Here is a 115343-nt window from a genome sequence, read left to right as displayed (position 1 = left end):
AGTGGTCATGAAAGCCAGCACTGACCAGATCTTGATAAAGCGAACCGCCCAGGAAGACATTCAATATTTGCATCCCACGACAGATCGCGAGTATTTTCTTGGATGACGAAAGAGCTGCTTCTATCATCGCCATCTCAAAGCGATCTCTTTGTGGATCAATGGTTTCTAGTTTGGGATGAGGGTCTTGGCCATATAACGCGGGATCGACATCCCAACCACCCGAAATTATCAGTCCATCCAATTGGTCCATTGTGGAGCGGGCGTACTCCGAGAGCGTTATTTCAGATTCGGGGGATTCCAAAAGATTGGTTGGCGCCGCCGAAACGAGAATTGAAAGCGCATTGAGTTTGCTCAAAGCATCGCTGTAGCCAACATGTATCCCGTACCTATGGTCATTTTGCCTGCCAAAGGTTATGCCTATTCTCTTCAACTCTTCCCCTTGATCTACGGTCGCCACAGTCCTAAATTGACTAGTACGGGTTATCGATTTCGTCAATCTTATAAGCACGAGTCGGTGATTTGGCCGCGGAGAGTGCGTTGGTTTCTTTTTGTATTTTATGAACCAAAGAGCAACATCGTGTAAGATCCTTTGTCGTCATAGCAGGGAGATCTCGAGATAGCGGATCAAAGGCGATACTATTGCCTAAGGTGTAGATGGTATTTGGATTGAATATCGAGTTCGAATTCAGCCTAAGAAAGGATTGAAGTGAACGATCTTCTCCACGATCTGAGACAAAAAAATTCATCGTTAGTAAATGGGGTCCATCGCAATCTAGAAAAGAGCGATGTCCGAGCTATTGCTATTTCGTTTATCGATAACTCTGGCATTGCAAGAGCCAAGGCGATTCCTTTTCAACGTCTAGATACGGTTCTGTCTAAAGGTTTATTGATCTCACCCGTTTTGGACACCCATATGGTAAATGACGTCCCTGCTCCCAATGCATATTCAAAAGAACACGAAATTCTTCTCTTCCCAGACATTGAATCCCTATCCTTGGTAGAGGGCGATCCGGGATGGGCCTGGGTAGCTGGGTCGCGATTCAACTTTGACGGTTCGGCCTATGAACTCTGTCATCGAAACATTGCTGGCCGACTACAAGGTGAACTTTCCAAAATTGGCCTTGTAGCACGCATTAGTTTTGAAGTCGAATGGTCTGTTGAACCGATTACTTCCAAGGCCTCGAAAGAGGGAAAAGATACTCCAAACGTTCTGGAGGGTTCCTCTTTTGGGTTGGCTCGTTTGGTGGACGTTGGCGCGTATTGTCTTGAGATCTTAGAAGACTTGGAAGCAGCCGGCGTTGGAGTAAACGAGATCTTTCCTGGTTTTGCTTCTGGCCAGTTTAAGGTTTCAACGGATTCGTACGATATCGTTCGAGCTGGCGATGTGGCAAGTTTGGTTCGTCACGTCATTCGAATTGCCTCTCGGCACCATGACTTGAGAGCATCCTTCTCGCCGACAGTCAGTATTGATGGTCCTTATAATTGTGGTCAGGTTAGATTTGTCTTTCAAAGCTCTGGGAAGAATCTATTTGGAGCCGGTAGCGAATTCGCAGGACTAACACCAGAGGGCGAGGCAATTTTTCGTGAATTGATCTCGGAATTGAATGCGCTTGTCGCGATTGGTGCACCGAGTTATGGCTCATATTTGAGATTCGCCAAAGAGCAACGATCTAAGTCAAAGAGAGTGGCTGGTCTCATTAATCCGAGTTCTTCAATCTCTTTGGTTCCTGCGAATGAGATCTCTGGGGAGGTTGGCGCCTTTGGGCGTATCGGAGTCTTTGATCAAAGTGCTTCGCCATACCTAGTGGGCGCTTCAATGGCTGCAGTTGCGACAGCGGCCATTGAAAAGTTGCGTTCGATCGGTAGCGATACAAGTGGGACGTTAGTTGACTTAGGGGAATTTGAGGATTCACCGTCTTTTCCAACCTCTGTCGATCAAGCAGTTGAGGCATTAAAAGGGAGTCAAGTTTTGATGGACGCCTTTGGACAGGTATTCATCGAAACATTTGCTTCGTTGCGAGTTGCAGAGTCAAATTACCTACAGGGCATTGGTGACCTAGATGCGACCGCTGCAGTCAGATATCGTTACTAGTCATATCAAGACTAGGATCTCGATATGGGATCTATCGCAATAGTGGATGCGATGGTTTTTGCCAACTTATGCGTGATCGGAGATTCCATGTAAGTTGGTTTTATACGGGCGAATCCTTCCCAATCCTATCTTTTGGATCCAGGCACTAAGATCCAAAAGATAGAGGACGCTACTTGGAGCGCTATGATTGATCTGGGTTATTTGGCGTCTTTGGCTCAATCTTACTTTGAGCTTCCGGCCTCTATTGGCGCTTAAGCGACCCTCAAGCGACACTCAAGCGACCCAGTGTTGTCGATATTGTCATCTGTGGCACGTGGCGCGTTGGAGTGAGATCGTCAGAACCCAGGTGCGTTATTTGTGGCGGTGGCCGGGTTCTGGTGTTTCAATCCTCACGCGGTTCCTTCGAGTGATCTTGCGCGAGCTGGCAGATATGGGATCTAGGGTTTTTCACCTTAGCGGCGCATTGGGGATTGACTTTTAGGTTCTGAGTTTTGGTCTAGATTATGTTTTGGTCCAGATTAGGCGAAGGGAAGGACGGAAGTGCTACCATCGCAGTGTTTTTGGCGATTGAGGTACGGACCATATTTATTGCGGGTTAGAGATCAATCGCCGGTGATCAAATCCCAAGCTTTGAGGCAATTGCTCTCAGTTCGTTGTGAATATCATTGTAGATGGATACCCTTGGAAGAAGGTTTTTAGCGACTTTGACTACAACGCTATAGTTTGCATCTACCACATTGGCAATTGGCGCCTTTGAGATCTGCGATAGCAGTTGGTAGGCGTCCATATGGTGCAGCTCGAATAGTTCTTGAAACCAATGAACCATCTCTACTTGTGCAATTCGCCAAGAGTCTTCCATTGGCCTCGATGACCCCACTACCATTAGCTGGTCGTCGCTTTCGATTCTTGGCCAAAGGGGTGCATTACCTTTGATCAGCTCTACTATCAAAGTGGTGGTCATGGCTCCTTCAACTGCGGTTCCGCATGCTTCGCCCTCTCCTTGGCGGTAGTGGCCGTCTCCAAGTGAAAAGAGCGCTCCCTCTACATTTACCCCTAAAAAGCAAGTAACCCCTGGTCTCATCTCAGGTGTATCCATGTTCCCGCCAAAGCGCTCCGGGACAAGGGAAGTTCTTACTTCGGAAGCGCCGGGAGCAACTCCAACGGTTCCCAGCATCGGCTCGATAGGAAGGTCAACTTTAAATTCACTAAAGCGAGCATCATATTCAAGCGTATTCTTTGACCGATTGATATGGTATATCCATGTGGTATCTTCGAGGGGATCCTGAAGGGTTGCGGTTCGATCTGTTGAAGTGAGGCCGCCAAAAAATGGCATTACCGCAGAGACCCCCCAGTCGCGTGCTGGCTTCATTGAGATGAAATGAAGCACCAAGGTATCGCCGGGCTCTGCGCCTTCCACGTAGAAAGGACCTGTTTGAGGGTTGACATAGCGCAGATCTACCTTTTGACTGGAGAGATCTGCTGGTGTTTGAAGGGCATAGTTGAAAGCGTCTTCCGACCAGAGTTCCATGATCGTTCCTGGACGGACCTTAAATAGCGGCTTTGCTCCCCCGAAGGTATAGTTGAATTGCTCTCGTTCTGGTCTAAATTCTATTTTTTCCATCTGCCTGTCAGCCTTTGTAGTTCCCTTATCGACCCTCTCGAGGTCTGATTTTGACGTTTTTCTCTGAAAGTTGATCGATAGATGTAACACCCATCAATCCCATTTGGGTGCGGACCTCCTTGGAGAGGATTTCAAGTGCTCTTGCAACGCCATCTTGTCCACCTGCCATGAGTCCATAGAGATAAGCGCGACCAATAAATACGGCATTTGCACCTAGGGCAATGGCGGCTATGATATCTGCTCCAGTGGTGACTCCGCCATCAATATAGATTTCGTATTCAGCAGGTAACCCAGCACGAATCTTCGGGAGTACCTCCAGTGGTATTGGTGCCATCTCTAGCTGGCGTCCTCCGTGATTGGAGATCCAGATGGCATCGACCCCAAGGTCTACTAAGGTGAGGGCATCCTCGGTTGTAGTTACCCCTTTTGCGATTATCTTTCCTTGCCAATGCTCTCTGAGCCAATGAATATCCTTGGCTGTAATCGCGGGATCAAAGACTTGCCCAACTAGGTCAGCTACAGAGCCCGAAGTGGATTTGAGGTTTGCAAATTCAATAGGGGGTGAAGCCAAAAGATTGAACCACCATCTCGGATGCATTGAAATATCTATCAATGAAGATAGAGAGAGCGTCGGTGGAATTGTAAAACCATTTCTAACGTCGCGATTTCTAAGTCCAGCAATTGGCGTATCTAAGGTCAATGCGACACTGTCATATCCCTCTCTTGCTGCCCGCTCGAGCAGTTCAATGTTGAATAATCTATCCTTCCAAAGGTAAAGTTGAAAGATCTTGCGCGTGGAAGGCGCAGCTTTAGCTAGCTCTTCGATCGAGGTTGTTCCCAGCGTTGACAAGGCATAATGAAGGCCTGAATCCTTAATACCTCGGGCGACGCCCACCTCTCCACTATGGTGCATCAGCCGGGTGAATCCAGTTGGAGCTAGCGCGAAGGGCATTGGACTCTTCACCCCTAAAATTGAGGTAGAGGTATCTATCTTAGAGATGTCGACTAGTAGGCGGGGAGTGAACTCGGCCCTTAGGTAATAGTCTTTTTGACGCCTTAGCGCCTCCTCGGTTCCCGCAGCACCATCGACGTAATCAAAGACGCCCTTAGGGACTCTACGTCGCGCAAGCTCTCGCATGTCGGCGATATCGGCCACGCGGGTCAATCTTGATCTTTCTAGATTGAAGAAGTCGTCGGAGAAGTTCAAATAATTTCCAACATTTCTTAGCCGCGGTCTTTTCATGATTGCTCTCATTGGATCAAGTAGCTAATTATCAAGGGGTTTTTCAATTAAACTGCTCGCTTTGTTTCTACGGCTAGAACTGAATTCCTCGGGTTAGCGCCCCATCGACGACGAGGTTGGTACCAGAGATTCTGCTCGCTGCGGGGCTTGATAAAAATATTACAGCATTGGCGCTCTCTTGCGGTGTTCCCATTCTTCCCGTTGGATTTAGCGCCATCGCCATATCGAAGAGTTGCGGATTTCCATTTTCAATATTTTCCCACACTCCACCCGGAAAGTAAGTATTACCAGGTGAAACCGTATTTGCACGGATATTTTTGTCAGCATAGGTGAAGGCTAGGTGGGCTGAATAGGCGATAATTGCAGATTTGACAGTTCCGTATGGCCCACCTGCAAAGTCGGCTTCGCGCCCCGACACGCTTGAGATATTCACTATCGATCCTTCGCCACGAGCAATTAGATGGGGTAGCGAGGCCTTGCAGATTCTAACTGTACCCATTAGATCGACCTCTAGTGAGAGCTTCCAATTTTCTTCGCTGTCAGGTATGGCAAGTGCACTGACGTTATTAATTACGATATCGAGGCCGCCAAGTTCCGATGCGCTGGCTTCCACCCAATCAGCAACACCTTGTGCATTTCCTATGTCAAGCGTTGTCCCCATCGCTCGAACGCCAAGTGAATTTAAGAGTGTTTGAGTTTCAGCCACTTCTGAGGGGTTACGGGCGCAGAATGCCACGTTGGCACCCTCCTTTGCAAATCCCACAGCAATAGCACGACCAATTCCTTTGGTTCCTCCTGAAATAAGCGCAACTTTGCCTTTGAGGCCAAGGTCCATTTTTTATCACTCCGAATTTAAAATCTTAATTCTCTTCATCGTTTTGGATATCTTCGATGATCTCAATTGCTAACGCCTTCGACGCTTAGGATCCTCTTGTATCCCTAATGCATCTATGAATTATCACAGATGATACCCTACCACACAAGGACGAGTGGTATATTTCTCCCGAATTATTTAAATGACCATGAGTTTTTTGGACTGGGCGAAACGATGAGGTGGTTTCATTGGGTTTTTTGGACCGTCGCTTGGCACTTGCTCTTAGGAGTTTCTGTTTGGTACTTTGCCCTTTTAGATGGAACGATTTGGTAAACAATGGTAGATGGTGGACCTCGTAAATGACTTTTTGGAAGACACCTTGCATCTATGCCTTGCTATTTTGCATTGTGATCTTTAGTATCGAATGATCTTGGGACTTTTATTTTCGAATGGACAAATCGTTAGTTGGTTGATCCAATATGTGGACGTTGGACAATTTTGGACCTATAGGAATGTTGCTTTAATTTCGTGACATAACGCTTTAATTCGAGAGTTGTTTCCCCTCCCTCGATTGCAGAGTATTCTGCAGGGACAGGTGCGAAGGGGCTGAATAAAGGATTGATTTAATTTTTCTTTGTGTCACCCTTGTCTTTTGATTATCGTGTAGTTACTTCCAAGTCATATTTCTCGAGGATGTCAACTATAGAACGTTTGGCTCAATTGCGTTGAATTGGAGGTTTTGGCGGAGTCGAACGAGGAGACGAACCAATATCGGTCTCCTCGAACGATCGTGTCGCGTACTTCGAGTTGAGCCGCGCCGAAATATGTGACTCTTCGGATTGAGAGAGCGGCACTCGGTGATTTACAACCGAGTAGTTCTGATTCTGATGGTGGTAGGACGATTGGCGAGAATCTTTCTTCGCCACTGGTGGGCGAGATGTGACAACGCAGTTCAAGTTCGTCGTAAAGGAATGTGTGCTCAAAGGCTACATTTAGGAGAGGCTTTGCATAACTCATTGGTATGTGCACCTTGTCATGAGCCACTTCTAAGGCGCCCGCATATCTAAGACGTTCTAGGTAGAAGAAGTTGTCGTCGGTCAATTGGAACTGACACGCTAAAGCTTCGTCGATGACGCTACCCTGAAAAAGAACTTTAGAGTTCTGCTGATATCCGCACCGCTCTAATTCGCGAAAGAGCGAATAGATCGAGCCGAGACGCTGTTCAAAGCGAGAGTGTGACAGAATGGTTCCTCGCCCGCGATGGCGAACCACGAGGCCATCTTGTTCCAAGTGACGCACGGCTTCACGAACGGTTTGACGTGAGACTTGATAGTGCTCGATCATCTCCTTGTCCGTTGGAAATCTTTCAGTGAATTCGCCAGAAGATATTCTTCTGCGTAAGTCTTCTAGGAGCTGTGACCAAAGTGGCAGCGGACTTTTGCGATTCAAACCGTACTCCTGTTTTGTAGGGATTATTCTAAGGCAAATTTGTCATAAGATTAGCAGATCGATGCTTTGGATTGACCCTAAGGAAGACGATTGTTACCGTTTTATAAGTTGTGGCTGTGCGCTTCAAATTTGGTAATATCTATGCGGAATGTATCTTTTTTAGTCGGGAATCGTTTCCTAGAGTTCTCGCTAAGCTAGGCCCCACATCTTGTATCATCGCTTGGGTTTAAGTGGAATCTGCCATTCAAAATGCGATTGACCCACTTGAAACATAACCTTTTGGTCGAGATAATTTTTGAGGTATGGGAACCTAGCGCTGATCCGGATCCATGTTAGAGTGATGAACCTTAATTTGTTTTTGAGCAATTTTAGATATCGCAAAGCAAGTTGAGATCACGGTTTGGGTCCGTTTGTACGATGAGATCTGTCGGTGCGATCTATTGGTCTCTGGTTGGTTTTACTTTAGGCGCCGACGTGAAAGAGACGTTTGGCGTTTTCATAGAGGATGGCCCGCAACCATTCATCGCCAAGACCTAAGTTGGCTAGTGATGAAAGTTGGAGGGCATATTGATATGGGATATTGGGGAAGTCACTGCCCAAGAGAATTTTATCTTGGAGTTTTTGCAAGATGGGTAATAAGGAGATAGGAAATGGAGACTGTTCCTGGGTGAAGGGGGTAAAGGCCATGGTGGTATCGAGATAAATGTTAGGGTATCGCTGGGCGAGTTCGATGAATTGAAGATAGTCAGGCATTCCCATATGCGCGATTATCAGATACAGTTCGGGAAATCTTTCCAAGACAGATGAGATGGGGTCAACTCCTGTAAATCTTCCTGATGTTGGTCCTGAGCCTGCATGTATCACGATGGGTATCTGTGATTTTTCTAAGATCGACCATACCTCGTTTAGATTTGGGTCCCTAGGATCGTAGTTTCCCACCTGGACATGGGATTTAAAGACCCTGGCTCCTTCTTGGATTGCAGAAGTTACATATTGAGGTGCGGATTCTTCTGGGTAGAAGGTGGCTGAATGGATGACCGACTTCTGTGATTTGGCAAAGTCTGCGCTCCATTGATTTAGCCACTGTGCCATATCGGCCTTGTGGGGGTAGTTCAATGCGCTATGTGCAATTACTCCGATTTTATCTAGAAACGAAAGACGTTCTGACTGGCTGATTTTGTACTGTATGGGCCAGTGTCGACCAATTAAAGGGCCGGCATCTTCGAAGTATTGCCAAACCTTCGCCATCACATTGTCTGGCATGAAGTGGATATGGATGTCGATTATTCCTGGTAATGAAAGGGACTTGACAAAGTCGTTGATCTCGTGGTCTTGAAGTGTAATTTGGGCCAACTTTGATCTCCTATTGATCGATACTTGCTACCTTCGGAATCGTTAAATTGCGATCGATGGTAAATTGCGACAGCAAAACTTTCCTATGATCCTAACTTAGCGCCCTGATGGGAACTTTTCAGAGAAATACCAATACAGCGATTTGTGCGATTGAAGATTGGGGTTGGTGATTAGGGTTCGTTGGACCCAAAGCGTTCTGGTAATTGACCCAGATGGGACCTACTCGGGGATGCTTGTTTTTGAGAACTCTCGATCGTCGATTGAAATTGCAATAATTGGGTGATTTATGAGGGCGGCTCACCTTCGTCTTCCAGCACCTCTAGGGCTGGTAAAAATCACTATACCGATTAGATCGTGAGAGCTTAAATGGCGTTAACTTTTATAAGTTCACATTCCTTCGAAACTACAGATCGGACCAGCCTTCTATGGAGGATACCTCAGGGGCCCACGGGGGTTCGGCTCCTTGCTTGGTGCAGTTTAGAGCAGCTATTAGAGCAGCGGCTTTAGCGGCTTTAGTGACTTGGCCTATGTCGTTGATTTCATTTCGGCTTAGTTTGGACTTTAACCACCAGGCAATGAATCCTCCGACAAATGCGTCTCCAGCACCTACGGTGTCAGCGATCCTAACAATAGGTATCTCTACGAATGCGGTTTGATCCCCAATGTAGATCTCTATAGGTGCCCCACCACGGGTTACGAGGATACATCGTGGCCCTTGAGCAAGAAGCGATTTAGCGGCATTTGCAATCTCTAGCCCGGGGAATAGGTAATCCAGATCTTCATCACTGACTTTTATGACATCACAGCGTTTGTATAGTCTTGTGAGTCTTGCGATATATAGATCCTTGTCGGCGATTGCAGTGGGCCTGCAATTTGGATCTATGACGACAAGGGTATCTTCCGCAGCGCTGGATAAAATTACCTCTGCTACAGAAGCCATGGGTTCTACTACTAGTCCTAAAGTACCGGCATAAATTGCGCCGATAGGCCTTTTGCATTGATCCATGAATGCGCTAACTTCGTCCGTGTTGATTTGAAAAGCGGAGGTTCTATCTAGATGGAAGCCATAAGTTGTCTTACCTTGGTCTTGGTTTACCACCGCTAGGGGAGTGGGTAGTTGAATTTCATCGGGTAGCCCAAGGATTACTCCGTCTTTTTGGAGTCCGACTCGAATCTTGCGCCCGAAGACGTCCCAGGAAAGTCGACTAAAGAGATATGAGTGGCCCTTTAATCTAGAGATCGTTCTAGCGACGTTTAGCGGTCCACCGCCAGGAATTGCCCTAATAGCGCTATCTTCGCTTACAAAGAGGTCTACGAGGTTTTCTCCCAAGATTACAGCAGCCGGTTTGGATTCTAAGGTTTGGTCGTCTCTCGCATTGCCGGTCGAATCTTCGATGGCTATCTCGTTTTGGCTTTGGGGCATATCTCACCTGTCACGCGTGACTTTCATCTTGCTTAAATCATGATAGAAGCGAATTGGAGATTTGCATAAGAGATTTGATTACCCATTGGAGAGTTGGGTAACTTCCATATCCGGATTTGTAACCTAGCACCTTGAGGGCTGAATCGTGGAGCGAGGTCTTGGATCCAAGGGACGAAAATATAATAAGCGCGTATACTATATATTTATGGAAAAAGTGATTGCTGTAGCTCGAGCGTCCTCAAAGGTAGCTCCATCGACTTTCTACGATCGCTGGCTGGACCTTGGGAGTTGGAGTGATTGGGATTTAGATGTCGAGTGGGCCACTCTTGTGGGACCTATGATTCAAGGTGGCGTTGGAGAGATGAAGCCAAAAAGGGGACCGAAGGTTTCTATCAAAATTGAGTCATTGGAGTTAGGTAGCTCTTTTGTCAATAGCTCACGGTTGGTCGGTGCCAAATTGATATTTGGTCATTTTCTCTTGGCCCGCGAAGATGGTGGAAGCGACATCGAGGTAGCGGTTTCACTTTCAGGGCCAATGACCTGGATGTGGCGACGTATTTTGGCTCCAGGTATTCGCTCAAATACCAAAGCCAGTTTAGATCGCCTGGTAGAGATGGTTGAAAATTAGGTTTTAGAACTTCGCAGTGATTATAAGGGCCGCTTTGGTTGCCGGATCGCAAGAGCTATTTAACCTTCAGTGGCCACCAAGATTACTTTAGCTATGCCATTGTTAGATTTTGACTATGCTTATTTCGATTTGGGAAGGATTCAAGATATGGCGATAGCTCCTCGGCAAAACTTAGATAGTGAATTCGATACGCCACAGGCGAGTCCTGGCTTTTTACTTTGGTATACCACGAATCGTTGGCAGGCATCTCAAAGGGCTGCACTTCGACCATTTGGATTGACCCATGTTCAATTTGTGGCTCTAGCTTCATTGGTTTGGCTTAAGAACAAGCGGGTAATCAACCAACGAGATTTAGCAAGCTTTGCATCTATCGATCCGATGATGACCTCTCAGGTCTTGAGGAGCCTTGAGGCAAAGAATCTAATTGTTCGAAGTCAGGACCCACTCGACAAGAGAGCGTGGCTTCTTTCGGCTACCGAAGCTGGAACTGAACTGGCGAATCAGGCCATAGTTGCCGTAGAGCGATGTGACGAGGAATTTTTTAGTCGACTCATCGATGTAGAAGCTTTTGTGGAGCAATTAAAGGCTTTGTCGGCGATTGAAGAGGCATAGCTCATAAAGTGTTTTGGTCTTCCTTGGGCCAACCTTTAAATCGTGAATTTCTATTTCGATTGTTGCTACGGTCTAACCGATTAAGAGATCTAGCGATGAGATGATTTTGACATCACATAAGCTCGGCCTAATTGGATTATCTTGATAACGAATGTTATGTGGCGAAATCTCTAGTGGCAATGGACGGTGGCACTAAATTGTGGCCCATCGTCTTTTGGAGATTGGCACCTTCAAAATCTTTTACGAAGGTGCCAATAGACATTTAGAGCCCTGAAGCGATATAAGCGCCGAAAGGGTTAAATCGGCAAAGTCGAGTCGTTAGTAGATTGCTATCCCGGTGACGGAATCGAAGAAGTGAAAAGCGGTAGAATTTGGCTTTAGGCGAACGTTATCTCCAGCCTTTACAATTGCGCGTGGTTCGATCCGAGCAACTCCTGCCCCTTTGCTTTCCATTATGGTTTCTGCCTCTTCAATCGCACCCTCAACGGTGATCGAATTAGCTTTTATCGTGAAGTGAACGATGAGTTCAGAGCCTAGCGCTTCCACGATTTCCACTACAGCACCTACCGCATTAGTCTCTAATTCGTCAGCCAACGATAGGTCCTCGGGGCGAATACCAACGGTAATTTGCTTGCTTGCGTAACTTTCGAGGATTGGATGTGATACGAGAACGCTGTCAGGTAGATCGATGAGTTCCCCAGCGAGAATAAGTCCCTTGGCGCCCTGAGTCAATTCTGCCTGGTAGAGGTTTATTGCGGGCGATCCGATAAATGAAGCGACGAATTGGTCGATGGGATAGTCGTATAGGTTTTGCGGGGTATCGCATTGGAGGAGATTGCCGCTATTTAGAACCGCCACGCGGTCTCCCATGGTCATAGCCTCGGTCTGATCGTGGGTAACGTACATGGTTGCTACGCCAAGCTGGCGCTGAATCTTTAGGACTTCAGAACGCATCTTCACTCGAAGCTTGGCATCGAGGTTTGAAAGAGGTTCGTCCATCAAAAAAACCGAAGGCTCCCTTACTATTGCTCGGCCCATGGCTACACGTTGGCGTTGGCCCCCAGAGAGTTCCCGAGGCTTACGGTCCAACCATTCGGTCAGACCAAGAAGTTCTGCGGCGGCACGTACCTTATTGCCGATCTCTTCCTTGGGCAGCTTCTTGAGTTTCAGGGCAAAGCCGATATTTTCAGCTACCGTCATGTGGGGATAAAGGGCATAGTTTTGAAATACCATCGCGATGTCTCTGTCTTTGGGTGATACTTCGTTGACTACTTTCTCGCCGATCTTTAAAGATCCGTGTGAGATATCTTCGAGTCCGGCAACCATGCGGAGTAGCGTGGTCTTCCCACATCCTGACGGGCCAACTAGGACCATAAATTCTCCCTCGGCGATCGATAAAGAGATGTCATGTACCGCTTCGTAACCGTTTGGATAGATCTTTTTAATATTTTCTAGATTGATAGTTGCCACGGTTGCGTCCCCCAGTTAGGTAGTAGTTTCTCGCAATTTTTCGGTCTTTACCGCTGGTGGCCACCATTTGTTTAAATGGCTAAGACCAGCGGTTTCTTTGGTCTTTGACTAATGATTTTGTCTTAAAAAGTAAAACGTAGCTCTTGAGTCGAAATCACGGACTCCCATCCCGCTAGTTGAATTGTATCACTTTGGACCTCCCAGCTTGTGTTATCTAGGCTGTGTAGGACGATTGAATTTGGGTCGCAGTGTGCAATTATCGTTGCATCTGAAAGGTTTGAGGCAACATAAGAACGCCCGGTTCGGTAATAGAGTACATCGGGTGGACTCTCCAAGAGGGCAAAATGTTCTCGTCGAAAGTCATAGGCCGTCTTGCGCAATGCAAATAGTTCTCGAGCGTAGTGAAGGATCGAATTCCTATTGGCCATTTGCGAGGCCACATCTTGATAGTCATTTGCTCTATATGGTAACCACGGAGCGCTGTCGCCATCACTGAAGCCACGATTTGCACTAGAGTTCCACGACATTGGTAGTCTTGCGCTATCTCTTTCAAATCGAGTACCTGGTATGCCCGCTGTCATTTCGTCCCGCATCATCTTTGGTGGTACCGCTTCGTCACCAAACCCAAGTTCGTCACCATAGTAAATGACTAACGTGCCCGGAAGGGTGGCAAGGATTGTAAGTGCAACTCGGATCTTTTTCGCATCACCTTTGGCCCATCGTGTTGGGAAGCGGGAGATATCGTGGTTCGAAGCAGTCCAGACGGGAGTAGATCCCTCAGGGAGATGTCTTAGTGTCTCGGCGATGGACTTCCTAAGAGAGCTGGCATCGAACTTCGAGAAGGTAAAGAGGAAGTTGAAGGCCATTTGAAGTTCATCGTTTTTTCCGTAAAACTTCGCCAACCCTTCTAAGCCATCCACCCAGGTTTCACCCAGTAGTAGACGCGGTGGAGAGTACGACTCTGCTAAGTTTCTCCATCTCCGATAGACATCGTGGACCTCGGGTTGATTTTTCGAATATTTTTCTATCAAGTTGAACCGTTCATTCACCGTATCTTCAGGAGGTGCAATTGGGTCGTCTCTTAGGTCTTTGTCCTTGTAGAGGCCGTGCGCTACATCGATTCGAAATCCCGCCACACCCTTCGCGAACCAGAATTGAACGATCTCATCCATCTCTCGATGAATTTGTGGATTCCACCAGTTCAGATCCGGTTGACTCTTTAAGAAGTTGTGGAGATAATATTCCCCGGAAGCTTCGTCAAAGGTCCATGCGCTCGAACCAGTTGCATCGATCCAATTATTAGGTGGCTGGTTCGGCCCCTTGCCCTTTGCCCAAACGTAGTAGTCTCGATATTTTGACTTTGGGTTACCCTTAGACTCAATGAACCAGGCATGTTGGTCGCTCGTGTGGTTAGGGACAAGGTCTAGAAGTACGTGGATTCCTAACTCTGCTGCTGTTGATATGAAGCGCTCTAGCTCCTCCATTGTACCTATAGAGGGGTGGACGCCTTTGTAGTCGGCTACGTCGTATCCCCAATCTCGATCTGGAGAGGGCATACTCGGTGAAAGCCAGATGCCGCCTACGCCGAGCCAGTTTAGATACGGTAGCATTTCGTGGGCACCGATTATATCTCCTAGCCCGTCTCCGTTGCCATCCTTAAAGGATCGAATATAGATGTGATAGATCAGTGATCCATCCCACCAGTGTCTTTGTGCCTTAAGGTCAATATCTGTCAATTAATTCAGCTTTCCTTATAAAAATTGTGGCGTTTTCCTCAGCCCTTTACCGCCCCGGAGGTCAAACCGGAGACCACCGACTTGCGGAAGACAAATACGAGAATTCCAATCGGTACAACTGCTACAACGCTAGCTGCAAATATTGTTCCATAGGGAATATTGAATGGTGTGCCAAAGAGTGCGATTCCTACAGGTATGGTTCTAAAACTGTTCGAGTTGTTGAGGGTTAGTGCCATGAGAAATTCCGTCCAACACGCTGTAAAGGTGAAGACTCCAGCTGTGAAGAGGCCCGGCAACGCTTGTGGCAAGATGATCGACCAGTAGATGCGAAGTGGGGATGCGCCATCTATTCGTCCCGTCTCCTCCATCTCTTTTGGTAGTCCCAGGAAGTAGTTTCTCAGGATCCAAATGGCAAAGGGTAGATTGAAAGCGGTGTAGGGAACTATGAGCGCCTGATAGCTGTTTAACCATCCAATAGTGCGCATCATTAGATATAGGGGCGGAATTACTGCAATTCCTGGAAATAGCGAAATGACCAAAAGCGTCAACATGATCGTGGTTTTGCCTCGCATTGGAAGTCGTGCCAAGCCGTAGCCCGCTAGAGATCCCAGTCCCAATACCAAAATGGTAGCAGCTACGGTCACGATCATTGAGTTGATGAAGTATTGACTGAAGCCGTATTGACTGAATGCCTGCTGATAGTTTGCAAAGCTAAACGGAGAGGGGATATATTGAGGTGGCGATGCACCTATTGCCACTGGTTGTTTGAGGCTTGAGATAACTAGCCAGTAGATCGGCAAACTCACCGATGTGACGACTACGAAGACTCCGAGATTTACCAAGTTGATATATCGAGCGAAACCGGTTTTTTTCTTACGTTCCATCTTTGGCTACTCCCCGTTGTTCACTTGGCTCTTGAAGACCTTTAGAAATGAAAGGCAACCGATTAAAACCAGGCCCGTAGCACTGACCGCAACTGCAGAACCAGGTCCGAATTGTAGGTTTTGAAACATGGCTTTGTACCCCAGGATTGCCAAGGAGGTAGTAGAAGTCCCGGGCCCTCCACCAGTCAAAACGAATGGGAGGTCGAAGATTCCAAACGCTTGTAAGATCCTAAATAGGACCGCGATGGCAATTGTTGGTCGCAGCAGAGGGAAGGTTATCTTCCAGAACATAACCCATCCAGAGCATCCGTCCACTGCGGCTGCTTCAAAGACATCGCCGGGTAGCATCACGAGACCCGCTAGGACGATTACCGCCACAAAGGGTGTTGTCTTCCAGATGTCGGCAATCATCATTGAGATGATGGCTGGCGTGGGACTTCCGAGAAAGACCGGTTTGCCGAGGCCGACGGCGCTAAAGATCTGTTGCATGACGCCGTAGGAACCCTGAAATATATATTGCCAAAGCTCGGCCGATATTACGGTGATTATCGACCAAGGCAGGAGTAGCAGGGCCATCATGGGACCGCGTCCTCCGGAAAGGCGTTCCATCAAAAGCGCGATCATTGTTCCTAGTATTACCTCCACTAGGACCGAAACAATGGTATAGAAGATTGTAAAGGCTAAAGCGTAACGCCACTCAGATGAGTGAATCAAGATCGAGAAGTTGTTGAAGGTAAAGCCCCCAAGCGAAAAGCCGTTTCCTGAAAGGGTTACGTTTGAGAGACTTAGGATTACTGAGAAAGAGATTGGGAAGATTGTAACAAGGCCAACTATTAGCAGTGAAGGTGTGGTGAAGCGCCATCCGAGGCGCGCCAGTAGGATTTGATTTCGATCTCGGAGCTTTTTCGAAGCGGCTTTTGAAGTAGGCGTGGCTTCTGTGACTTTCGTTTCTGTTGCAACCATGGGTATCTTTCACCTCGCTGTTTTAGATAGATTGCTTCTATATTGATACGGCTGAACCCGTTGTCAATTGTTTGTGCCCCTTGACCTGGGGGTGGCAGTCGTTTTCAACTCATACATGGCTAAGCATGCATGAGTTGAAAACTCCAAGGGGCACATCGCTATGGGGGGGTTAGAGGCCGCCACCCAACGCTGAGTTCATCTGAGATGAAGCGGTTGAAAGCGCTGAAGCTACCGAGGTGGAACCCGAAAGAGCGGCATTTACATTGGCGTAGATTGCTTGGCTAACCGCAGCATAGTTTGGCGTACCCGAAGGACGAGGTACCAGTTTGGTCTTTGCAGCTATCTGAAGCGGAGGAGGAGCCGTCGTCGACGAAGCAAAGGCTTGACGAACGGATTCCACTGTAGGAATAAAGGACAGGTTTCCTAAAGTGGTCTGGGCTGCAGTTCCTGACATCCACTTCAAAAAGGTTAGGTCGGCCTGAAGGTGCTTGGTATGAGGGTTGACATACAAGTTCCACCCACCAATGTTTGAATAACCAGGTCCACTTTGACCTGGGAAGGTTGGGAGAGGGGCCACTCCAACTTTGCCGACCACCTTTGAAGTGGCGGGGTTTTGGGAGTCAGCCCATGCATATGTCCAGTTTCTCAAGAAGGCGGAATTGCCGGCTACGAACGTTGATTCGGCTTGTGGTTCTTGCATTGTAGTGACAGAGGCAGGGCTGGCGCCACTGGTAATTAGGCTTCGCATGAAGGTGAGTGCCTTTAGCCCGGCTGCGGAATTGATAGTCGACGCGCTATATCCTGAGTTGACAACGGTTCCACCTGCCGAAGCGAGATATTCCATAAAGTTACAAGTCAGGCCCTCGTAGGAGTTCCCCTCCCAAACGAAGCCGTTTTGAACTAAACCATCTTTGACGAGGGTTACCGCTTCAGATTCGAGTTGTGGCCATGTCGTTGGAACTGGTAGATTCGCTTTGGCTAAAAGATCTTTGCGATAGTAGAGAAAGCCTTGGTCTGAAAAGAGTGGTGATCCATATACCTGACCCTTATAGGATGCTCCAGATACTAGTCCAGGTGCAAATTTAGCAAAATAGCTCGCCGGTAGGTATTTGCTCAACGGTAGCGCAAGGCCATGGGCTCCGAATTGAGCCGGCCAAATCACATCCCCCATAAAGACGTCAGGTGTTGTGGCACCCCCAGAGATCTGGGTGATAAGTTGGGCTCGATTTGTATCTGTGTTCGTTGGAGCGGAGATCAGTTTGATCTTTATGTTTGGATTTGCCGCTTCAAAGGCAGTGATTAGCTTTTGGCGATCGCCTGCGCCACCAAGGGGGCTCGCCCACCAATTGATAGTGGTTATGCCGCCTGAGGTCCCAGATGCTGAGGTCGAGGCCGATGATGAAGATGTTGACGATGAGCCACAAGCGCTTAATACTAAAGCAGATGTAGCGATGGTTATTGCATATTTGCCCGCCCTTTTACGAGGGTTCCTCTTCACCGTAGATTTGCTATGGATTTTCATCTAGACTTCCTTTCGTGCTTCTGCGAAGCTATAAGCATCGATCGAGCGTTAGGTATTGGGCGCGAATTACCAAGTGGCCCAAGACCATAACCTCGATCGTTTTTTTACCTTTTAAGAATTTGAATTACGAGATAATTCGACTCAGGCTTGACCCCCGTTCTCCTTTAGTGCTAGAGCGAACGACCACCTCGATGTCCATCAGGAGTGTTGGTTCGTCGATTTTTTTGCCCTCCATGAGAGTGGTTAGTCGCTGGGCCCCGAGCCTTCCGCTCTCATGTAAGTGTTGGCGCACGGTTGAGAGATCCAAAAGGCTGGTGACTTCTAGGTCGTCAAAGCCAATTATGGCCAAATCTTGAGGAACTTTGCGTCCCAAAGATTCAGCCGCCACCAGTGCTCCTATAGCCTGTGTATCTGATGCGGCGAATATTGCGCTCGGTGGATTGGCTGATTCCAAGAGTTGCTGGGCGCATACTCGAGCTGCCTCAGCGCTATGATCACCTAACTTGACCAAGGATTCATCGTGGGTCAATCCATTGGCCGTTAGTGCTTGGACCATTCCAATGAGTCGTTCGCGAGAAGACGAGAATTTGAGGCTTTCCCCTTTGATTAGATCGCCGATGAAACCGATACGGCTATGTCCTTCTTCAATGAGGTGGTTAGTAGCTAGGCGTCCACCCAATTGATCATCTATTGTGACCTGAGCGGTTCCTTCGCCAATCGTGTCGACAAGGGACAACGCGACTCCAGCGGATTGGAACTTTCGTATATGCTCGGGCATCATCGGAACAGATATCACAATCACACCGGTTGCTTCATGTTGATCCATTAGTGCTTCGAAGTAGTGGTCGCGCTGAGATGTTTTGGAGACGCTGTAGAGCACTGTGCTGTGACCCGTTTGGTCTAAGAAATCAAGTGCGCCATCGATTCTAGTTACGACTGAGGGTCGAGTGAGAAACGGCGCCACGATAGCGACGTTGTCGAATCTTCCTTTAGATAGGCTGCTGGCGAGGCGACTTGGTTTAAAATCAAGTGTCTCGATCGCAAGAAGTACTTTTGTACGTGTTGCATCTGAAACTTTAGTGCTTCCATTTAGCACTCTGGAAACGGTGGAAACGGCGACGCCAGCATGGTTAGCAACATCAAATATGTTAACTCTCGAATGTTTTAGCACGTGGTTTCCCCCTTTGTGCGTTCACTGGCTCTACCTTCCCCAAGGTAATTCGAGCCGTGGAAGCGCTTCCACTAGAAGTAATATTATTCACTAGTAATGGCACTTTCAAGTCAATTGCGGAAAATATTTTTAAAAACTTTTCTACCTGCGAAGATGATGAGGCTTATTAGTTTTTGGGATGGGACTAGATCAGGGCTAACTTCACCACTGCTGCCTCAAAAATTTCTACCCTGCTCTTGATCTATCTATCTATTCAATTGCATGCTTGTCTTAGCCGTGTTTATCTCTAGTTCGTTTAATCGTGCAGCTACGGCTTTGGCATTTGGCCTGCTTTGTATGGCCATGGTATGGTGAGGGATTGTTTTGGTCCGGACCCTCTCCTAGAATTTTATCTGTAGCCTTAGCTACAGTTATTTTGAACCATGAGAATTATCCAAAGACGGAGAATGGGCCATATTTGAAATAGTAAAATGTGATTTTTAAACAAGTCCTAGGCCGTTACTTTCTTATTTTTGAATCACGTGGACTTTATCAGTGACAATGTCTCCTCCAGCAGTCGACTCTATGTCGACTGTGTTGACATACCTGATTATTTTTGGATTTAACCTGATTTTGCTTCACCTGCTTGGATCTATGATTGTTCGTTAGTTGATTTACCGGGATAATTATTATTAGATGATGCCATATCGTATCAACATTAACTATTCAAAAGTTTTACTTTAGCGCTAGTGATTTTATGAAATAATCCATTTAATCCAATTGGATCCAGGTCTGTAACAATAAGGGAAGATTCGATGTTTTTATGCGCAGTGGGTGATTGATTGATGAGCCATGTCCTGTGTGCGATGGTGAGCTGATTCCCACAGGGGCTAGTGGCGCGCTCAATCGAAGCCCAAGTTGCATACTTGTAGCTATTTTAATATGTCGCTGGAACGTCACTAGTCGACATGGCAGCTACTATTTGCGCCTTTGACTCGGTTGGTCCAATCGAGTAAATTATATTTTTAAGCTGTGTTCCGCCATTTTAAGTCGTGTTTTTATTAATTTATTATGACCAGTTAACTCGGTGGGTGAACATTCAACTCGGTAGGTGAACAGGATTCAATCTTTGCACTTATAGGTTTTGAGCTATGACGATTCCCTTAAGCTCGTTTTTCCCGGGGTTTGATTATCGCAATTGGATATAACTGATTTTCTTCGGCCTCTTTGTTTGAGATTATGGCGATAGTGCCTATCACGGACGTTGGGTTTGATTAGGCATAATCCAATTTCGGCTTCAAATGTGGAGTGCTTTAAAGTGAAGAGGTTTTTATCCATTTGGGATAATCCTGATGTTCTGAAATGTCTACGGATCTATAGGCACTCCTTTTGTCGTGGTAACCTCGCCACTTCAGCGCCTTGCATCATATCCCATAGAGACGGAACCGATACGAGTCGATGATTGCCGCCTCTGACGTGTAACTTGCATAGTTGTGGGTTAGCGCAATGGGTGTGGGGCAGAATCTCCATGGCACTAGCCATGGAGATGTAGAGCCCCACTGGGGCGAAGCCCTAAAGAACTGTGCTCAAACGTTGCGCTGATTAGCCATGTACTGCTCGATGATTTCTAGCGGGGCGTCGTCGGCCTTTAGCGATCAGTATGAGTTTGTCCACAGCGTTGGCGACTCTGTAACTAAGACGTGGAGACTTATCGCGCTATAAGTCGAGAGAACGACCCCTGATTCCGCGACGAGATTACCAATTTCGTGCTTCAGATCGACGCCTACGAGAGGATGTAGGCGATCAGAGGTGGTCTTGAATTCAGTCAATTCGACCCCTTTCTCGAAAGGGAGCCTGGGTAATGATCTCCTTTAGCTGATTGTAGGAATGCTCTTTTCAATGTTGGCGGTACTGTGGTGTATTGTTGGTGATAACTGATCTTGCGTACCAAGGAGACCACACGACGTGATAGCTACAATGCTAGACGATGTTGTTATTTGGATTAGGTTGTTATGGATTTGATCTTCATTTAGGCAAGTATGTAGCCATGTGCTAGAAGACAAAGATGAGTTGGTCCACAGTTGGTTATAACTACCGGTTGCGCGTCGTCAGAGACGCAGAGTCGTAGTTGCAGGCCGAATGCGACAGTCTCCGATGGGTTTGGGATAGTTGCCTCGAAGGTTCCAGAGACCGAGAGTGGGCCGTCACGCTAGGTGGTCATTCCGTAGTAATTTTCGTTGCCACATTCATGCATTTTCTAATGGCCGTTGCCATATGTAGAGATAACTTGGTAGATGAGGATTGTTAGGCGTGACGGTATCTGTTGGGATTTGGGATTTCCCTTTAGCTGAGGCGATCTTATGGATTGCGATAAATAGCGGTGATGATTTCGAAGTTGGCCATTACAAAAGGGTAGGAGGGCGCATGCGATGGCACCAAGGCAAGTGGCGCTAATAACGGGAGTCGGCAGAAGAATAGGCATTGGAAGCGCGATTGCTAAGGCTCTAGCTCGGGATGGTTTTGATATCGCCTACACCTACTGGAGCCGATATGACGAATCGATGCCTTGGGGAGCCGATCCTGAGCATAACAGCGAACTTAGCAACTATATCGCCAACTTGGGAGGACTAAGTATTGGCATAGAAGCCGACCTTTCGGAGCTCTCTGTTCCATCGATGATCTTTGATATGGTCAACTCGAAATTGGGTCCTGTGGCTGTGTTGGTTCTTTCGCATTGTGAGTCTGTGGATTCATCGATTATGGATACGACACTTGAGAGCTTCGATCGTCATTTTCAGGTAAATATGCGTGCAAGCTGGCTTTTGATTCGAGAGTTTGCAACTCGTTGGAGCTTAGCGCCAGATCAAGGCCGCATTGTCGCACTTACCAGCGACCACACAGCCTTCAATCTCCCCTACGGCGCTACCAAAGGCGGGCTCGATCGAATTGTTTTAGCTGCTGCCCATGAACTTTCTGAATTGGGAATTCGATCGAATGTGATAAATCCTGGAGCTACCGATACGGGCTGGATGTCTCCTGAGCTTATTGATTTGATTAAGAGTAAAACTGCACTGGGGCGTGTTGGGGAGCCAGAAGATGTTGCAAATCTTGTCTCTTTTCTCTGCTCGCCACGAGGCGGTTGGATAAATGGTCAGCTCCTATATTCCAATGGAGGCTTTGTGGGAGGCCCATAACTTTTAGTGCCAAGGAGGCTAAAGGTAACCGCGCCAAAAGTATAGGCTTGTCGTGAAAGTGGCGATATGACCACCATTAATGGTGGTGGTGATGATTGTCGTTCGGATATGCCACCACCAGTGGCTGTCCAAAGTTTGACTCGAAGTTTTTTGTTCGAATTCTGTAGATGCAACGATCACAACTCATTTGGACCCTGTCCCCATCGGCTTCGGCTATGCGCTGGGCGATTAACTCCACCAGCACTTCGTGAGGTCCAAGTTCACCATGGATGCCCAAGGTGACATCTTGGTGTGTAACACTCCATTCTTTTGCCTGTTGGGAAATTCGATCGATCAATGCGCCAGCAAAGAGAAAATATGGTAGTACTGTAATTCTTTTCGCGCCAAGGCGATAGGCGCGCTCTAGACCTTGGGGGACGCTGGGAGTGGTTAGGGATATAAATGCACTTTCCACAATAGAGATCTGGTGTATCTCGGTGATCATCCTGGCTATCTTTGCGACCTCTGAATTTGCATCAGGATCACTTGAACCTCGTCCTACAAGGAGGATCGCCTCCTCGTCTTTTTCTTGGCTGGGGTCGATAGGGCGGTAGCGCTCCATGAATGCATCGATCAACTCGATACTTATCGAGAGATCTCGACCATAGCGAAATTCAATGGTAGTAAATTCGCCTCGGGCAGCCTCGACTGCTCCAGCTATGTCACTTTTGGCGTGGCCAGCACCTAAGAGCACCAAAGGTATCACTGTGATTTCTTTTGTATCTTTGGTAATGAAGCCCCTAAGTGCGGTTTCAAGATGTGGATCTGCCAGTTCTAAATAGCCATATCCAACCTTGCGTCCCTGGAAGTGCTTACTACACATTTCCACTAGGGTCCTTAGTTGTTCTTGTCCCATTGCAGATTTTGTTCCATGGCCGACAATAAAGATGTCGCTTAGCTCGTTTGTCATTTGGGTCTTCTCGTTTCGTTGGCCTTTGGGGTAATTCGATTTAAGGCTTCTTCTAGCACGAAGGAGCCTTTTGCCATTCTCGCAATGGCGTTGAAGGCCGCCGCTGTCATAGCTGAGCCTCCACGGGGCCCTATGTTGGAGATTTGGGGGATCTCGCTTTCTTGCAAGAGTTTTTTCGCATCTGCTGCACCTACAAAGCCGACGGGAAGTGCGACGACTAAAGTCGGATCAATTCTTTCTTTTTCCCACAGTTCAATTACTGAATAGAGTGCTGTTGGGGCACATCCGATGACGACTATTGGATCAGAGGGCGACTCTAGTAGGGCATTCTCTATACCTGTCTGTGTCCGAGTCTTGTTTTGATCGGGAGTTTCCACTTGGTCGAGGCCACATATCGTCTCTCTCCAATAGAGGGCTCGCCGTGTCATTTCAACATCGGTAATTACCTTAGCTCTAGAGTTAGCGAGGCAATTGACAGCCTTGGCGACTGAGCCATCTGAAAATGAGAGCGTCTCTAAAATCGTTGGATCCGCGCAGGCATGGATAACCCTTGCAGCAACTTCGCGCTCATATCGATCAAAGCCGTTAAGGTTTACACTTTGAGCGATAATTGCCATGCTTTTATCTTCAATGTCGTTACCAGCCATTTGCTGGAGGTACCGGTTGATGCTCTTCACTTCAATGACGATATTACTGGGGGATTGGGCATTATTTGTTACCTTTATTTTGGCTTTTGGTGAAATCGATAGGCTGTTTCGATGACACCGATCTAATTCTTTGAAGAGGGTTAGATCGAGTGAACTCTTCATTAATCTTGGGGCTTGTCAACGGATTTGAAAAGTCAGATTAGGTTTGACCAGGTGGTGAACAAAAGACTAAAGATCCCTTGGGACAGATTTCGACGCATTCGCCACAACTATTACAAAGATCCTCATCGATGAAGATGCCAATGGTTGATCCATGAATTGCTCTTTGGGGACAAGTTCTAATACAGGCGCCGCATCCTGAACAGGTGTCAAGGTCAAATGCGATTTTTTGAATCGAGTTTGACTCAGCGATGACCTCTGCTTTTAATTGTCTTTTGTCTGTGAGAGGTAGCGCCTGGGTAATTTTGAGAGGTAGCGCCTGGGTAATTTTGAGAGGTAGCGCCTGGGTAATTTTGAGAGGTATCCGCTGCATCATTTTGAGAGGTATCCTCTTGGAGTGGTCATCAATCCATCGACAATAAAGGTTGTTGAGGAGCCCACGACCACTGTAGTAGTCATCGTAACTATGTCGGTGTCGATCTCATCTAGGGTGGTAACTATTACCTCTTGGTTTGGCCTATAGGCATCTTTTACTATCCCGATCGGGGTAGTGCCCGGGCGTGAAGCGGCAATTATAGTTAGCGCCTCGTTGAGTTGCCAATTGCGTTCTTTGGATCTTGGATTATAAAAGACGATTCCAAAGTCTGCCTCAGCGGCAGCTTCAATCCGCTTTCGAATTATTTTCCATGGCGTCATGAGGTCGCTCAGGGAGATATAGCAGTGGTCGTGGCCGAGAGGGGCGCCCAATAGCGATGCTGCTGAAAGACCAGCTGTCACTCCTGGTAAGACTGAGATCGAACTGCTTTGGCGATCTTCAAGTGGGAGCTCGTTTTTTAGCTCAAGAACTAATGTTGCAAGGGCGTAGATTCCGGGATCCCCTGAAGCAACCAAAGCTACATTGTCTCCCATTCTTAGATGAGAAAGGCTCTCTTGTGCGCGTTTTGTCTCCTGGCCAATCGGTGAAGAGAGGATCAGTTGAGAAGGATTGAGGAGATGTTCGATTTGGTTGATGTAGCCATCAAAGCCAATTACAACATCGGCATCCAATAGAGCCCTTATCGTCTTGGGCGTCACGAGATCCATAGAGCCAGGCCCCAATCCGCAGATGCTTAGGTGTCCCTCTCGGAGCGCTTCGGCAATTGCAATTGTGACCTTTGGCCCCTTTTGTTTTTCAATTAGCAGTTGATTGGCCTTGGAGCTAAGCAGTGCGGACGCTTCGGCTACCGAGGTGGTGCCCACAAAAGATCGAACCAATTCGTTGCCATTTGGAGTCGTTATCTTGTCTAGCTCGCTTGGGCTAAAGCTGGCAATTGGAAGATCTAATCCGCAGATAGCTGGGTGGTTGGCTCGTTTATCGATGGTGGCGACGAGAGCTAGAGCCTCGGGGGTTATGTCAAAGATGCCAAGGACCTCATCTAGCAGAAGGCGAGAATCGCCACTACTTGCGTCGCTGGAGGCGCCAACTCCTAAGACCAAATTTTTTGGAATCAAGACGACTCGCAAGGTTGAGTCGTCTTGATGTAAAAACTGCTCTATTTGGCTTTTTTTGTTTGATATTAGAACTTCATTTAACTGAGATCGTGAGTCATCCATTGCTTTGGATCTAAGCATTGGGGGTAACCAATGATTAGCTGGATTGAGAACTTTAAATCTCTCTCCTCGGCTCGTGCTTGTGATGAACCCTGCGACTTGACCGATGGCTCTAAATCCTCTAAAGGCGTCAATTGCTAGGGATTGGCTTAGATCTGAGCTCGTGGTGATAATTGGGCGAGCCGCTAGAAGCTGGGCAATCTCTTGTGCGCTCTGGTTAGCTCCTAGGTGTGCTCCAAGGATCGGAATTACATTCTCGCCATTTGAATCGATCACTATTACTTTTGGGTCTTTATATTTGGTTGTTATAAGCGGGGCTATGATTCGTATAGCGGCGCCAAGAGCCATAATCAATATAAGTTCGTTTTTCGACTCCCAATTTTCGGCTAGTGATTCGTGATTGAAAGTTAGTAGCCGTGAATTTGGGATTCGTCGCGCAATTAAATCAAGATCTGCATCCTTCAAAGTGAATACAAAGCGGCTCATAGTTGCGCTTTCTCATTCCATGAAATAAAGACTGGATTGTATCCATCTATTCGGTTGCCGGATTTTCCAAGAGGGGTTGTTCGATAGATTTGAGCCATTACCTGATTTCCAAGGAGATCGTGGGTCCTTTGCGCATTCTCTAGAGTCGCTGAAGTGGCCACTATTATCGATTTGGTTCCAAAGAGCCTAACTACTTCTTCGAGGATTTCGGTACCACCTCCGCCTACAAATATTGAGCTTGGTGTCGAGATCTTATCTAAATAATCGATCGCGTCACCCTCTATGACCTTGATTGCAAGTTCTAGGCGCGATGCATTTTCTTTTATTATTTCAATGGATTCGTGCCGTCGCTCGATTGCCACTAATTGAAGGTCGGGACGCTGTCTAGCCACCTCAAGGCCAACAGAGCCTGAACCTGCACCAATATCTAGGACTAAGGTGCCAAATGGCAATCTCCAAGGCGCTATCTTGCCTACCACCAATTCGCGTATCTCTTTTTTTGTGATCATTGATCCAAATGAGTCAAATTCAAATTGAGAAAATCTTTTTGATTTTGGATTGAATGCGTCGGCAAGTTTAGAAGTTGAAACGGCTGGAGAGTCTCGAGTCTTGGCATCTTTTTGGTATGCAATTACTATTGCGAGTGCTTTTTTATCGATCTCATCCATTTCGAATGGAGCACCATAGATAGCTTGGCTGGAGTGGTTGAGATCGGTTGCGATTTCGATCTCGTAGTCAGTGCGGGAAAATTCATAGATCTTTTGGACGACATAGGATGGGGGTGTCGTCTTAGAGGTCAACACTGCTATCTTGTGGACACCAAGGCGAAGGTGGCCGCCAAGTTCTCTTTCGAATAGGTCGAGATCGCGTCCTACCCCAGAGATGACAGCTGCATCTTCCCAATTCATCCCTAAAAGTCCAAAGGCCCTAGATATTGACGATGGCTTAGGGCAGATATGGAGAGGCACCTCCGGAAAGATCCGTCTAAGGCTGGGGATTGGCCCGAAGAAGGCTGGATCTCCTGAAGCTAGAACTAGGATCGGACCATCAAATGTTACAGCCTGCATCAGTGCTTTGGTGTAGCCTTCGTCAAAGAGATGGGTTGAAGCGATCTGAATCGAAGGGGGAAGCTGGAGATTTTTCAGATAGCTCGATCGAGACAGGATGACTATCTCTCCTCTTAGTTGTCCGAGCCAATGAGGAGGAATTCTCTGGGTTAGATCGCCCTCAATTCCGAGAATAAAGATCTCAGTGGGCACGGCAAATCTCCATTGATCCGTCAAAGTCGCACATCACCATCTGGAAGTCGCTTATTTTTGGAAGTTCTAGCTTGCAATTTTGGTATGCGCGTCGAGTTAGTTCGTCCAAAGGGGCGATCTCGCCTTCGCCGATACAGACTTCATAGAAGTGTCGGGCGGTCTCAGTGGCTGTTGCTGCAGTGAGAATTTTACTGTTTGTAGTAGTCATCTTAGAGACCTCGTCCAAGATGGTGGTGTCTAATGCACTTCGATGAAAATGTGTCATCAAAAAACCACTTGCAATCTTGGTGACCTTGCCGACCATTCCGACCCAGGTAACCTTCTCGAAGGCGTAGTGGTTGGCGCGCTTGAGGGCAATTTTAGTAAAGTCTCCAATTTCAACGAAAGAGACCAAGTCAAGGTCGGGCCGTTTCGATATTGCAAAGGCTTCACTGCGAGACCCTGTCGCCAGGCATAGCTCGTTAGCCCCTTGAGCTGCAGCAACGTCGATCTGTTGGACCACTGAAGCCCGGTAGGCAGCTGTGGAAAATGGTCGTACGATGCCGGTAGTTCCTAAGATGGAGATCCCGCCGACGATTCCAAGGCGATCATTTGTAGTTTTTTTAGCCATCTCCTGGCCACCGGGGACACTAATCGTTACTATGAAACCGAGATTGCTCACTTCACGTATTGCCTGGGCTATCATTCTTCGGGGAACCGGATTGATCGCTGGGTCACCTAGAGGAAGCCCTAGCCCCTCCTTGGTGATGACCCCCACGCCATCGCCAGCCAGAAAGGAAATTTCTTCGTCAGCTCTTTGGGTCAAGGAGGCACATATCATCGCCCCATGTGTACAATCAGGGTCATCTCCAGCATCTTTTATTACAAAGGCTTGATCGTTGTTCCACCCCACCATGAACGATACCCTTGAACCATCAGGGAGAGGAACCTCGATCTCATTGGGCTTTTGGGCGGTGCAGAAAGCTATCGCTGAGGCTTTAGCGGCTGCGCTGGCACAGGTTCCAGTAGTCCAACCGCTCTTTAAATTCTTGACTGGAGTGGGTGACAACTATCTCCCCTTAAGCTTTTTGGCTGGTCACAGATGAGCCGAAGTCGACTTTTTTGCTCTTCTACCAATCGTGGTACCAGGAAGCGATCGCTTTCTAAAGACGTGGGCGAAATCTGGCCTATAGAGGTGAGAGCGTTCCGCCTGACCCCCAAGGGCTTCGCCGACTAGGACAAGTACCGTTCTCTTTGCCCCCGTTGCTCTTAGGGAAGATGCGAGGTTCCCCAAGGTGGTCTCAATAATTTTTTCGTCGGGCCAGCTAACGCGGATCGCAATTACGACTGGAGTCTCGATAGTAAAGGCGCTATCTTCACAAAGTAGAGCTTCTTGCATTCCCTGGGGATCGGCTATTGACAAAAAGATTCCAATCGAGCCACCGATTTTAGCGTAGGATGAGAGCTTTTCCCGCTCTGGCATCGACGCGGAGGTTCGAGATGCAATTCGAGTGAAGACGACCGATTGTGAAACCTTCGGTATCGTAAGTTCCCGGCCGATTCGTGCCGCTGTTGCAGCTAGTGATGTAACGCCGGGGATTATCTTGTAGTCGAGGCCGTGGGCTATGCATATATCTATTTGCTCTTGAATGGCCCCATAGACAGAAGGGTCTCCTGAATGCAGACGGACGATATTTGATTCTTTTTCGGTTTTATATACCTCGATCACGTCTTCTAAGGTCATCGATGCCGAGTCATAGATTCTAGGAGAAGCGCTACAGTGGTCGAGAATGGTTTCTGGCACCAGTGATGAGGCCCAGATGACGATGTCAGCAACGGCCAACGCCTTGGCTCCGGCGATGGTAATGAGCTCGGGATCTCCCGGCCCGGCCCCTACGAAACTTATCAATTAGATCTCCTAAAGAGTTGTTCGTCAAATTTATAGCATTGAACGAATAACTTAGTTTAGACCGCATGACTGGCCTATTATCTGACGGATCATCCGATAAATTAAATGTACACCATGTGAAATCGCTTATTACTGTTTCCCTTAGATCGATATAGGGCATCGTCGGCAGCTGAAATCAGGTTATCAATATCGTGATCGGGAGTTGCTACCACCGCTCCGCAGGAGAGCGGGCTCACCTTTTGGACATTGGTGACCACTCGTTCGATAAAGGCTTTGGCTTCGTCGCGATTTGAGACTAGCCCCATAAATGCGAATTCATCTCCGCCCCAACGTGCTACGACGTCAAATGGGCGAACGCTTTGTCTGATTGCCTTGGCTGTATCTATTAGGATTTGATCTCCCATCGGATGGCCATGAGTATCGTTGATCTCTTTAAAGCCGTCCATATCGATCATTGCCACAACTACAAAACCGCCATTTCTTCGGGCTCTATTGATCTCACGGGGCGCAACTAGATCCCATCCCTTGCGATTTGACGCGGAGGTCATCGAATCGGTAATTGCAAGTTGTCGAATCGTGTAATTTAAATACCCAGAGCTGATGGAGGCGATTACCACAGTTGATATGATAAGGATCCAGTCCGCCAGAGGTTCGTGTGGTCTCGCCCCAAGGATGAGCGCCACGGTATATGCGACGATGATATATCCGACATGACCAAGTGATTCGGCGGTGGAAAGAAATGAAAATACATAGAGTGCAACCCATACATAAAAGACGATTGCCAGATTGGCCGGACGGGCGCTGTATCCAATGGATACCTCAATGGTAATTGTGGTGGTGCATCCAAGAACAATAACATTGATCCCAACGCGGGGGATTTTTTCCGCAATTATGTATATGCCAACACCTAAGAGCAATGAGACAACATCTAAGATGTCAATGATCTGAGTTTGGGGCGACGGGTCGGTTATCAACGAGACCGAAAGACCCATTATGCTCGCGATTATCACAAAGAGGCCGAGCCACTTTCCTCTCGAACCAGTAGTGAGTGGAAGCGCTCTTGGTGCGTCGGTTAGCCAATGGTAGAGTTGCGTATCTTGAGCTATCTTTGAAATACTGCTTGGTCTGGTTAGGGCTGGCACTCGACGACTCTCTTTATATTCTTCTTGGACCTTATGATGTTCTTCTTGGAACTACGTGTGTGATTCAAGGAATGGCCATGCTGTGATCTTGTATCTTTGACAATTGATAATCACCTGTCGCCATATCCTTTGCTGGCTGAACAAGATGATTGCTATATCGCAATTAAAGTCATCTTCTTTTAGTCTTTTTTGTATTTGTTTTGCCGAAAGGGGTATCCCGATTTGAGATTCTCATGTAGCTACTGATATAGGTAATTGTGACTATTGATCGACTTTGGTCTTTTAGATGCATTGATTTGTGTCAACGGCCATTTGAAAATGCATGAATATGGCCATTTGGCATGAATGAATATAGCCACGAAAATTGCATACAGGATGACCGCCTAGCGTGACGGCCCACTCTCGGGTCCCCTGGACCCGAGAGTGGGCACGCAAAGGCGGTCTGGCTATCACTTTTTGAGAAAAAAGAAGAATGAGGGCCCTTATCTTGGGGCATTATGGATTTATCCAGTTCCTAATGCCGAGAAAGGGCCCAAAGTGAAGGATAGCAAAGAATCCATGGAAATTATTGAGGCTTACGATCTTTTTGGATCGTATAACGGAGCAGCGCAGTTCGTTGGCTGTTCTCCTAATACCCCTAAAGAAGTATGTTCAAGCAAGAAATGCCGGACAACTGATACGACAGGGTCAATATGAGAGGCGTCCTAAGGCCACCGATAAGTTCGCTGGCGTAATTGAGGAAGCCGTTGACAAGTCTAAGGCTAAGGTCCGGGCTAAGGCGATCCATGTCAGGCTGGTGGCGCTAGGTTATAACGGTTCAATTCGAAGCACTAGAAGAGCTGTAGCTACAGCCAAGGTCGCCTGGAGGAAATCTACGCAAAGAATCTTTTGGCCTTGGATTGCCGAGATGGGGAAATGGGCACAGTATGACTTTTCTTCATGGTCCTGTGATCGATGGGAAAAAGACCACACTCTTTCACTTCTATCTCCCTTTCTCTAAGGTGAGGATCGTTAAATGGATCCCGGATCAGTCACTGCCCAATGTGATTATGGCCTTAGATTACTGCTTTAGGTACATAGGGGGTATTCCGGCTTATGTACTCACCGACAACGCTAAGACTGCTGCGGTGAAGCATATCGCAGGGGTGGCTGTCATTAACCCCAAGATGGTCTCCTTCGCTAGTGCGTATGGCTTTAGTATCCAAACTTGCGTTGTCTATGATCCAGCATCAAAAGGTGGAGTAGAAGCTGCAGTTAGGGTGGCAAAAGAAGATATCTGCCCAAAAGACACCAACCTCGTTCAAAACTACAGGAACATCGCTGAACTTGAAGCTGCATGTGCCGCCTATACCACTTCTATCAACTCCGTTGTCCACTCAACCTCAGGCAAGATCCCATCAGTGGTACTTCAATCTGAGGCTATGACATTTCATAGCCTTCCTAAAGTGCCTTATCTCGGTGCTTATGGAGTGATGCGCAAGGTAGAGCCAAAGATGCCCATCGTTAGGTTCAACCACTGTGGTTACTCGGTACCAGCGAAATATCGTCGCGGAGTAGTCTATGTTCGCAGCGTTGGGGAAGAAGTGGTCATCGTAGCCCAGGAAGAAGCTGGTGGATATGTTAACGAAATAGCTCGCCATGCAAGAGGAGAAGCTTTCAGCTATGTCATTGACGATTCTCATAAGGAACCAGATCATCCCAATGGCCCACTTGTGAGGATGCCGATTCCGACCAATGAAACTCAGGCTAAGTTTCTTTCAATTACACCTGATGCTAGCCAATGGCTCATTAGGGCTTGTAATAGTGGAGCCAGCGGTATTGAAACCTCGATAGCAGATCTAGTGGGCTACGCCAATAATGAAGTCTCCTCTTCAATAATTGAGGAGTCACTTCGTCTTGGAGCCTTCAATCACTCGGTAATAGCTGATCTCTTGGTAATTCACAAAAGGTCAGCTCGTAGTGGAACTAAGGCCACTTCACCACAGAGTTCCAAACCACAGAGTTCTAATGGTGCATCTAGCTCACCACAGGGTCCCTATGGTGCATCTACTGACGCCTGGTCCAAACTTGCGGCGGTGTCATAATGGCCGATAATATAATCCAAGACGAGATCGAAGCTATGACCAAGCGTCTTAGGCTTCCTCATATTAGGCGGAGCTACTATGATTTAGCTCTTTCGGCCCGAGCACAGCGATGGGATCCCATGGAGATGATCCGGCTGCTATTGGAAATCGAGCTAAAAGGCAGAAATGCTTCTACGTTAGAGATTCGCCGCATAGCAGCGAATCTCCCCTCCAATCGAACCCTAGAGGGGTTTGACTCATCCATATCATCGATTCCAAATAGAACCATTATGGGATTGTCCAACTTGGAGTGGGTAAGACTAAAGAGAACTTACTGGTTCTTGGTCCTCCTGGAACGGGTAAGAGCTTTCTGGCGGAGGCACTTGCAAGTGCTGGAATCGAAGCAGGTTTCAGGGTAGCTTGGTACACCCCTGAAACTCTGTGTCGTTATATGGATATAGCTAAGGCCACTGACACCTTGGCGAAGATGATGCTCAAATTGATGAGAATGGATTTGATTGTCATTGACGACCTAGGAATACTTCCTATGAACTCTATGGAATCAGAGTCTCTCTATCGGGCGGTCGATGCTTGTTATGAGAAGACTTCAATGATTGTGACCTCGAATTACCCTATAGCGTCCTTCGACGAGATCATCACGCCTAGATCTCTCGCTGCAGCACTTGTTGATCGTCTGGCTCATCATGGCCATCTCATAGAAACCAAAGGAGACTCTATTCGCCTTAGCCAAGCTCTTTCGGGTAAAGGTGTGGTGCCACTATGAGCCAGAGACCAGCGTTAGATGATCCCTCCTATCACAACGATAGAGAGGCGTTAGATGATCCCTCTCTAAAGAAGTCCTGTCCTATCTGTGGAGGTCAATTTGTCTCAATCGGTCGACGCATCTATTGTTCGGCAACTTGTAAACATAGAGCCTATCGAAGACGCCATCAAGGATTGGTGAGCAATGCCATAGTTGGAATAAGTAAACCTCGTCGAAATATCAGTATCTATGAGTGTCCTTCTTGTGGAGTGCACGAACTCGGCATACAACGCTGTAGCGATTGTGGAGTCTTCATGACTCGCGTTGGCATTGGCGGGCTGTGCCCTCACTGCGACGAGCCTCTCGCAGTAGGCGAACTCATGGGAGAGATATAGAGATAACACTCTTAGAAACCCAGTAATAATCAAATAAGAGCCCAACCAAGGCCTAACATAGTCCTTGGTTGGGCTCTATCTATATAGGACTCTATCCGTGTAGTGCTCTATCTATATCGGCGACTATCAGGACGATTGATACATCCATTCGGTTTCTCGATTGATAGCTGCTGGTGCCCTACTGTCACCAGACTCGGAGAAATCTCCGTTCCTCATGAATCAAATGACCACACATGGATCTCACGCTTTAGACCCCACACTTTAGAGAACTAATGACGATATGTCTTAGCTCTTGACCAAAGAGAACCAACAAGGATAGCGAATCGTCACCATATAGACAAAGCCCACGGGATCCAACCCTTGTCGCGAATGTTCCACGATCTCATTGATTCGCCATGTCAACTGATTCGCCATGTCAACTTCATGCCCAAGAGCTGATGGGGCCAATTTGTTCGATTGCAAGCAAACCTATCGTCGCTCTATCGTCGCGTAACGGGCCATTGGGGTTCACGATGGGGCCTCTTGGTTGGGTTGGGTAACTTGCGGTGCCGTCACTACTCGCTAGTTCTCTAGAATCTAGAACCTAGAACCTCCACCTATCCAGGAACGTAATGGGGGTTATTGAGTTGTGAACGATTGCTACGCAAACGAAAGTTGAAATGTGGAAAACGCTTCGCGTTTACGCACAATCCAACGATCTTCGCCCACGAGGCTCTTTCAACCTGTAGCTACTACCCATAAAAAAGAATAATAAAGAGATCTTTTCCAAGTCGCCCTCAACGAAATCTCAACCCTATCTAAAAATCACACTGCGCCTCGATGGAGCACTTTCATCTAATCGACAATTAACTGCTCTTGGATGCAAGTTGGAGTAGTTAATAGACCTTTGCGACCAAAGGTTACATTATTTCACCTCCTCGACAAGAAATGCCCATAGAAGGACCGAATGAAATAGCTACTGTAATAGTAAAAAAAGCGGCCTCAGGTAAACGCGAGCTGTGGTAAAATGTGCAAAAGTGATGGCCACTTGTATGCATTCTTCGTGTCCACCAACTTGCAGTTCTCAATGGCCAGTAACAATTTGCTAGAGATGAAGGCTCGATCGATAGTATTTTACGAGCGTAGGCCAGATGAGGTCAAATTATGGCCTATCAATTCTTGTCAAAACTCACCAATATTTTGCCCTGGTTGCATTGTCCTGTTTGCAACGGGGTGGCATTGCACTCTAGCTGTGGAAAAGATGGGCCATTGCTCATGTCATATGGTGTTAGAGTTGAATATTACCTTCCACGGGTAGTTCCAAGTTTGTGGTTCCAATCTGGGATATGGCAAAAATCGAAGAGGTTTATGGTCGCAATTTAAAATGATGCTACTTTTTTCGATTATCACGAAGGCTCAACGGTGTTTTTGGCTTTTGATTGCTCTTGTAAGAAATTTATCAATCAAATGTCTAGCAATTGGTAGGACGTTTCTAGATTTCTTTTCGAGCGATAGAGCGCAGCGTCTGCAGCGTCAATCATCTCCTGTATCTCACGATCTGGTGAAGCTACAACAGCGCCACAGGAGATCGGGCTAACGCTTTGTATGTTAGTGACAACTCGATCAATAAATGCATTGGCGTCGTCTCGCGTTGCGACCAAACTTAAAAAGATGAACTCATCGCCACCCCATCGAGCGACTACATCAAATGGACGAACGCTCGCTCTGATTGCCTTGGCTGCACCTATTAGGATTTCGTCTCCCATTGGGTGGCCATGAGTATCGTTGATCTCTTTGAAGCCATCCATATCGATCATCGCCAAAACCACAAAGGCGCCATTTCTTCGAACTCTATTGAGTTCACGGGGCGCAGCTAGATCCCATCCCTTGCGATTTGATAGGGATGTCATTGAATCCGTAATTGCAATTTGGCGAATCGTGTAATTCAAATACCCAGAGCTTATTGACGCTACGATCACGGTTGACACAGTTAAAAGCCAGTCCGCTAGCGGCGCGCTTGGTTTGTCGCCATAAACAATTGCAATGGTGTAGGCGACAATGATATATCCAACATGACCAAGTGATTCAGCGGTGGAAAGAAATGAAAAGACATAGAGTGCAACCCATACATAAAAGACAACTGCCAGGATTGATGGATCTTTTCCGTATCCTGTTGCTATCTCTAGGGTTATTACCGAGGTGGACGCGATAACCACTAGGTTGATGCCAACCCGGCCGATTCTTTCAGCCATTGCGTATACTGCAAATCCGACGATCATAAATGCACCATTTAGGATGTAGTCAATTAGAAAGAAAGCTGGAGACCCGAGCGCGTAGGTTATGACGATACCCATGAAGCTTCCAGCAATCACCAATGCACTGATCCATTTGCCCCTTGAACCTGTGGTGAGGGGAAGTGAAGTAGGTGCGTCTTTTAGCCAATGGTTTAGTTGTGTTTTTTCAATTGCGCTAGCAAACTTGCCCGGCTCGCTCTGTTTTGGCATGTCGAAGGTCTACTTAGTCGTTCTGAAGGTTTTATGCCCAAGTGGCTTGTAATCGCATCTTGGTCCGTCGGGGCACATCATTTCTTATCTCTCGTCACTAGTCTGCTGAATCACTATTTGAGCGCACAAGACGCTAACTATATCGCAATTAAAAGTGCATCTCTTCAATCCTATTTATATTTCTTTTATCGAACTGTATTTTTTAATATTATCACAAAATACCACTTATAGTGTTGTTTGTATTCGCAATCATACATATCGACACAAGGGGCGTTTTTTAAGCGGTAAGTGAAAATTTTCTTAGCTGTTTTCCGTTAGAATCACTTCCTGGGAGCGACGGGTTAGTTGAATCTAAAATCCCTGTAAGATATGGTCCCTTGTTGGCGATTTAACGAGGAGAAGTAAACTGCGGCGGTTGTATGGTGTTGGGGTAGGCCCTGGTGATCCGAAGATGATGACTATCTTGGCCAAGGAGATCCTTGAGTCCGCCTCGATTGTTTTAGCGCCCACGGTATCGATGGATAGTTCTGGTCGCGCAGAAGAGGTTGTGAGAGCGATCTTGCCAAATCGTGAGATTGAACGGATCGTCTTTCAAATGACTCGGGGAACTTCTGGCCAAACTTTGCGTGAAAGTAGTGCAAAGGCGGCTGCACGAGAGCTATTTGAGAGATGTGCTCCAGATGAAGATGTAGCCTTTGTGACCCTAGGGGATCCATCACTATATTCCACGTTTTATCCGTTGGCTAGGGCGGTCTCGCAATTGGATAATGGCGTTGAGATCTCGATGGTTCCTGGGATACCAGCCTTTACTTACTTGGCTTGCCGCGTCAATATGGACCTTTTGGATAATAGCGAGCGGCTATATGTCGTAGCGGTAGTCCAAGACGAAGATCTCGATCGCCTTTGCGACCTCTTGGCTGACAGGCAGGCAACTGTGGTAATTTACAAGTGTGGGCGTCGTTTTGGCAAGGTCAGAGAGGCACTCGCCAAAACCGATCGTTTGAGCCAAGCGCTAGTTGGCGAACAATTGGGAACTCAGATTGAGAGAATCGTAGAAGCCTCCTTGGTGTCCGAAGACTATTTAAGTTATTTTGCCACCGTAATTTCCCCTGCGGTAAGGTCCGACTTTGGGTAGGAGCAAGATCTTCAAAATCTTTTTTAGTTTCGATCTTGATCTAACTCTAGAGCGCAAGGGTATCAACTAAAGGCCTTACTTGGGGTCTAAATCAATTGATCTTTTTGCAAATATTAGGATAGTTTTTTCCATCTCAGAGATGCGCCCAATGCTAGGAGAAATACCGACTCTAGGAGAAACAAAGCAATAAAGCCGAAGCTTTTTGCCACTAAAGAACTTCGGTGAGTATTTTTAGTTAGATAAGGATCATTTGGATTCGGGATAAATATGGATTCGGGAAACCAATGGTCTCGGCGCCAAAAGCTTTTAGCAGCTATTGCTTTTAGATGGTGCTTTTGTTCTGGAAGCTTCTTGCAGCCTCAATGAAGCGGCTCGCAGCAACTGGGTATCTTCCAAGGTGGAGATGAAGATAGCTAGCGTACAAGGTTGGGGATGCGAAACAGGAGATCGGCGAGTCGTCTGAAATGAGCGATTGAGTCTCGACATCGATCCTAGAGTAGTGAAATTCATGGCCGTAGATCGTTGATCCAGCCTCAAAGAGTAGGTTCTCGACGGTGGCCGTCGCTTTTTTGTAGCCTAGGGTTAGTTTTTTTGTCATCGCGCATTTGCAATCTAGGAGTCCGATTGACGGGATCTCGTCGATTGCTTGGGTGAGCCACATCAAACCACCGCATTCAGCCCATATCGGCATTCCATCGAGATGTCGTCTTTGAAGTTCCAAAGATAGGCCAGCGCTGTTTGTGATCTCTCTTGGGTAAAGTTGAGGAAATCCTCCAGAGGCTATGAGTCCAACTGCATCTTTAGGGAAGGCCTCTCTTGAGGGATCAAATGGAACGATTTGGCCGCCAGCTTCATTGATCAGGTCGATATTTTCTTGGTACATAAAGGAAAATGCCGCTCCTATGGTCATGGCAATCGGTAAGGGTTTTGACCTTGGGGCCAAATTCCTTGGCGCCGCTAAATGAGCACCAAGTGCTTTATCCTTGAGCCGAAGTTGGCTCGGTCGAGCCACTGACGTTGATTTCTCTAAGATCTCTTCGATGTTGATGGATTGGCTGAGGCGATCGGCTATTTGGTCGATTTGGGTCGCAACCATTTCTAAGCGCTCGAGGGCTGGTATAAGACCTAGGTGGCGCGATTCTAGATTCGGGAGCGAACCATAGGGAATATGCCCAAAGCATCTGATTCCCAGGTTGCTAAAGGCACCATCCATCAGCTGTTGATGGCGGGAACTCTTGGTCTTATTGACTATCACCCCAATTATATTGGAGTCGCCACTGGCCTTTCTTGCATGCTCGATAAATCCAGATGCTTGGGCCCCAATGGATTGAGACTGACCCCTGCCGTCTAGGACTAAGACTATCGGTAAGTTCAAGATTTTAGATATCTCGTAGGTTGAGTGGTGTGATCCTAACCTGGGGGGATCTCCTTTGATTGTTTTTTCGTCGATTCCTAGCTTGTCAGAGCCGTCGAAGAGTCCCATTACACCCTCTACGACAACGACGTCGTTGTCTTCGCATGCGCGATAAAAGGAGGTCGATACGCCATCTCTCCCCGTCATAAACGAATCCAAGTTGTAGCTTGGGCGTCCCGTTGCGATTTGATGATAAGAGGGGTCTATGAAATCTGGTCCAACTTTTGCAGCTCCGACTCGATAGCCAGCTTTTTTTAGTAAAGCCATTATTCCAATTGAGATAGATGTCTTGCCAACTCCTGATGCCGAACCAGCGATAAGGAATGATCTAAAGTCATTGTCTGGGATTTTTGTCTCCTGGGTCATTTTGATGAAGAATTAAATTGGCCGCAGTAATTTCGGGTCACCATCAAAACTCAATGCCTTTCTTTGCCCTGATTCCCTGGTCGTATGCGTGTTTGATCTTGCGCATTTCGGTAACAGTGTCGGCTATTTCTATCAACCCATCTGTTGCATCGCGTCCGGTGATGACAACATTTGTCTTTTTCGCGCGGTTTGTTATCGCTGAGATAACCTCATCTTCACGCACCCAATCGTACTTTATGGCGTAGGTAAGCTCGTCGAGAATTATCAGGTCGTAGTCGCCGCTGATAAGGAGGTCTCTAGCGACGCCAAAGGCGTGGCGTCCTTTAGCGGCGGTTTCATCAAGATCGGTCGATTCCCACGTGAAGCCATCCCCTAGGGTGTGCCACTCAATTCCCAGTGTGTCAGCAAGTTTTTTTTCACCGGTTTTGTATTTGCCTGACTTGATAAATTGAACGACAACTACTCGCCATCCACGCGCCCATCCACGTGACATGACTCCAAAAGCCGCCGAAGACTTTCCTTTTCCGTGACCTGTGTTTAGTAATACGATTGAATCTGCAATTCCCATACTTCTAAACGGTAGTATGAAATTGGAATTTCAGGGAAGTTGGGTGAAATGCCCGCGCTGTCCCGCAACTGTAACGTGGAGCATCGCACAGCAATGCCACGGATGAAAATCTCATCTGGAAGGTTGTGCGAAGGTGATGAAACGGAGCCAGGATACCTGATTTGACCTAAAAAATAGTTCGCGCCCATGGGGTCGCGAGATGCGAGGACATCTTGAAAGTAGATAAGGAACTGGTTGTATTCTTTGGAGGAACGCGATCAGGTAAGAGTGATATAGCCCAGAAGTGGATGGAGCGCTACGGTCAGCGCTGCACCTATGTCGCAACACTGGGCCAATCCAATGACATCAATGATCGTATTGCCAGGCACCAATCTCGGCGCGCCTATTGGATGTCAACTATTGAATTGGAGTCGGGAGATCAACTCGTCGATCTAATCGTCAATGCCACTAAACCACTTTTAATTGATTCAATAGGTACCTGGTTAGTGCGATACCAGGACTTTTGCGCTCCGATTGAGAGACTTTGTAGCGCTCTTGGAAATAGACATGTTCCAATCGTCGTAGTTGGGGAGGTCGTCGGTGCGGGCGTTCATCCTGAATCAACTACAACATTTGACTTTGTTGACAAGGTTGGTCTTTTGTCCGGTGAGATCTCCAACATAGCTGATCAAGCATTCTTAGTTGTCGCTAATCGTCTGATGTCTCTTGAGCTTCCATGGTGGAGCTGACCATCGGTCGTGATAGTTGACGATGAGAAGTTTTTTTGCATCACTTAGTTTTTTATCGATCTTTCCCACTCGAGGTCGCCTCTCCCGGGGATCACTTGCTGTGTTTCCGATAGTAGGGATGCTGCTTGGTTTGGTTATTGTGATCGTTTCTCTTTTGGTCCACCCATTTTTGGGTGTCATACCATTTGGTGGCGTCTTGGTTGGGGTAGATGTAGTTATAACCGGTGGGCTTCATTTGGATGGGGTGGCCGATTGTGGCGATGGTCTGATCGCGCCGTTGTCACGAGAAAAACGCCTCTTGGTGATGGCAGAGCCTCAAATCGGTGCCTTTGGTGCGATCACGGTCGGAACCGTACTTTTGCTTAGATTTTCATATCTGAGTTCATCTTTTGGCTTTGGCGCGTTGATCATTGGCGGTTATGGCCTCTCTAGGGCAATAATGGCTCTTTTGGTCATCTCCCAAAAGCCAGCTCGATCTAATTCGATGATTGGGGTCTTTGGTCTGACCAAGGAGTCAGAAACTAAATCGATAATGGCTGTTTTGATTGTAGAGGTCGTTGCAATTGTCGCCGTTATGACTCTTTTGGAAGGAGCAAGGCCGCTTGTTGGCATTGTTTTTGGCTCGCTGTTGGCTATTTTGGTTGTTTGGCGTGCGCGGTCTTGCCTAGGTGGAGTCACCGGTGATGTTCTTGGGGCTGCCGGGGTCGCCTTTGAGGTTGGATTTTTCCTAAGCGCTATTCGGTAGATTGGCGTCGTTAGTGGCTCCTCGCTGTTCGTTTGTCGCTTAATTTTTTGAGGATTTGTTGATTGTTTGAATCAGGTTGCGCCGTTTAGTCGTGGCCTAGGGGTTTGAGTTGGGATTTACGATGGTTTTTTATGCGAGACAGAAGAAGAAAATGGCCAAGGGCCTACGCATTAGGGTTGGAGCAAACTCTAGTGTTTCAAGGGCAATGGGAATAGTGGGTGGTTACCTTTTAGATTCCACAATTGGTGAATTGCCATCCCCAATTCATCCTTTGGTGCACTATGGTAGATACGCCAATTTTGCGCAAGAGATCTTTTGGAGCGACACCAAGGCGGGGGGCCTTCGTTATTTGGCTGCTCTAGCCGCTCCGATAGCCTTGTTCGGGTTGGTTCCAAGGGGATGGAAGAGGGAGACCTTTGCAACATACTTAGCACTTGGGCGCCGTTCTCTAGTTCAGCACGTGGAGGAGGTTCTGACTCATTTGGAGGCCGGTGATATCGCTCCTGCGCGACGGGCTCTCTCGATGGTCGTTGGGAGGGATACCGCCGAACTAACTTTCGAAGCTATCGCTAGTGCTCTGGTTGAAACGTTAGCTGAAAATTTCAACGATGCTGTGGCGGCGACGATCTTTTGGGAGGGCGTCGGCGGTAACCGCTTTTCACTCTTACACAGGGTGGCAAATACAGCAGATGCCATGGTGGGGCATTTGAATAAGCGTTATGTTAACTTTGGATTTGTCTCGGCTAAGACTGACGACGCCTTGGGGTATCTCCCGGCACGACTTGGATCACTGGCCCTGATTTTGGGAGGGGGAGGAGCAACCCTTGCACAAGTGATCAAGATAGTTCGTCTGAGTCACTCTCAATCTAGAGCTCACCCTTCTCCCAATGCTGGCTTAATGGAGGCGACCCTAGCAAATATGCTCGATGTAGCCTTGGGCGGTCCAATCACATATGACGGGGTCTTATCTGATCGACCCAAATTGGGCGGATCAAGGGGCGCAACACCGGCGGATGTAAGGCGTGCGATTGAGGTTGTAGATCGAGCTTCACTTTGGATGGTCGCAATCGGTGTGGCAATTGCTCTTTCACCTGGGATAAAGGTGACTACGAACTCTAACAACTCCTATGACTCTGGCCCTTTGGCAGCCGATGGATCTCCGTGTTGAAGATACCCGTTGGCACGCCTATATCGAAATGCGATCATGATAAGGTCGCTGAGATGGCACTAGGTCTCGCCAACTCCCCCCATGGAGGCAATGGTGGGATGATCGAAGAGGCTCTTTTGATGGAGGCCGGGTCACTTTTGGATCTTTCTGCATCCATTAATTTTGCTGCCCCGGATTTTCGCGAGGATTTGATCGCATCTTTAGACTCCCTTAGCCGATATCCCAATGAATCTTCAAGCACTAATCTTCTAGCGAAGGCACTCAACGTCGATCCAAACCTCTTGGTTTTGACCAATGGCGGCGCCGAGGCGATCTCATTAGTCTGTGGGTACATCAAGAGTGCAAAGGTCTCTCGTTTTGACTTTGGACTTTATAGCCGATACCTTGCCGATAGTAGTGGCGGGCAAATGATAGTCTCTAATCCAAATAATCCAAGTGGCCAATTGATAGGTGATGTTGATGATGTGATCGTCTACGACGAAGCTTTTTACCCTATCGCAACTGGCACTTGGACGCGACGCGACTTTGAGACGGGTGCATTTTCATTGGGTTCGCTGACCAAATTGTCTGGACTACCGGGTTTGAGGCTTGGTTTTTTGATCGCTCCTAACCATGAGACTGCAAATTCAATTCGTAGAGCTAAGACGCAGTGGTCGGTTTCTGGCCTCGCCTTGGCGATGGTGCCTTTGATCTTAGAGCGAATCGATCTGAGCCAAGTTGCTTTTGAAACCGCTAGAGGGCGACGCCGCCTTGTCGAGATCTTGACAAGGGCTGGGTTGGTTCCTTGTCGCTCTGATGCAAATTACCTTTTCATCAAAGACGCACCGAGGCTATTACATAGGCTCCTAGAAAAGGGGATTTTATTGCGCAGTGGTGGATCATTTGGCTATATCGACGGAGTTCGAATAGCCGTTTGTGACGAGCATGGATTGGATCGCCTAGAAGGCTCACTCGAAGAGATCTGTCAAAGGTATGGTGCTTGGAATGTCTAATAAAGGACTGTTAGTTACTGGAACTGGCTCCAATGCCGGTAAGTCATTCGTGGTCACGGCCATCATTAGAGCCTTGGCCAATGATGGAGTTTCAGTCGCGCCATTTAAGGGCCAGAATATGGCGTTGAACTCCTATGTGACGCTCGATGGTAAAGAGATTGGGCGTGCCCAGGCGTCTCAAGCTGCCGCAGCTAGAATTGAAGCGACAGCTGAGATGAATCCGGTTTTGCTCAAACCAACTTCTGCAATGGCCTCTTCAGTTATAGTCATGGGCAGGGAGTCTGAAACCTTATCTGCGAGCGCCTTTCAGAGTAGGAAAATGGAGTTGACGGGGATTGTAGATGGCGCCTTCAAAGCTTTGACACGGAGTTATGACGTAGTTATATGTGAAGGAGCGGGTTCTCCAGCGGAGATCAATTTAGCCTCTAATGACCTTGTGAATCTAGGATTTGCAGATCGAGTCGGAATTTCTTCGATTCTGGTCGGTGATATCGATAGAGGAGGTGTCTTTGCTAGCCTCTTTGGTACCAAGACCATCCTCGCCCCTGAGCTGAGCAGCAGAATTCGTGCGTTTGTTATCAATAAGTTTCGTGGGGATCCTAGCCTTTTAGAGCCGGGACTAACAGAACTGTTGCGCCTCACATCTACTCCTACAATAGGGGTAATTCCCTATCTTCCAGATATGGGCGTGGACGCCGAGGATTCATTGGGTCTCTTGGAGCTTTTTTCGCCACGGAGTCGTTCGATTAACGGTAATTTTCAAGGGGGAGTTCCCTGCGGTGATGAGAATGGCAAAAGGGTAGATTCACGCCTTGTCGTTGGTATCTTGAACCTGGCTTACCTCTCTAACTTTAATGATTTTGAGCCACTGGCGAAGTCGCCTCTTGTTGACTTACGGTTGGTGAGTGATCCCCGAGCCCTGAGAGGGATAGATCTATTGATCATACCTGGGAGCAAGAGCACCGTCTCGGATTTGATGGCGCTTCGAGCGGCGGGTTTCGAAGCTGCGATCGAAGGCTTTGTGGCCAATGGCGGTGGTCTTTTTGGTATATGCGGTGGTTATCAGATGTTGATGAGCCTTATCAACGATGGCGTGGAGTCGGAATATATGGGTTACAAGGGATTGGATCTCATATCCGGAACAGTCAATTTTCAAGGCGAAAAGACCCTAGCTCGACGTAATGGAAAGTTGGCGATTGCGAAAAGCACTGAGGTATACGTCGAGGGCTATCAAATTCACCACGGCATTGTAGATCGTTCTCCGGGCAATCCTCTCTTTTATCTAAAGGCGCCAGATTCGACCCAAAAAGCTCAGATATCTGATGCAGGTGGCCCTTCACAAAGCTCGCTTGATGAGAGTGACTATCTTGAAGAAGGTTATTGTCAGGGCGCTATTGGCGGAACGACCCTTCATGGACTCTTTGAGAACGACCAAGCCCGTAATGGAATTCTCGACTATTTTGCCCAGAGAGTCAATAAGCACTATAGGGATGACTTTTCCTATGGTCTGATTCGCGAGGCGTACTTTGAAAGTGCCGCGTCGTTGATCCAAGAAAATCTCTCGATGAGTGCAATCTATTCGATGATCGGTATCTGAGCACCCCAAGTCGCCTTTGAGAAAGTTACGGTTTTAGTGAGCGACTCTTGACGATGATGGACTCGGGGCCTGTGTCTTTTGATGACATGTCTCTGGCTTTTTTTTGTATGAGCTTTATCAAGTAATTAATTGAGAATTGGAAAGATGGAATGATTCTTTATATCTCGAACGCTGACACCGAGATCCTCTCGATCGCCTTGGTCGGCGATGAACTTTCTGGGGAGCTTGGTCGAATTAGCGCAAGACGTATTGATGAGGTGACTCCAAGTGAGATCGCCTCGGCGTCGCTGATTGCACTTCGAGTCCTTGGCGGACGAAGAGGTTTGAGCGATCAAATAATGGAGCAACTTAGAGGTGCGATGGAGCGCGGGATCTTCGTCTGTCTATTTAGTGGAGAGGCCGACTTTGATCCCGAGCTTGCGACTTTGTCCAACGTCCCTGAACCTATTTTGGTAAGCGCAGCCTCTTATCTAATTGAGGGTGGCCCCGATAACTTCGCGAACTTCTTTTACTACTTGTCTGATACCTTGTTGATGACAACTATCGGGTACACAAAGGCGCTTGCAATTCCACAAGTTGGCGTTCTAGGTGGTTATCTTCCTGATGAGGATGATAATAACAATGTCATAGTCTTTTTCTATCGGGCACATGCTATCTCGGGAAATACAAAATTCATAGATGAGATCTGTCAAGGGCTGGCCAAAGAGGGCCTTCATGGAGTGCCGATCTATGCCTATTCACTTAGGCGAATCGACAATGTCGCCCAAGGCGATGATGTCGTGGCATTTGCGCGGAAATTCCGACCAAAAGCCGCAATCGTCACCATGTTAGCCGCTGGAAGTTTCGACGAAGAGACGATGAGTTGGGATGCTAGCGCCACAAGTGATCTGGGTGTTCCTGTCTTTCAGGCAATTATCTCATCGGCTTCGAACAAGGAGTTCCTAGAGTCTGAGGTCGGCCTTGGGCCACTCGATGCGAGCTGGCAGGTCGCAATCCCAGAGTTTGATGGACGGATTATAACGGTTCCTGTCTCATACAAAGAGGAGATAGAGTCGGATCTTTCTCAAACTGCCGCCATCTATGCCTATCGATGTGACCCAGAGCGAATATCTCGAATGGCGCAGTTGGTCAGAGGCTATGTTCAACTGGCGAACCTCGCTCCGGCTAAGAAGAAGGTGGCGATAGTGCTTTCTGCATATCCAACCAAGAAGTCCAGATTGGGAAATGCGGTTGGCCTCGACACACCAGAGTCGGTGATAGTTCTCATGAATCACCTTAAAGAGATTGGATATCACATTGAAGATATCCCTAACTCCGGCGTCGAGTTGATGGAGAGGCTCTCTGATACCTATGAATATGAGGAGTTTGCCCTAGGGATCAAGCAGGGGGCCGCAGTCACCAATCGCATGAAGGTCAAGGACTATCTTGGCATCTTTGGGTCATTTTCTTCTTCGGTCCAAGAAACGATGATTAAGTCCTGGGGTGATCCACCTGGTGATTGGTATCATGAAGATGGCGAATTCTTCTTTCCTGGAATTTGGTTCGGAAATATCTTTTTAACGATACAGCCTCCGCGCGGATTTGGAGAGAACCCGATCGCGATCTATCACTCTCCAAAGTTGGCGCCAACGCACCACTATGTTGCTTTCTATCGGTGGTTGGAAGAGATCATAGGCGTTAATGCAGTCGTCCATCTCGGCAAACACGGTACCCTTGAGTGGCTTCCGGGTAAGGCAACTGGTCAATCAAGACACTGTTTTCCAGATCTCACCTTGGGTTCGATTCCGCTTATCTACCCATTTGTAGTAAACGATCCGGGAGAGGGGACCCAAGCTAAGAGGCGTAGCCATGGAGTGATTATTGACCATATGATTCCCCCTCTCACGAGAGCCGAGAGTTATTCGGAGCTCCTTGAGCTTGAGACATTGCTCGATAACCATGCGCGCTATCTTGTTTTAGATCCCTCAAAGCTGCCATCGATTCGGGCGTCCATCTGGGAGCTTATGCAAGAGGTCCAGATGCATAAGGACCTAAATCTAGACGGTGCTTCATTTGACTTTGAAGACGATGACTTTGATGAGATATTGCTCGAGTTGGATGGGTATCTTTGTGAGATAAAGGATGCAACCATTCGAGGTGGTTTGCACGTGCTGGGTCGTTGCCATGATGGGCAACCCCTTGTCGATTTGATCTTTGCGCTGAGTCGAATTCCTGCCTTCTCATACCCGTCTCTGCATGAAACAATTGCCGAGGTTGCCCACTTGGACCCACAAGATCGAAACCAAAGCGATGCGATAGCCGATGTAGCATCCAAACTTATCAGTGAATATATATTGGCCCAAGAGGTTGAGTGCGATTCAGAGTTGCATCGAGACCTTAGGGAAAATAGTCAAGTTAGAAGCTGTCTTGAAGCCCTTCGCATGGAGTTGCTGCCTCGTCTGGATGCGACAATTGACGAGATAACTGCCATAGAACGAGCCTTGGCTGGAGAATTTATTGAGCCAGGTCCTTCGGGCTCACCATCTCGCGGTGCGGTTCAAGTTCTACCAACCGGGCGAAACTTTTATTCGATCGATCCTAGTTCGCTTCCAACCATCGCTTCCTATGAGACCGGTGCACTGCTAGGCCAAGCGGTCTGTGATCGCTATCTGCTTGAGACGGGATCCTATCCAACATCGGTTGCCATCGTCGTTTGGGGGACCGCGGCTATGCGTACTGGCGGTGATGATATAGCTGAAGCACTGTGGCTAATGGGCGTGAGGCCCAAGTGGGATCCGTCAACGCAAAAGGTAGTTGGCTTCAGCGTTATTCCAGATGAAGAACTAAAGCGGCCTAGGGTGGATGTGACCTTGCGTGTCTCTGGATTCTTTAGGGATGCTTTTCCGGGTGCCATAAGATTGTTTGACCAAGCTGCAATGGAGGTTGCTAGGTCCTTCCCAGAGTCAAATTTAGGTTCTTCGGGCGAGATAGCCCGAGTCTTTGGACCTGCTCCTGGTGGCTATGGATCGGGGATACTTCCTCTTTTGGATGCTGGGAATTGGCGTGATGACCAAGATTTGGCTCGGGTCTATCTGGCATGGTCTGGCTATTCTTATTCGAGCAGTGGATTTGGGATTCCAGCCCAAGAGGCCCTGGTAAAGAGACTTGGTGCTGCAAATATAGCGATCAAAAATCAAGACAATCGTGAACATGACATCTTTGACTCCGACGACTACCTCCAAGACCATGGGGGAATGCTTGCGGCCATTAGGTCCATTACAGGGGTAGATGCCAAGGGCTACTTTGGAGATTCCTCTAATCCGACCTCGCCAAAGGTTCGCTCCCTAGCAGAAGAGGCAGCTAGGGTGGTCCGATCGCGGGTTATCAACCCAAAATGGATCTCTGCTATGCAAAATCATGGTTACAAGGGTGCCTTTGAACTCGCCTCTACAGTTGACTATCTCTATGGTTATGATGCCACTGCAAATGTGGTTGAAGATTGGATGTACGAGCGAGTCACCCAAGCCTATCTAGGGGATCCGAAGGTGAGAGGCTTTCTCCATGAGGTCAATCCTCATGCCGTGGTATCCATTGCCAATCGATTGATGGAAGCCATATCACGAGGACTTTGGGAGGAGCCATCTCGCGAGGCCAAAGAGCTCCTTGCCGGTGAAATATTGGCGGAAGAAGGTAGGCGAGAGGCCAATGAGTAAGATCTTTCCATTTAGCGCAGTAGTTGGTAACGAAGACCTAAAGCTAGCCCTTATTATCGCTGCAATCGATCCAGCAATTGGTGGGGTTTTGGTGGAAGGGGACAAGGGGACCGCTAAGAGCACCTTGGCTCGCAGCTTGAGCGAATTGATAGATCTCAACTCTCCATTCGTGGAACTTCCCCTAGGTGCTACAGAAGACCGACTCAAGGGATCGATAGACCTTGCCCGCCTCCTTGGCGACAAGGAAGTGGTTATCTCTCAGGGCCTTATCGGCAAGGCAAATCGTGGCATCTTATATGTGGATGAGGTAAATCTCCTCGGGGATCACTTGGTGGATCTGGTATTGGATGCTGCGGCAACGGGTATCAACAGAGTGGAGCGCGACAATGTGTCGGTTGTCGAAGAGTCGCGGTTTGTGCTGATTGGTTCCATGAATCGTGAAGAGGGTTGGTTGCGTCCACAGCTGCTTGATCGTTTTGGTCTTTATGTTAGGGCCCAGCCCTTGGTTGATCCAAGTGAACGCATCGATGCTGTAAGGCGAAGATTGGATTTCGACAGAGATCCAGAGCGTTTTTGCCTGGCCTATCTAGAGAGTCAATTAGAGCTTCGGGAGGCAATCCAAAGAGCAAAGTTCTCAGCCCAAAAGGGAGACCTTGGCTTGGCGGCCTCCTTTGATGAGGGTTCATGGGAGGAGTTTGGAAAGATCATTTCGCACTTTGGTGCACCATCGCTCAGAGGAGATTTGGTATTGATCCGAAGTTCTGCGGCCTATGCAGCTTGGTGTAATGAGGAGGTAGTGAAGCCTTATCATCTAAAAAGAGTGGCTCCAATGGTCTTTGGCCACAGAAGTGATGCCACATTAGCCACCGAAAATGATCGCCAAGAAGGAGATGGTAACAGATCCTCTTCAAAAGGTAGATCGAATTCCCAAGCTGAAGGCGCTAAATCGATGGATGAGCGCAATAGCCGAGAAGACCCAAAACCCAAGATAAAAGGTGAAACCCAAGATAGAGTAAGCCAAGGCTCTAGTAAAGCCCCTGGCCAAGACCTTAACGCTGATATGCCTACCAAGACAGATGAGAACGATTCCATGGACGATACGCCTAGTCCTATGAGCGAAGTTGGAAGTTCATACAACGCACTTGGTGAGGCTAGGGCCAAGAACCTAGCCAAGACTGAGACTGAAACTGAGGGCGGCCCGTCTCGTAATGATCCATCGGCCTTTGGTGATAATCGTGGCCGCGGAAGCTACAATGTGGCCGACTTTGATCTATCGAAAGCTTCGGCTCGGCCGTTGCTCTTCGATAAGTCGCGACCATTTGGAGCCAGAAACTCAGATTTTGTAGACCCCTCGCGACGACCAAACCCGCTGGCCCCTTCACAAAGCCGAGGTGTTGCGGTGGCTAGCGTGGCTTTGAGCACTTATGATTCAAATAAAATCGCATACACCGCCAGTGTTGTGGCAAATATCGTGCGTATATCGATGAGTAACTCCGAACAAAGTGATCTTTCGAGCGACGATTTGAGAAGCACGCTTTTCTTAGAGAATCAAGCCCGGCTGGTCATCGTTGTCTTAGATACCTCTTCCTCGATGGGACTCGATCGTAGGGTGACCCTGGCAAGGGAGATACTCTCTGGAGTCTTGGAGAAGTCATACCAAAGAAGAGATAAAGTTGCTTTGGTGGCATTTGCTAGAGAGAGTGCATCCACGATTCTCAAAGCTACTAGAAGTATCGAGTTGGTCGAGCGTCGGCTGGGCCAGCTTAGATCGGGAGGCACTTCACCATTGCACCTCGGAATCCAAGAGGGTATCAAGCTGTGTAAAAGTACTAGCAATGGCGGTTTGAATCCGCTTCTAATTGTGCTGAGCGACCATCGCCCGACCTCTGTGCAAGGCGATGCTCGGGTTTTAGCAATGGCGGCTGCTGAATCGATTGCATTTGAGAAGATCGAGGCAGTCTTTGTGGATTTGGAGATGGACCATCCAAAGATTGGCCTTTGTCGAGAGTTAGCGCGATTAGCCAAAGCAAGTTACATTGATTTTACAGGTCAATAGATGACCGACTGGGTGCTTTCTAGGTGACGGCTCGTGGCTATGAAAGCTCTGCTTTATTAATGGTCGAAGAAGGCTCTGTTTTTTTAATGGTCGCATACCTTTGCTATATTGCACCTTGAAAAGTATTGCGCATTAATATGCAACGCTTTGAGGCTTTGGCCTTCTTGGGTGATGGTGGAGTTGGTTGATGGCCAGTTCTATTGCGCAGATAATGGAATGGTGAAAACAATATGGCCCAAGAGATTTATCTCGGAGAGGCGCTAGAACGTCTTATATGGGAGATCGATCGTATAAAGGGAAACTCTCCCATGCGTGGCGTAACTGTAATTGTCCCAGGTGGCCTTAGTCCGACTTTAATTTCGAGCAAGTTGGCGACTACTAGAAATCTCTTTAATGTCGAGTTTTTGTCCATTTTGGCCTTCGCTAAGCGATCGGTAGCACAATTGCAATTGGATGGAGTGCCTCGAATCGCCTCAGCCTTGACGGCCAAATCGATGCTGCGAAGCGCATTTTTTGAGGTAAAGGCCTCAAATCCAAGCCTCTATGACAGAATTACTCCAGACCCTGAGACCTTGAGTGCTCTAGAGCGAGCCATTGTCGAGTTGGGTGGCTCAGATCTCGGTTTTATCGAGAGCGGCTTGGGTGTCTCGGTATCTACTAGGTTTTGTTTGGATGTCTATGGCTCGATCTCTAGAAAGTTACGAAAGGCTAACTTAATACTTGAGTCAAGTATCTTTGGGGTAGCTGCCGATGTAATTGGATCGAGTGCTCCAATTACAATCGAAGCGGCCTTCGGCTCGGTGGTTTTGTATGCCCCCCATGGCCTTTTGGCATCGGCCTTTAAGATGCTAATTGCACTCTATGAAAAGACTCCTTTAAATATCATTCACCTCAGAAGCGGAATTGCCGAGGTGGATAGCCGATTTAGTGAGGTATTTGACCTTTTAGGGTCGGTTGGCGATGGCTTGAATTCAGAGGAATTGCCAAGGGAGATAGCTCTTTCGGCCTCCGACTTCCAAGAGGTGTCCCTGGCTGATGTAGCCGACGAAGTTGACTACGTAGTGACCAAGGTCTTGGAGCTTTTGGCTAGCGGTATATCGATTTCCGACATTGTGGTTCGATATACTAACGAGCCAACCTACCTTCATCGTCTTTTGGAGAGATTTAGTGCAGCAAGGGTACCATCTTTTCTTAGTGATGCATCCAACCTAGGAACTAAGCCGGCTTTAGTTATGGCCTTTAAGCTTGTGGAACTGTGTAGAAATAAACGACGTAGCGACCTTGTCTCGGTACTTTTAGATGCCAACTTAGAGGCCCAAAGTGACAATCTGGCGCTTGGGGATCTAGTTGGAGTGACGATTTCGGCCAAGATAGATGGTGACGTCTTTGGCTGGGCTCACGATTGGAAGAATCGACTTGAAACAAGGGGTGAGAATTCTGCCTCCAAGGATGAGATTACCAAAGAGATCCTTAGTGATTTTTTGATTCGTCTCGATCAGAGCTTTTCCGTTTGGACCGCAGCTCTAAGTGGTCGATCGTGGCGAGATTTGGCATTTGCTACCTGGAAACTTCTTGCAGTTGTCTATGAGAAGCTTCCTCTTTTATTTGAAGCTTCGCCCCTCGATAGAAATGAGATACCACGAGAAGGGGTGCAAGAGATAGTCGCGGGTTTGGCGCAAGTAGTTGGCTTGGATGGCGACGATCTAGATGAGAGGCCGAATGAACTTGGATTTTGGATCTCCTTGGGTCACGCAACGCCAAGTACGCCCAGCAACTTTGAGATCGATAAGGCTGGATTGCGCCTTGAACTGGCGTCGTCATTTAGCGGATTGAGTGCTTCAAATACATTCGTCCTAGGTATGACTGAACGCTTTTTTCCGATTTCACCTCCGGCTACTCTTTTGGAGGAGCGTACCCGCAATATCCTTAAGCTCCAACGTCAAGGTGACCGGGTCGCTATCGGAAATAGAGCTTTGGCGCTATCGATAGGCATGAGTCAATCGGTGACGCTAACGTATCCTCGTGTTGATGTAGCAAAAGCAAAGGGACAGTTTCCCTCGGCATTTATCGAGATACTCAAGGGGTCAAATAGAAGAAGTGATCGACCCCTTGCAAATACAGGGGTTGAGACTATTCGCTCTCGGTTTGACCTTTTAGAGAAGATTCGGGTGCCTATCAATGATTCTATGACTGCGATTATCCAAGACCTTACCCCTGGTGAATTGCCCGAGAGGTCCCGTGATCAGCTATCAATTTACCCTAGGGCCCCAGAGCCATCAACGCCTTTGTTCTCATTGGTAGATATTTCAAAGTTGGATCTTGGGGTGACTCGACCATTGGCAACTACTTATGTTGAGGACTGGCTTTCATGCCCCTTTGCCTTCTTTGCGATGCGTATCCTAAGGATACGAGAGATCACCGAACCGGAGACTGTACTTAGGCTCGATCCACTTGTTCGAGGAGGGATCCTCCATGAGATCTTTGAGAGATTAGGCGATAGATACTTTCAAGGGCGGACCTTGTCTTCGGGAGGTATCTTGAAGATCGATGACTCTGACTTGTCAAAGATTGTAGATGAAGCCTGGCAGCACTTTGAACCAGAGAGGCCCTGGGCCACTTCGATCTATAAGTTTTGGAGGAAGCTGGACTACAGGACGATCCAAAGAGAGGCGAGAGAGTTTGTCAACCTCATGAATAAATCTCTCGTTGGCCTTGTTATCGAGGACGACTTTCGCGAGCTTGGCATTGAACCTACAACTCTAACAATGCAGAGCCCCTTTTTGAAGGACCTCTCGGTCAATTTGGTGGGGAAGATGGACAGGGTCATAAAGCTGAGTGATCGATCCTATATTGTGATTGACTATAAGACCGGCTCTTCCCTGGGCTATCTATCTGGCAAAAACCTAAAGCCTCAGAAGGTCCAGCTTGTTCTCTATCGGCAACTACTTGAGAGGTATCTGATGACCTCTTTTGATCAGGTGGTTGATCAGGTAAAGTTAGAATATTGGTTTGTCTCTGAGCGCCGTGGAATTTCTCGCTTTGAAGTACCCGCAGAGGCTATAGATCTTGGTCTACAAACCAGTGCTATTGCTATAGCTCTGATCCGAGATGGACTCTTTCTGGCAGGTTTGCATGATTATACAGCTTTCCAAGGGGGATGCTCATACTGTAATCCCGATGGATTAGATGCCCTTCGAACGCGCGCAAAACTCAAAGCTCGCCTTCTTTCTGTCGGAGTCAACCTTGGCGATGACGTGCCTTGGGACCTCCAGGTTTGGCAATCGATTATCTCATTGGTGAGATCAGATCTTTGATGATAGGTGTTGATAGATGGTAGAGCCATTAATAGATAGTCATTCGCGTTCTCGAATCTCCAGTGAGATTGATTCGACCCTATTCGTGCGAGCCGGTGCTGGGACCGGCAAGACCACCTCAATGGTCTCTCGCATTATTTCGATCGTAGAGTCGGGTGTGGATATAACCAAGATCGCCGCTATTACCTTTACCGATGCCGCTGCTACCGAACTAGCCCATCGGATTAGGATGCGCCTCCTAGATAAGGTTGCCCAAGAAGGCGAGAGTTTCGGTCTCGCCAAGAGAGCCCTTGATCTCCTGGGGAGTGCTCCAATTGGAACGATTCATTCGTTAGCAAATTCAATTCTTTCTTCAAACCCTCTCGAGGTCGGCCTTCCACTTGTCTTTTCAACGATGGATGAGGTGGAAGAGGCTTTATTTTTTCAAAGGGAATGGGACTCTTTCTTTGTAGATGTCTTTGGTGATCCGGTCGCTGCTACCTCCATAAGCCTCTTGGTCGAACTTGGCATAAAGCCAAGCGACCTCTTTGAGATGGCGCGGTCGATCGATAACAAAGTGCTTGACCCCGGCGATTACCGACACAAAAAGGAGACTTTAAGCGCACCTGATACTAACTATCAGGAGGAGGTCGTCGATGTTTTTGATGAAATCCACGGGATCATTGAGGAAATTGACGCCCTTGGCGCCAACCCACAATACCAATATGCCCTTGCGGATCAAGATGCTTTGGCCCAACTTGTCTCTTCTTTGGTTGATGCGGGTGCACGTCTAAGAGAGGCTCTCTCTTCTTCTGAGCCGTCGTTAGCTTTTTTATACCTCTCCTCAAGGGTTGCACCCTATTTTCCGACGGCCAAACCAGGTAATAAGGGCAAGGCTGCCAATTGGGGAGGTGCTCCCCAAAAGAACGCTGTCGTTGAGATGATCCGCGAGATTCAAGATCGCCGTCAGGGTGTGGTGGAAAAAATTACTGAGGCGCTTTGTGAAAATGTCTTTTCGGTGCTTTGTGGGTTTGTAATTGAGCTTCGCCTTGCGAGGCGACGAGGGGGAAAGATCACATTTGGAGATCAATTAAATCTTTGTTTGGAGCTTTTGCGAGACGCACCACCGCAACTTGTTTGCGAGATCCGCAATTCGTACTCGGTGATTATGGTTGATGAGTTTCAAGACACTGACCCTGTTCAGTTGGAGATTGTCAAACGACTCTCTGGGACTTTTGAGAGATCGATAGACGCCCAGGAAAAAACTCCTTTGGCGCCGCTATTTTTCGTAGGGGATCCCAGACAGAGTATCTATAGATTTCGTGGTGCAGATCTAGATGGCTATCTTTTGGTTGCTCGGTCGACTTCTGCGGAAAGTCGAGTCGACCTCAATGTCAATTTTCGATCGAATGAGGAGATAGTCAATTGGGTCAATGACTCATTTGAGGACTACTTTGCAATAACGAGTGGATTGCCGGCCTCCCCCCTTGCATCTGTGCGACAGCGAAGCGACCGATATGAGCCCGTTAGCTTACTAGCAAGTTCAAAGTACCAAGTCGTTGATGAGGGGTTTCGAATCTCTGCTGATCAAAGACGCCAGGTCGAAGTGGAGCTAGTAATCGCCACGATCAACAAATTGATAGATGAGGGGCATTTAATTCAGGGTGAGGATGGCTTGAGGCCCGTTGAATATGGTGACATTGCAATTTTGGTTCCGGATCGAGCCATTTTGGATGAGTTGTTCTGGGCTTTGAGAGGTCAAGGTATTGATTTTCTATCTTCTAAGTCAACCTCAATCTATTCAGATCCACTGATCTCAGAGCTCTTTATGCTTTTGCGAGCTGGAGTCCGCCCATATGATGGACTTTGTCTATTTCATGCCCTTAGGTCCTCTTTGATGGGCTTTAGCGATCAGGATTTGGTCGACCTATCTTTGCCACATGGAAGCCTAGGACGAGCGGTTGAGGCAATCCGAAGGGGATTCTATGCAGCCCATACCCCAGAGCTCGACCAAAAAGTTGAGAGATTGAAAGGTGCTATCTCCTTTCTTGATGATCTAAATGATAGGGCCCGCACTCGATCAGCCTATGAATGTCTATTGCATGTGATCGATTCCTTTTCGCTCGTTGTCCGTGGATCTGCGACCAGTAATCCGCCGGAGCTTTGGCGGCGTCTTGACTACGTCAAGGAGGAGGCATTTTCATGGAGTTCAACGGGTGCTGGCGAGCTTGGCTCGTATGTCAGTTTCGTGACCAAGAAGATGGCCGATAACCTAAAGACCAACGAGAGTGAGGGCGGTGATCTGGGCACTTCTAACGTTCGGATCATGACGATTCATGCATCTAAAGGGTTGGAATTTCCGGTGGTCATATTGACCTCCACTGCGAGTTCGCTTACTCGTTCGCATCGCTCAACTCACCTCGTTTATGGAGGCGGTGCAAAGGTAATTTCGGATCGATTTGGGCAAGGGGTGGTTCCGCTCGCTTATAGGTTCCATAAAGAGGCATACAGCGATGGATACGAACAAGCAGCGAACGCAGAAAAGGAGTTGGACTTGGCAGAGAGCGTACGACTTTGTTATGTTGCCACCACCCGCGCCAAAGATCGTCTTTTTGTTACCATCCCAGCCACAGGAGATGAGATCGCCGCCGCTAAGACGCTTTGGGGATCGAGCGATATCTCCAACATAAGGTTTACTTGGGAGCTGTTAGTCGCTCTATCCAAAGAAGCGGTTAACTTTGTCGAGACCGATCTGGCACGGCCAGTGGTTTCTACCACGATGACTAGATCACACTCCATGGCCTCTACCAAGGAGATGGTCCAAGCCCGCTTAGAGATCGAGCGATCAATTCGACGTGGAACTTGGATCAACGCTTCGCAACTTGAAGTCGATAAACCTTATCGGCATTCGAGATCTAAAGGGAGCACCCCGACGTCTGCCTTACCTAGTTCTAGGAGCGAAGTTGGCTCTTATGTACATTTATGTTTGGCGGAAGCGATCTTTGATGATCCGGCCCAGACGATGGATCGCTCTAAATTGCTTCTCTCGAATCTAGGGGTAGATCCCCTCACTATAGGTTTGGTCTGTTCGATACTTGAAGTGGCGCTAGAGGTCCCCTCCATTCGAAACGCCAAAGATTCTATGCGAGAGTTTCCAATAGTGGCGACCTTGGAGGGTATTGGTCAAGTTCACGGTGTCATTGATTTGGGATATGTGATCGATGGTCACCTGAGACTGTTCGATTATAAAGTGGTATCGACTCTAGAGGATGACTTTGTAAATGAGGCGCTTGATCGATATAAGGGCCAGGGTTTTCTCTACAAAGCGTTGGCCCAAAGCTGCAATTTGGGGGTTGTAGTTGACGATGTTAGATTTATCTTTTTGACAAAAGACGGATACCGTGAGGTAGAAGCTCCTCAAATTGGAGAGGATGAGCTCTTGGATATGGCCATTTCCTTGGATCCTACGAACCTAGATTTGGATTAAGTCTAGGTTCGTATGATCACTTGGGTCTAGTTGAGAATTCGATCAAACACAGAGTTGCGTGTCAATGCAACCCAGAGCCAATGTCACTGAGCACTCAGGGAGATCGCTACCTCTTGGCTGAGAGTCATTTTGGTCTGGATATTGTTTGTATCAAAATGATTTTGAATTGGATCGAAAGCCAAATATACCGAATGAAGAACCCTAAGAGGGCGTAGTATCTCAAAAGCGTGTGGCCCAGTAGATAACCGCCTTATCGAACCATAAGCGCGTTCATTTGATAGACGCAGTAATTGTTCAATGAGCCCTGGGTGGTGATTCCCCCAATGGTACCAGAACTCCCTCCTCCTGAATAGTTGACACTCCAATTTTCAACGATTGTGATCCTATAGCAACCGGTATTTTTGTAGAGGTGTATTAGATCCCCAAGAGGATATTTACCGCCAGAGTTTGAAGTTGGCCCAAATGGAGTGCTTCCATCGCCGTAGTCGATCGTCAACTGCCCGCTAGCCACCGCGACGACCTTTCCGGCAATTGTAGACACCGATATTTGATCAACGAATTTGGCGCCGCTGCTGAGGTAACTGTCTAGACCGAATATTCCAAAATATGGCGTCATGAACGGAGCTGGCGATGGCAGAAGCCGCGAAACCTCGGCAACAATGGTACTTTGTGAGACCTTTGGTGGTGTCGGGCTGGTTTGATAGTTGGTTTGGCGAGATTTACATGGTCCATAGTGACGATTCAAGGTAAACCAGAGCTGTGGATTTAAGTTGTAGGCGTAGGCGGCTTGGGCTTTGGTCGAATAATATTTGAAAAAGACCGCAACGCAGGGCGTGATTTGAAATTGTTTGGAGTCCGTTGTGAGGGTTGGAAAAAGTACGGGGTAGATCGGCTTTCCGCCTGTGCCTACAATCGTCTTTCCAGGGAGCGCTGGCGTGCCGACCTGAGAGGGCGCATAGAGCGTAATAGTGTACGACCCATTGCCCGAAGTTGCCTTAGCAGATGCGCTTGCTGGGAGAGGACCAAGAAGGCTGGTAAAACAGATGGTTACAAAGATTAACGTTCTGTAAAATAATTGGCCGGCTGCTGGCTTGCTTGTAGCGTTAGGACCACAGTAATTCTTTCTTTCAAACACCTAGACGACTCCTTAGACTGTTAGCGCGGGAGGCCACAATGGCGAGGAGGAAGGCGATTTGGATTGAAATTACCACCATTATCTTATTTGAAGCTTTCTTTGTAAGCTCTCAAAAGTTGATATTTTTGGTGAATCTGAATTTTAGCTGAGAGATTACCTGGTCGATTGCGGTGAGTGCGAGCTGTGTTATATAGCCTTTGAACTGGTTTAAGTGCTTATCAAGAGGCTGTCGTATGATCTTTGTGACCTTTTCCCCTAATACAAAAGTGAGGATTTGATCCAAAATCATAGGGTACGAATTAGAAGTTTCGAAAGAGTTTGACCCTAAAATCCCATTGGTTTCTCCCGTTGTTTGATAGTACGGCAATCCCAGGTGGGTATATTGAGTTTGAAAAATCGTTGAAATAAGGGATTTAGTTGCGAGAGAGCGACGAGATCTACATTTAGGTTTTGCGCGGCGACGACGTTATCAATTGAAGCGTTGCCAATTGAGTATTACTAATTAGAGAGAGTAGGTGAGATCTATGGCTATCGAGGATTTGTCTGGTGACATTGAAGAAGGTTCAGCTACCTTCATCTTTGACTTCGTCCATTTTGAAGCCAAATATGAAGAGGTGGTATCACTACTTGAAGTTGACCAAGCTAAATGGCTAGGGGTCGCCAGTCGCGAGATCTTAGAGGATCAATCCTTCGTAACTCGTGTTGGGCCCAGTGGATTGATCTCAAAACAAGTCGAAGTTTATATGGGCGAAAGTCGACAAGCCTTTGGTTGCGTTTTGTTGCCTATTGCATGGGAGTCCCATTCGGCTAAGTTTCTCTTTCCTCGTCTTGAAGGTGACTTGGAATTCTCTAGGGTGGACGAGACACATGTTCGTTTGGCGCTTCGTGGAAGCTATCGAGTTCCTCTAGGTGCTTTTGGCGAAAAGATCGACAAATTGATTATGCATCGTATGGCCGAGTCAACGGTTCGCTCGTTTTTGACTGGAGTCTCAGACGAGATTTCATCGAGACTCCATTAATTTCTCAAAGGGAACGCTTATTGTTTAGGCTCCCACGGCATGAAATCCACCATCGACGTGGATTATCTCACCAGTCGTGGCTGGGAAGAGGTCGGATAGGAGTGCAGCTATGGCCTTTGCCACCGGCTTTGCGTCGGTAACGCTCCATCCAAGGGGTGCACGATCGGCCCATATCGTTTCGAAATCGGAGAATCCGCCGACAGATTTCGCGGCAATGGTTCTAATTGGTCCAGCTGAGATCAGGTTTACTCGAACACCGTCGCGTCCTGCTTCACGGGCCATATAACGAGTCAGGGACTCAAGAGCCGCCTTGGCGACGCCCATCCAGTTGTAGCCGGGCCAGGCTTGAGTTGCGTCAAAGTCAAGTGCAACCACTGAAGGATCGCTTCCCTTTTTCAGGAGTGGTAAGAGGTGCTTGATTAGTGGTGCTAGTGAATAAGCAGATACTTGGACCGCAGTAGCCACATCAGACCACTCGGCCACAAACATATCGGGATCTAGGCACGGGGCCGGCGCAAAGCCGATGGCGTGGAGTATTCCATCTAGATGGCCAAATCGCGCTTCAATTGCACTTGCTAGTGCTACATAGTGCTCAGGATTGGACGCATCGAGCTCTAAGACCTCAGGCGTTGCGGCTAGTTTTCTAGCAACTCGTGCGGTAATCGACATCCCGCGGCCAAAGCCGGTCAAAATTACATCTCCACCCTGGGATTGAACTTCCTGAGCGGCTGAAAAAGCCAGCGATTGGTCGTTCAATACTCCAGTGATGAGTATCTTCTTTCCGTCGAGAATGCCCATTTGTCTCTCCAATCCTTATAGCCTTGCAAGCAAAACCTAAAAAGTTCCAACATGCACGCTAGTAGGACTGAAGGCACAGAGTCGCGCCTTTTGATAAGGTAGCGAATTGAATTTGGAGGTATTGTATGAAACCATCGATTGGCGTCCTAGGCGGGACAGGCCCCGCAGGATCTTCTTTGGGCCTTAGATATGCGTCTTTGGGCCATAATGTGACCTTGGGGTCGAGAGATCCCGAACGAGCTAAGGAGTTCGTCAACACCTTAGATTTGAGCGCCTTGACTGGAACACTAGTTGGCGGTGACAACTTGAGTGCAGCCCAATCTGAGATCGTTGTCGTAGCAACACCTTGGGATGGCGCAGAGGCGACTCTTACGAGTGTGGCCCAGCAAGTCCAGGGAAAGATCGTCATTTCAATGGCGAACGCCCTCTATAAGCATGGCCGCAATATGCACGCTTTGACGCTACCAAGAGGTTCAGTAGCGCAACATCTGGCTTCTTGTGTACCTGGAGCTCGTATCGTTGGAGCCTTTCACCATGCGCCTGCGAAGGAATTGGGCGATTTGGGTTCCTCGCTGCACTCGGATATTTTGGTTTGCTCCGATGACAGCGATGCCATTGCCAGCGTTATCGAACTTGTGAATGAGATTCCAGGTTGTCGGGGGATCAATGCTGGGAATATATCTGCCGCATTGGCGATTGAGGCAATGACGGCAGTGCTGATAAATGTGAACATTCGGTATAAGACTCGGACTTCACTTTCACTTTCAGGGATTGAGGCAGGTAATAAATGAAACTTTTCGACAGCGCTACGCAGAAAATGAAGACGATTTCACCCAGTGGAGATCAGGTGACGATGTATAGTTGCGGTATTACCCCATATGACGCGTCACATCTTGGCCATGCAGCTGTCTTTTTGAGCTTTGACCTTCTGTCGCGGGCTTTGATGCAAGAGGGTTATAAGGTCAAATGGGTTCGAAATATCACTGATGTCGACGATTCGATTCTTGGTAAAGCACGAAGCTTAGGAGTTCATTATCTAGATTTGGCGGCATCTGAGATCGCTAGATTTGATCGAGATATGACCGCATTGGGCCTTTTGGCACCCCAAGTTGAGCCTCGAGCAACTTCTGCGATCTCAGATATTCTCTTGATGATCCAACGCATTATTGATGCTGGCTATGGGTATCAAAGCGGTGGAGCGGTCTATTTTGACCAATCTAAGTATGCAGATTTCGGCGAGATTTCGCATCTTGATCGCAAAGAGATGCTCGCTATAGCTTCCGAACGGGGCGGAAACGTTGAAGATCCGAACAAGAAGGATCCACTTGACTTTGTGCTATGGCAGCCTTCGCTCGAGGATGAACCATTCTGGGACTCACGATTCGGCCCAGGACGTCCAGGGTGGCATATTGAGTGTTCGGCTTTGGCTATGCGCGAATTGGGTGTAGATAAGATCGATATTCATGGTGGTGGGTACGATCTTTTGTTCCCACATCACGAATGTGAAGCTGCTCAATCCAAGGTAGTAACAGGTCACGACTTCGTTGATGTTTGGATGCACGTGGGTATGGTCTACTTGGGCGGCGAGAAGATGTCTAAGTCTCTTGGAAATCTTGTCTTTATTGGTGATCTCCTAGCCGATTATGACGCTGGCATCGTGAGGGCGTCGCTCATGGAAAACCACTATCGGAGCCATTGGGAGTGGAACGAGGAGATGCTCAAGCACGCGACTGAGCGTATCAACCTTTGGAGATCTGTCACCTCTGCCAAGGTAGATAATGGCGTATCTATAGAAGTATGTACTGCTTTAGCAAATGACCTGGACGCCCCATCTGCTTTAGCGATCATCGACGATGCCGCAAGGGCCAACTTTGATGTTACTAGAGCCGCAGCACTCTTAGGAATTGTACTTTAAGCCAAAATTGGGAACTTGAATTTGGGGCATATCGATCTTTGGTGTCGTTGGCTTAGACACCCTCTTGATAGTTGCCCCAAAACGTGAATTTCTCTACAGGTAGTCATTATGAGAGACGCTTATTGGCCATGGGCCTATGGAGCGATAGACTTGTCTGTAAATAATTGGGAAGACAGAGAGTAAAGAGACTATGAAAGTATTGCTCCCCGACGGCACCTCAAGAGAGATAGATTCGGCTCTTAGCGGTTTCGAAGTCGTGAATGCCGTGGAAATCAAGAACAAAAGATCTATTCTGGCGATGGAGTGCAATGGCGAATTGGTCGATCTGTCGCGGACTCCCTTTGGCGATGAGGTGGTTTTAGTCGCGGGCGACTCGGATTCCGGTCGGGAGATTTTACGCCACTCCACAGCTCACGTTTTGGCTCAAGCCGTATTAGAACTGTGGCCAGGCTCGAAGTTCGCCATAGGTCCATTTATTCAGGATGGTTTCTATTACGACTTTGCTCTTGTTGATAATGGTCGCTTTAACGACGAGGATATGAAACGCATCGAAGCAAAGATGCGCTCCATCATAAAGGCAAATCAGCGTTTCGTGCGTGAGGAACTCTCGATACAAGAGGGCCTCGATCTCTTTGGAAACCAACCGTTCAAACGAGAGATCATCGAAGGTGTAGCTCATTTGGATGATTCCGAAGACGCCAACGAAGGCGTGAGTGATAAGGGTGTTTCTATCTATCGAAATAGTGAGACATTTGTGGATCTCTGTCGGGGTCCACACGTCCCGTCTACCTCATATTTGGGCTCATTCAAGCTAATGAGAGTGGCAGGGGCATACTGGAGGGGCGATGAAAAGCGAGATCAGCTACAACGCATCTATGGAACTGCATGGGAGTCAAAGGATGCACTAGAGGCATACCTAGTTCGTCTGGACGAAGCTGAACGAAGAGACCATCGTAAACTTGGAATGGAGTTAGATCTCTTTCACTTTCCGCCGGAAATTGGTGGCGGACTTCCCGTTTTTCACCCTAAGGGTGCGCTGATTCGACACTTGATGGAGGACTTCTCCAAGAAATCGCATCTTCTTGGGGGGTATCAGTTTGCATGGACTCCCCATATTGCTAAGTCGACCTTATTTGAGGTCTCGGGCCATCTCGAGTGGTACAAGGACGGCATGTATCCTCCAATGGAGATGGAGGGAGCTACCTACTACCCCAAGCCGATGAACTGTCCAATGCACATCCTGATCTACAAGGCCCATCAGAGATCATACAGAGAGCTTCCACTGCGCCTCTTTGAATTTGGTACTGTCTATCGATTTGAGAGATCCGGCGTGTTGCATGGCCTTGCACGTGTCCGAGGATTGACACAGGACGATTCACATATATTTTGCGCACCTTCGCAGCTTGGCGGTGAGCTTTCTCGTCTTTTGAAGTTCATTATAGAACTCCTTAAAGCCTTTGGTCTAGAGGATTTCGAGGCCGAACTTGCCACTAGGCCCGCCAAGTCCGTTGGAGAGGACTATGAATGGGAAGAGGCAACTAACGCACTTGAGTATGCTCTATCGCAGTCGGAAATACCCTATGTTAGAGCAGAGGGCGAGGGCGCCTTTTATGCTCCTAAGATCGATATTCATCTAAAGGATGCGATTGGGCGACGTTGGCAAGTCTCTACATTGCAGGTTGATCTGCAACTACCACAGAGATTTGATATGGAGTTTGTCGATTCGGATAATACTCGCAAGAGGCCCTATATGATCCATAGAGCCCTCTTTGGCTCTGTGGAGCGTTTCTTTGCAATTTTGCTCGAACACTATGCAGGTGCTCTTCCAACCTGGCTCTCTCCAACCCAGATAACGGTTGTTCCAGTGAAAGAGTCGAACCATGAATATGCGGAGTCTATTGCTCGTGCCTTGACTCAAATTGGAGCACGGGTGGTTGTCCATGGGGCTAATGAGCCACTAGGGGCTCGAATCAGGCGCTCTAAGTTGGACAAGACGCCATACATCTTGGTTGTAGGTGACCGGGATGTTGCTGCCCAGACTGTAGGTGTCAATAGAAGAGGATCCGATAAGCCAGAGACCGATGTCTTATTTAGTGCCTTCTTGGATGAGATCTCCGGCGAACTTGTCCCAACGCCACTGGTGGTCACCGAATGATCGACATCCTCTGGGCTGGTTGGCGACGCACCTTTGTTGAAGGGGTTAGCACCAAACAAGAGATGCTTGGATGTATTCTCTGTAAATTGGGAGAACCAAACACAGTAGAGTCGAACTTGGTTTTGCACTACGGTGAGGGAAACTACGTGGTTCTGAATGCCTATCCATATGCACCTGCACATCTCATGGTTATTCCCTATCTTCATCACAACGACATATTGGATCTTTCCCAAGAGGAGGCGATCGAAAATACGCTATTGTTGCGAAGAGCTATTGGCATCGTTAGGGACGTCTATAATCCTGATGGCTTCAATGTGGGTGCGAACATTTCAAAGGCCGGGGGAGCAGCGATCGATGACCACGTACACTTTCATCTAGTGCCTCGTTGGATTGGCGATACTAACTTTGCGACCACGATAGCCAATATTAGGGTTCTCCCAGAGTCGTTGGATTCTACCTACGGGCGATTGAAGGATGCATGGGAAAAGAGGGATCAAAGTTGATTTCATGGAGCCTACGCGTGTATTGGGTAGGTCCCTTCTTTTTGGCTCCTCCTGCTATGTGGTAACGAACTTTCTTGATTGCATGTAGTGGTCTTGTCGATTGAGTCGTTTGGGGGTCGCTAGGCAGTAGACCGAGCCTCTTTCGAATCTTTCGATTGATTGGTTGGCAATCCAGCAATTATTTGGATGTAGCATCACTAGGGCGGCAAACAATAACAGATTGGTCCAGAAAATAAGTCGGAGGCATTCGTTTTCTGTTCTTCAATTGATTAATCAGATCCACTTCAGATGTTGTGTCGCAAATAACAAAAGCAAGCTCGGTTCCTATTGAAAAGGTCCCAAGAGTTATAGTGTAGATGAGCCTTGGGACCTTATTGTTTGTCAGGGTTCTGTGTGAATTAGTTCTTTGTAGATGCCGTTATCGATGAGCGACTTTGAGCGTCACCGCTTCCTTGGCAAAAGACCGATATCTTTAGGTAAGATACTTCCCGTAGAGAGCCTTGGGAAGTGGTTCGTAGTGGTCAAAGGTCGCATCGAACTCACCTTGTCCTGCTGTTATCGAACGCAATTCATTTGAATAGGTCATCAGTTCGTTGGTGGGCACAACTGCACTTATAATGAATCTTCCAGTTGCTTGGTCATGGTCGCTACCTAGAACCTTTGCTCGATGGGAGTTTAGATTTCCAAGGACCTCGCCTTGGAGCTGTGGAGGAATTGAAACTTTTATCTGCGATATAGGTTCGAGGACAACAGTTCCTAAGCGTTCGATCGCCTCACGAAGGGCGATCGAACCAGCCATTTTGAAGGCCATCTCCGAGCTGTCCACGCTGTGATAGGCGCCATCGTATAGGTGTGCTTCGAAATCTACTACAGGAAACCCGTATTTACCTCCGGTGTTTGCACCATCAACAATACCCTTTTCTACCGCTGGGATGAATTGGCGAGGAATAGAACCTCCAACGATTTCGTCGTGAAAGCTAAAGCCACCACCGATCTCCTTGGTGCCAAATCGAAGGCGAGCGACTCCGAATTGCCCGTGACCTCCGCTTTGTTTCTTGTACTTTCCCTCCACCTCGCAGTTTCCCGCCAGAGATTCCAGGTACGCTACGTCACAAGGACTCAATGTTGCTTTGACGCCGTATCTTCGTTGTGCTTTTTCAAGTGCCGTTGTGAGTTGCAACTCACCGATTCCAGAGAGAATTAGGGCATGAGATCGTGTATCTCGATGGATATCTAAAGTTGAGTCCTCTTCGATAATCTTAGATAGGGCCAGCGAGAGTTTTTCTTCGTCAGCTTTAGCAGCCGGTGTTACCTTGTATGAAAGGGTAGGTTTTGGAAATTCAAGTAGCTGTCTAGGGGCCGAGGAGTTTGGTGTTCCTAAAAAGTCGCCGGTCCTTAGCGATCCCAGCTTTGCTATAGCGACTATGTCGCCACTTGAAGCCGTAGCTAAATTTAGATGTTCTTTACCTACCAGGCTGAAGAAGGAATGGATTTTTTCAGTGGCGTTTGATCTGTGATTGAAGCACTCACTATCGACCTTGAGCGTTCCTGAGATGATCTTAGTAAGACTGAGGTGGCCAAGAAAAGGATCCGAATAGGTCTTAAAGGTTTGAAGGCCAAGGGCGTCGCTTGTATTGGGGTTTGGTGGTGGCGCGATCTCACAGAGGAAGGTGACTAGTCGGTCTATTCCAATTTGGGATGTGGCGGAGCCCACAACTACAGGAAAGACTTGTGCCTTGGCCACTCCTTGGGCCATCAGCTCTTCTAATTCGGCTTTTGGCGGTACTTCACCCTCTAGATATGCAGCCATTGCAGAGTCGTCTGCAATTACGATTCCCTCGACGAGGAGATCATGAGCTCGGTGTTCGGTAATGGCTATATCTGCTGGGATCTCAGAGATGGTAGGTAACCCAGCAGAATATGAGGTAGAAGTCTCGTCGAATAGGTCAATGATACCCGCGAAATTGGGGCCATTTCCTATTGGGAGTTCGATTGGAGCGATCCCGGCCCCAAATGCCAGGGACAATGCATCTATCGTATCTTCAAAATTGGCGCGATCCTTGTCCATCTTATTTATGAAGATCATCCTCGGGATGGAGTTTGCTGCAGCGATATTCCATATTCGTCTTGTGTCGTATGTGATCTCTTCACTTGCGGAGACGACAAAGAGTGCCATATCACAGCCGCCAAGGCCACTATGCACCTCTCCAATAAAGTCGACCACTCCAGGGGTGTCCAGGAGATTTATCTTGTATCCGCCATAGTTGAGGGTTACCAAAGAGAGGCTTATAGAGTGCTTATGCTTGATCTCTTCGGCTTCGAAGTCGCTAATTGTGTTACCATCTTCGATACGCCCTTTGCGTGAGGTCTTTTCTATGTGATGGTAGATAGCTTCTACGAGACTAGTCTTGCCTGAACCTGTCTGGCCGACGACTGCAACATTTCGGATCTTCTCCGAGTTTGTCGGGTTCAATCCAACCACCTCCTTGGTCCATGAGGATATATGCCCCATGGCCTCATTTTCAAAGCGTCTTATTGGGAGCGTTTTGAGAGTTACTGATTATCTGCGGAAGTGGATGGCTGGTTTTTTTTTCGGTCTCTTTCCAACTCTTTGATCCATAAACTTCAAGCGCCTAACACCTCCGTACCTGAGAACTTATCAGAAAGCGAACCTCGATTCCAAGAATTGGAGGTGACTTTTGTAACTAAGACATCTGCCACATAGGGTGCTAATTTACTTCGAAATGGCCTAAGATGAAAGCAATGGTTGGTGGGTCTTAGGTTTCTTGAGATAAGATCGCACTAAATTATCTCAAAATTGGAGAATTCTAAAGTGTTTGATGGGAATCTGAGGTCACAAGTTGATCGGAGAACCCAACCTGTTGGAATTGCGCTAGCTAGTATCGGTATTACGGCTGATATTTTGACGCTAACAGGTGTGGTAATGTCAGTCGTGACGGGTGCTCTTTTAGCAACGTCGCATCTTTTCATAGCTTTCATAGCATTGGTGGCCTCATCGGTACCTGATCTTTTGGACGGACCTGTTGCTAAAGCCAGAGGAACCTCTTCAGCCCGCGGTGCCTTCTTCGACTCGGTATCGGATCGATTCAGCGATTTGATGATAACAGTTGGCCTTTCTTTTTACTTTATCGCTAGCCATCATACCTATCTTGTCATCTTGCCATTTGGGGTATACGGGAGCGCATCTTTGATCTCTTATCAGCGAGCCAAAGCCGAATCTCTTGGATTCAATGCCAAGGGCGGGATCATGGAACGCGCTGAGCGCCTCGTTTTATTGATGGTGGGGATTTTGATTCCACCTTTGTTGATTCCTATATTGTGGCTTGTTCTTGTTCTTTCTGTGGTTACTGTCTTTCAAAGATTTATCAAGGTTTGGGCTCAAGCATCCAATAGAGATAACAGGGTTAAGCTACGTATCCGACAATCGTATCAATCTCGTAAGCGTCTCTCGGAGACGTCTTTGAAAGAGCGTTTTCGTAGTGGTCGTGGTCATCGTGCTGATAACCGCAGAAGCCATAGGGTTAGAGTTAGCCAGGCAAATGCAGATCGTTCACGATGGTTTACTTCAAAGTTCCACGACTAACTCCTTTTAGCCTTTTGCTCGTTAGTTCCACGACAATCCACTTTGGCTGACCGTTGATAGATCAAAAGAGCAGGGTCTTTCGTTTTCATCAAAGATGAGCTTAAGCTGGAGCTTTGTTTGTGGATCCGAAATTTCCGTTGGTAGTGCTGGCTTTGGCGGCCAGTGGTGATAGGGATCTTTGGATGAGAACTCTCCATTGTTGATCGAAGGTTGATGGAAATTCAGAAGTTTTTCAAAGACAGAGGGCTTTTGCTTGGCTATAAGATTGCCAACGCCATAGCTGAAGTGATTCCATTTGAATTGGGCTCTAAAATTGGAGTTTTTGGCGGGTCGCTAGCATATTTAGCCAATCCAAAGCGACGCTTGGTGGTGAGAAATAACCTTGCACCTGTCGTGGGGACACAGGGCGTGTACTTGGAAGCCTTTGTTGCTAGGTCTTTTGTATCTTATGCCCAGTATTGGTTTGAATCATTCAAGATGGGCACAGCATCACGATCTATGATATTGTCTCACGGCCGGTCTGAGGGAATGGAGAGCCTGTACGAAGCCATCGCACAAGGAAGAGGAGCAATTGTAGTTGCTCCGCACCTTGGCAATTGGGACTTTGGCGCGGCTTGGTTCGATACGGATCGCATTGGCGTCAATGCAGTTGTTGAGGGCCTTGAGCCTCAAGAGTTATATGAGTGGTTTTTAGAACTTCGGACTCGATTTGGCGTGAAACCAATTCGCCACGATGACAATCCGATGCCAAAGATAGTTGCCGCTCTTCGCGCAAATGAGGTGGTAGCGATCGTGGCCGACCGCTCTTTGGACGCTTCAAGTGTTGAGGTTGATTTTTTTTCTAGAAAGATCTCAATGCCACTGGGGCCTGCAATAATGGCGCTTCGCACGGGAGCGCCGCTACTTCCAACTGCCGTCTTTATGGAGGCCAATGGAGGCCATTGCATGCGAATGTTGCCTGAAATAAAGGTGGGCGAGCGCACCAATCTCCGAAGCGATGCAAAACGTTTAACTCAAGAGATTGCATATGCTTTTGAGACCTTGATTAGCCAAGCACCAGAGCAGTGGCACGTTTTTCAACCCCTCTTTGACAATTTAAATCTCAAATAATGGGCTTTACAAAGTAAGCTCATTATTTTAATTTTGCTGATCACTTCGATTGTATAATAGCTATTGTTTGTAATGTTTCGATATTACTAGAGATGAATAGCATGGTTATTCGAAGCCATAGATAACACGGATATTGGGATACTTTATTTGGATACGGGCCTACCAAAACATGGTTTGGTTTTCGCTACTTGATTGTATAACAGTGCTAATGTACTCGTAGGATATCAGGTTCTAACGGTGATTTTTGCGCACTGAAATGTGATTCTAAGTGGCTTGATGTGTCTAGCAGGAGCGAAGTTCTGGGCTATGGTTTCATAAGATGCCTGACCTAGCGGTAAGATTGTATCGTAGAGAAAACTTCTAGCGCAGGCTCCTAACATCCGTCTCCACGCTTAGCCTTTCTGCACCCTGCTTTTTACGATTGGGATATTTTTAGGTGTTATGCTGTTGTCGATCGATGCGGTTTCTTATTGCTATCTGTTAGCGTTGGATCTATTTTTAAAGCGATAGCACTGGCGATAATATGACTTGAGAATCCAAATTAGATAGTAGGTCAACTATGGGTTATATTTCACCCTTGATTTTTTGAGATTTAATTACAAATGATCCTGTATTGATGGTTGTTTAGCAGTGGCCATAGTAGTTTAAAAGTCAATTATTAATGGTCGTCTATTTTGATTCAGTTAGAGGTTTTTACCCTTAGACGACCAAGCCATATAGCGCTAAAAATCTAAAATTGTTAAAGAGCTAATTCCGTAATGTTCTCCTGAAATGGTTGGCCAATTTAGCGATGTCGTAGCCTTTGGGAGGTTTATACTCCGCGTTCTTATTGATAAGGTCTATTTTCACTCTTATCTAGGTGTCTTTTTGAAGTTGTTAGATGGCTCGATTGGCTGTAACTCTGGGGAAATTAGGTCATTATTGGTGCTTCGAGAAGCTTGATCTCGCCGTTGCAGCCTATCTTCTATTGGAAAATGCTTGCGGAAGATGAGATTAGGGTATTTTTCAAATCGGCGATTTGTGTGAGACTAATAATTGCCTCGAGTTCGTCGATTTACCCCTCGGGAAGGTATCTCCTTGAAGAGGGGTGCTCGATGGTTCTCCATAGCCTTTTTGATGACTATTTCGATCTCGATTGGGGCGACGGCCCATGAATGCCACGATCTGAAGTTCTTGTTGAGTCGCCAAAGCGCACCCACATTGGTACTTTGAGTCCGCTCTGGTAGATCAGAAGCCACCAATTGATATTTTTGTTGGAGCTATAGCGCTAAGGAAGGTTTTGGCTGAGATTGCGTTATCTGAGCAATTGAGGGATGAATAACTGGGCAGCGTAATTGCCAGGAATTGAGGGTAGCTATTAGCCAGAGTGTGGCCTAACCTATTTTGAGTGAAAGTTGCAGTAGTTTGTCCATATAGCCTTGGTTTTCCTGGGGGTGTTCAATCTCAGGTGGTAGGCCTAACGTTGGCGATGCGTGCACACGGTCACGAGGTGGAACTATTCGCCCCCTGTGACGATTTGATTCCTCCATACGATATGGTCTGTTTGGGTCCTTCGCTAAGACTTCGTGCAAATGGCTCGATTGCGCCTACTGGCCTGCGCCCCTCGACAATGGCTAAGTTGCGTCACGAATTGAGGAGTTACTCATATGACGTCGTCCACCTACATGAGCCCCTTGCGCCTGGTCCTAGTTTGGTTACGTTGGCTTCGGTAGAGATTCCCATCGTTGGCACCTTCCACCGCCAAGGAGTGTCACTAGCTTATCTCGCCTTTGGCAGGGCGATGTCTCCGCTGGCGCGTAGGATTACCCGGCGCTTCGCAGTCTCAGCTGAGGCTGCTAAAACAGCATCTCGTGTCATAGGCGGAAGTTATGAGATCTTGGGTAATGGCGTTGATTTGGGTCGATATTCAACAGGCCCCATTTGGCCAAAAGAATCCCCGGTGGTACTTTTTTTGGGACGCCATGAGAATCGTAAAGGCTTAGAGGTTCTTTTGCGTAGCGTGGAATTAGTCCGATCACCCGCCACCTTTTGGATTGCCGGTGATGGTCCTGAGACTCCGGTATTGCATAAAAAGTTCTCTCATTTGTCGAATGTGGATTGGCTTGGTAGAATTTCAGATGCAGAGGCCGCATCACGTATGCGGGCGGCCGATGTATTTGTTGCACCAAGTCTTTTTGGTGAATCATTTGGTGTCGTTCTTCTTGAAGCTATGGCAGCTTCTGGTGCTGTGGTGGCATCGGATATCAGGGGATATAGAGAGGTCGCCAGGAAGGATAGAGAGGCTCTGCTTGTGGCTCCTGGTGATCCAGAGGCTCTAGCGTTATCAATTGATCGGGTCTTACAGGATGATAAGTTGAAAGAGCGGCTAGTATCTAGCGGTTTACAGAGAGCATCAGAGCACTCAATTGATAATCTTGCTTTAAGGTATCTCAAAGCCTTTGAAGAATCGATTTCCGAAGCTTCTTGATGCTAGGTGAGGTTTTTAGCGTTGTCTAAACAGGGCGCATTCAAATTTTGGGGTGGAGTAAAGGGTTTTGACACCAAGGCAGCGGCCGCGGAGTTGTTGACCTACTTCATGGTTGTTTCAGGGATTGTGGGAGCAGTCCTTGGCATTGTTATTGGATCTCTGGTCGCAATAGTAGGCGTTCCCGACAAGATTGGCCTTTTGATCGGCGTAATCATCGTCGCGGGCTCTCTTGTCTTTGGATCTGTCTCATTCAGTCAGGGAGGTGCTGACGAGACAAGATTTCTCGGGTTGACCGAGCTCTCTGGCGATCTTCATCCTCGTGTTGTATCGCTGCTGGAGGGATTGTCGGCGACAGTCGGAATAGATATGCCTGGGGCCTATCTGCTCGATGAACCTCAGATCAATACAGTTGCTATAGTGGGTCCCGGACGTCAAGGTGCCTTTGTGGTCACCTCTGGTGCATTGGAACTGCTGACTCGCATGGAATTAGAGGCGATTATAGCTCGCGAATTGGTCAAGATTCGAACAGGTCAAGTTCAATACGAAGCTCGATTACGAGCCTTCCAAAGAACGATGGGCAAATACTCCCAACGCTTTGTTCCATCGGCTCATAGTCACGAGATGTTGGGCCGCGATATCGCCAATGACATTGGTGGTATTACCATAACCCGATTTCCACCTGCCCTCATCTCAGCTATGGAACGTGCCGAAGAGATAAGTGTCAGACCGTCAAAGGATACCGAGAGACGATTGTTTGCACAATTTTGGTTTATCCCAGAGTTCGATGATATCGAGATGGACCAACGCATAGCTGAGCTGTCGGGATTTTGAATCAGATTTGACGTACTTGATATTACGCTAATTATGACGTCGATGAATTGGAGAAGACTTTGCCAAAAAGTGGTTCTATATTAGTTGGTATTGCCTTAACCACAGGAATGTTATTGGCAGCATGTGGATCTTCGGGTAGTTCCGTTGCTTCCTCATCCACTACAAATGCGGTACCGACGTCGACCACATCCACCACTTCGGCTACGATTGGCACCTTTCCTTTGACGGGATTGCCGGCAACAAAAGCCGATGCCTCGAAGTTGAATAGACCGGCGCTAATGGTCAAGATTGACAATGCTCCCCAGGCTTGGCCCCAGTCTGGAATCAACCAAGCCGATCTCGTCTATGAAGAGGTCGTTGAGGGTGGAATCACTCGGTATATGGCAGTCTTTCAAAGCCAAAATGCACCTTCGGTTGGGCCAATTCGATCTGTGCGTGGAACCGACGTTGCTCTAGCCGCCCAGACGACGGGTTTACTTGCCTATTCCGGGGGAATACCTACTTTTGTCTCGGAAGTTCGAGCAACCGGCATCGTTGACGTTGGTGCGATGGTAGCAGGTAGCGCCTACACGCGTGACTACTCTCGAGCAGAGCCACACAATCTTTACTCTAGCACTAAGGCGCTCTATGGTGCAGCAAATGGGCGCGGTGTTCCAGCTAAGCCGTTGTTTCAATATGGCTCGGCCCACTTGAAAATACCTGGTGCAACAATACGTAATAAAAGCATTACTATCGCGATGTCAGGCGTCACCACTGACACTTGGACCTACCATCGCTCAGGGTCCGATTGGACCAAGTCCATCAATGGCACCAACGTAGTGGATACGACGGGTGCTCCCATCTCGGCGACGAATTTGATAATTGAGTTTATTCCCTACGCCAATACAGGATTTGTGGATCCGGCTGGCAATCCAGTTCCAGAAGGGATGATTGTAGGAAATGGTAACGCTGAGATTGCAATAGGTGGATATGTAGGAGCTGCAACATGGGCCAAATCTTCAAATGTTTCACCGACAAACTACTCCTATAGCAGTGGCACACCGGTCAAACTTCGTCCCGGTAGGACCTGGGTAATCTTTGCGCCTATTGGTGCATCTTTTACAACGACACAATAGGCGTTGTATTAAATTTCCATCTTCGATGGTTTTCTTGTGAAATTGTCCGGACGATTTGGTTTGAGAGCCGTGGTCGCTAATCCTAACTTATTATTTTAGGACTAGAATGAGTATCCATAGTGTGGTGCTCCAATGTAGGCGTGTCTACATTGGATAAGAGCTTAGGTGTGGATAAAAGTGTCAAACGACAACAGTGAGATCGTAAAAGAATCGTTGGAGAAGGCTACAGTACGCGTAAAAACCGGTTTGGCGGAGATGCTCCGTGGTGGCGTAATTATGGACGTAGTCAACGCCGATCAGGCCAAGATCGCTGAAGACGCCGGAGCGATAGCCGTTATGGCTCTTGAGCGAGTACCTGCTGATATTCGCCGCGATGGCGGTGTTGCTCGAATGAGCGACCCGGCACTAATTGCTGAGATTCAGGAGTCGGTGGGGATTCCAGTGATGGCAAAGGCAAGGATCGGCCATTTCGTTGAAGCACAGATTTTGCAGTCGATGGCGCTTGACTATATCGATGAGTCTGAAGTTTTGACGCCAGCGGATGAGGCTCACCACATAGATAAGTGGAAGTTTAATGTTCCCTTTGTCTGTGGTGCTACAAATCTTGGAGAGGCTCTTCGTCGTATCTCCGAGGGTGCCGCTCTGATTCGATCCAAAGGCGAAGCTGGCACTGGTAATGTAATCGAAGCCGTTCGTCACCTGCGTTCCATTCTGGGGGACGTAAGAAAGATTGGCCAAGCTGACTCTTCCGAGTTGTACGCTTGGGCTAAGGAGTTGCGTGCTCCAATCGAACTCGTGCAAGAGGTGGCCCGTCGAGGCGAACTTCCGGTTCCGCTATTTTGTGCCGGTGGAATTGCCACCCCAGCAGATGCGGCACTTGTAATGCAATTGGGTGCACAAGCGGTCTTCGTGGGCTCTGGTATCTTCAAGAGTGGTGACCCATCTAAGCGCGCTCGCGCGATCGTTGAGGCAACAACACACTATATGGATCCTCAAATATTGACCAAGGTCTCTAGAAATCTAGGCCCAGCCATGGTGGGTATTGAGATGGACGAAGTAGATGTTCACCTCGCCGAACGAGGTTGGTAACTAGTTCCTTGGCGGTGAATGTAGGTGTTTTGGCGCTGCAGGGAGATTTCCGTGAGCACCAAGAGGCTTTTGCCCGAATCGATGTCTCGTCCAAGCTTGTAAGACTCCCCAAAGATATGGTTGGCATTACGCATTTGGTTTTTCCAGGTGGGGAGTCTACGGCGATATCGATGCTCTTGGAATCCTCAGGACTCTTCGGGGCCATTGGTGAATTTTTGGCAAACCAAGGTGCCTGTTTTGGGACTTGCGCCGGAATGATCTTGCTTTCTAAGGAGATCCATGATGGCCGGGCGGATCAAATTGCCTTTGGTGGTATTGACATCTCGGTTCGAAGAAATGGCTTTGGACGCCAAGTCGATTCCTTTGAGGCGGATCTTCAAGTCAAAGGGCTTGATACGCCAATGCGTGGAGCATTCATTCGCGCTCCGGTAGTCACTCGAGTTGGAGCTGGAGTCGAGGTGTTGGCGAGTGTAACATATGACTTTGGACCAAATCGTATTGAGAGCGTCCCTGCTGTGTGTCGTAACGCTAATGTATTGGTATCTTCATTTCATCCCGAGGTTACCAACGACTCAAGGCTGCATAAGCTATTCGTGGATGACTTTCGAGTTTAGTTGTTTTGGCTCTAGGTGGAAATAAATGTCAGGTCACTCTAAATGGGCAACCATAAAGCACAAAAAAGGTGCTCAAGATAAGGCAAGAGGCAAGCTCTTTGCAAAATTGATTCGTCAAGTTGAAGTCGCAGCCCGCGAAGGCGGTGGTGATGTTAGCTCGAACGCAACGCTTCGCACGATGTTTGCTAAAGCCCGCGAAGCCTCAGTCCCACTCGATACTATCGAGCGTGCTATAAAGCGCGGAACCGGAGAACTTGAAGGCGTAAAGTACGAAGCTGTCTCCTATGAGGGTTATGCCCCAGGCGGAATTGCAATGATCATCGAGTGTCTTACCGATAACCGCAATCGAACCGGTCCTGATGTCAGGACAATCTTTTCCAAAAACGGCGGATCCATGGCAGAGCCGGGTGCGGTTGCTTGGCAATTTGAGCGTAAGGGCGTAATCTTAACCTCACGTGACATAGACGAAGATGAGCTGATGCTCGCAGCTGCTGATGCAGGTGCTGAAGATCTAGTTGATCTAGGTGATTCCTGGCAGGTGCTATGTCCTCCGCATCTTCTTCAAGAGGTTCGTGAATCGATCGAGGCAGCAGGATTCAAAGTTTCATCGAGCGAATTAGATCTGGTTCCCAATGCTACGATTGAGCTAAATGATGAGTTGGATGCACGCAAGGTGCTAAAGCTCGTCGATGCACTAGAAGATCTCGATGATGTGCAGAATGTCTATGCAAATTTTGATATTCCAGATTCGATTCTTGAATTGGTGGAGGCGTAGTGCCACTTGGTGTTGGCGATAGGGCTCCTGACTTTACGCTAGACGGGAGCCCTAGAGCGAGTTATCGTGTATCTGAGATGATTGGCACCCCATTGGTGCTTGCCTTCTACCCCGAAGACCACTCACCAGTATGTTCTATTCAGCTTAGGGCCTATTCAGATGGAATGGCTGACTTTTCGAGATTGGGAGCGATGGTTTGGGGGGTATCCCCTCAAGATCCTCAAGTTCATAGCGACTTTGCTGAGAAATATGGGATTAATTTTCCACTTCTCAGTGATGGCGATAAGGCGGTCGCAAAGGCATATGAGGTGCTAGGGCCACTTGGCTTTTATCGGCGAAGCATCTTTGTGATCGACAGGTTCGGTATTATTTCATATTGTCATCGAACTACGGCTGGCTTGACGTATAAGCCCACCAGCGCTCTTTTGGAGGCTATTCAAGAGGCTGAAGCCAAATCTTCGGGACGTTAATTTTAGGTCTCCTATTTTCGTAGATTACGATCCCAATTGCCGACTAAAACCCAGATGGGGGCGCGGATGCGTGTACTTGGAATTGACCCTGGCCTCTCGCGATGTGGTTATGGTGTTGTTCAGAATAATCCAGCTTCTTCCATCCAACCTGGAGTCGATATGATCAGCGGTGGGGTTATTGTTACGGATCACAAGGATATCTTGGGCCATCGCCTTTCAGTCTTTCATGGGGATTTTGTCTCTCTTTTGGATGATTTTTCTCCAGATGTCGTAGCCATCGAGAGGATCCTTTTTCGCAAGAATGCCAAGACTGCCTTTGGCGTTGGCCAGGCCGTTGGGTTAGTGCATATGTGTTGTTACCAAAGAGGGGTTCCAGTCGTTGAATATAGCGCCGCTGAAGTAAAGTTGGCTGTAGCTGGTCACGGTAGCGCCTCGAAGTATCAAGTTCAACGAATGATACAACTTTTAGCTAACCTAGATGAGATGCCAAATCCTCCAGATGTCGCTGATGCATTAGCTCTTGGAATGTGTCATCTAGCAAATGTCTCTGGTGGCGGAGCTCTGGTACTCTCTTAGTTGGGTTCAAATCAGAAGCTCGATTTTCATCTGTTAGTTTTAATTCTAGGAAAGTAGAGATCTTCGTTGATAGCGCTATTACGTGGCAAGGTTAGAGGAAAGGCTGGAGACCGATCAATAGTTGTAGATGTTGGTGGGGTTGGGTATCTCGTTTCGGTTTCGGCGGAGCTCTTTGTCTCGGTCTCGGTCGATAAGGACGTTGAACTATATTGTGTAACGGTCGTACGTGAAGATGCCATTACGATCTTCGGCTTCGGGTCAATGGCGGATCGAAATCTGTTCGAAGCGCTAATTAATGTTCGCCTGATTGGTCCATCTATGGCTTCCATGATAGTTTCCACCTTGCGGGTCGACGATTTGATTGAGGCTATAGAGACTAAACAGACCGCGATGCTGACTAGGGTTCCAGGAGTCGGGGAAAAGACAGCGAGTCGGATATTGGTAGAGCTTTCTTCTAAAGTTGGCCTCATTCGAACTGCAGTTGGAGATGATTCGATAGGCAATGTGCGGCGTTTGAGCATCTCGGCTGGGGTGCGAAACGAGGTTGAAGGGGCTCTATCGGCACTTGGTTTTGACTCCAAGGAGATTAGAGGGGCGCTCTCGAGGATCGATGGAGATCTCGATTCCGAGCAGGCCCTGAGATTTGCACTGAAGGAGCTCACGAAATGAGTCCGAGAAAAGAGGTCGTCGGCGCTAGTGACGTTGGCGGTGGTGATCGTGGTCATCGCATCGAAGCAACCAATCCAGCTGCAATAGTTGGCGATTCGGCACTTGAATCTGCGATTAGACCTCGAAGTCTTGAGGAATTTATTGGTCAGCCAGACCTTAAAGGTCACCTGGATGTTGTTATCCAGGCTGCGATTCAGCGTGGCGAAAGCGTAGACCATATTCTCTTTGCGGGGCCGCCCGGTCTCGGCAAAACTTCGCTAGCCCAGATAGTTGCAAATGAGATGGGCGCAGGATTTCGTGTCGCCTCTGGTCCAACACTGGTTCGCGGAGGAGATTTGGCCGCGATCTTAAATTCCCTCAACAAGGGTGACGTCCTCTTTATCGATGAGATCCATAGGATGTCTAAATCTGCAGGTGAAGTGCTTTATCCAGCGATGGAAGATTTCAAGTTAGATATCCTCATTGGAGAGGGACCGACGGCTCGTTCTATCCGGTTGGACCTAGCACCATTTACTCTTATTGGTGCTACGACGCGAACCGGAATGCTAACTGGTCCTCTGAGGGACCGCTTTGGCTTTGTGGCGCGCCTGGGCTACTACGAAGTTCCCGAGCTTACTAAGATCGTGCAACGTTCATCTGGCGTTATGAATCTAAAGATTACTGGAGATGCATCGATTGAGATAGCAAGACGTTCCCGTGGCACGCCCCGATTGGCTAATCGTCTTCTTCGGCGTGTGCGTGACTTTGCCCAGGTGAACGAAGCAGAGATGATAGATATGGAAACTGCCCGGCGTGCTCTTAGCTTTTTTGGAGCCGATGAGATGGGTCTCGACAAGATCGATCGAACTATTCTTGAGACCATGTGTATCCGATACGGTGGAAGACCGATTGGAATTACGACTATCGCAGCGACGATAGGTGAAGACGCTGAGACGATCGAGGACGTCTATGAGCCATTCTTACTCCAGAGTGGACTAATTTCAAGGACCCCGCGAGGCCGCGTTCCTACTGCTCTGGCGTATCAACATATAGGGCTAGATAGGCCTGCCGATAGCGGAGATCTCTTTGGTTAGTGACTCCGTCCAAAGCTTCTAGTTGGAGAGTCTTGGAGTAGATCTTGGATTAACTTTGGCCATCTTTGGCCAAGCGGATTAAAAAAGCCAGACCGCAAGTGCTTTGCGCAAATGGTGGCCTTGACAAGAGCCACTTTAAATAAAAGGGACTATTTGTTTGGCTTGCGATAATGATCACGAGCCATTAGATGCAAATATAGATATCGATGTCACTCTTTCTTTGCCAAGATCTTCTTCCAAGGTTCGTGACCTTTATTGTTGGGTCGCCATAGGCATAAAGGTCTAACTTTTTGTTTTAGGGGTCTACACCTTCCATGCATTTAGAGCCATATGAAGGCTAAGTGGGGGATCGGTAAGGGCCGCCGTGGTTACCCTTAGATGAGGTAAATGGTTCGGATCTAAATGAAATGCGCTCCCCGGTGCAACTACGATTCCTTGGCGTGCGAGGTCTGTGATGGCCCCTACTTCGGATGTCACTGGGATCCATGCATTTAATCCATCGTTGGATGAGATCTCGATTCCATCTTGCCTAAGCGCCTCGGCTAGGTCGCTGAGGCGCTTAGCGTAGGTCTTTCGGGCATTATTGACAGATTCGTTTGCAATTGAATCGCTCAGGAGATTGGCTAGGATCCTTTGAATTATCTCAGAGGTCCAAGATGGCCCGAGACGTCGACGACTATTGAGGGCGCTGATAGTCTCAAAATCTGACGCAATTGAAGAGATTCGTAGATCGGGTCCATGAGACTTCGAAAATCCGTGAATATTTATAACACGATTAGGGACCTTGCCCCTGAAGGATCTTATCGTTGAAGTTGAAATGGCTCCGGAGTGGTCGTCTTCTATGATTGTTACTTTTTCAGATTTGGCGAAGATTGAAGCTAGTTCTTGGTAGCGAGTTGCACTCATTGAGATACCAGTTGGGTTTTGTGATCGAGGTTGCACTATTATCGCTGTCGGAGATCGCGTTAGGGCTGCGGCTAAAGAGTCAGGCTCGACTCCTTCGCTGTCTAGTTTGACAGGGATAGGGATCAATTTATGCACCTCTAAGAGATCGAAGATCGGTGGATAACTGGGTTCTTCGACGACAATACGGTCACTGGGAGTTGTTGTCTGCTCAAGGATGCGATCAAGTGCATCTAGAGATCCATTGACAACTGTTATCTCGTTGGATTTCACCTCGTGTAGCACCATAAGTTGAATTAGAAGTTCATCACAGACAGTGCGATGTAGGAAATTTGACGATGTCGTAGTTGCTAGCTCTACCTTTGCCCGGCGATGTAGATCATCGAGCAGTATAGGGTCTGGAAAGCCGGTTGAAAGATCGAGCGCTAATCCTTCGTTACGAGTAGGCACCATGCTAAATACCCGAGCACGTCCAAGGTCACGATTTCTTCGAGTCACCACAGTTCCAGCACGCCCTAAACCTTTGGCTAGCCCCCGTCGCTCAAGTTCAGAGTAGGCACTTGCGATCGTGGATGGAGAGACACTAAGCGTTCGAGCTAGCGCTCTAATGGGGGGTAGTTTTGTGTCGGAGGAGACCTGTTCGGTGATGACTATCTCCTCCAATTGCTCGGCGATCTCTTTAGCATTTTTGACACCGAGGAAGCGGGACGAATCAATTTTTAGGATCAACGCTAAACCAATCTTTGTACTAATACAAAAATAGCATTATAATTAGTACAAAGTGCAATCTTTTAAGATATTTTGTAGAGTATGGGTTTTTACCTCAGGATCAGATGCCCATTTAAGGTCAAGGAGCCTCACCATGTCTCAGCATGATTTACTAATGCGCCATAAAGCAGTAATGCCTAAGTGGCTGTCTCTTTTTTATAACGAGCCGATAAGTATCGTCTCTGGCGATGGACGCTATGTGGTGGATGCTGACGGTAACCGCTATCTGGACTTCTTTGGTGGGATTCTGACGACAATGACTGGCTACTCGGTTCCGGAGGTTGTCGATGCCATAGTCGACCAAGCCAAAAAGATGATCCACACCTCGACTCTGTATCTAATCGAACCAATGATCGAGTTGGCAGAGCGAATTGCTAAGTTGTCCAATATCGATGACGCCAAGGTATTTTTTACGACTTCTGGCTCAGAGGCAAACGATGCCGCTCTATTGTTCGCTACAGCATTTCGAAGTTCCAATCAGATTTTGGCGGTACGGAACTCATATCATGGTCGTTCGTTCTCTTCATTGGCAGTTACCGCTAATCCAGGGTATGCCGCGACGAATCTCTCACCATTTCAAGTCTTCTATATCCTCGGTGGCTCTAGAATCAGGGGGCCATTGGCAGGTTTGAGCGATTCTGAGTACATCAAGCGTGGAGTGGCAGACTTGGAAGACTTGCTCTCTACTGCTACATCAGGCCAAGTTGCCGCCCTGATCGCCGAGCCAATACAGGGTGTTGGTGGATTTTCACTGGCTCCCGATGGATATTTTGGAGCGATCAAAGAGGTTCTCGACCGGCACGGAATTCTTTATATATCAGATGAGGTTCAGACTGGGTGGGGAAGAACTGGCGAGAATTTTTGGGGATACGAAAGCCACGGTGTCGCTCCTGACCTCATTACATTTGCTAAGGGACTGGGAAACGGCCTTGCGATGGCTGGAATAGTAGGTCGATCAGAGGTGATTGACGCGATCCCAGGTACCTCGATCTCGACGTTTGGAGGTACGCCTTTGGTGGCTCGTGGTGCGCTAGCAAATCTCGAATATCTGTTATCGAATGACCTCCAGGCTAATTCAGCAAAAGTAGGTGCCCATATGATCACGCGCTTTTTGAACGAGACCAAAGCTATAGATACGGTAGCTGACGTGCGTGGTAAGGGGCTAATGATTGGAATTGAGTTGTGCGAAGCTGGTTCAGTCGTGCCATCTCCGGCGATCGCTTCCCTAGTCCTTGAAGAGGCTAAGAGTCGCGGTCTGCTTGTGGGCAAAGGTGGAATCGCTGGAAATGTACTTCGAATTGCTCCACCGCTCTCGATCACGTTGGAAGAAGCCGATCACGGGATTGACGCATTGGTCGAGGCCATCGCTGCGGCTAGTAAATCTCTTTAAATTGAGATCTTGATTTATTTTTATTTTTGCTTACAGTGAGGAGTTCGCTATGGAAAATGTAGTAGCACATTATATTGACGGCAAAGAGAATCTAGGGGAGTCGGATCGTTCGTCCAACGTCTATGACCCTGGTACCGCACAGGTAACAAGAAGCGTTGTCTTAGGAACCTCTTTGGATGTGGATAGCGCAGTTGCTAGTGCTCATCAAGCCTTCGCAACATGGGGTAAGACTCCACTTAGCCAAAGGGCGAGAGTCATGTTCGCATACCGAGAGGTGCTTGAGCGAAATGTGACAAATATTGCACGGGTTATCTCCAATGAACATGGAAAGACTCTCCCAGATGCAATTGGAGAGGTGCGACGGGGTCTTGAGGTGGTGGAGTTTGCCTGTGGTATTCCACAACTCCAAAAGAGCCAGTATTCCGAGGGTGTCTCTCGTGAGGTTGATACTTTTTCAATTCGCCAGCCTCTTGGAGTGGTGGCTGGAATCACCCCCTTTAACTTTCCAGCGATGGTTCCGCTTTGGATGATTCCTGTTGCAATTGCAACAGGAAATACATTCATTCTGAAGCCTTCTGAGAAGGACCCCAGTACTTCATTATTGTTGGCCTCTCTCTTTAGCGAAGCGGGTGGACCAGATGGTGTCTTTAATGTTGTGCAAGGCGATAAGACCGTCGTCGACGCCCTCTTGGACCATAGCCTGGTTAGAGCCGTCAGCTTTGTAGGATCGACACCAATAGCTAGGTATATCTATGGTCGAGCTAGCGCAAATGGCAAGCGCGTCCAAGCTCTTGGTGGCGCTAAGAATCATATGGTTGTGTTGCCTGATGCAGATTTGGAAGCTGCTGCTGATGCTGTTGTTTCTGCGGCTTATGGCTCTGCAGGGGAGCGCTGTATGGCGATTTCGGCTTTGGTGTTGGTCGGGGATATCGCAGATAAAATGATCGACCTGATCTCAGATCGTATCGCAAAACTACATATTGGATACGGTATTGACGAAGGCGTAGATATGGGACCGCTGGTCACAGCCGAGCATCGTGATAGGGTAGCATCATTTATCGAGACGGCAAGAAAGGACGGCGCTCGGGTGGTTGTCGATGGCCGTGACCATAAGGTAGCGAGTGAGGCTGGATTTTATCTTGGCGCATCACTGATTGACAATGTAACCCCTGGTATGGCCGTCTATGACAACGAGATCTTTGGACCAGTACTTAGTTGTACAAGGGTAGCAGATTCCAACGCAGCTCTCGAACTCATCAATTCAAATCAATTTGCCAATGGGGCCTCGATATTTACTCGTTCTGGAAGCGCAGCTCGTTATTTCCAGAGTGAAGTATCAGCTGGCATGGTCGGAATAAATGTTCCAATTCCAGTTCCGGTGGCTTATTACTCATTTGGTGGATACAAGGACTCGCTCTTTGGCGATACCCATGTCCATGGTGAAGAAGGCGTGAAGTTCTACACCAGAGGCAAAGTGGTCACGCAGCGCTGGGTCCATGAGTCGCGACGGGGTGTCGACTTCGGATTCCCACAAACCTAAGACAGACCTAGGACGCAGTAGGTCTACAATTGAGATAAAGATCGAACTATAGTACTTGGGTCTCAGTTCGTTTGGTTTCAATCAGGCTGGGTACTGGTAGCTTGCCTAAGCCACCAGTACCCACCGCTATGACCAAGTGATCACTATATCGCTGATTTGATATGGGATCTCATGGTTTTGTTGACGTTGTTACATGCACGTTTATCTTCAATTGACGCAGGTATTTTAACAAGGAGTCACTGGAATCATCAGCCTATTTGGTAACTGATTTCTGAGCAATTCATCTAAATTTATGGCAATATCAAGGGAACTCTTTGATCTATGGCATTGCAAAGGGTAAATTTGATTGTGAATCGAGCGAGCTTTGCACATAAGCTATCGCTAGGGGGCCAATAAGGTGCTAGAGGAATTGATGCAGAGGAATTGATGCAGAGGAATTGATGCAGAGGAATTGATGCAGAGGAATTGATGCAGAGGAATTGATGCAGAGGAATTGATGCAGAGTAAGAAAAGATGCGATGGGTTAAGCCCGCTCAACCTTGATTGCACCTTCGCATCTTTGTCTGCAACTAGCCATCTTAATCATCGACTGCAACCATCAGCGCCACTTTTTCCCTCGCCACTTTTTCCCTCGCCATTTGATTGAGTGGTTTGTCGTTAGAGCTCCGGCAGATTTGTGTTGTCGATTTGCCAGGCCGATCATTGCTTACCAAATTGGCCCAAAAGCGCTCTATCTCTAACCTGAGTGCTTTGCTTAGATTGTGATTTTAATAGGGTTGAATGGTCGAAACAGACAATATTTAATATGCATAATAGCCATTGCGCCTTATCATATTTGGTCAATTCAGTGTTTATTCCGTGACCAAGATGGGGCAGGGCGAATCGATAATTATTCCCTGTGACCTTCAGCTTTCACAGCGGTAAAAATGCAATGGATTACCCAGGCGCCTTGATCGGATCTCGCGGGGATTGCGAGTAATCCTGCCTCTGTGTTTTGCTGAGGAACCTCATCGAAAGCTTTCTCTGTCAATTAGGTTGTCGATACGGTTGTCACTTAACTCGAATGGCCCTTCCAAGAGGGCGGAGTAGCGATGGAGGTGGCTTAGATCTTTGAATTTGAAAATTTTATTGACAGACTTAGATACTTCTTTGATCATTATTGTCCGCCCAACGAGGTAGTTCTGAACGATTCAGCGCTTTAGCTCCAAGGTGACTATGCATTTGAGATTTTTGGGGTTGCCTCTAGGGATCGAGACCAAAGAAACCACTTTGATCTCGTTGTGATCACAGTGTGATCACCGTGTGACTATTGGATGGAGTTCCAATACATTCGTGTTTGAGCGCCGCAAATATTTCGATTCATATAATGTCGATGCAAATATTGTCGATTTGAGGCTTCTAGCGAGACGTATCTCGGGTTTGACTTCTTCTTCGCTAATTGCTTTTGGATTATGAATTTGTAATTCACTTTCAATTCGACGAGATTCCAATACCTAAGATGGTGTCGTTTTTAGAGGGTGGGTCTCATAGACTTTTTTCAGGTGTTTATGAATAATGATTCAAAGAATGTAGATCCGACTGCGGCTGTCGACGAAATGGCCCTCTTCGACTATGATTTGCCGCAATCTCTTATTGCCCAGAGCCCTATTGAACCTCGATCCTCTGCCCGGCTGCTCGATGCTTCTGGTGAGAAATTCGTAGATCGCCATGTCTATGACTTCCCCCTGCTTTTGAAAGAAGGCGACGTCGTTGTGGTCAATGACACTAAAGTCCTTCCAGCTCGGGTAACGCTTTTCAAAGAATCTGGTGGGGCGGTTGAGCTTCTCTTTTTAGAGGAGGTGGCGCCAAGATTCTGGTTGACCCTGGCCAATCCAAGCAGGAAACTCCTTTTTGGGGTCCCCCTTTGCGACAGGCAAGGTGTTGTTGTGGCTGTCGTAAAAGAAAGACGTGAGCGCGAAGGTGATGCCCCAGTTCGATTGATTGTAGAGGTCTTAGAGCCGGAATTGATCGAGAAAAGTGGCGAAGTTCCGTTGCCGCCTTATATCAAGGAGCCATTGAAAACTCCGGAGAGATATCAAACCGTCTATGCCAATCGAGGCTCTTCAGCGGCTGCTCCTACTGCTGGATTGCACTTTGATAACGATTTGCTTGAAGCTATTTCAAGGGCTGGCGCCTCTTTGGTTAAGGTAGAGCTATCCGTTGGACTGGACACTTTTCTTCCAATCAAGACAGAGCGAATTCGAGATCATAAAATCCACACCGAGAGCTATTCGGTTAGCAGCGAGGCTTGGGATCAAATACGATCGGCACCTAGGGTCATAGCAATTGGGACCACGGTTGTACGAACGATTGAGACTGTTGGTACGACTGGCCAACTCAGTGGGCGCACGTCGATCTTTATCCACCAGGGCTATCAATTTCTTGTTACCGATGTACTGCTGACGAACTTTCACATTCCAAGGTCGTCACTTCTGCTCCTCGTAGATGCTTTTGTGGGACCGCGATGGAGGGAGATCTACGAGCATGCAAAACAAGAGAGATATCGGTTTTTATCCTTCGGGGACGCGATGTTGCTAAAGCGTGCCAACTCGGATTCTCTAGAGCGATGATTCGATTTACGATCTAGCTTCCGATCTAGTCAAAGTTTAGAGAAACAAAAGAATTAACATTTTGGAAATTTATAGACGAAAATCTCTGTTTTCCTCCTTTTACTATGGTTGTGACCAATTCTTTTGCCACTACTGGATATGTATGGGTTTCGAAGTCGCAATGGCCTAGGCAATAGCGAGTACCATTCCCTGATGTATCTGGTTTTTATGCGGTGAAGACGTCATTTTTTGCGTTTACACTCCGTTCATATTTTAGAAAAATGTTCGAAACAAACGGCGTTGAAGATGGTTAGATGCAGGAAAACAGAGCTGTCTTCCTGTTTCAAGTATTTGGTCGCTGGGGCGTAAGATCATTCCGCGCCCCTTTGAGAGATGGAAGGCATGCTTAAAATGAGTTATCAGGCGGAGTACATTTGGATTGATGGTACCAAGCCATCACCTTTGATGCGCAACAAGACCCGAATTATTGCTGATGGCGTCGAGCCAGGGATTTGGGGATTTGATGGGTCGAGCACCAATCAGGCTCCTGGTAGCAACTCGGACTGCGTGTTGCAACCCGTATTGGTTTGTCCAGATCCAATTCGCGGTGGTGAGAACCTTTTGGTGCTCTGTGAAGTTCTTACGACGGACTTTGAGCCACATCCATCCAACACTAGAGCCGCTTGTTTGGCTGCGGCCGAGCTCTATGCCGACCAAGAGCCAATGTTTGGTATTGAGCAAGAGTACACCTTCTTTCAGTATGGACGCCCTCTTGGATGGCCAGAAAATGGATTCCCAGCACCACAAGGTCCTTACTACTGTGGTACTGGCGGAGAGAAAATTGTCGGTCGCGAGATCGTAGAAGAGCACACAGCCGCTTGTATCGATGCTGGATTGGCGATTGAGGGTACAAATGCTGAGGTAATGATGGGTCAATGGGAGTTTCAGATTGGCGTCTTAGCTCCTCCTGTAATTGGTGATCAAATCTGGATGGCGCGTTGGTTGTTGGCCAGAATTGCTGAAGATCATGGTGTAGTAGTTAGTTTTGACGCAAAGCCGATGGACGGAGATTGGAATGGGGCTGGAGCCCACACCAACTTCTCGACCAAGGCAACCCGTGAAAATTACGATGCGATCATCGCAGCATGTGAAGCTCTTGGGAAGAATGTAGATGAGCACATTTCCAACTACGGTGATGGAATCGAACGTCGTTTGACCGGTGCGCATGAAACAGCCCGCTATGACGTCTTTAGCTACGGACCATCCGATCGTGGAGCCTCGATTCGTATCCCATGGCACGTAGTAAAGGCTAAGAAGGGATATATCGAAGATCGTCGTCCAAATGCCAATGCCGACCCCTATGTTGTTTCGCGGTTGATCGTTGAAACCGTATGTGGTGCTGCTGCCCAGGATTAATTTTGACTACCATCAACCTCGAGGGATGGTTCTTGATGAAAAAATTAAAACTCTTTGTCTAGGTCTCTGATCTACAAGCCGGTGGTGAAAACTAGTTTTCACCACCGGCTGTTTTTGTAGATGTAGGAGGGTCTTTAGCTTTGGTGACGCATCCTCTTTTTTCAATGCCGCCTGGAAAGCTAAATGAGCTAGTAGATGGGATCACTATTGGTTAAGTAGGTAAGCTGATTTGGTTTATTGAATCTAGACCGAACTTTCGTCGTTTGTCATAATTCAAATAGGTTCTAGTTCTTCTAAAAGGCGATAGCAATCATACTGGAACGCTAAAGATGAGTTATAGAACTTAGCCCTGCGAGGTCTCCTCTTTGGAGCGGACCTCGCAGGGCTATAGCAATTGCGGTACGGTGAGGTAGCCAAAGAGCGTTCTCTAAAGTGGTACTAAAGAAGCTAGCGCAAAGACTATTTCAAGCATGGGTTGGCTAGACGAGCGAGAACGAACCATCTTCATTAACCACGACAAGTATCTCGAAAGCGAATTGGATTATGTCGAAACCGAGCGCTGGACACCCCCTGAGCCAACTTTTAGACTAATTTCAGTCGAGCCTTTGACGGTCGATAGATAAAGCCACCTCTTAGCTATACTGTTACAGCAATAAACGCTCGGGTTGGGAGTTACCGCAATCCTCCTTTCCACCATCTTGTAGTCTTCTTTGACCTTCTCATTGAGTGCGGGACTATTCCGCGACTTGCGACTTCGAGTGACTGTTAACTCCGAAGTGTCACCTTGCCCCCAAATGGGGCTATAGGTTCGTTGGCCTCAGCCATTTTTTTAGATCCGAGGCCTTGCTATCGAGCTGCTATAAATATGGCTGATACGATCCCGTGTTAAAGAAATTATAGACAAGGCATCTTTTGAGTATCTGGGTCCCAGACCATTTGTAAAGCTACTCGATACGTCTTTTTGATGCGGAAAGTCATTTTGATAAAGTCGTTCTAAGGCGTCATCTATTTCGTTCGCGGCTACTTATGGAGCTCAGAGGCTAAGTAACAAGTCCGTACTCGCAACTGCAACAATGTCTGACTTACAACTTGGAGAATACCTTCGCACAAAAGGTCTCTTGATGAAGGAGCTGAACGACTGGAGAATCTCCTGTTCAAAGGCGAATGACAAGACTGGTGAAGCGGTATCCAAATACAGATCGGCACTAGCAAGTGAGAAGGTCAATATAAAGAAGCTCAAGTCAGTGACTTTTCTTTTATCTTTGGACCATCTCGCCGGGATCTTTGGACCACCTGATTCTTTACCTGATTAATTCGCTTCGGCGTCTTAAAAAAGCGGATACCAAAGGAGGAAAGAACATAAATGAGTTCAAAGAAATGGACGGTGGATATGAAAGATATCTGTAATTTATTGGCACTTGCGGCCAAGGGTAGTTAGAGCAAAGACTAAGTCAAATATGGGTTGGCTAGACGAGTGAGAACGAACCATCTTCATCAACCACGACAAGTATCTCGAAAGCGAATTGGATAACGTCGAAACCGAGGGACGGATACCTCCTGAGTCAACATTTAGACTAATGTCAGTCTAGCCTTTGGCAATCGATAGATAAAGCTTTCTTTTAGTCATAGTGGCACACCAGTTGACTCTCTGGTTAGGAGTTACTGCTTCCTTTTTGGTACCATCTTTGTCGTCTTCTTTGACATTCTCATTGAGTGTCTGACTATTTACAGCCTACGGCCACTATTAATGTTCCTGCGATTCGATACTAGATGTCTTGTTTTCTTCGGAATTATTTGTAGATATACCCCGTATTATCGATCTAGATAGTTATCGTCGTTTCTTTGATTACGGACAACTCACATGGTAGCTAGTGCAACGGTTCAGTGTGGTCATCCTGGATACCGCGTAATTTGATATCACCTTGAGGCAATTGAGACCTTTGCAGTTGCTTTGTAAGCTGTTTTCAGAGCTGTTCTCGGATGAGGGTTTTGCCAAGTTGTATTCTGGCTGAACTCCGAATCGCCTACAAAGCGACTTCATAAAATGAACTTTGAGTATTCCACAGCTTGTGACTTCGAGTGACAGTTAATTCCGAAGTGTCGCTCTGCCCCCAATGGGGCTAACGGTTCGTTGGCTGTAGCCATTTTTTAGAGCCGAAAATTAAACCATCGAGGTGCGATAAATATGGTCGAAGCGATCCGTGTTAAAGAAATGATAGAATCTGCGGTGTTATAAATTTGATAAAGATGTTTGAACGACCCTTATGACAGGTATGACTGATTCCCTCGGTGAAGTACGTTGTTATGAGTTCTCCTAAGGAATCTCACTTCAGATTAGCTCTTTGCCCTGGACGCTTTGACGCCCAGCTTCTTCCACTTTTTCGAGGACTTCGGCAGCCAGTTCTACGAAGCGTTTGCTCTGTTTTGTCTCGAAATGTGAGCGAGGACGTTCTAGATCTATTTTGATCTCAGCCAAAACGGTTGACGGTCTTGCTGAAAGCACCAATACTCGATCGCTCAAGTAAACCGCCTCTCCGACATCGTGGGTGACCATGAGGGCTGAGAAGGTCGAACTATCCCATAGCTTTTGAACCACATCCTCTAAGTGGTTTCGGGTCAACGCATCCACCGAGGCAAAGGGCTCGTCCATCATTAATATCTGTGGATCTGAAACCATAGCACGAGCTAGTGCCGCCCTTTGTTGCATGCCGCCAGATAGTTCCCATGGATAGCGAGTTTCAAAGCCACTCAATCCCACTTGCGCTAGGGCTTTTGTGACTCGCTCCGACCGCTCATGACTCGAACAATCACGGGCTCCCATTGCCACATTTTTAAAAATGCTAAGCCACGGAAATAGACTTTTGTTGTACTCTTGAAAGACGATCGCGAGGCCTTTGGGAACCTCGGTAACTGGCATTTGATTAAATACCACCGTGCCGCCATTTGGCGGGCGTAGACCAGATGCCGCACGTAAAAGTGTAGTTTTGCCGCTGCCGGATGGCCCAACGATACTCACAAACTCGTGTGGAGCTAGTTCTAGACTTACATCGCGGGTAATCTCGTTCAAGGATCCATCGCGACTTTGAATCGATACTCGAAGGTTTCGAATACTTAAAATTGAATTAGACATCGAACGAGCCTCCTAAGGTGCCTCTTTGCCATGACAGTAATCGGCGTTCAAATGATAAAAATAGTGTGTCGAAGATCCACCCGAGGCACCCCAGTACGATCACTCCACCGTAGGATCCTTTGATGTTGAAAGACTGTTGCGCGTTGGCAATGAAATAACCGATTCCGGATCCACCTCCTAGCATTTCGGCAACGACCATTACGGCAAGTGAGACGCTTAGGGCTATACGAAGGCCGGCGAATATTTGTGGGCTAGCCGCGGGAAGAACAACCCTCCAAAATAGAGTTCTACCTCGGAGTCCGTAAGTCGTGGCTGTATCGATCATGGTGGGTTCTATCGTTGAGGTCCCATTGGCCGTATTGATCAAGATCGGCCAAATAGCCGCAGAGACGATAGTAGCCACTACCATCCGACCGTTGATCCCGAAGATTACAATTGCGATAGGCACCAAAAGAGGAGTGGGTAGAGACCGCATAAAATCCACTACTGCAGAGGTCCAGTCTCTGACCACCTCATAATGGCCTATGATCATTCCTGCTGTTATGCCTATGATTACACTGATTAGAAAGCCGACCGCGGTACGTTCTAGCGAAGGAATTATGTCCACCCTCAGGGCTGAACTAGTTACAACTTTCCAAGCAGCGACCAATGATGCAATAAAGGTTGGAAACACGCTGGTGTGAAGGGTCACGGCCAGCAATTGCCAGAGGGCAGCCACAATGACCAAACCGAGCCATCCCACCGCTAGACGAGAGAGTTTTCTCTGTCTTGTTTGGTTTTGCTTTCTAGATATCATGCGTTGGTTCTAATTCCTTGAGTTCTCCAGGGGATAAATCGATCGATTATCCAGGCGAAGAGTCTGCTAATTCCCCAACCGAGTAGACCTCCCATGATGATTCCCCCAAACATCACCGAGGGTTCATTACCTTGTTGAGCTAGGAGAATGAACTCGCCCAGCCCTCCGGTTCCTCCGACGAGTTCGACTGACACCGTGACCACTAAGGCGAGGCTGATTGCTACTTGGATACCACTTGCGATCATCGGGCTAGCTGATGGCAGAACCACTCGATAGAGGAGGTTGAGTTTTTTTAGTCCTAATACCGCCGCTGTTTCGAGGACGGTGTTATCTACCTGACGAACACCCACTCTCGTGTTTATGAATACAGGCCAAAAAGCCGCGAAGGAGACCAATCCTGCGGTCATTCTAACTCCGAGTCCTGCAATTAGAATTGCGATTGGAATGAGCGCGAGTGAGGGCAGCGGTCGCATCATTCTCACGATCGTCTCCGTGGCGGCATCGGCGATTTGCGAACGTCCAACCAAAGTGCCTATTAGGATCCCGGCAACTACGGCAACTGATATACCTAGAGCCCAAGCTTCTAGTGTTGCAACCAATGCTGTGGCAAGGGCTGTCATATGAGATGTAATGCCACCCAAAGTTGCCAGTGGTGTAACTAGCGCGTTACTATTTACGGCTCCAGTTGCACTTGATAACTCCCAAAGCGCCAGCGCGACCAAGATGCCGCCAATTTGACGAACTGTGCGACGCTGACGAGGCGTAAGGCGCGCTCGAGGAAGCTCAAGAGGCCTTTCGCTTTGATCAGGCGCAAACCGCACTTGATTCACACTGTCCTCCAAGTCCAATCCCTATTCAGCGTCATTTGTTTGCTCCCGACCAGACCAGTTGGCTATTGGAGACGTTCGATGTAATCCAACCAAGCTTTTTCATCAGTTGCTCTTGCCCTTGAACGCTGCTTGAAGTGATGGTCGAACTCCAAACCGGCAGCTTCATATTATTGGCAACCGTGCTTGGGATGCTCGAATAGGTTGGAATTATAGCGCGAGCGGCGCTTGGGTTCTCGGCCGCATAGTTGAGCGACTGGTTTATCGCGGTTACGAATCGCTTTACTACTCCTGGATTTGAAGATATCTCTGCCGCACTTGTGAAGTAACCCGAGACGAGCATCCCCGGTTGCTCGCCTTCGAATAGCGGTGAAAGTAGTTTTCCTCCATGGGCGGCTATCGATGCCACGAAGGGCTCTACCTCGGTTACCGCTTGGACTTGCCCAGCGGCCAGCGCTGATACCATTGTCGGAAATGACAGGACTACGACATGTACTGAGGATGGATTTACACCATTTTTGAGGAGGACGCTATCTAGGGCTAGTTCATTTTCACCCTGTAGAGCATTTGACGCTATTGTTTTGCCCGCCAGACCGGCTATTGAAGTAATGCCACTATTTGCATTTACCAAGATGCCAGACCATGCATTGGTGGAGTTGGAAGCCGCGAAGTCTCCGGCAGCCACGAACCTTAACGCTATTCCGTGTGCGTTTGCGAGAATTAGATTCGCCGTAGCGCCGTATCCAAATTGCAGTGATCCACCTACTACGGCTGAGGCTACAGCGGCTCCGCCTTGTAAAGCATGAGGGACCACAGTTAGTTTTTGTTTGGCAAAGAATCCTTCCTTGATTCCGATATATAGGGGTGCCACGTCTGCTATAGGGAGGACTCCCACATTAATGGTTGCCGGTGCAATGGTTGTGCTTGTCTTCGCGGATGCGCTTGTGGTATTTGTAGATGACGTTGAACTTCCACAAGCAGCCGCAATTAGGCCAAAGGTTGCGAGCGAGGAAGCAGCTGTTATAGAGCGGCGGTTGATGTTTTTGAATATTTTCACTTTCTAGATCCCCCATTGATTGTTTTGACAGCTATACATTAGGTAGTACGAAGTAGCGGTGATTTCTTTTATTGGACCAAGCGATGCTGGTGATTCGATGGTTCAATAAAATATAAAAATACGGTGCGTTTTTGAGGCGCTCGGGTGGTGGGCTACATCCATATATCCGCTGGTGGCGGTTCTTGGCCATATTTTTGCATCCACGAGATGATCGGAGATCGAAGAACTCCGAGTTTTTCGATCTCCGCTTCGACTATATCGCCGGGTTGTAGATAGTTTGAGAAGGGATCGTCGGTACTAGCGGCCACACCGGCGATTGTTCCAGTAGAGATTAGATCCCCCGGACTATAGATCTGTGGTGAGTGGTATGCGACCAACTGAGCGATTGAGACCGACATATGAGAAGTGTTTGACTTTTGTCTAACTTGACCGTTGACTCGAAGCTCCATATCAAGGTCGTGAGGATCGCCTACCTCGTCTGGGGTGACGATCCATGGACCAATCGGGCAAAAAGTATCGATTGCCTTTGAGAATGAAAAGACGCCAGATTTCATTTCGCGCCGTTGAATATCTCTTGCTGTGATGTCGTTGAAGATCATGTAACCGGCAATGTGGTCTAGGGCCTGTTCGGCTGAGAAGAACTTGCCACCCTTGCCAATGACCATCACCATCTCTAGTTCGTAATCGAGTTCGTTTGTCAGTTGACTTGGGTAGACCACTGGCTCGTCGGGACCAATAATTGCGTCTACATTCTGGAAGAAGACGATTCCTTTATTGACAGGATGGGACCAGTTAACACGCTCTAGGTCCTGATGATGCTCTATGAAGTTTCCGGCGGTGTGAAAGAATTTTTTTGGTACGATTGGTGCGCGGAGGCGCACGCTCGAAAGTGGGAGTCTTTCTCCGGTCTCTCGAACGGCGCTGTCGCGTTCGAAATATTCACGCATGGATGAACAGTCCAACTCTACAACGGTCTCCCCATCTAACTTACCGACTCTCCCGGAATCAAATGTAACTAGTTTCATTCCGCCCCTCCTTGATAGTTTTATACAGTGAAAGTCACTTTTACTTATTCAAACAATACCAGTCATACTTTTGGCTGTCAAGTAGTTTTCCTAGCAACTATTGGTATTTGGAACTATGGCCTTTGCGTTCGGAGCGCTCGGTGTTTATCAATGCTTACAATTCAAGCCTCTGGCTAATTCTCCGGTTTGCTCGTCGGGAAAATTTTAATTCTTAATCATCCCGACTTTAGTTGACAACTTCGATCGAACGTGTAATAATGAAAGTCACTTTTACTATATGAAACTCAGAACGAAAGAGGATCCTCTATGAACGGTGAAATCGAGCCAGAGACTTCGTCATCTTGGCTTGGACTGGATGGTCGAGGAGTATTGATTGCTGGGGCCGGAGGTATTGGGTCGGCCTGTGCTAAGGCGTTCATAGGTGGCGGCGCAAGGATTGTTTTAGTGGATCAAGACCAAGCCAGACTGGAGGCGACGACGAAGGAGATCCATGGTCCCTGTAAGGCGATCGTCGCTGATTTATCGGTGGCTACTAGTGCTCGAATGGCAGTCAAACAGGCCACTGAAGTTTTGGGCGAGATCGATATATTCATTCATTGCGTAGGAATTAACCAAAGAAAGCCGGTTTTGGATGTTAGCGAGGATGATTGGACCAAAGTCCTAAGGATCAATTTAGATAGCGCTTTTTGGCTTGCACAGTCTGTTGGTAGGTCGATGGTGGAGCGGGGTTTCGGGAGAATCATCATTCTTTCATCGGTTTCGGGACTTCTAGCACACCCCGACCATGCTCCCTATGCAGCAAGCAAAGGGGCGATAAACCAGATGATGAGGGTAATGGCGCGGGAATGGGCTCCATTTGGGGTGACTGTAAATGCGATTGCACCGGGTTACACAGAGACGGATCTTACCATGGATTATCTTGAGCGAGATGGTAATAGGGCCAAGCTCCAAAAGATGGTTCCAGCTGGAAGGTTGGGGACGACTCAGGAGCTAACTGGACCAGCACTCTTTTTAGCGTCGCCACACTCGTCGTTTATTACGGGTCACGTACTTTATGTGGATGGTGGAAGGACACTGGTATGAGTAGTCGTCTTTTGCGACTAGACGCGGCATTATTTTCACTAGAGTTTCCACTCCAGCGTCCCGGGTGGAGAGATTTTAGTGAACTGGAGATTTACAAGGAGTTTTGATGAATATTGATCAACGGGCGCAAAGTCTCAGCTTCCCACAAGCGATCTACCCTCGTTTTAGTAAAAAGTGGGTGATGGTGACAGGGGCTGGAACGGGCTTTGGAGCAACGTTAGCTCAGCGAGCAGCCGCCGAGGGTGCAAATGTAGTTATTCACTTTAACTCCTCTGGCGCAGGCGCAAAGAGGACACTAGAGGCGGTAGAGAAATATGGAAGAAAAGCGTTTCTGATTCAGTCAGATCTCCGAAATTGGAATCAGACTAAGGAGATGTGTGCCGAAGTTTGGGAGCGGACCGGTGGCTTGGATGTCCTAGTCAACAATGTTGGTGACATTGCGACTGATCAGATGTCTTGGAGAGATATTACCGAAGACGTCGTAGATCGGGTGTTGGCGGTTGACATTAAAGGCACGTTACTGATGATTTCGGAAAATGGGCAAAGAATGCTAGAGCGAGGTCGAGGCTCTATCGTCAATATCGCTTCAACTGTGGTGGTCCGTGGAAGCCCTCGGGCGCCTCAATATGCTGCCGGAAAGTATGGCATCATCGGTCTTACAAAGTCTTATGCGGCTGCCTTTGCACCAACGGTGCGTGTAAATGCATTTGGACCGGGATTTATGGAGACTGAATCGACCATTACTAGGGAAGATTGGAATAACGGGCGGCGTGAGAGGGTGCTATCTCAGACCCCTATGGGTAGAGTTCCACTGCCTGAGGAGCTGGCTGCGGCAGCTTTATGGCTCGCCACCGACGACGCGAGTCACATGACGGGCAACTTTATTATGTGCGATGGCGGCTATTCGATGATTGGGGCATAGTTGGAGATGGGTCGACATGTCAGATTAGCAAATCTTTCAGGTAGAGCAACTTTGCTTTTTGATCAGGGCTACAGCGATGTAGCAACGTTGAGCAAGGGTCGCTTTAGCTCCGATCCTCAGAACTTGTTTGAGGTTTGGCGGGACTTTGAAGAATGGATGGATCAAGCTCAACCTCAGAAAGATGGCTCGCCGGAAATCTCCCTTCTGGGAACGCCCACGCCACGTCCTGGCCAGATCTTTGCTATTGGCCTAAATTATCGAAGTCATGCTAATGAGGCGGGTTACGACCGAAGTGGTCTTCCGCAAGTCTTTACGAAGTTCCCTAGCTCCATAGCTGGACCATATACCAAAGTGCAAGTGGTCACTCCTCGTCTCGATTGGGAGATAGAACTTGTGGTTGTGATGGCACGCAATGGACGGCGGATCAAAGAGGAGGACGCCTGGTCTTATGTCGCGGGGTTGATGGTTGGCCAAGATCTATCGGCTAGAGATGTGCAACTCAGTGGTTCTTCTCCACAGTGGAGTTTGGGAAAGTCATTTGAACATTTCGGTCCAGTGGGGCCATCTATTACCTTAGCGTCAAAGCTACTAAATCGCGATGATCTCATTCTCGAAGGTCGATTGAACCAAGTACTAGTTCAGCGGGCAAGAAGTTCGGAGATGATTTGGTCGGTATCAGAGTTGATCGGCCGTCTTTCGAGCGTCTGTGAATTAAGAGCCGGTGACTTGATTTTCACAGGTACACCATCAGGGGTGGGAAACCGCATGGACCCACCTAGGTATCTAAAGGCAGGAGATAGGCTTTCGAGCACGATAGGTGATTTAGGTGAGATCGTGTCAGACTTTGTGGAACCCACCGAAGCTAGGGAGGGAGCTGGATGAGCCAACGAGGCGGTAGTCGTATTGCTAAATTTACGCGAGAGGTTTTAGATCCAGATCAGCAAGCACTTTACGACGAGATAGCATTTGGGGTGCGATCCAAGGGGATTCAGCGTTTTCCTCTTTTAGATATAGATGGAGCACTAGAGGGGCCCTTTAATGCGATGCTATTGGCACCTAAGGTAGGAGCTGCCCTTTCGCAGGTTGGCTCAGCGATTCGTTACTCTACTAGCCTCTCAGATAGAGTTCGTGAGGCAGCAATTTTGATGGTGGCAGCCAGGTGGGACTGTGACTTTGAGCGCCGTTCGCATGAGCCCATTGCTGTTGATGTTGGTCTCACCTCGGAAGATATTGCCGCGATCTTTTCAGGTGGCCTTCCTGCGGCTGAGACACAGGCGGAGGCTACAGCCTTTAGAATCGGTGCTTTACTCGTGGGCGAAGGCGATTTGGACGATGATGACTTTGAGCAATGCCTAATTGACCTCGGTGAGAGGGCAATCTTTGAACTTTCGAGTCTGATTGGTTATTATCAGACTCTCGCGCTTCAACTTCGAATTTTCAGAGTATGACTGTGACCCCCATCTTGTGATCGGTCCTTTTGGATTGACCAAAGATAGATGGCAATCTGTGAACTAGATGCTTTAAGGGTAGGTTTGAGTTAAGCCGGAGGCTAAAAATTAATTTCTAAGGGATGAGGTAGCATTTATTCGAACGAAATAGATATGGTGGATCTTATTGGTTCAATATCAATTTGATTATGATGGCAAACTCGAGAATCGTAATCGTATTCTAGGAATCGATTTCTGATTCCCCAAGCAGTAAAGCGCAGTAATGGAGCACTCGACGATACCAGAAGAAAATGACAAATATAAGATCGATGATTCTAAAGTTGATGGCACCAAGTCACAGCCACGTTCCTATCGCGTTGAAGCCCTTGCTAAGGGGTTGCGACTCCTTTCGTTTTTTACTGCGGAGACACCGACCCTTCGTGTCAAGGAACTAGTGGAATTAAGCGGGATTCCCATGCCCACCACATTTCGGCTTGTTGCGACCCTAGAAGAAGAGGGTTACCTTGAACGAACGATAGATGGTCAGGTCCGGCCAGGGACTAGTGTCCTGGCGCTCGGTTTCGCAGCGGTGCAGGGTATGGACCTTGTGCAGACTTCCGATCCCAACATGCGAGATTTACACGCTAGGACTGCTGAAACGGTCAATCTCGGGGTGTTATATAGTGATCAGGTGCTCTTTGTTGCGCGGATACCACGGCGTGACGGGGTTCTTTCGGATGCCATTCGGGTTGGTTCGACGGTGCCTGCGGTCTTTAGTTCAATTGGCAAAGTTATTTTGGCCGGCATGTCAGAGGATGAACTTCATAGAACCATCTCGCAGACCTCTTTTGCTGGTCGTTGGGGACCCAATGCTGTTAGAACGATGGACGAGCTTCTTGAGCAGCTTTCATCGGCTCGAAGCGATGGCTACCTTCTCCAGCAAGAGTCGGCAATTCCGGGATTGTCTTCTATTGCAGCGCCGATACGTCAGAGCGGAAAGGGTATAGTTGCTGCGATCAATGTAGCGGTTCCCACTGCAGAATATACTCGCAAGAAGTTGCTTGATAAGATACTTGAGCCCCTTCTTGTGGCTTCAAGGGAGATTACTTTGCGACTTGGAGGAAGTATTCAATATTGAATGGTCTAAGAGATGACGCCTTTAAATTGCGCTATTTCGAGATTTGAATGTCATTGAACTGTCGCTGTTACGGATTCTATTTTGGAGTCGATAGACATTAACGAATAGATCGACCTCGGTGAAATGATTGAAGCTTTGAAAGGCGAACAATTGGGGACCGGATAGGATTGGGCGAAGTTTGCGATAGCCCGTGCTGTTTTTGTTCTGGAATTTGCATCTTATGAGCGGCTTTTAACTTTGAACGCAGGTTTTCATTCAAACTCTTGCGAAGCATGAGGGCGAAGTCGCCGATTGCGATTCGGATAACGAGACGATTTTCTTTGTCCGCTATGGACCTTGGTTCGTTAGCTGTCGTTGATCGCAGTATTCACTAGTTCTTGGCTAGTTAATTCTCCTAGAGGCGCAGCACCCCTTGAACTTCTTGCCACTTCCACAGGAACACAAATCGTTTCTTTTGGCCATTTTGAAGGTGGTTCTTAGCCCTATTTCCCGTTCGCCGAGGTTCTCGATGTGTAGGTGCACGGGTTTCGATTTCCGCTTTAGCTTTACCATTTCGCGGTATTAAGGCAGGATATGGCTATAGTAGGACAGATATAGCCTCCACGGAGGTAATTGAGGCCGACTTGACCCTTTTAGGTGGCTGTGGTGAACCGATCCTTGGGATAAGCCGGCCTCGTGTTCCTCTGATTCTTGCCCCGTAAACTTGATTAATATTCTATACCCCTAGGTGCCAACTCTATTGTCCCCTAGGGTTTGCGGCTATCTCCGTAGTGTTGTATTTTACCTAAATGCACCTAGTCCAGTTAGGGCTTCACCCACAACTAGAGTATGCATTTCGTTGGTACCTTCATAGGTAAAGACCGATTCGAGATTGCATAAGTGGCGCATAACTGGATACTCTAAGGTAATCCCGTTTGCGCCAAGTATGCTGCGGCAATCTCGTGCGATAGCAAGAGCTTCCCGAGCATTGTTTAGCTTTCCTAGGCTAACTTGTTCGCTAGTGGCAAGTCCCTGATCTTTTAATCTACCGACATGGATGGCAAGGAGCATTCCTTTGCCGAGTTCTAGTGTCATGTCGGCATACTTCTTCTGTGTGAGTTGGAAGCCTGCTATCGGTTTGTCGAATTGATCTCGCTCTAAACCGTAGGTTATGGCACTCTCTAGGCAGTCGCGAGCCGCTCCTAATGCACCAAAGAGGATTCCAAAGCGGGCTTCATTCAAACACGTTAGGGGGCCTCTCAGACTGGATACCTCCGGTAATACCGCGCTTGCTGGAAGGCGCAGATTGTCGAATACCAATTCAGAGGTGACGGAAGCCCTTAATGAGAGTTTTTTGTGGATAAGATTTGCGCTAAATCCAGGTGTGTCTGTTGGGACTACAAATCCTCGCACGCCATCATCCGTGCGTGCCCATACGACAGCAACTTTAGCAACCGATCCATTGGTGATCCACATCTTCGATCCATTGAGGATCCAATCTCCGCCGTCTCTTTTGGCATTAGTTCGCATTCCAGATGGGTTTGATCCAAAGTCGGCTTCGGTCAGACCAAAGCAACCGATGATATCGCCGGCAGCCATGCCCGGAAGCCATTGATCCTTTTGTTCGGTCGATCCAAAGGCGTGTATGGCTTTCATGGCGAGCGAGCCTTGAACGCTGACTAACGATCTAAGGCCCGAATCGCCTGCCTCTAATTCAGTGCAGGCAAGACCGTATGAAACCGCGCTAGTTCCAGCGCAACCCCATCCGTCGAGATGCATCCCGAGAACGCCGAGTTCGCCGAGTTCTTTTGCTAACTCGGCGACTGGAAGCTCTCCGGATTCATACCAATCAGCGACTTCTGGTTTGATTCGTTTTTCGACGTATTTTCGGACGGTGTCACGTATCGCGATCTCTTCGGCTGAGAGCATCGAATCTATATTGAATAGATCAAGCGGTTTGATTGGGGTTTTAACCATTTTTGTCCTTCCGATCATTACATGACTTTATGGTTCACGCTGACCAACTTAATTTTCGATCTGCAAGGTCGAAGAGTTCTAGTGAGCTATAGGAGATTGAACTCTGAGTGTTCGTCACCAAGCCCTCCCTTCAAAGAATACACCATCAACCAGAGGTCTAAATTGTCATTTTGTTTCAATTGCCAACTCGATATTTGTTGATATTTTCAAAATTGCTAGAACTCTAGGAAAAATGTCAATTCTTATATTCGCATCTCAATGTTGTGTTGTAGTGCGAGTTACGCATTGCCTACCGATCCAAGGTGCTATTGTAGCGCCTGTAATCTTTTTGTGAGGCGACAGTCGTCCTTGATTCTCAGTCAAATTTGCAACCTCGAATCCTTCGAGTGAAGGTTTTCATTATTAATTGCAATGTTATCAAAAGGGCCGCGCGAGCGGATGGGATTTTGCTTGTGATAAATGATCAGATTTGGCACCATGGGCGTTTATTGTTATTGAGTTTGATCTGGGCAATGTCGCTTTATTTGAGTCTTTAATCTTTTAAATGACCGTGGTTACCGTAGGTCCAGATTTTCCATCCGACTTTGGGTCCAAGAGTTTTTGGCCTTTTGTCAGTTAGTGGTTTATGTCATACTTGGCCATGGTTTTAGCGTTAACCTAATTCCTAGGGATAGAAAAGATTGGACTATGAAGTGATCGATCGAGATTTGTCAAAGTTGGATGCTTGTGGTTTGGCCGAACTCATTCGACTCAAGAAGGTCTCTCCTCTTGAGGCCGTTGATTCCGCTATCGAGGCGGCAGAGGAACTGAATCCTAAGTTGAATGCCATCATCCATCCAAGGTATGAAAAGGCTAGAGCCGAGGCCAAAGGGCAATTGGCGGACGGTCCATTTAGAGGTGTTCCGATTGTACTGAAAGATCTAGGAGCACCGATGGCGGGGGAGCCGTACTATGGTGGTACGACATTTTTGAAGGTGATTGACTTTCGCCCAACGAGTAATTCTTATCTCACCCAGTCATTTTTAGATGCAGGCTTTAACGTAATAGGTCGGACCAACTGTCCCGAGATGGGGACCACGATTACGACTGAGCCACTCTCATATGGCCCCAGTCGCAATCCTTGGAATTTGAATCACTCCACCGGCGGTTCTTCAGGTGGGTCTGCGGCGGCGGTTGCTGCTGGCATAGTTTCCGTGGCGCACGGTAATGACGGTGGAGGATCGATTAGAATCCCGTCGAGTGCTTGTGGGCTCTTCGGATTTAAACCCAGCCGCGGCCGTGTTTCACAAGGTCCCGAGGCCTCCGACTCCTGGGCGGGTGCGGCCATAGATCACGTTCTCACCCGGTCGGTGCGAGACTCAGCTTCCATTCTCGATCTTATCTCGGGTTACCGGCTAGGTGATCCTTATGTGGCTCCGGTCCATGAATCGAGTTTTGCAGATCAGGTTAACAAAGATCCTGGTCGGTTACGTATAGGCTTTGTAACACAGCCTCTTATGGAGGGTTACTTCAGTGATTTGGAATGTGTTCAAAGCGTTTTGGATGCAGCGAAACTCTGTGAATCGCTCGGTCATGAAGTGGTTTCGGCTTACCCCAAAGCACTAGAAGACCCGGCGTATTCGTTTACCTTTGTCACCATGGTAGCTTCATGGGTGGCAAGCGACGTTCTTGCGTGGTCGAATCTTTTGGGTCGGACCATCGATCCATCTGAGTTGGAAGCGGACAATGCACTCTTTTGTCAGGTGGGTATGTCTACGACGGCGCCACAATATCTCAATGCCATTGCATGGCTGAGTGACTATAGACGACGGATCGCCAGTTTCTGGGAGGTTGAGGGTTTTGATATTTTGATTACTCCGACGTTGCCGAAGCTTCCGCCAGAGATTGGATACCTTTGCGAGCCAGGGGTCAGCCAATCCCGGGTACTTGAATATATCCAATTTACTGGGCAGTTTAACGTTGCTGGAAATCCAGCAGCTTCGATTCCGTTTGCCACTTCAACTTCTGGATTGCCGATCGGTGTTCAACTTGTGGGCGCATATGGAAGAGAAGGAACGCTCCTTCGTCTGTGTGGTCAATTTGAGGAAGCGATTCAGTGGATGGATAGGTATCCCTCGGTACATGCCTCAAATGGGTGAGTCTATCCACCAAGCTATTTTCGCATCTATATTGCTTCATACCTGGTCGATACGCTCAGGGGTTTAATGCGAGTGATAGGAGTTGATGAGTTCAACGGATCAGATAGGAGATCTAACAGGTAACAGTCGACCAGGTGAAAAAGGAAGTTACAAAAGGGAGATGGACGACGGGTACTACTTAACCGGTCCTCTCCCTTTTGTCTATGTTGTTTTTTTTGTCTATGTTTTTTATCAATCCACAGAAGGAAGAACTTTATCTAGCGTGGAGCTAGCTCTATCTCAACTTCGAGGTCTGCCTGGTCTTCGTTGTTGACAAGGTTGATTTGATTCGTTACCAATGCCACCATGAGGTCATTTTTGGCTAATTCGAAATTTCTAATGATGCTAGAGCTTCCAACTATCTTGAGTTTTGAAACTGGAGATTTCATTGAGGTCTTAGCTTCGCTTTTGGCTCTTCTAACCTTGGATAGTACTTGGTAAATCGCCGAGGTCTCAATTTGATTGGCTTCGCCGGTCTTTAGAGTTGCTTCAGGAGAGGTCAGCTTCCCTAGGTAGGCCTTAGCTGTGTCCATTATTGTGAGATCGTTCGGCCAATCTTGGCTATGGACTGATCCCGACTCAAACCAAGACCAAACTTCCTCTGTTGCAAATGGTAGATAAGGCGCCAAAAGGCGAAGTGAGGTATTGATTACGGCGAGCGCAGTTATTCGTGCGGATAGAGTCTGCGAAGTTGTAAAGGTAACCCCTTGTTCGGATGTGCCATATGCTCGTATCTTTATCAGCTCCAAATAATTGTCACAGAACGACCAAAAGAAAGTCTCGGTTGCTTCAAGGCCGCGAGTGTGGTTCAGGGAATCTAGAGACTTTGTCGCATTTGCGACAACGCCTTCTAGATCTCTGATAACTGCTTCGTCAATCGGGGATAGCTCAACTTCGCTAACACCTTGAACGTCTAATTCACTAGCTGCGATAGCGAGTGCGAATTTTGAGGCGTTGAGAACCTTTATCGCCAAGCGACGACCGATCTTCATTGAATTTTCATCTGCTGCAGTATCGACACCAGGTCGCCCATTTGCAGCCCAGTACCTAAGCGCATCAGCTCCGTGCTTTTCGATCAAAGGCATAGGTGTTACAACATTGCCCTTTGATTTCGACATCTTTTTGCGGTCGGGGTCGAGAACAAATCCAGAGATTACTGTATTTTTCCACGGTAGACGATCTTCGCTGAGATAAGAGCGAAGAATTGTATAAAAGAGCCAGGTTCGGATGATATCTTGCCCCTGGGGCCGAAGATCCATGGGAAACAGTCTTTTGAAAAGGTCGCTATTTTCTTCCCAGCCACTTGCTATCTGTGGGGTCAACGAAGAGGTTGCCCACGTATCCATTACGTCATAGTCCCCAATAAAGCCACCTTTTTCCCCACGTTGTCCCGGGTCGTATCCAGAAGGTGTATCTTGAAATGGATCGATAGGGAGTTCATCTTCTTCTGGGAGAATGGGCGAAAGGCGATCAATTTGGCCCTCGTCGTCAATTGGGTACCATACCGGGATCGGAATCCCGAAATAGCGCTGCCGAGAGATGTTCCAATCCGAGGCTAGGCCATTCACCCAGTTGTCATAGCGAACCTTCATGTACGGCGGATTCCAATGTAGTTCTTTGCCGAGTTCGAGCAATCGCTCTTTATGGGCAAGGGTACGTATATACCACTGCCATGAGGTTACAACTTCGAGAGGTTTGTCACCTTTCTCAAAGTATTTAACGCTGTGTCGGACCTTTTTTGGCTGATCATGAAAGAACCCATGTACTTCTAGGGTTTTGGCTATCGTGGTTCGCGCTGTTTTAGTGGTCTTTCCTTCAATCTCGCTATAAAAGGCGTTGGCACTGTTTGGATTTTTGCTCGGGAAGCGTTCGTCGCTGAAGTCGATCGAGGCTAGGCGACCCCTGCGGTCAATGGTCGGCCGTAGTGCTAGATTCAGCTCTTTCCACCAGAGTACATCTGTCAAATCTCCAAAAGTGCAGATCATTGCGATCCCTGATCCCTTATCGATCTCAGCAAGGGGGTGCGCCAGAATTGGAACTTCGACTTCGAATAGTGGGGTGATGGCGAATTTTCCAAACAAGCTCTGGTATCTAGGATCCTTAGGATTGGCTACTAGGGCGACACAGGAAGCTAAAAGCTCGGGTCGTGTAGTTTGTATCTCCACTTGGTCGCTGGTTCCAGCCAACGAGAAGTTGATCGAGTAAAAGAGCCCATCTTCTTCCTTGTCCTCAAGCTCTGCTTGGGAGACTGCACTTTGGAAGTCAACGTCCCAGAGGGTTGGGGATTCTCCATGGTAGAGAGCCCCTTCTTTGAAGAGGCGAATAAAGCTGAGTTGGGATACCCTTTGCGCACGTTGGCCGATGGTGGTGTAGGTCTTGGACCAATCTACCGAAAGCCCGAGAGTGCGCCACAGCTTTTCAAAGGCCTGCTCGTCCTCTTGGGTGAGTTTTTGACAGGCATTTACAAAGTTTGTGCGTGAAATTGGGAGAGGTTTTGCATTCGCATCAGTGGGCGGTGTCGGTACGAATGTCGGGACATAGGAGATGGAAGGGTCACATGCTATCCCATAGTAGTTTTGGACTCTTCTCTCGGTGGGTAGGCCATTGTCATCCCAACCCATTGGGTAGAAGACGTTATGGCCGGTCATTCTTTTAAACCTTGCAATGATGTCAGTATGGGTATACGAGAGAACATGTCCGGCGTGTAATGAACCTGAGACCGTGGGTGGCGGAGTATCGATCGAGAAGATTGGAGAGGTTGTATCATCTTCTCTAAAGGTGAAAACTCCGCTTTTTTCCCAATTTTTGCTCCATTTTTCCTCAATGCCATCGAGAGTTGGCTTTTCGGGGACTGAAAACGTCATCGCTGCCTTTACCATACCTTTGTGATTCACTTACACAATAGTGCAACAGGTCAAATTGAAGAGCTACGACCGGCCGTCGACGGCATCATTAAGATGTATGTTTGCGGGCCGACAGTCTACGATGTGCCCCATTTGGGACACGGTCGTTTTGTGCTCGTTTATGATATTCTACGCCGTTACCTTGAGTATCAAGGCCACGGCGTAATACACGTTTCCAATATAACTGACGTCGACGATAAGATTCTCGCGCGAGCCGACTCTGAGAATCGCCAGCCATCTCAGGTAGCTGGCGAGTACGAGAAGGTTTGGTGGAAGGTCTTGGATGACCTAAATGTCCTAAGACCTACCCACGTTCCGCATGCTACCGCTTACATCCAAGAGATGATCACCTTTATATCTGAGTTGATAGAGATAGGTGCGGCATACATAGGTGGCGATGGAGTTTACTTTGAGGTGTCGCGTATTGAGAGCTATGGACTTTTGGCCCATCAATCTTTGGAGTCCATGCGTTCAGGTGCTCGAGTGGAGCCCAATCCGAACAAGCGGTCGCCAATCGACTTTGCACTGTGGAAGAATACTCCAAATGCCGAGTGGGCTTGGGAGTCGCCCTTTGGCAGAGGAAGGCCGGGTTGGCATACTGAATGTGTCGTAATGGCACAGGATCTGCTTGGTTCATCCTTTGATATTCATGGTGGGGGAGCTGACCTAGCCTTTCCACACCATGAAAACGAACGCGCACAAGCTTTGGCTTTAGGTAGTTCTTTTGCAGACAAGTGGGTTCACAACGGGTTTATTGTGGTTGGCGATGAGAAGATGTCAAAGTCGCTTTCAAATTTTGTAAGCTTACCCGAGTTGATTGGTGAGGACGATCCTCGAGCCTTTCGTCTTTTGGTCCTTCAGTCACACTATCGTTCTCCTTTGGAGGTGAACTCCACCTTGATTGGCGATGCTGCCCGGGCCTTAGAGCGAATTGACAATGCGCTAGTGCGATTTGATCGCCATTACGACGCATCTATTTCGCATGTGCAAGCAGATTCGGAGATTCTTGAATCTTTTGGGCAAGCTATGGATAACGATATGGATACGCCGCTAGCCATCTCGATTCTCTTCCAGGGAATTACCTCGATGAATGTTTCCTTTGACAATGGTGACCTGACAAAGGCCATAGCAATCGCAAAGGCGATAGAGATCGTCGTTAGGGTCTTTGGACTTGGGGTAACCAGGAGTGAGCTTGTTCTTCCTGATGCTGTGGTTGAGCTCTTTCTGGAGCGCGAGGGGGCTAGGCAAAGGAAAGATTTCGCGGCTTCGGATCGATTGCGTGATCGCCTTTTGGAATTGGGTTATGGGATCGAAGATACCAAGGAAGGTGGCCAGATACGAAAGCTTTAGGTCGTGGGCCAAGTTGGTTGATTCTACTTCTAAATAGCGGTTCCTTGGCCGTTAGAAGTCACAACCCTTCTAGCTCCTTAACCCAAGTAAAACCCCAATGGTGACAGTCGCGGGTTCGTGGTGCTAAGTGTACGTGCAATAAAATCTATGAGTCCATTTTTTGGTAGTTGCGCCATTGAAATGGTAACTACTTTTGAAGCCATAGGTGCTTTATAGATTTGCAGCGCCACGAGGTCTCTCGTTTGGTCGGTTTTGTTGAGCTTTTGTCAGTAATGTTTTGTCATAAGGTTCCACTGGGTGTTTAGAGCCTTCAATGAGAAGGCACCCCGATCACAAGGAGAGGTAACTAGTGATCGGGGTGCCGCGGAATGTTTTTTTAGTTGGCTTCTGAGGTCACTCGGACGTAATTTTCTAGTTCGCTAGCTGCAACGCCTACACCTTGAAACTCCGATAGGACTTGTTGGGTCGAGGCTTGAGATGAGATCACAATCTCGGTGGTGTCGTTGTTGCTAAGCGATAGCCGCGATGCAGTCTCGCTTATCGTCTTTAGCTGTGTTTGAATTTCATGAGTCGCATTATCAACCTTTGATGCCAAAGTTCTAACTTCATTCGCTACGACCGCAAAGCCCAATCCTTGATCGCCAGCTCGAGCGGCCTCGATCGATGCATTTAGAGATAGAAGTTTTGTTTGGCTAGATATCTCCCTGATAGTCCCCACAACTTTGTCGATTTGGTCTGTCTGGACAACAAGTTGATCTACCAGGGCCGTATTAGTGGCTGCATCAACTACCAGCTTCTCAGCTCCGCCAGATACCTCTTCAGCACAGGTGATACCTTCAGTGGCTCGTTGCGATAGATTTATTGCCATATCTTGCAGAACTGAGAGTGCCCTTTTGGTCTCTAATTCTCGTTGGGTAATGTCTGTTGCTACTTTTATGACGCCAATTATTGTGCCATCTAGATCAACAACGGGCATGTAGGTAGCTTCGAGGTAGATGGTTGATCCAGATTTAGTTACCCGTTCGATCTTGTCAGAGAAGAAAATTCCATCATTTAGGCGCCGCCACAGTTCCTTGTAGTCACTTGAAGAGGCGAAATGTCGCGTGCATAGTTCACTATGATGACGGCCGATTAGGTCTGATATCTCATAATTGACAGCATTGGCGAATAGTCGATTTACCCATAGAACATTGCCTCTCGTATCAAAGGCGATCATGGCCATATGTTTTTCCAACGCCGCGAGAGCCACCTCGGGACTAAATACACTTCCTAGCGAACTAGAAGTGGCGCCGCCTTTACTTTGCAGAAAAGGTTCCCTCGTGGGGACTTCAGTTAAAGACACCCCGTCTCCTCTCGAATTTTCCTAATGTAAAGATGCCAGCTCGTTTTGAAGCTCGATAGTATTTATTTTTAGACCAAAAATAAGCATTTCTCTTGAGCTTTCTTCGAGCAAAATAATTTTGGTTAGGCAAATCTACTTTGTATCATTTCGTCAATTCGACGGCATTTTATTATAGATATTTTCGAGATTTGAATAATTATTTTCAGAAGAGGGCTCAACGTGATAAATATGACTCCTATTCTGATCTTTAACAGCTGACTCGCGATAGTCGCGGATTCAAATCTACCTTCGCGACTATGGTTCGATCCAAGCCTCAGCTCTGGGGCAATACGGCGCAGACAGATAACAACGACCATCACGTGGGAACTTTCTGTGGGCCCTTTTTTAGGTATTCTTAAAATAAGGGGGTGTGGCGCTGGCCTTTATGTATGGGTGATCGTTTGGTGATGGGTCCTAAGCGACAAATGCGCTCAATCCAAAACTGGTGGGCAAAGCAAGATTCGAATGATGGATGCAGTTCGTCAGATCTTTTTTTTGGAGATTTTCGATGCGTCAATTTGACTGCTTTTTAGCCAATCTTTAGTGGACAATAATTTGAATCGGCTTCTCTGTGGTGAATTGTTGGTTTTGGAGTCCGCTTTATTTGCTTGGATGATCGTAGATTTTTTCGTTTTAAAAGCTGCGCTGTTGACAATCGGAGATTTTTATTCTTCGAGTGGCTTGACGATGTTACTTAGTGGTAACATAGTAAGTGGATTTATAGATACTTTATGTTGTGAGGTCTAAATGGGCGATTTTTCCCTAAAACTAAATGAAGACCAGATTTCGATTCAGAAATGGGTCCATGATTTTGCCGAAAATGTTATTCGACCGGCTGCCCAGGAGTGGGATGAGCGCGAGGAGACTCCGTGGCCCATCATTCAAGAGGCGGCTAATGCTGGATTGTACTCTTTTGATTTTTTGGCGACATGTTATGGAGACAAGACGGGGCTGATGCTTGCGTTGGTAAACGAGGAGATGTCCTGGGGTGATGCCGGAATTGCTCTAGCGATCTTTGGGTCTACATTGGGTGTGGCTGGGATCATGGCCAATGGCACGCCAGAACAGATAGGCGAATGGGTTCCGCAGTGTTTTGGGACTCCGGAAAAGCCACAACTGGCCGCTTTTGCGGTTACCGAGCCAGACGCAGGTTCTGATGTATCGTCGCTTCGAACACGTGCAACCTACAACGAAGCCAACGACACCTGGACCGTAAACGGTACCAAGACTTGGATTACCAACGGAGGCATAGCTGATATTCATGTAGTTGTGGCTACTGTAGATCCAACTCTTGGCTCTCGAGGCCAGGCTTCTTTTGTAATACCACCGAAAACTCCAGGTCTTTCGATGGGTCAGAAATTTAAAAAGATGGGAATTCGAGCTTCACATACGGCTGAAGTTATCCTCGATAATGTCACGATTCCCTCGTCGATGCTACTTGGAGGAAAAGAGAAACTTGACGAGCGTCTCGCTCGAGCACGTGAAGGTAAGAGATCTTCTTCCCAGGCGGCAATGGCTACTTTTGAGGCATCCAGGCCAATGGTGGGTGCACAAGCGGTGGGAATTGCCCGAGCTGCCTATGAGTACTCGCTCGATTACGCCAAGGAACGCAAGCAATTTGGTAAGGCGATCATTGAGAATCAAGGTATCGCCTTTAAGCTCGCAGATATGGCTATGCGAGTGGAGGCCTCTCGTCTATTGGTTTGGAGAGCTGCAAATATGGCAGCGACACATGTTCCCTTTACTAAAGGTGAGGGATCAATGTCCAAACTCTATGCGGGTGAGACAGCCGTTTGGGTTACTGAACAGGCTATTCAAATCTTAGGCGGTTATGGTTACGTTAGAGAGTACCCAGTTGAGCGCTGGCACCGAGATTCGAAGATCTATACGATCTTTGAGGGTACAAGTGAGATTCAGCGGCTGATAATTTCAAGAGCAATTTCGGGTGTAACCATCCGCTAGGCCTCGCTCTTCTAGAGTATCTGCAATGGCTCCGCTGTTGTGGAGATTTTAGGTGTGAACCTGAGGTTTCTTTCGCGCTAGGACTGCTTTTTTCTTTGTCTTTGCAATTAGGAAAAATAATCGATAATTCGCGCCGCTCATCTTGGCTCTTTGTAGTTATGAGCGGCGCGTAATATTTAAGGTTTACCATATGGCGACCGTGATCTTTGGTGGGGAAATTTAACTATTGAGTGCTTTTAGCTGTCATTCCCTGGCTCTCGCTGGATACCCCTTAGTCCAGCCCAGGCAAGTTCTGCCACTCGCGTAGCCCACATTGGTCCATTGGTATCAGTAAATGAAGTTACGCCGGGGTCACTTGTCTCAATCTCACGAAGCCATCGCCGCACTGTTCCTTCGGCTAGCGAGATAACTCCAAGCGCTAGGAAGCGACGGTGAGCCTCAGAGATGTCTGCATCTATCTGGCTGGTGACGAGGTCTGATATTTCATTTTCAATTCTAGATATTTCCATTTGAAATTCGACATCTAGACGCTGGCCTGAGCCGAAGAGTAGCTCGTATCCGGCTCTGTTATCATGAGCGAACTGAAAGTAACTCATATACCCACGCGACACTCGCTCGTGTACCGTCTTAGCGCCGGTGGTAGCGTCTCTAATAACATTGCAGAGTTCTATGCCGACAAGATTTAAAAGCTCAAGATATAGTGCGCGTTTTGAGGCAAAGTGTTGGTAGATAACGGGTTTCGTTATTCCAGCTGAGGTTGCGATCTCTTGCATCGATGTCGCATGAAAGCCCTTTTGCGAAAAGTGCCATAGGGCGTGTTTTAGAAGCAGTCGCTTTCTTTGGTCTCCAGGCAACCTTAATTGTCGCTCTGAATTCTGATCTACAACTTCATGGATCTTAGATTCCAAATGGACCTTCTAGTTGGTTGGGGATGATTGAAAATACATACCTTCTATATAAATTACCATGCGGTAGCTTAGCGCCTTCAATTTGAGTCAAGGATCCTTGGGCTGAGATCGTGCTTTTGATAAATTGTAAGATGTCTGAAATAAACGTCACTGTGATTAGTTGATTTAAAGCTTGCTTTTGTTGCTTGATGAACAATTGCTTGGGATATTCCGGCGGTTGACTACTATTTTAATCCACAAATGACATGGGACTACTGGAGCTAGAGAAATGATGATGACGGTCGATTCCGTGGTCCAAGAGCGACGTTTTTTTTGCGAGCTCCCTTAGTGGGAGACGACCTGGCAAATGCGACTTGCTTAGATCTCGGTAGGTATTGTTTGTAGTTTGGCGTTATTTGTCGCTTGATTAGTTATATAGTTTGGAAACAGTCGATTTTCTGCACCGCTTGAAATGGCGGGTATGGCAAGACCAGTCATTTTTATGCCAAAGTTTCTAGGTTTCTTTTCTCTTAGCGGTCGGAGATCTTGCTAGCGTTGAAATCCAGGATGATTGTCCTCGGGGAGTTCCAACTCCTGTTTGTCTCATCAAGCATTCTTCTTTGTGCTCTTTCGATACCACCTTGGGAGTGTAGAGTTGTGGAGATTGAATTGCCATCGCCAGACGCTATTCATTGTCTTGGATATCACAAAGGGATAGCCAAGACAATGATTAAATAACCGCTAGATTTATCAGTTGCCCATAAGGTCTAGGACAGGGTTAGCATAGTGCTAGTAATGGACTATGGCGTTTAGGTTCACGCCCATCTCGCGAGGCTAATGCGATTGGGACGAAAGTCGCAGTATCGGCTCAATGCTTTACCTTGACTATCTTTGCATACATCCCAGCGAGCAGTTACGTGCCTCAGGGCGAATGATATTTGCGACGTTGCCCTAGGGAGATCCTCGCGCGAGCACTTACAATCATCGACATCGCCCTAGAAACCGCCTTGGTGAGTTATCGATGGCTTATCGAGTGAGCTTTTTGTACTTCATCCGATGAGGTCGATCCGCGTCGATGCCAAGGCGTCGGTGGTGATCGGCTTCATAGTCCGAGAAGTTTCCTTCAAACCAGCGGACCTCTGCTTCTCCCTCAAAGGCAAGTATGTGTGTCGCAACCCGATCCAAGAACCATCGATCGTGACTGATCACCACTGCACAGCCAGGAAAAGTCAGTAGGCCATCTTCAAGTGCCCGGAGCGTGTCGACGTCGAGATCATTCGTTGGTTCGTCTAAAAGGAGTAAATTTCCACCAGTTCGCAGGACCTTGGCGAGTTGTACCCGGTTTCGTTCTCCACCAGAGATCTCCCCGACACGCTTTTGCTGTGAACTTCCTTTGAAGCCAAAGCTCGCCACGTAGGCCCGTGCATGGATCTCTCTGCTTCCCACTATGATTCGCTCGATGCCGCCCGTGATTTCGTCAAAGACGGTTGCCGCCGGGTTAAGCGTGTCCCTTGATTGGTCGAGATAGGCAAGAGCCACTGTTGCGCCAACTTCGATTGTACCGCTGTCAGGTTGTTCTAGGCCAACCACCAATTTGAACAGTGTCGTCTTCCCTGCACCATTCGGACCTATGACACCAACAATTCCCCCTGGTGGGAGGCGAAACTCAAGGTCTTCGATGAGCAAGCGGTCGCCGAATCCTTTGGTGAGCCCGCTTGCGTTGACCACGTTGTCGCCCAAGCGGGGTCCTGGTGGAATTGCGATCTCCAAGACATCGCCTCGTCGATCTGCTGCTTCGGCCTCTGCCACCAGCTCATTAAAGGCGTTGACTCTAGCTTTACCCTTGCTCTGGCGGGCTCGAGGTGACATTCGAATCCACTCGAGTTCACGAGCGAGCGCTGCTTGACGTGCCCGATCTGTTTTTTCCTCAGAGGCGAGGCGCGCCTGTTTTTGCTCAAGCCATGAGGAGTAATTTCCTTCCCAGGGGATGCCTCGACCACGATCGAGTTCAAGGATCCAAGAAGCAACGTTGTCGAGAAAGTATCGGTCGTGCGTGATGGCGATCACTGTGCCGCTATAGTCCTGCAGCGTCCGCTCCAACCATGCTACTGACTCAGCATCGAGATGGTTCGTTGGCTCGTCTAAAAGGAGGAGGTCAGGCTTTGCCAGAAGTAATCGGCAAAGGGCAACTCGACGTCGCTCTCCTCCAGAGAGGGTTGTTACGTCGGCATCCGGTGGCGGGAGACGGAGTGCATCCATGGCGACTTCGAGAGTGCGCTCAAGATCCCAGCCTTGTAATGCGTCAATTCTGGTCTGAAGATCACCCTGTTCGGCCAGCAGAGAATCGAAATCCGCCTCTGGATCAGAAAATGCTTCACATACATCATTGAATCTGGCCAAGAGATCCAGCTGCTCTTTTAGGACTTCTGCGACATTGCCCGCGACGTCCTTTGTTGGGTCAAGGAGCGGTTCTTGGGGGAGGTAGCCTACGGTGAACCCGGGAGTGAGTCGGGCCTCACCGCTGTAACCGTCGTCTAGTCCAGCCATTATTCGAAGGAGTGAGGACTTGCCTGATCCGTTCGCTCCGATTACGCCAATCTTTGCTCCTGGGTAGAACGATAGATTGATGTCCTTGAGGACCTCGCGATCGGGTTGGTAGAAGCGACCGAGATTGCGAGTAGTAAAGATATGTTGAGCAACCATGACCTCTAGTCTCACCTGTGAGCAGTGATTTTCCTTCACTTCGAACAAATTTTTTCCATAAATGAGTCGCATCGACATATCCGTATGTCTATTTGTCCGCAGATAAGGCCAAAGCGCCACCCTTGAGTAACTGCAAAGTCCGTCACGGACCTTGCAGGAAAGGCGTTTCATCAGGGTCTTCCTCCGTGTGGAGTACCCGACCTCGATGAACCATTCGTTGCGCCGCTCCAAAATCCCTACGCATGCGTATGTACTCTTTTTCTTTTCGCTCTGGCCGGTCTAGTACTTTGCGTCTTATCCATAGATGCCGAACAAAGACGAATCGATGGTTGCCCATCTCCCATGGACATCTTGCGCTGTCGTGGTTTACTTTGAGATCTTCTGTGGATTGTAGCCGTAGTATCCACTTGGATACTACGGACTTCCGGTTCGCCTTGGAACTTCTTAGCGAGAATCTTTCTCACTTGTAACTATTCAGGAGGGCTGGGCAATAGTGGTGTTGGCAGTACAGCTAGAAAGTTATCCCTACTTTCGACGTGCGTCATGAATGAAAGAGGTTGTAAATCACCTACAAGCTGATAACAATCACACTGCAATGCTACATAGATGATGGAGGTAGGCCCTCCGGGATCGCCTTTTGGGAGGAGATTCCAAACCACCTTATCGATAATGGCACGGGGCATTAGCTAAAGAGCGTTGTTCAAAGAGCGTTGTCCAAAGCGGTACGGAAAAGTTAGAGCAATGACTCTTTCAGGTATGAGTTAAGAAGACGAGTGAAAACAAACCACTGACGAAGCGTTCGAAATTGGTATGGATGATGTCGAAACCGAGGGACGTCGAACTTTCGGGACAACTTGGAGACTAACCCAATTAGTGC

87 protein-coding genes, 1 pseudogene and 1 riboswitch (1 of these 89 running past the window's edge) are annotated in these 115343 nt (G+C 47.9%); of the genes and pseudogenes, 48 read left to right on the top strand and 40 right to left on the bottom strand.

Annotation, left to right across the window (positions count from 1 at the left end; genetic code table 11):
• Nucleotides 1–430 carry the 5' portion of a gamma-glutamyl-gamma-aminobutyrate hydrolase family protein gene (locus tag ACIDITHRIX25_RS77260; protein ID WP_152625872.1) on the bottom strand. The gene continues 275 nt to the left of window position 1, outside the view, so 430 of the gene's 705 nt are visible here — the first part of the coding sequence; the start codon lies at nt 428–430; the stop codon falls past the left edge of the window.
• Nucleotides 431–706: 276 nt separating this feature from the next.
• Here ACIDITHRIX25_RS77260 and ACIDITHRIX25_RS77255 point away from each other — a divergent pair, with 276 nt between their 5' ends.
• On the top strand, nt 707–2092 hold the full coding sequence (locus ACIDITHRIX25_RS77255; protein ID WP_201733105.1) for a type I glutamate--ammonia ligase: 1386 nt from the start codon (nt 707–709) through the stop codon (nt 2090–2092).
• A gap of 616 nt (nt 2093–2708) precedes the next feature.
• Here ACIDITHRIX25_RS77255 and ACIDITHRIX25_RS77250 read toward each other — a convergent pair.
• From ACIDITHRIX25_RS77250 to ACIDITHRIX25_RS77225, 6 genes are all read right to left on the bottom strand, one after another.
• On the bottom strand, nt 2709–3713 hold the full coding sequence (locus ACIDITHRIX25_RS77250; protein ID WP_052604782.1) for an acetamidase/formamidase family protein: 1005 nt from the start codon (nt 3711–3713) through the stop codon (nt 2709–2711).
• A gap of 25 nt (nt 3714–3738) precedes the next feature.
• Nucleotides 3739–4956, bottom strand: a complete 1218-nt coding sequence (locus ACIDITHRIX25_RS77245; RefSeq protein ID WP_160291733.1) for an alpha-hydroxy acid oxidase — start codon at nt 4954–4956, stop codon at nt 3739–3741.
• 73 nt (nt 4957–5029) lie between these two features.
• On the bottom strand, nt 5030–5791 hold the full coding sequence (locus ACIDITHRIX25_RS77240) for an SDR family NAD(P)-dependent oxidoreductase (RefSeq protein ID WP_052604780.1): 762 nt from the start codon (nt 5789–5791) through the stop codon (nt 5030–5032).
• A gap of 675 nt (nt 5792–6466) precedes the next feature.
• Nucleotides 6467–7219, bottom strand: a complete 753-nt coding sequence (locus ACIDITHRIX25_RS77235; RefSeq protein WP_052604779.1) for a GntR family transcriptional regulator — start codon at nt 7217–7219, stop codon at nt 6467–6469.
• 462 nt (nt 7220–7681) lie between these two features.
• A complete protein-coding gene (locus ACIDITHRIX25_RS77230) occupies nt 7682–8572 on the bottom strand; it encodes an amidohydrolase family protein (protein WP_201733104.1) in 891 nt (296 codons plus the stop codon).
• 403 nt (nt 8573–8975) lie between these two features.
• Complete coding sequence (locus ACIDITHRIX25_RS77225; RefSeq protein ID WP_052604777.1) at nt 8976–9995, bottom strand: PfkB family carbohydrate kinase; 1020 nt, start codon at nt 9993–9995, stop codon at nt 8976–8978.
• A 205-nt stretch (nt 9996–10200) separates the two neighbouring features.
• On the opposite strand from ACIDITHRIX25_RS77225, the gene ACIDITHRIX25_RS77220 reads away from it, so the two are divergent.
• Nucleotides 10201–10623, top strand: a complete 423-nt coding sequence (locus ACIDITHRIX25_RS77220; protein WP_152625871.1) for an SRPBCC family protein — start codon at nt 10201–10203, stop codon at nt 10621–10623.
• A gap of 147 nt (nt 10624–10770) precedes the next feature.
• Nucleotides 10771–11235, top strand: a complete 465-nt coding sequence (locus tag ACIDITHRIX25_RS77215; RefSeq protein ID WP_052604816.1) for a MarR family winged helix-turn-helix transcriptional regulator — start codon at nt 10771–10773, stop codon at nt 11233–11235.
• Nucleotides 11236–11553: 318 nt separating this feature from the next.
• Here ACIDITHRIX25_RS77215 and ACIDITHRIX25_RS77210 read toward each other — a convergent pair whose 3' ends face one another.
• The 7 genes from ACIDITHRIX25_RS77210 to ACIDITHRIX25_RS77180 form a co-directional block, all read right to left on the bottom strand.
• Nucleotides 11554–12705: an ABC transporter ATP-binding protein gene (locus ACIDITHRIX25_RS77210; RefSeq protein WP_201733103.1), complete on the bottom strand. Its 1152-nt coding sequence runs from the start codon at nt 12703–12705 to the stop codon at nt 11554–11556.
• 122 nt (nt 12706–12827) lie between these two features.
• Nucleotides 12828–14441, bottom strand: coding sequence for an alpha-amylase family glycosyl hydrolase (locus ACIDITHRIX25_RS77205; protein ID WP_052604774.1), 1614 nt, complete (start codon nt 14439–14441; stop codon nt 12828–12830).
• Nucleotides 14442–14479: 38 nt separating this feature from the next.
• Nucleotides 14480–15325, bottom strand: a complete 846-nt coding sequence (locus tag ACIDITHRIX25_RS77200; RefSeq protein WP_052604773.1) for a carbohydrate ABC transporter permease — start codon at nt 15323–15325, stop codon at nt 14480–14482.
• Nucleotides 15326–15331: 6 nt separating this feature from the next.
• Nucleotides 15332–16288, bottom strand: a complete 957-nt coding sequence (locus ACIDITHRIX25_RS77195) for a carbohydrate ABC transporter permease (protein WP_201733102.1) — start codon at nt 16286–16288, stop codon at nt 15332–15334.
• A 169-nt stretch (nt 16289–16457) separates the two neighbouring features.
• Nucleotides 16458–17810, bottom strand: coding sequence for an ABC transporter substrate-binding protein (locus ACIDITHRIX25_RS77190; protein WP_052604772.1), 1353 nt, complete (start codon nt 17808–17810; stop codon nt 16458–16460).
• 124 nt (nt 17811–17934) lie between these two features.
• Nucleotides 17935–18981 (bottom strand): LacI family DNA-binding transcriptional regulator, encoded by a 1047-nt coding sequence (locus tag ACIDITHRIX25_RS77185; protein ID WP_201733101.1) that lies wholly within the window; start codon nt 18979–18981, stop codon nt 17935–17937.
• A 1634-nt stretch (nt 18982–20615) separates the two neighbouring features.
• Nucleotides 20616–20789, bottom strand: coding sequence for a hypothetical protein (locus ACIDITHRIX25_RS77180; RefSeq protein ID WP_201733100.1), 174 nt, complete (start codon nt 20787–20789; stop codon nt 20616–20618).
• A gap of 600 nt (nt 20790–21389) precedes the next feature.
• On the opposite strand from ACIDITHRIX25_RS77180, the gene ACIDITHRIX25_RS77175 reads away from it, so the two are divergent.
• Nucleotides 21390–22154, top strand: coding sequence for an SDR family oxidoreductase (locus ACIDITHRIX25_RS77175; RefSeq protein WP_201733099.1), 765 nt, complete (start codon nt 21390–21392; stop codon nt 22152–22154).
• Nucleotides 22155–22230: 76 nt separating this feature from the next.
• Here the strand turns inward: ACIDITHRIX25_RS77175 and ACIDITHRIX25_RS77170 are convergent, their stop codons facing one another.
• From ACIDITHRIX25_RS77170 to ACIDITHRIX25_RS77135, 8 genes are all read right to left on the bottom strand, one after another.
• Nucleotides 22231–23103 (bottom strand): sirohydrochlorin chelatase, encoded by an 873-nt coding sequence (locus ACIDITHRIX25_RS77170; RefSeq protein WP_201733098.1) that lies wholly within the window; start codon nt 23101–23103, stop codon nt 22231–22233.
• Nucleotides 23100–23912, bottom strand: a complete 813-nt coding sequence (locus ACIDITHRIX25_RS77165; RefSeq protein ID WP_201733097.1) for a precorrin-8X methylmutase — start codon at nt 23910–23912, stop codon at nt 23100–23102. Before ACIDITHRIX25_RS77165 ends, ACIDITHRIX25_RS77170 begins: the two co-directional genes overlap by 4 nt.
• A 37-nt stretch (nt 23913–23949) precedes the next feature.
• A complete protein-coding gene (locus ACIDITHRIX25_RS77160; protein WP_201733096.1) occupies nt 23950–24285 on the bottom strand; it encodes a 4Fe-4S binding protein in 336 nt (111 codons plus the stop codon).
• Nucleotides 24282–25985 carry a precorrin-3B C(17)-methyltransferase gene (gene cobJ, locus ACIDITHRIX25_RS77155; protein WP_201733095.1) on the bottom strand — a complete coding sequence of 568 codons (1704 nt, stop codon included), beginning with the start codon at nt 25983–25985 and terminating at the stop codon, nt 24282–24284. The genes ACIDITHRIX25_RS77160 and cobJ overlap by 4 nt, the downstream gene beginning before the upstream one ends.
• Nucleotides 25982–27244 carry a bifunctional cobalt-precorrin-7 (C(5))-methyltransferase/cobalt-precorrin-6B (C(15))-methyltransferase gene (locus ACIDITHRIX25_RS77150; RefSeq protein ID WP_201733094.1) on the bottom strand — a complete coding sequence of 421 codons (1263 nt, stop codon included), beginning with the start codon at nt 27242–27244 and terminating at the stop codon, nt 25982–25984. The genes cobJ and ACIDITHRIX25_RS77150 overlap by 4 nt, the downstream gene beginning before the upstream one ends.
• Complete coding sequence (locus ACIDITHRIX25_RS77145; protein WP_201733093.1) at nt 27234–28292, bottom strand: cobalt-precorrin-5B (C(1))-methyltransferase; 1059 nt, start codon at nt 28290–28292, stop codon at nt 27234–27236. The genes ACIDITHRIX25_RS77150 and ACIDITHRIX25_RS77145 overlap by 11 nt, the downstream gene beginning before the upstream one ends.
• Nucleotides 28293–28319: 27 nt before the next feature.
• A complete protein-coding gene (gene cobM, locus ACIDITHRIX25_RS77140; RefSeq protein ID WP_052604763.1) occupies nt 28320–29132 on the bottom strand; it encodes a precorrin-4 C(11)-methyltransferase in 813 nt (270 codons plus the stop codon).
• Nucleotides 29133–29233: 101 nt separating this feature from the next.
• A complete protein-coding gene (locus ACIDITHRIX25_RS77135; RefSeq protein ID WP_201733092.1) occupies nt 29234–30274 on the bottom strand; it encodes a GGDEF domain-containing protein in 1041 nt (346 codons plus the stop codon).
• A 586-nt stretch (nt 30275–30860) separates the two neighbouring features.
• Here ACIDITHRIX25_RS77135 and ACIDITHRIX25_RS77130 point away from each other — a divergent pair.
• From ACIDITHRIX25_RS77130 to ACIDITHRIX25_RS77110, 4 genes and pseudogenes are all read left to right on the top strand, one after another.
• Nucleotides 30861–31274 (top strand): hypothetical protein, encoded by a 414-nt coding sequence (locus ACIDITHRIX25_RS77130; protein WP_201732502.1) that lies wholly within the window; start codon nt 30861–30863, stop codon nt 31272–31274.
• Nucleotides 31201–32358 carry a DDE-type integrase/transposase/recombinase gene (locus ACIDITHRIX25_RS77125; RefSeq protein WP_201733091.1) on the top strand — a complete coding sequence of 386 codons (1158 nt, stop codon included), beginning with the start codon at nt 31201–31203 and terminating at the stop codon, nt 32356–32358. Before ACIDITHRIX25_RS77130 ends, ACIDITHRIX25_RS77125 begins: the two co-directional genes overlap by 74 nt.
• Nucleotides 32358–33121 (top strand): annotated as a pseudogene (gene istB, locus ACIDITHRIX25_RS000000104405) (IS21-like element helper ATPase IstB). Before ACIDITHRIX25_RS77125 ends, istB begins: the two are co-directional and overlap by 1 nt.
• Complete coding sequence (locus ACIDITHRIX25_RS77110) at nt 33118–33495, top strand: hypothetical protein (RefSeq protein WP_201731841.1); 378 nt, start codon at nt 33118–33120, stop codon at nt 33493–33495. The pseudogene istB and the gene ACIDITHRIX25_RS77110 overlap by 4 nt, the downstream one beginning before the upstream one ends.
• Before the next feature lie 1442 nt (nt 33496–34937).
• Here the strand turns inward: ACIDITHRIX25_RS77110 and ACIDITHRIX25_RS77105 are convergent.
• Nucleotides 34938–35978 carry a GGDEF domain-containing protein gene (locus ACIDITHRIX25_RS77105; protein ID WP_201733090.1) on the bottom strand — a complete coding sequence of 347 codons (1041 nt, stop codon included), beginning with the start codon at nt 35976–35978 and terminating at the stop codon, nt 34938–34940.
• Between the two features lie 415 nt (nt 35979–36393).
• On the opposite strand from ACIDITHRIX25_RS77105, the gene cobI reads away from it, so the two are divergent.
• Nucleotides 36394–37113 (top strand): precorrin-2 C(20)-methyltransferase, encoded by a 720-nt coding sequence (cobI, locus tag ACIDITHRIX25_RS77100; protein WP_283770424.1) that lies wholly within the window; start codon nt 36394–36396, stop codon nt 37111–37113.
• Between the two features lie 322 nt (nt 37114–37435).
• On the opposite strand, the gene ACIDITHRIX25_RS77095 is transcribed toward cobI, so the two are convergent.
• Nucleotides 37436–38893, bottom strand: coding sequence for a cobyrinic acid a,c-diamide synthase CobB (locus tag ACIDITHRIX25_RS77095; protein WP_201733088.1), 1458 nt, complete (start codon nt 38891–38893; stop codon nt 37436–37438).
• 43 nt (nt 38894–38936) lie between these two features.
• Nucleotides 38937–39386 (bottom strand): cob(I)yrinic acid a,c-diamide adenosyltransferase, encoded by a 450-nt coding sequence (locus ACIDITHRIX25_RS77090; RefSeq protein WP_249685729.1) that lies wholly within the window; start codon nt 39384–39386, stop codon nt 38937–38939.
• A 78-nt stretch (nt 39387–39464) separates the two neighbouring features.
• Nucleotides 39465–39639, top strand: a riboswitch (cobalamin riboswitch).
• A 34-nt stretch (nt 39640–39673) separates the two neighbouring features.
• Between ACIDITHRIX25_RS77090 and ACIDITHRIX25_RS77085 the strand changes: the two genes are divergently transcribed.
• The 9 genes from ACIDITHRIX25_RS77085 (at nt 39674) to ACIDITHRIX25_RS77045 (ending at nt 57219) form a co-directional block, all read left to right on the top strand.
• On the top strand, nt 39674–40189 hold the full coding sequence (locus tag ACIDITHRIX25_RS77085; RefSeq protein WP_201733087.1) for a bifunctional adenosylcobinamide kinase/adenosylcobinamide-phosphate guanylyltransferase: 516 nt from the start codon (nt 39674–39676) through the stop codon (nt 40187–40189).
• 22 nt (nt 40190–40211) lie between these two features.
• Nucleotides 40212–40934, top strand: coding sequence for an adenosylcobinamide-GDP ribazoletransferase (locus ACIDITHRIX25_RS77080; protein WP_052604756.1), 723 nt, complete (start codon nt 40212–40214; stop codon nt 40932–40934).
• A gap of 121 nt (nt 40935–41055) precedes the next feature.
• Nucleotides 41056–42102: a CobD/CbiB family cobalamin biosynthesis protein gene (locus ACIDITHRIX25_RS77075; protein ID WP_201733086.1), complete on the top strand. Its 1047-nt coding sequence runs from the start codon at nt 41056–41058 to the stop codon at nt 42100–42102.
• Nucleotides 42099–43094 (top strand): aminotransferase class I/II-fold pyridoxal phosphate-dependent enzyme, encoded by a 996-nt coding sequence (locus ACIDITHRIX25_RS77070; RefSeq protein WP_052604754.1) that lies wholly within the window; start codon nt 42099–42101, stop codon nt 43092–43094. The genes ACIDITHRIX25_RS77075 and ACIDITHRIX25_RS77070 overlap by 4 nt, the downstream gene beginning before the upstream one ends.
• Nucleotides 43087–44691, top strand: coding sequence for a cobyric acid synthase (locus ACIDITHRIX25_RS77065; RefSeq protein ID WP_052604753.1), 1605 nt, complete (start codon nt 43087–43089; stop codon nt 44689–44691). Before ACIDITHRIX25_RS77070 ends, ACIDITHRIX25_RS77065 begins: the two co-directional genes overlap by 8 nt.
• A 149-nt stretch (nt 44692–44840) precedes the next feature.
• Nucleotides 44841–48383, top strand: coding sequence for a cobaltochelatase subunit CobN (cobN, locus tag ACIDITHRIX25_RS77060; protein ID WP_201733085.1), 3543 nt, complete (start codon nt 44841–44843; stop codon nt 48381–48383).
• Entirely contained in the window at nt 48376–50439 is a 2064-nt protein-coding gene (locus ACIDITHRIX25_RS77055; protein WP_201733084.1) for an AAA family ATPase, read from the top strand. Before cobN ends, ACIDITHRIX25_RS77055 begins: the two co-directional genes overlap by 8 nt.
• Nucleotides 50440–50669: 230 nt before the next feature.
• Complete coding sequence (locus tag ACIDITHRIX25_RS77050; RefSeq protein WP_201733083.1) at nt 50670–53753, top strand: PD-(D/E)XK nuclease family protein; 3084 nt, start codon at nt 50670–50672, stop codon at nt 53751–53753.
• A 16-nt stretch (nt 53754–53769) separates the two neighbouring features.
• A complete protein-coding gene (locus tag ACIDITHRIX25_RS77045) occupies nt 53770–57219 on the top strand; it encodes a UvrD-helicase domain-containing protein (protein WP_052604749.1) in 3450 nt (1149 codons plus the stop codon).
• Nucleotides 57220–57469: 250 nt separating this feature from the next.
• Here the strand turns inward: ACIDITHRIX25_RS77045 and ACIDITHRIX25_RS77040 are convergent, their stop codons facing one another.
• Entirely contained in the window at nt 57470–58354 is an 885-nt protein-coding gene (locus tag ACIDITHRIX25_RS77040) for a hypothetical protein (protein WP_201733082.1), read from the bottom strand.
• A 524-nt stretch (nt 58355–58878) separates the two neighbouring features.
• Between ACIDITHRIX25_RS77040 and ACIDITHRIX25_RS77035 the strand changes: the two genes are divergently transcribed.
• A complete protein-coding gene (locus ACIDITHRIX25_RS77035; protein WP_052604746.1) occupies nt 58879–59373 on the top strand; it encodes a hypothetical protein in 495 nt (164 codons plus the stop codon).
• 24 nt (nt 59374–59397) lie between these two features.
• Here the strand turns inward: ACIDITHRIX25_RS77035 and fabI are convergent, their stop codons facing one another.
• The gene (fabI, locus tag ACIDITHRIX25_RS77030) at nt 59398–60171 is read right to left on the bottom strand and encodes an enoyl-ACP reductase FabI (protein WP_052604745.1); all 774 of its coding nucleotides are present in this window, start codon (nt 60169–60171) and stop codon (nt 59398–59400) included.
• A gap of 125 nt (nt 60172–60296) precedes the next feature.
• On the opposite strand from fabI, the gene npdG reads away from it, so the two are divergent.
• From npdG to ACIDITHRIX25_RS77010, 4 genes are all read left to right on the top strand, one after another.
• Nucleotides 60297–60962, top strand: coding sequence for an NADPH-dependent F420 reductase (gene npdG, locus ACIDITHRIX25_RS77025; RefSeq protein ID WP_201733081.1), 666 nt, complete (start codon nt 60297–60299; stop codon nt 60960–60962).
• Nucleotides 60959–62086, top strand: a complete 1128-nt coding sequence (gene cysS / locus ACIDITHRIX25_RS77020) for a cysteine--tRNA ligase (protein ID WP_201733080.1) — start codon at nt 60959–60961, stop codon at nt 62084–62086. The genes npdG and cysS (ACIDITHRIX25_RS77020) overlap by 4 nt, the downstream gene beginning before the upstream one ends.
• A 190-nt stretch (nt 62087–62276) precedes the next feature.
• Nucleotides 62277–64241, top strand: a complete 1965-nt coding sequence (gene thrS / locus ACIDITHRIX25_RS77015) for a threonine--tRNA ligase (protein WP_201733079.1) — start codon at nt 62277–62279, stop codon at nt 64239–64241.
• A complete protein-coding gene (locus tag ACIDITHRIX25_RS77010) occupies nt 64238–64744 on the top strand; it encodes an HIT family protein (RefSeq protein ID WP_052604742.1) in 507 nt (168 codons plus the stop codon). The genes thrS and ACIDITHRIX25_RS77010 overlap by 4 nt, the downstream gene beginning before the upstream one ends.
• Nucleotides 64745–65216: 472 nt before the next feature.
• On the opposite strand, the gene ACIDITHRIX25_RS77005 is transcribed toward ACIDITHRIX25_RS77010, so the two are convergent.
• Nucleotides 65217–67217, bottom strand: coding sequence for an elongation factor G (locus ACIDITHRIX25_RS77005; protein ID WP_160291731.1), 2001 nt, complete (start codon nt 67215–67217; stop codon nt 65217–65219).
• Between the two features lie 360 nt (nt 67218–67577).
• Between ACIDITHRIX25_RS77005 and ACIDITHRIX25_RS77000 the strand changes: the two genes are divergently transcribed.
• The 12 genes from ACIDITHRIX25_RS77000 (at nt 67578) to ruvB (ending at nt 79137) form a co-directional block, all read left to right on the top strand.
• Entirely contained in the window at nt 67578–68348 is a 771-nt protein-coding gene (locus ACIDITHRIX25_RS77000) for a CDP-alcohol phosphatidyltransferase family protein (protein ID WP_052604740.1), read from the top strand.
• 213 nt (nt 68349–68561) lie between these two features.
• Complete coding sequence (locus ACIDITHRIX25_RS76995; RefSeq protein WP_201733078.1) at nt 68562–69458, top strand: lysophospholipid acyltransferase family protein; 897 nt, start codon at nt 68562–68564, stop codon at nt 69456–69458.
• Between the two features lie 1387 nt (nt 69459–70845).
• Nucleotides 70846–71925: a glycosyltransferase family 4 protein gene (locus ACIDITHRIX25_RS76990; protein WP_052604737.1), complete on the top strand. Its 1080-nt coding sequence runs from the start codon at nt 70846–70848 to the stop codon at nt 71923–71925.
• Nucleotides 71926–71946: 21 nt separating this feature from the next.
• Nucleotides 71947–72756 carry a M48 family metalloprotease gene (locus ACIDITHRIX25_RS76985; RefSeq protein ID WP_052604736.1) on the top strand — a complete coding sequence of 270 codons (810 nt, stop codon included), beginning with the start codon at nt 71947–71949 and terminating at the stop codon, nt 72754–72756.
• Between the two features lie 59 nt (nt 72757–72815).
• A complete protein-coding gene (locus ACIDITHRIX25_RS76980; protein ID WP_052604735.1) occupies nt 72816–73871 on the top strand; it encodes a DUF3048 domain-containing protein in 1056 nt (351 codons plus the stop codon).
• A gap of 177 nt (nt 73872–74048) precedes the next feature.
• Nucleotides 74049–74960: a pyridoxal 5'-phosphate synthase lyase subunit PdxS gene (gene pdxS / locus ACIDITHRIX25_RS76975; protein WP_052604807.1), complete on the top strand. Its 912-nt coding sequence runs from the start codon at nt 74049–74051 to the stop codon at nt 74958–74960.
• Nucleotides 74961–74974: 14 nt separating this feature from the next.
• Nucleotides 74975–75574: a pyridoxal 5'-phosphate synthase glutaminase subunit PdxT gene (pdxT, locus tag ACIDITHRIX25_RS76970; RefSeq protein WP_235347610.1), complete on the top strand. Its 600-nt coding sequence runs from the start codon at nt 74975–74977 to the stop codon at nt 75572–75574.
• 25 nt (nt 75575–75599) lie between these two features.
• Nucleotides 75600–76349, top strand: coding sequence for a YebC/PmpR family DNA-binding transcriptional regulator (locus ACIDITHRIX25_RS76965; protein WP_052604734.1), 750 nt, complete (start codon nt 75600–75602; stop codon nt 76347–76349).
• Nucleotides 76349–76819 carry a peroxiredoxin gene (locus ACIDITHRIX25_RS76960; protein ID WP_052604733.1) on the top strand — a complete coding sequence of 157 codons (471 nt, stop codon included), beginning with the start codon at nt 76349–76351 and terminating at the stop codon, nt 76817–76819. Before ACIDITHRIX25_RS76965 ends, ACIDITHRIX25_RS76960 begins: the two co-directional genes overlap by 1 nt.
• 66 nt (nt 76820–76885) lie before the next feature.
• The gene (gene ruvC / locus ACIDITHRIX25_RS76955) at nt 76886–77395 is read left to right on the top strand and encodes a crossover junction endodeoxyribonuclease RuvC (protein WP_052604732.1); all 510 of its coding nucleotides are present in this window, start codon (nt 76886–76888) and stop codon (nt 77393–77395) included.
• Nucleotides 77396–77461: 66 nt separating this feature from the next.
• Nucleotides 77462–78064, top strand: coding sequence for a Holliday junction branch migration protein RuvA (ruvA, locus tag ACIDITHRIX25_RS76950; protein ID WP_052604731.1), 603 nt, complete (start codon nt 77462–77464; stop codon nt 78062–78064).
• The gene (ruvB, locus tag ACIDITHRIX25_RS76945; RefSeq protein ID WP_201733077.1) at nt 78061–79137 is read left to right on the top strand and encodes a Holliday junction branch migration DNA helicase RuvB; all 1077 of its coding nucleotides are present in this window, start codon (nt 78061–78063) and stop codon (nt 79135–79137) included. The genes ruvA and ruvB overlap by 4 nt, the downstream gene beginning before the upstream one ends.
• 303 nt (nt 79138–79440) lie before the next feature.
• Here the strand turns inward: ruvB and ACIDITHRIX25_RS76940 are convergent, their stop codons facing one another.
• Entirely contained in the window at nt 79441–80769 is a 1329-nt protein-coding gene (locus tag ACIDITHRIX25_RS76940) for an aminotransferase-like domain-containing protein (protein WP_201733076.1), read from the bottom strand.
• A 133-nt stretch (nt 80770–80902) separates the two neighbouring features.
• Between ACIDITHRIX25_RS76940 and ACIDITHRIX25_RS76935 the strand changes: the two genes are divergently transcribed.
• The 5 genes from ACIDITHRIX25_RS76935 to ACIDITHRIX25_RS76915 all read left to right on the top strand — a co-directional run bounded on the left by ACIDITHRIX25_RS76935 (nt 80903) and on the right by ACIDITHRIX25_RS76915 (nt 89055).
• A complete protein-coding gene (locus ACIDITHRIX25_RS76935) occupies nt 80903–82198 on the top strand; it encodes an aspartate aminotransferase family protein (protein WP_052604728.1) in 1296 nt (431 codons plus the stop codon).
• 49 nt (nt 82199–82247) lie between these two features.
• A complete protein-coding gene (locus tag ACIDITHRIX25_RS76930) occupies nt 82248–83738 on the top strand; it encodes a CoA-acylating methylmalonate-semialdehyde dehydrogenase (protein ID WP_052604727.1) in 1491 nt (496 codons plus the stop codon).
• A 1547-nt stretch (nt 83739–85285) separates the two neighbouring features.
• On the top strand, nt 85286–86347 hold the full coding sequence (queA, locus tag ACIDITHRIX25_RS76925) for a tRNA preQ1(34) S-adenosylmethionine ribosyltransferase-isomerase QueA (RefSeq protein ID WP_152626092.1): 1062 nt from the start codon (nt 85286–85288) through the stop codon (nt 86345–86347).
• Between the two features lie 390 nt (nt 86348–86737).
• Nucleotides 86738–87742: a glutamine synthetase GlnII gene (gene glnII / locus ACIDITHRIX25_RS76920; RefSeq protein WP_201733075.1), complete on the top strand. Its 1005-nt coding sequence runs from the start codon at nt 86738–86740 to the stop codon at nt 87740–87742.
• Nucleotides 87743–88863: 1121 nt separating this feature from the next.
• Entirely contained in the window at nt 88864–89055 is a 192-nt protein-coding gene (locus ACIDITHRIX25_RS76915; RefSeq protein ID WP_201733074.1) for a hypothetical protein, read from the top strand.
• 1016 nt (nt 89056–90071) lie between these two features.
• Here ACIDITHRIX25_RS76915 and ACIDITHRIX25_RS76910 read toward each other — a convergent pair.
• From ACIDITHRIX25_RS76910 to ACIDITHRIX25_RS76890, 5 genes are all read right to left on the bottom strand, one after another.
• Nucleotides 90072–90872, bottom strand: coding sequence for an ABC transporter ATP-binding protein (locus ACIDITHRIX25_RS76910; protein WP_200891286.1), 801 nt, complete (start codon nt 90870–90872; stop codon nt 90072–90074).
• Nucleotides 90865–91668 carry an ABC transporter permease gene (locus tag ACIDITHRIX25_RS76905; protein ID WP_052606443.1) on the bottom strand — a complete coding sequence of 268 codons (804 nt, stop codon included), beginning with the start codon at nt 91666–91668 and terminating at the stop codon, nt 90865–90867. The genes ACIDITHRIX25_RS76910 and ACIDITHRIX25_RS76905 overlap by 8 nt, the downstream gene beginning before the upstream one ends.
• Entirely contained in the window at nt 91665–92498 is an 834-nt protein-coding gene (locus ACIDITHRIX25_RS76900; RefSeq protein ID WP_201733073.1) for an ABC transporter permease, read from the bottom strand. The genes ACIDITHRIX25_RS76905 and ACIDITHRIX25_RS76900 overlap by 4 nt, the downstream gene beginning before the upstream one ends.
• Nucleotides 92499–92529: 31 nt before the next feature.
• Complete coding sequence (locus ACIDITHRIX25_RS76895) at nt 92530–93552, bottom strand: ABC transporter substrate-binding protein (protein WP_201733072.1); 1023 nt, start codon at nt 93550–93552, stop codon at nt 92530–92532.
• A gap of 152 nt (nt 93553–93704) precedes the next feature.
• A complete protein-coding gene (locus ACIDITHRIX25_RS76890; protein ID WP_052606440.1) occupies nt 93705–94577 on the bottom strand; it encodes a fumarylacetoacetate hydrolase family protein in 873 nt (290 codons plus the stop codon).
• Between the two features lie 306 nt (nt 94578–94883).
• Here ACIDITHRIX25_RS76890 and ACIDITHRIX25_RS76885 point away from each other — a divergent pair, with 306 nt between their 5' ends.
• The 5 genes from ACIDITHRIX25_RS76885 (at nt 94884) to ACIDITHRIX25_RS76865 (ending at nt 99147) form a co-directional block, all read left to right on the top strand.
• A complete protein-coding gene (locus tag ACIDITHRIX25_RS76885; protein WP_201733071.1) occupies nt 94884–95660 on the top strand; it encodes an SDR family NAD(P)-dependent oxidoreductase in 777 nt (258 codons plus the stop codon).
• 106 nt (nt 95661–95766) lie between these two features.
• Nucleotides 95767–96582, top strand: coding sequence for an SDR family NAD(P)-dependent oxidoreductase (locus ACIDITHRIX25_RS76880; RefSeq protein ID WP_052606438.1), 816 nt, complete (start codon nt 95767–95769; stop codon nt 96580–96582).
• Nucleotides 96583–96588: 6 nt separating this feature from the next.
• Complete coding sequence (locus ACIDITHRIX25_RS76875) at nt 96589–97464, top strand: fumarylacetoacetate hydrolase family protein (RefSeq protein ID WP_052606448.1); 876 nt, start codon at nt 96589–96591, stop codon at nt 97462–97464.
• A complete protein-coding gene (locus ACIDITHRIX25_RS76870; RefSeq protein WP_052606437.1) occupies nt 97461–98030 on the top strand; it encodes a carboxymuconolactone decarboxylase family protein in 570 nt (189 codons plus the stop codon). Before ACIDITHRIX25_RS76875 ends, ACIDITHRIX25_RS76870 begins: the two co-directional genes overlap by 4 nt.
• Before the next feature lie 262 nt (nt 98031–98292).
• Entirely contained in the window at nt 98293–99147 is an 855-nt protein-coding gene (locus ACIDITHRIX25_RS76865; RefSeq protein ID WP_201733070.1) for an IclR family transcriptional regulator, read from the top strand.
• A gap of 381 nt (nt 99148–99528) precedes the next feature.
• On the opposite strand, the gene ACIDITHRIX25_RS000000104400 is transcribed toward ACIDITHRIX25_RS76865, so the two are convergent.
• Together ACIDITHRIX25_RS000000104400 and ACIDITHRIX25_RS76860 are read right to left on the bottom strand one after the other, a co-directional pair.
• On the bottom strand, nt 99529–99609 hold the full coding sequence (locus ACIDITHRIX25_RS000000104400; protein WP_407071689.1) for an SEC-C metal-binding domain-containing protein: 81 nt from the start codon (nt 99607–99609) through the stop codon (nt 99529–99531).
• A gap of 318 nt (nt 99610–99927) precedes the next feature.
• Nucleotides 99928–101103: an acyl-CoA dehydrogenase family protein gene (locus ACIDITHRIX25_RS76860; RefSeq protein WP_249685728.1), complete on the bottom strand. Its 1176-nt coding sequence runs from the start codon at nt 101101–101103 to the stop codon at nt 99928–99930.
• Between the two features lie 680 nt (nt 101104–101783).
• Between ACIDITHRIX25_RS76860 and ACIDITHRIX25_RS76855 the strand changes: the two genes are divergently transcribed.
• On the top strand, nt 101784–103241 hold the full coding sequence (locus tag ACIDITHRIX25_RS76855; RefSeq protein WP_052606433.1) for an amidase: 1458 nt from the start codon (nt 101784–101786) through the stop codon (nt 103239–103241).
• A gap of 257 nt (nt 103242–103498) precedes the next feature.
• Here ACIDITHRIX25_RS76855 and valS read toward each other — a convergent pair whose 3' ends face one another.
• Nucleotides 103499–106144, bottom strand: a complete 2646-nt coding sequence (gene valS / locus ACIDITHRIX25_RS76850; RefSeq protein ID WP_201733067.1) for a valine--tRNA ligase — start codon at nt 106142–106144, stop codon at nt 103499–103501.
• A gap of 21 nt (nt 106145–106165) precedes the next feature.
• Between valS and cysS (ACIDITHRIX25_RS76845) the strand changes: the two genes are divergently transcribed.
• Nucleotides 106166–107533 (top strand): cysteine--tRNA ligase, encoded by a 1368-nt coding sequence (gene cysS / locus ACIDITHRIX25_RS76845; RefSeq protein WP_201733066.1) that lies wholly within the window; start codon nt 106166–106168, stop codon nt 107531–107533.
• Between the two features lie 376 nt (nt 107534–107909).
• Here cysS (ACIDITHRIX25_RS76845) and ACIDITHRIX25_RS76840 read toward each other — a convergent pair whose 3' ends face one another.
• Entirely contained in the window at nt 107910–108875 is a 966-nt protein-coding gene (locus ACIDITHRIX25_RS76840) for a methyl-accepting chemotaxis protein (protein WP_283770423.1), read from the bottom strand.
• 786 nt (nt 108876–109661) lie between these two features.
• On the opposite strand from ACIDITHRIX25_RS76840, the gene ACIDITHRIX25_RS76835 reads away from it, so the two are divergent.
• Entirely contained in the window at nt 109662–110876 is a 1215-nt protein-coding gene (locus tag ACIDITHRIX25_RS76835; protein WP_052606838.1) for an acyl-CoA dehydrogenase family protein, read from the top strand.
• A 236-nt stretch (nt 110877–111112) separates the two neighbouring features.
• Here the strand turns inward: ACIDITHRIX25_RS76835 and ACIDITHRIX25_RS76830 are convergent, their stop codons facing one another.
• Together ACIDITHRIX25_RS76830 and ettA are read right to left on the bottom strand one after the other, a co-directional pair.
• Nucleotides 111113–111784, bottom strand: a complete 672-nt coding sequence (locus ACIDITHRIX25_RS76830) for a TetR/AcrR family transcriptional regulator (protein ID WP_052606837.1) — start codon at nt 111782–111784, stop codon at nt 111113–111115.
• Between the two features lie 1005 nt (nt 111785–112789).
• The gene (gene ettA, locus ACIDITHRIX25_RS76825; RefSeq protein WP_052606841.1) at nt 112790–114466 is read right to left on the bottom strand and encodes an energy-dependent translational throttle protein EttA; all 1677 of its coding nucleotides are present in this window, start codon (nt 114464–114466) and stop codon (nt 112790–112792) included.
• Nucleotides 114467–115343: the final 877 nt, after the last annotated feature.

The organism is Acidithrix sp. C25 (genome assembly GCF_904848545.2).
This window is presented reverse-complemented; position numbering and strand designations above follow the sequence as displayed.

Coding starts and splice junctions, on each gene's coding strand:
- ACIDITHRIX25_RS77250 (WP_052604782.1), bottom strand. CDS start 3,713: ATGGAAAAAATAGAATTTAGACCAGAACGAGAGCAATTCAACTATACC.
- ACIDITHRIX25_RS77245 (WP_160291733.1), bottom strand. CDS start 4,956: ATGAAAAGACCGCGGCTAAGAAATGTTGGAAATTATTTGAACTTCTCC.
- ACIDITHRIX25_RS77240 (WP_052604780.1), bottom strand. CDS start 5,791: ATGGACCTTGGCCTCAAAGGCAAAGTTGCGCTTATTTCAGGAGGAACC.
- ACIDITHRIX25_RS77225 (WP_052604777.1), bottom strand. CDS start 9,995: ATGCCCCAAAGCCAAAACGAGATAGCCATCGAAGATTCGACCGGCAAT.
- ACIDITHRIX25_RS77220 (WP_152625871.1), top strand. CDS start 10,201: ATGGAAAAAGTGATTGCTGTAGCTCGAGCGTCCTCAAAGGTAGCTCCA.
- ACIDITHRIX25_RS77215 (WP_052604816.1), top strand. CDS start 10,771: ATGGCGATAGCTCCTCGGCAAAACTTAGATAGTGAATTCGATACGCCA.
- ACIDITHRIX25_RS77200 (WP_052604773.1), bottom strand. CDS start 15,325: ATGGAACGTAAGAAAAAAACCGGTTTCGCTCGATATATCAACTTGGTA.
- ACIDITHRIX25_RS77195 (WP_201733102.1), bottom strand. CDS start 16,288: ATGGTTGCAACAGAAACGAAAGTCACAGAAGCCACGCCTACTTCAAAA.
- ACIDITHRIX25_RS77190 (WP_052604772.1), bottom strand. CDS start 17,810: ATGAAAATCCATAGCAAATCTACGGTGAAGAGGAACCCTCGTAAAAGG.
- ACIDITHRIX25_RS77175 (WP_201733099.1), top strand. CDS start 21,390: ATGGCACCAAGGCAAGTGGCGCTAATAACGGGAGTCGGCAGAAGAATA.
- ACIDITHRIX25_RS77170 (WP_201733098.1), bottom strand. CDS start 23,103: ATGACAAACGAGCTAAGCGACATCTTTATTGTCGGCCATGGAACAAAA.
- ACIDITHRIX25_RS77165 (WP_201733097.1), bottom strand. CDS start 23,912: ATGAAGAGTTCACTCGATCTAACCCTCTTCAAAGAATTAGATCGGTGT.
- ACIDITHRIX25_RS77160 (WP_201733096.1), bottom strand. CDS start 24,285: ATGATGCAGCGGATACCTCTCAAAATTACCCAGGCGCTACCTCTCAAA.
- cobJ (WP_201733095.1), bottom strand. CDS start 25,985: ATGAGCCGCTTTGTATTCACTTTGAAGGATGCAGATCTTGATTTAATT.
- ACIDITHRIX25_RS77125 (WP_201733091.1), top strand. CDS start 31,201: ATGACTTTTCTTCATGGTCCTGTGATCGATGGGAAAAAGACCACACTC.
- ACIDITHRIX25_RS77110 (WP_201731841.1), top strand. CDS start 33,118: ATGAGCCAGAGACCAGCGTTAGATGATCCCTCCTATCACAACGATAGA.
- ACIDITHRIX25_RS77105 (WP_201733090.1), bottom strand. CDS start 35,978: ATGCCAAAACAGAGCGAGCCGGGCAAGTTTGCTAGCGCAATTGAAAAA.
- ACIDITHRIX25_RS77095 (WP_201733088.1), bottom strand. CDS start 38,893: ATGACCCAGGAGACAAAAATCCCAGACAATGACTTTAGATCATTCCTT.
- ACIDITHRIX25_RS77090 (WP_249685729.1), bottom strand. CDS start 39,386: ATGTCACGTGGATGGGCGCGTGGATGGCGAGTAGTTGTCGTTCAATTT.
- ACIDITHRIX25_RS77080 (WP_052604756.1), top strand. CDS start 40,212: ATGAGAAGTTTTTTTGCATCACTTAGTTTTTTATCGATCTTTCCCACT.
- ACIDITHRIX25_RS77075 (WP_201733086.1), top strand. CDS start 41,056: ATGGTTTTTTATGCGAGACAGAAGAAGAAAATGGCCAAGGGCCTACGC.
- ACIDITHRIX25_RS77065 (WP_052604753.1), top strand. CDS start 43,087: ATGTCTAATAAAGGACTGTTAGTTACTGGAACTGGCTCCAATGCCGGT.
- cobN (WP_201733085.1), top strand. CDS start 44,841: ATGATTCTTTATATCTCGAACGCTGACACCGAGATCCTCTCGATCGCC.
- ACIDITHRIX25_RS77055 (WP_201733084.1), top strand. CDS start 48,376: ATGAGTAAGATCTTTCCATTTAGCGCAGTAGTTGGTAACGAAGACCTA.
- ACIDITHRIX25_RS77050 (WP_201733083.1), top strand. CDS start 50,670: ATGGCCCAAGAGATTTATCTCGGAGAGGCGCTAGAACGTCTTATATGG.
- ACIDITHRIX25_RS77045 (WP_052604749.1), top strand. CDS start 53,770: ATGGTAGAGCCATTAATAGATAGTCATTCGCGTTCTCGAATCTCCAGT.
- ACIDITHRIX25_RS77035 (WP_052604746.1), top strand. CDS start 58,879: ATGGCTATCGAGGATTTGTCTGGTGACATTGAAGAAGGTTCAGCTACC.
- fabI (WP_052604745.1), bottom strand. CDS start 60,171: ATGGGCATTCTCGACGGAAAGAAGATACTCATCACTGGAGTATTGAAC.
- npdG (WP_201733081.1), top strand. CDS start 60,297: ATGAAACCATCGATTGGCGTCCTAGGCGGGACAGGCCCCGCAGGATCT.
- cysS (WP_201733080.1), top strand. CDS start 60,959: ATGAAACTTTTCGACAGCGCTACGCAGAAAATGAAGACGATTTCACCC.
- thrS (WP_201733079.1), top strand. CDS start 62,277: ATGAAAGTATTGCTCCCCGACGGCACCTCAAGAGAGATAGATTCGGCT.
- ACIDITHRIX25_RS77010 (WP_052604742.1), top strand. CDS start 64,238: ATGATCGACATCCTCTGGGCTGGTTGGCGACGCACCTTTGTTGAAGGG.
- ACIDITHRIX25_RS76995 (WP_201733078.1), top strand. CDS start 68,562: ATGGAAATTCAGAAGTTTTTCAAAGACAGAGGGCTTTTGCTTGGCTAT.
- ACIDITHRIX25_RS76965 (WP_052604734.1), top strand. CDS start 75,600: ATGTCAGGTCACTCTAAATGGGCAACCATAAAGCACAAAAAAGGTGCT.
- ruvC (WP_052604732.1), top strand. CDS start 76,886: ATGCGTGTACTTGGAATTGACCCTGGCCTCTCGCGATGTGGTTATGGT.
- ruvB (WP_201733077.1), top strand. CDS start 78,061: ATGAGTCCGAGAAAAGAGGTCGTCGGCGCTAGTGACGTTGGCGGTGGT.
- ACIDITHRIX25_RS76935 (WP_052604728.1), top strand. CDS start 80,903: ATGTCTCAGCATGATTTACTAATGCGCCATAAAGCAGTAATGCCTAAG.
- ACIDITHRIX25_RS76930 (WP_052604727.1), top strand. CDS start 82,248: ATGGAAAATGTAGTAGCACATTATATTGACGGCAAAGAGAATCTAGGG.
- queA (WP_152626092.1), top strand. CDS start 85,286: ATGAATAATGATTCAAAGAATGTAGATCCGACTGCGGCTGTCGACGAA.
- glnII (WP_201733075.1), top strand. CDS start 86,738: ATGAGTTATCAGGCGGAGTACATTTGGATTGATGGTACCAAGCCATCA.
- ACIDITHRIX25_RS76915 (WP_201733074.1), top strand. CDS start 88,864: ATGAAGGAGCTGAACGACTGGAGAATCTCCTGTTCAAAGGCGAATGAC.
- ACIDITHRIX25_RS76910 (WP_200891286.1), bottom strand. CDS start 90,872: ATGTCTAATTCAATTTTAAGTATTCGAAACCTTCGAGTATCGATTCAA.
- ACIDITHRIX25_RS76905 (WP_052606443.1), bottom strand. CDS start 91,668: ATGATATCTAGAAAGCAAAACCAAACAAGACAGAGAAAACTCTCTCGT.
- ACIDITHRIX25_RS76890 (WP_052606440.1), bottom strand. CDS start 94,577: ATGAAACTAGTTACATTTGATTCCGGGAGAGTCGGTAAGTTAGATGGG.
- ACIDITHRIX25_RS76885 (WP_201733071.1), top strand. CDS start 94,884: ATGAACGGTGAAATCGAGCCAGAGACTTCGTCATCTTGGCTTGGACTG.
- ACIDITHRIX25_RS76880 (WP_052606438.1), top strand. CDS start 95,767: ATGAATATTGATCAACGGGCGCAAAGTCTCAGCTTCCCACAAGCGATC.
- ACIDITHRIX25_RS76875 (WP_052606448.1), top strand. CDS start 96,589: ATGGGTCGACATGTCAGATTAGCAAATCTTTCAGGTAGAGCAACTTTG.
- ACIDITHRIX25_RS76870 (WP_052606437.1), top strand. CDS start 97,461: ATGAGCCAACGAGGCGGTAGTCGTATTGCTAAATTTACGCGAGAGGTT.
- ACIDITHRIX25_RS76865 (WP_201733070.1), top strand. CDS start 98,293: ATGGAGCACTCGACGATACCAGAAGAAAATGACAAATATAAGATCGAT.
- ACIDITHRIX25_RS000000104400 (WP_407071689.1), bottom strand. CDS start 99,609: ATGGCCAAAAGAAACGATTTGTGTTCCTGTGGAAGTGGCAAGAAGTTC.
- ACIDITHRIX25_RS76860 (WP_249685728.1), bottom strand. CDS start 101,103: ATGGTTAAAACCCCAATCAAACCGCTTGATCTATTCAATATAGATTCG.
- valS (WP_201733067.1), bottom strand. CDS start 106,144: ATGACGTTTTCAGTCCCCGAAAAGCCAACTCTCGATGGCATTGAGGAA.
- ACIDITHRIX25_RS76835 (WP_052606838.1), top strand. CDS start 109,662: ATGGGCGATTTTTCCCTAAAACTAAATGAAGACCAGATTTCGATTCAG.
- ettA (WP_052606841.1), bottom strand. CDS start 114,466: ATGGTTGCTCAACATATCTTTACTACTCGCAATCTCGGTCGCTTCTAC.